The following is a 114019-nucleotide window of genomic DNA, read 5'->3' as shown; positions in this document are numbered from 1 at the left end:
CCACGGTTTTACCGACCTCGGTGTCGGTGCCAGTGATAAACAGGCGTTTCATGATGCACTTACTCCATAGATTAAATGGTAACTCAGGCGATAGCCGTGCCGATCGCGCGGCCAGTGCGCCTCTAACTGGTTGAGCCGTTGTCGGGTTAATACCTGCCCGTCACGCCCCTGGTGCAGATGGGTCGCGCCAATCCCCTTCAGGGAGCGCATGGCGCTGAGCGCATCGGGAAAATGCAGGGTCACCACCTCTGAGGTACAGCGCAGGTGCTCTGCGTGGCAAGCCGCCGCAATCTGTGGCTCGCTGAGAAAGCGGTTGGCGTGAGGCAGCGCATCCAGATGGGACCAGGCTTCATGAACCTCCTGCAGCGAACCGTCGCCCAGAGTGGAAAACAGCAGCGTGCCATCGGGCCGCAGCACCCGCCGGAACTGGCTCAGCGCGCCGGGCAGATCCTCGCTCCACTGCACCGCCAGGTTGCTCCACACCAGGTCAATCGTGTTATCCGCCAGCGGCAGCGCGTCGATATCACCGGCCAGATAGTGCTGCGCCGCGTCATTGTCCCGCGCCTGTTGCAGCATCTGCGGAGAGAGATCCAGCGCCGTCACCTGTTTGCCACGTTCGCGCCACAGCCTGCTGTACCAGCCGGTGCCGCAACCGGCATCCAGCAGCTGCAGACCGCTCTGTGCGGGCGCCAGTGCAAGCAGGGCATCGCCGCTGAGGCGTTGCAGCGCAGCATGGGCATCGTAATGGCTGGCCGCCCGGCCAAAGGCGCGTGCCACCGCCTGTTTGTCAACCCGCAGCGTCATGCAGCGCCTCCAGTAACCGGTCAATATCCTCGGGGCGATGAGCCGCGGTCAGGGTGATGCGCAGCCGGGCCGTCCCCGGCGGCACGGTCGGTGGCCGGATCGCGCTGACCCAGCAGCCCGCCTCAGCCAGCCGCTGGGAGAGCGCCATCGCATCACCATTTTCGCCCACCAGCAGCGGCTGAATCGCGCTGCCGGAGTCCATCAGTTGCCACGGCAGCGAGGCCGCACCGCGCCGGAAATGGCCAATGTTCTGCTGCAGTTGCTGCCGCAGGGCATCGCCCTGCTGAACTTCACGCAGCGCCGCCTGCAGCGCGCTCGCCTGCGCCGCGGGCATCGCGGTGGAGTAGATCAGATGTCGGCTGAACTGCAGGAAATAGTCGGCGGTGGCTGCGTCGCACAGCAGCGCGGCACCGCTGACGCCAAAGGCTTTACCAAAGGTGACCACCAGCAGTTCCGGTTTAACGCCCTGCTGCCAGCAGCTGCCGCGCCCCTGCTCACCCACCACGCCAATGCCGTGCGCATCATCCACCAGCAGCCAGCCCTCTGCCTGGCGCGTCTGTTGCGCCAGGGCGGCCAGCGGCGCACTGTCGCCATCCATGCTGAAAATACCTTCCGTCACCACCAGCGTTTCGCCCTCGCAGGGAGAGGCGAGCCGGGCTGCCAGGCTCTCCGGTGCGTTGTGATGGAAACGTCGTAGCTGTGCCGGACTATGGCTGGCGGCGTCGAGCAGCGAGGCGTGGCTGAGTTTATCGGCCAGGATGCGATCGTTTTTCTCGCCCAGCAGATGAATGACCGCCTGATTGGCCGCAAAGCCAGAGATAAACAGCAGCGCACGGTCGTAGCCGAGCCAGTCGGCCAGCTGCGCCTCAAGATCGGCGTGCTGACGGTGATAACCGGTGACATGCCCTGAAGCACCGGCACCTGCGCCCGCCTGCGCCGCGCCCTGTTGCCAGCCCGCAATCACCGCCGGATGCTGGGTTAAGCCGAGATAATCATTGCTGGAAAAGTGGAGATAGCTGCGGCCGCCGCTGTGCAGCGTGCGGGTCGATTGCTGATCGATCACCCGTCGCTGCCGCCAGCCATCGGCCGCCCGGCGCTGCGTCAGCGCCTGACGGATACGTTGCTGCCAGCCCATTACAGCGCCGCGTTGTAGAACTGTTCAGTGTCGGCATGGAATAGCTGCTCGCTGAGTTGCTGCTCCTGCTGCTGATCGCCGTGCTGAGTGTGAGTATGCTCCGGGTTAAGACCCAGTTTGCGGAACAGCACGCGGTCTTTATCCTCTTCCGGATTCGGCGTGGTCAGCAGTTTGCAGCCGTAGAAAATCGAGTTCGCCCCGGCCATAAAGCACATCGCCTGGGTCTGCTCACTCATCTGCTCACGGCCCGCTGAGAGGCGCACATGCGAGGTCGGCATCATGATGCGCGCCACCGCGATGGTGCGGATAAAATCGAACGGTTCCACATCATCGTTATCTGCCAGCGGCGTACCTTTAACCTTCACCAGCATATTGATCGGTACGCTCTCCGGCGGCGTTGGCAGGTTGGCTAACTGCACCAGCAGACCGGCGCGGTCGTTAACGGTTTCGCCCAGGCCGACAATGCCACCCGAACAGACTTTGATGCCGGCGTCGCGCACTTTGCCCAGCGTATCCAGACGTTCCTGATAGCTGCGGGTGGTGATGATGGAGCCGTAGAATTCCGGTGAGGTGTCGAGGTTATGGTTGTAGAAATCGAGACCCGCGCCCGCCAGTCGCTGCGCCTGGTGGTCGCTGAGCGTGCCCAGCGTCATGCAGGTTTCCATTCCCATCGCCTTCACGCCTTCCACCATCTTCTCCAGATAGGGCATATCGCGCTCGTGCGGATTTTTCCACGCGGCACCCATGCAGAAACGGGTTGAACCGGCGGCTTTGGCCTGACGCGCTGAGGTCAGCACCTCTTCCACTTCCATCAGCCGCTCCGACTCCAGGCCGGTCTTGTAGCGCGCGCTCTGTGGGCAGTATTTACAATCTTCCGGACAGGCGCCGGTTTTAATCGACAGCAGGGTACTGACCTGCACCTGGCGCGGATCGAAGTGCTGCCGATGCACCTGCTGCGCTTTAAACATCAGTTCAAGAAAAGGTTGATCAAACAGCGCTTGCGCCTGTGCAATTGTCCAGCGTTGAGCCATTACTTACTCCAAAAAGGGTGTCATCCCGACGAAAAGCAGGGTTATACTTGTAAACTATATTTTTTTATTTTGGTTTACAACTCCGATGACTATCCCCGTTTTCTCCTCAGACGATGCCCGCTTTGACCGCCAGCATATCTGGCATCCCTACACCTCGATGCAGGATCCGCTGCCCTGCTACCCGGTGGTCGCCGCACAGGGTTTTCAGCTGCAGCTGGCCGATGGCCGTGAGCTGGTGGATGGGATGTCCTCGTGGTGGGCGGCGATCCACGGTTACAACCATCCGCGCCTGAACCGGGCACTGACAGAGCAGGTCACCCAGATGTCGCACGTGATGTTTGGCGGCATTACCCATCCGGCGGCGGTGGCGCTCTGCCGTCAGCTGGTGGCGATGACGCCTGAGGCGCTGAAGTGCGTCTTCCTGGCCGATTCAGGCTCGGTGGCGGTGGAAGTGTCGATGAAGATGGCGCTGCAGTACTGGCTGGGGCGTGGCGAGACGCGTCAGCAGTTCCTGACGCTGAAACGCGGCTATCACGGCGATACCTTTGCAGCGATGTCGGTGTGCGACCCCGAGAACTCGATGCACAGCCTGTGGCGCGGCTATCTGCCCGAGCATCACTTTGCGGCGGCCCCGGCCTGCGGCTTTGATGATGAATGGCACCAGCCTGATTTCGATGATTTCGCCAGGCTGATAGAACAGCATCACCGGCAACTGGCAGCGGTGATTCTGGAGCCGATTGTGCAGGGTGCGGGCGGCATGCGTTTCTACCATCCGCGCTATCTGCAGCAGGTACGGGAAGCCTGTGATCGCTATGGCGTGCTATTGATTGCAGATGAGATCGCCACCGGGTTTGGCCGTACCGGCAAACTCTTCGCCTGCGAGCATGCGGGCATTACCCCGGATATTCTCTGCGTCGGCAAAGCGCTGACCGGTGGCATGATGACGCTGGCGGCGACTCTGACTACCCGCGAGGTCGCGGACACCATCAGTCGCAGCGCGGCGGGCTGCTTTATGCATGGCCCGACCTTTATGGGCAATCCGCTGGCCTGTGCGGTAGCGGCGGAGAGCCTGACCATGCTGGCGGAAGGTCACTGGCAGCGCCAGGTGGCGGCGATCGAACAGCAGTTACGGGCTGAGCTGCTGCCGCTGCGCAGTTCACCGCAGGTGGCCGATGTGCGCGTGCTGGGCGCGATTGGCGTAGTGGAAACCCATCAGGCGGTTAATATGGCGGCGCTGCAGCAGTTCTTTGTTGAACAGGGCGTCTGGATCCGGCCTTTTGGCCGGCTGATCTACCTGATGCCACCCTACATCATCACGCCGCAGGCGCTGAGCAGGCTGGTGCAGGCGATTGGCGGCGCGCTGGAGCATCCTCAACATTTTGCCGCCTGAAGCGGGCTGACCGCTGGCACTGGCGACACTTTTAGTTATGATGACAGGCTATTCATCGACAATTAAGGAGATGTGATGCGCGTTTTTAGTCAGGATTTTAATGACGGCGAGAAGATGCCTGAAAAACATGTTTTCAACGGCATGGGTTATCAGGGCGAGAATATCTCTCCCCACCTTGCCTGGGAAGCGGCGCCGGAAGGCACCAAAAGTTTTGTGGTGACCTGCTACGATCCTGATGCCCCGACCGGTTCCGGCTGGTGGCACTGGGTGGTAGCGAATATTCCGGCCAGCACGACGTCACTGCCGCAGGGTGCCGGTTCCGGCAAAGCGTCACTGCCAGCAGGCGCAATCCAGACCCGTACCGATTTCGGTCAGGCGGGCTACGGTGGCGCGGCGCCGCCACAGGGCGAAACCCATCGCTACATTTTCACCGTGCATGCGCTGGATGTGGAGACGATTGAAGTAGATGAAGGCGCCAGTGGCGCAATGGTCGGCTTTAATGTGCATTTCCACGCACTGGCGAGCGCCTCGCTGACCGTGAATTATCAGTAATTCAGCACGCCTCTCCCTGACAGGAGAGGCGTTTTTCGTAGCGGGTTACGCCTGTAACTGATGAATCACAACCCACATCGGGCCCTGCCCCACCGCATAACGTCCCAGCGGCTTTAACAGCCCTTTCGGTTCGGTAATCGCATAAACTTCGATGTGATGAGATTTCTGTCCCGCCGCCACCAGATAGCGTCCGCTGTGATCGATATTAAATCCGCGCGGCTGCGTTTCCGTCGGCTGGAACCCTTCCAGGGTCAGCTCATCGCCCAGGTCGCTGACGCTGAAGACCGCCAGCGTGCTGCTGGTGCGATCGCAGGCATAGAGGAAACGGCCATCCGGCGTCAGATGAATATCGGCTGCCCAGCGCGTACCGCTGAAATCAGGCGGCATCATATCCAGCGTCTGCACGCTTTCTGCTTCGCCTTCGCCCGTATTTAATGCCCACACCTCAACCGTGCTGTCGAGCTCGTTCACGCAGTAAGCGTACTGACCGCCCGGATGGAACTGCATATGACGCGGGCCAGCGCCTTCTACCGTCGTGACCTGCGTCTGTTTACGCGGCGTCAGCTGACCATCTTCGCCCAGCTTAAATAAACAGATACGGTCCTGCTTCAGAGCCGGCACGTAGAGCGTCTTGTTGTCATTATCGATGTTGGCCGAGTGACAGCCATCCAGTCCGCTGATCACCTGCAACGGGGCCTGTGGAATGCCGTCATCGCCAATCGGACTGACGCTGACGCAGGCATCATTGTAGGAGCCGCAGAACAGGAACCTGCCCTGGCGATCGGTGGAAATGTGAGTCGGACTGCCGGGCAACGGTGCCTGACCCGCTTCGGTCAGCGTGCCATCGGCGGCAATGCGAAACGCCAGCACGCGGAAATTGGGACGCACACCGACATAGAGAAAATCGCGGTTTGGACTCACCACCATCGGCTGAACCTGGCCGGCGACATCGGTCACCTGAAGCAACGTCAGCCCGCCCTCATCATTCATCTGCCAGACGTGGATCTGCTGGCTCTCGGGACTGGCGGTGTAGACAACTTGTTTCATGCATTCTCCTTTTTTGCTGCCTGATCATGATCTGTGAATCACTGTAGCCTGTTTTATTGCCCTGCGCTGGGATCATTTGTGCCCTGTTTTTTGTCTCCGGGCCGTGGTGAGGTGTAGACTTCAGCCCCTGCAAACCAGGAAAAACGAGAGGATTAATGAACTACCGTGTAATTGCCCTCGACCTCGACGGCACGCTGCTGACCCCAGCCAAAACGATTCTGCCGCAGTCAATCGAAGCGCTAAATCAGGCACGCCAGGCGGGCGTTCATGTCGCTATCGTGACCGGACGCCATCACTGCGCTATCCACCCTTTTTATCAGGCGTTACAGCTGGATACACCCGCAATCTGCTGTAATGGCACCTATTTGTATGATTACCAGGCGAAAAAGGTGCTGGCGTCCGATCCCCTCGACCCGCAGCTGGCGTTGCAGGTGATTGAGATGCTGAATCAGCAGCAGATTCACGGGTTGCTCTACGTGGATGATGCGATGCTCTATCAGACCCCGACCGGCCACGTGATGCGCACCCTGAAGTGGGCCGAATCGCTGCCCGCCCACCAGCGTCCACTGTTCCGCCAGGTGCCCGACTTAGCCCAGGCGGCACGCGACGCCGGTTCGATCTGGAAGTTTGCCCTGTCGCACAACAACATCCCGGAACTGCAGCAGTTCGCCACCAGGGTGGAAGCGGAACTGGGACTGGCCTGCGAATGGTCGTGGCACGATCAGGTGGATATCGCCAAAGGCGGCAACAGCAAAGGCAAACGACTGGCGCAGTGGGTTGAATCACTGGGGCTGAGTATGTCCGATGTGATCGCGTTCGGTGATAACTATAACGATCTCAGCATGCTGGAAACGGCCGGACTGGGCGTGGCGATGGGTAATGCCGATGAGGCGATCAAAGCGCGGGCGAAAATGGTGATCGGCACCAACCTTGAAACCGGTATTGCCGATACCCTCTATCAGTACGTGTTGTAATCAGGGCGTCACCGAGACGCTTTTGATCTGGGCATAAAGCCACTGATCCGGCCGGATGCCCAGCTCATCCCGCGCCCACGGCGTGATGCGCGCCCAGAGTTCGCTAATGCCGATGCGTAGCTTCACCTCAACCTGGTCCCCGACCTCCAGCAATTCCACCACCTGTGCCGGTAAAATGTTGCGGATAGAGCTGTGTTGCGGCGGTTGCAACGCCAGCGAGACATCAGCCGAGGCAATGCGAATACGCAGCGGGGTTTTAACCGGCTGATTCACCCGGCTGACCCAGATGTGCTGATCGCCCAGCGACAGCGCGGTCATCGGATAGTCGGGATGCTGTTCCAGCACCTGCACCCGCAGCACGCTGGTCAGTTCACTCACCGGCAGCCAGGGCCGCATCGCGCTGCTGCTCCAGACCCGCTCCAGCGGACCAAAGGCTTTGACCTTGCCCGCATCCAGCACCAGCACGTTATCAGCCAGCTGCAGGATCTCCTCCAGACTGTGCGAAACGTAGAGCATCGGAATCTCAACCTGCTTCGCCAGCTTTTGCAGATAGGGCATCAGTTCACGTTTGCGTGGCAGATCCAGAGACGCCAGCGGCTCATCCAGCAGCAGCATATCCGGTGCGGTCAGCAGCGCACGGCCAATCGCGACCCGCTGCTTTTCCCCGCCCGACAGCGACAGCGGAAAGCGCGGCAGCAGCACCTCCAGACCCAGCAGAGAGACCAGACTGTCGAACTGCGCTTTCATCTTAGGTGCCATACCATATTGCAGGTTGCCACGGACCCGATAGTGCGGGAACAGCCGCGCATCCTGGAACACATAACCGATACGCCGTTTTTCCGGCGGCAGCGCAATCTTCTGCTCTGCATCAAACAGCAGACGATCGTGCAGCTGGATCCGTCCCCTTTGCGGCTGAGTCAGCCCGCTGATCGCGTTGATCAGGGAGGTTTTTCCGGCACCTGACACGCCGAAAATAGCGGTGATCCCTTTGGCCGGGATCTGCAGGTCGACCTCCAGCACGTGATCGCCCTGCTGCTGCATAACGTTGAGTGATAGCATCAGTTTCCCATCCGCTTACGGCCTGCACGTGCCAGCCATTCCGACGCCAGCAGTGACGCCAGCGCCAGCACGATCGCGATGACGCAGAGCCGTGCCGCCGCCCCTTCCGCACCCGGTGTCTCTATCAGGGTAAACATCGCCAGCGGCAGCGTGCGCGTCTCGCCGGGAATATTGGAAACAAAGGTGATGGTGGCGCCGAACTCGCCCAGCGATCGGGCAAACGCCAGCACCGTTCCAACGATCACGCCTGGCAACGTCAGCGGGAGCGTAATGGTGAAAAAGACCCGCCAGCGTCCGGCGCCCAGCGTGCGCGCCGCCTGCTCCAGCCGGCAATCCACCGCCTCCAGCGCCAGCCGGATGGCGCGCACCATCAATGGAAAAGCGATCACGGCAGAGGCCAGTGCGGCACCGCGCCAGCTGAAAGCAAAGCTGAAGCCAAACCAGTCATAAAGCTTTTCGCCTATGATGCCGCGCCGCCCAAGGCTAATCAGCAGCAGATAACCCACCACCACCGGCGGCAGCACCAGCGGCAGATGGATCAGGCTGTCGAGCAGCGCTTTACCAGGAAAACGGCAGCGCACCAGAATCCAGGCCATCAGGATGCCAAACGGCAGACTGCCAATCACGGCTATGCCAGAGACTTTAAGGCTAAGCAGTACCGCCTGCCATTCGGGATCGCTGAGTATCATTTCGTCGGTGTGAATCCGTAATGTTTAAAGATAGCCGCGGCCTGGGGCCCTTTCAGATAATCATAAAACGCTTTAACGGCGGCGTTGTCGTGATCGTTCACGATCGCCATCGGATATTCTACGGGTTTATGGCTGGTTGCCGGAAAATGCCCGACGACCTGCACTTTATCGCTGGCGACCGCGTCAGACCCGTAGACAATGCCATAGGGCGTTTCATTACGCTCGACCAGCGCCAGCGCTGCCCGCACATTATTGGCTGGCGCTAACGAAGGCGCAACGCCTTCCCAGGCACCCAGCTTTTGCAGCGCCTCTTTGGCGTAGATGCCCGCAGGAACGTGGTCCGGATCGCCGACTGCCAGACGCTCACCGTGCAGCAAGGTTTTCCAGTCAGTCTGCGGGTCCAGCGTCACCGCTTTCGCGGCGGCACTGCGTGGCGCAATCAATACCAGATCGTTGCCCAGCAGGGTATAGCGGCTACTGGTAATCACACTTTTTTTCGCCACCGCATCATCCATCCACTGCTGATCGGCAGAGATAAAGAGATCGGCAGGAGCACCCTGCTCAATCTGGCGCGCCAGCGTTGAAGAGGAGGCAAAGGAAGAGACCACCGTCACCCCCTTTTCCTGCTTGTAACGGCTGGCAATATCCTGCATCGCGTTGGTCAGAGAAGCCGCGGCAAACACAGTGATGTTGTCGGCGGCCACAGCCTGCCCGGCCAGCGAAACGGTGATCAGGGCCGCTACGCCCCAGCGATAGTGTTTAAATGACATGATTTTCTCCGGCTATTCGTTGTGTAGCGGATAATATAGCGCAATGTCAGTGAGGTTCAGTAAATTATCGGCAGGGGGAACAAAAGGTTAAATCAGGAGAGATAAAAACGACCACGCCCGCGCAGATGGCGGGCGTAGCAGCAATTAATTGTGCGAACGGGCTGAGGATTTTTCGCGATGACCAATTTTAGAGATGACGTTAAACACTTCACCCAGGCCATAAATCATGCCCAGCATCAGCGCCATCACGACAGGCACCATCAGTATGGCAACGGCGAGGCTTTTAAGTAATTCCAGCATGGAGAGTCTCACTCTGCTAACAAAAAAGAGATTGTAACGGGTCAGCAAAATTTTGCGCAGCCCTTTTCGTGCTTTTACTTTGGTCACAAAACGCCGCTATCATCGGCCTTCGCCTTAACCCTTTGCCGGAGCTGTCATGGAAGCCGAACTGTCCCTTCATATCCGTTTACAACAGAAACTGTTTGCCGATCCGCGACGTATTGAGCTGCTGAAACGCGTACAGCAGACCGGGTCGATCAGTCAGGGGGCGAAGCTGGCCGGCATCAGCTACAAAAGTGCCTGGGATGCGATTAATGAGATGAACCAGATGGCGGATGAAACGCTGGTGGAGCGGGCCACTGGTGGCAAAGGCGGCGGCGGTGCAACGCTCACCCGCTACGGTGAACGCCTGATTCAGCTGTTCCAGCTGATGGAGCAGATCCAGCAGAAAGCCTTTGATGCGCTGCAGCAGGATACGTTACCGCTCGACAGTCTGCTGGCGGCCATCGCCCGTTTCTCTCTGCAGACCAGCGCCCGTAACCAGCTGTTTGGCACCGTCGTCAGTAACGATGCGCAGCAGGTGGTCCAGCATCTGCTGATTCAACTGGCCGATGGCGTCACGCTGCTTAATGTGGCGCTGACCCAGCGCAGCGCCGATCGCCTGCAACTGGCCGCCGGTAAAGAGGTGCTGGTGCTGATCAAGGCGCCGTGGATCCGCATCAGTCGTGACGCCGCACAGGATGACAATCAGCTGGCAGCGACGGTCAGTGCCATCGAACCCGGCGAGCAGATGAGTGAAGTGCTGATGAAGCTCGCCAGCGGCGAAACCCTGTGCGCGACCCTGAGCAACGATCAGCTGCAGCAACTCAGGCTGCAGCCCGGCGACGCCGTGATCGCCAGTTTCAATGCGGAACACGCCATCGTCGCCACCCTGCTCTAGCCGTTGATTTGACTTCATTACGGGCAATGGTTACAACTCAGTGACACGATGCAAAAAATGGAACAGATCATGGCTTCATTGCACATTTCGCAAGGCACGTTTCGTCTTAGCGATACCCGGATACTGAGCCTGAATCAGGTGGAACTGCAGCGCGGCGAAAGCTGGGCGTTTGTCGGAGCCAACGGCAGCGGCAAATCATCACTGGCGCGCGCACTCTCTGGAGAACTGCCGCCGCTGGCCGGTTCAGTCAGCAGCGACTTCAGACGGCCGGTCCGGCTGTCGCTGGAGCAGCTACAAACCCTGGTGGCGCAGGAGTGGCAGCGCAACAACACCGATATGCTCAGCGAAGGTGAAGAGGATACCGGGCTGACCGTGGCAGAGGTGATTCAGGCGGAGGTGCAGCAGCCCGAGCGCTGCGAGCAGCTGGCCCAGCAGTTCGGCATCGAAGCGCTGCTTTCACGCCGCTTCAAATATCTCTCTACCGGCGAAACCCGCAAAACCCTGCTCTGTCAGGCATTGATGAACCAGCCAGATTTGCTGATTCTGGATGAGCCGTTTGACGGACTGGATGTGGCGTCGCGCGCCAGCCTGACCGACACGCTGCGCGGCCTGCAGCAACCGACATTTACCCTGGTGCTGGTGCTCAATCGCTTTGACGATATTCCCGATTTCATTCAGCAGGTTGGCGTGCTGGCGGAGTGCACCCTCACCCACAGCGGGCCACGCCAGGCCATTTTAGCAGAAGCGCTGGTGGCGCAGCTGGCACACAGTGAACAGCTGATGGGAATGGCGTTACCTGAGGCGGATGCGCCGGATCAGCTGCCATCGCTGGCGGATGATGCGCCGCGCGTTATCCTGCGCAACGGCACCGTCTCATACAACGATCAGCCGGTAATTCAGGGGCTGAACTGGCAGGTCAACGCCGGCGAGCACTGGCAGATTACTGGCCCGAACGGCGCAGGGAAATCGACCCTGCTCAGCCTGGTGACCGGCGATCATCCTCAGGGCTACAGCAATGATTTAACCCTGTTTGGCCGCCGTCGCGGCAGTGGTGAAACCATCTGGGATATCAAGCAGCATATTGGCTATGTCAGCAGCAGCCTGCATCTCGATTACCGCGTCAGCACCAATGTGCGCACGGTGATCCTGTCGGGCTTCTTCGACTCTATTGGTCTCTATCAGGCGGCTTCTGACCGGCAAAAAGCGCTGGCGCAGCAGTGGCTGGCACGGCTGGGGATGGATAACGGACAGGCCGATGCGCCGTTCCACTCGCTCTCATGGGGACAGCAGCGGCTGGTGCTGATTGCCCGCGCGCTGGTTAAGCATCCGACGCTCCTGATACTGGATGAGCCACTACAGGGGCTCGACCCGATTAACCGCCAGCTCGTGCGGCGCTTTGTCGATGTGCTGATTGGCGAGGGACGGACTCAGCTGCTGTTTGTTTCGCATCACGCGGAAGATGCGCCCGCCTGCATCACACATCGCCTGAGCTTTATCGCCCATGACGGCGGCTATCACTTTCAGCAGGAAACCCTGCACTAAGGCTCTTGTAACGCGTCACCCCACGCCGCTGCTGCGGCGTTTTAAAGCACCCTTGTGTAAGCGCTACCATTCCACATCACCTTTCACGCCATATATCCGCACACAATGCCACGAAATAAGAATATTCAGCTTGTGTAAACGATACCATTTATCCAGACTTGATCACGCTTTCGGGCGCGCTGATGTGCTACTTTTTACCAATGCCTCTTTGGCTTTTGACGCTTACCAGGATCTAACATGGAAAAATTCAACCCGGTCGATCACCCGCATCGCCGTTACAATCCACTGATTGATCAATGGATTTTAGTTTCACCTCATCGGGCCAAACGTCCGTGGCAAGGCGCGCAGGAAACCCCGGCGGTCAATACGTTACCGGCGCACGATCCGGACTGCTTCCTGTGTGCCGGAAACACCCGCATCACCGGCGACAAAAACCCGGACTATTCGGGCACCTACGTCTTTACCAATGACTTTGCTGCGCTGATGACCGACACGCCAGACGCGCCCGAGAGCGACGATATCCTGATGCGTTGTGAAAGCGCACGCGGCACCAGTCGGGTCATCTGCTTCTCGCCCGATCACAGCAAAACCCTGCCAGAGATGTCGCTGAACGCACTGGAAGAGGTGGTGCGTACCTGGCAGGCAGAGACCGCCGATCTGGGTCAGCACTATCCGTGGGTGCAGGTGTTTGAGAACAAAGGCGCGGCGATGGGCTGCTCCAACCCGCATCCCCATGGTCAGATCTGGGCCAACAGCTTCCTGCCGAATGAAGCGCAGCGTGAAGATGATCATCAGCGCGACTATTTCGCTAAACATGGCTCGCCGATGCTGGTCGACTATCTGGCACGTGAACAGCAGGATGGCAGCCGCACCGTGGTGGAAACCGATCACTGGCTGGCGGTGGTGCCGTGGTGGGCCGCCTGGCCGTTTGAAACCCTGCTGCTGCCGAAAGCGCACGTCAAACGAATTACCGACCTCAATGAGGCGCAGCGTACCGACCTGGCGCTGGCGCTGAAGCTGCTGACCAGCCGCTACGACAACCTGTTCCAGTGCTCATTCCCCTACTCCATGGGCTGGCATGGCGCGCCGTTTAACGGCGAAGCCAACGATCACTGGCAGTTGCATGCTCACTTCTATCCGCCGCTGCTGCGCTCAGCAACGGTGCGTAAATTTATGGTTGGCTATGAAATGCTGGCCGAAACCCAACGCGATTTAACGGCGGAACAGGCGGCGGAACGTCTGCGTTCTGTCAGCGATGTTCACTTCCGTGAGGCACAACAATGAGCTTAAAAACCATCACGCAGCAGCTTTTCTCTGACACCTTCGGTTACGCCGCTACGCATACCATTCAGGCACCGGGCCGCGTTAACCTGATTGGCGAGCATACCGACTATAACGACGGCTTCGTGCTGCCGTGCGCCATCGATTACCAGACGGTGATTGCCTGTGCCCGCCGTGACGATCGCCAGATTCGGGTGGTTGCGGCGGATTATGAGAATGCGCAGGACACATTCTCGCTGGATGAAGAGATCGTCAGCCTGCAGGAACCGATGTGGGCCAACTATGTGCGCGGCGTGGTGAAACATCTGCAGCAGCGTCATGCCGATTTCGGCGGCATCGATATGGTGATCAGCGGCAACGTGCCTCAGGGCGCGGGCCTCAGCTCATCTGCGTCGCTGGAAGTGGCGGTCGGCACCGTGGTGCAGCAGCTCTATAATCTGCCGCTGGATGGCGCCGCCATTGCCGTGAATGGTCAGGAAGCGGAAAACCAGTTCGTCGGCTGTAACTGCGGCATCATGGACCAGCTGATCTCAGCGCTGGGCCGGAAAGATCACGCCATGCTGCTCGACTGCCGCACGCTGGGCACGCGTCCGGTGTCGATGCCGGAAGATATCGCGGTGGTGATCATCAACTCCAACTTCCGTCGTACCCTGGTTGGCAGCGAATACAACACGCGTCGTGAGCAGTGTGAAGCGGGCGCGCGTTTCTTCAATAAGAAGGCACTGCGTGACGTTGAACTGGCCGAGTTTGAAGCGGCACAGGCGCAGCTCGACCCGCAGGTGGCAAAACGCGTGCGTCACGTTCTGACCGAGAACGCCCGCACCCTGGAAGCAGCCGATGCGCTGACGCAGGGCGACCTGACCCGTATGGGCCAGCTGATGGCCGAATCTCACGCCTCGATGCGTGACGACTTCGAGATCACCGTGCCACCGATCGATACCCTGGTAGAGATCGTGAAAGCGCAGATCGGTGAGCGCGGCGGCGTGCGTATGACCGGCGGCGGCTTTGGTGGCTGTATCGTCGCGCTGATGCCACTGGATCTGGTCGATCAGGTCAAAGCCGCCGTAGCGGAGCAGTATGAAGCTGCGACCGGCATCAAAGAGACCTTCTACGTCTGCAAAGCCTCTGAAGGAGCCGGCCAATGCTGAACGACGTCAACTCCCACGCGCCCGACGGTCAGCCGTGGCGCATAACGGTGCTGCGCAATGCCAACGGCATGCTGGCAACCTTTATGGACTGGGGCGCGACCTGGCTCTCCGCCCGCGTGCCGATGCAGGATGGCACGGTGCGTGAAGCCCTGCTCGGCTGCGCCACGCCCTCTGACTATCTCCATCAGGATGCCTATCTGGGCGCGACGGTCGGCCGCTACGCTAACCGCATCGCCGGGGCGAAACTGAATAAACTGAATCGCCAGCTGGTGCCGAACCAGGGCGCACATCAGCTGCATGGCGGACCAGAAGGCTTTGATAAGCGCCGCTGGCAGATTGTCAGCCAGTCTGACAGCGAGGTGCACTACCGCATTGATTCGCCCGATGGCGATCAGGGCTATCCCGGCAATCTGATTGCCGATCTGCGCTATCAGCTGGATGACCAGAACTGCCTGAGCATAAGCTATGAAGCGCGCTGCGATCAGCCCTGCCCGGTCAATCTGACTAACCACGCCTACTTTAACCTTGATGCGCATCATGGCGACGCCCGCCAGCATCGCTTACAACTGCACGCCGACCATTATCTGCCGGTCGACAGCGAAGGCATCCCGAATGCGCCGCTGAAAGAGGTTGCCGGAACCAGTTTTGATTTCCGCGAGACCAAAGTCGTGGCACAGGAGTTTCTGGCAGACGACGACCAGCGAGCGGTGAAGGGCTATGACCATGCGTTTCTGCTCAACAGCGCAGGCGACGACACTCAGCCTGCGGCAGAACTCTGGTCGGAAGATGGCAGACTGCAGCTCAGCGTGACCACTTCGGCACCGGCGTTGCAGTTCTATTCCGGCAACTACCTGGCGGGCACCCGTGCCCGTGAGCAGGCGAGCTATACTGCATTTCAGGGTATTGCGCTGGAGAGCGAATTTTTACCGGATTCGCCTAATCATGCTGAATGGCCTCAGCCTGATTGCTGGCTGCAGCCGGGAGATCGCTGGGAATCCGTGACGCGTTATCGCTTCACGCCACGCTGAGCCTCCGGCTGAAAAACGCGCAGTGCGTCACACACAGGCTTACGCGCTGCCCGCTTTTCCGTTATGGTATGGCGCAATCAGCTCGCGTGTCAGGCGGGCAGCAGCAGGTTTCCAATCTCACAGAAACATCACAGTATTAAGGAGTTAAGCTATGGCTGTAACTAAGCTGGTTCTGGTGCGACACGGCGAAAGCCAGTGGAACAACGAAAACCGCTTTACCGGTTGGTATGATGTTGACCTTTCTGAGAAAGGTCGTGGCGAAGCCAAATCAGCAGGTCAGCTGCTGAAAAAAGAGGGCTTTGTTTTCGATTTCGCTTACACCTCAGTACTGAAGCGTGCCATTCACACGCTGTGGAATGTGCTGGATGAGCTGGATCAGGCCTGGCTGCCGGTTGAGAAAACCTGGCGTCTGAACGAGCGTCACTACGGTGCGCTGCAGGGTCTGGATAAAGCGGAAACCGCTGCCAAATATGGTGATGAGCAGGTTAAGCAGTGGCGTCGCGGCTTTGCCGTTACTCCGCCAGAGCTGGATCGTTCAGATGAGCGCTTCCCGGGCCATGATCCGCGTTACGCGAAACTGACCCCAGAGCAGCTGCCAACCACCGAAAGCCTGGCGCTGACCATCGACCGCGTTATCCCTTACTGGAACGACACCATTCTGCCGCGCATCAAAAGCGGTGAGAAAGTGATCATTGCCGCACACGGCAACTCACTGCGTGCGCTGGTGAAATATCTGGATAACCTGAGCGAAGATGAAATCCTCGAACTGAACATCCCTACCGGCGTACCGCTGGTCTATGAGTTCGATGAAAACTTCAAACCGCTGAAACGCTACTACCTGGGCGACCAGGACGAGATTGCCGCGAAAGCTGCAGCCGTTGCGAATCAGGGTAAAGCGAAGTAATTTCTCGCTGAAATGCAAAAAGGCCAGACGAAAGTCTGGCCTTTTTTATTGATGACAAAGTCTCGCCAGCAATCAGCCGCGGCGCTGTTTAACCGCTGCCGCCAGCTGACGCAGCACCTTGTCGGTATCTTCCCAGCCGATACAGGCGTCGGTGACGCTTTTGCCATAAACCAGCGGCTCGCCGCTCTCCAGACTCTGGTTGCCTTCCACCAGATGACTTTCAATCATCACACCGACAATCGCCTGCTCACCGTTAATCAGCTGCTGTGAGACATCGTCTGCCACAACCATCTGACGCTGGAACTGCTTGCTGCTGTTGGCGTGGCTGAAATCGATCATCACCTGCTGTGGCAGACCCGCTTTTGCCAGGCCCTCTTTGACCTCTGCAACATGCTGCGCACTGTAGTTCGGCTCTTTGCCGCCGCGCAGAATGATATGGCAGTCACCGTTGCCGCTGGTTTCCACAATGGCGGAGTGACCATACTTCGTCACAGACAGGAAACAGTGCGGCGATCCCGCCGCGTTAATGGCATCGATCGCCACCTTAATGGTGCCATCGGTACCGTTTTTGAAGCCGACCGGACAGGAGAGACCGGACGCCAGCTCACGGTGAACCTGAGATTCCGTGGTGCGCGCGCCAATCGCGCCCCAGCTCATCAGGTCAGCCACATATTGCGGGGTAATCATATCCAGAAACTCGCCCGCCGCCGGTAAGCCGCTGTCGTTAATATCCAGCAGCAGTTTACGCGCCAGACGCAGACCGTCATTGAGCTGGTAGCTGTTGTCCATGTAGGGATCGTTGATCAGCCCTTTCCAGCCCACCGTGGTGCGCGGCTTTTCAAAATAGACCCGCATCACCACTTCCAGCTCGCCTTTCAGCTCATCACGCAGCGCCAGCAGGCGGTCGGCATACTCTTTTGCCGCTTCAGTGTCATGAATTGAGCAGGGGCCGATCACCACCAGCAGGCGATCGTCCTTGCCCTGCAGGATCTGATGAATCGCCTGACGGGCCTGTGAAACGGTCTGTGCAGCACGATCGGTCGCCGGGAATTTTTCGAGCAGCGCAACCGGAGGTAACAGCTCTTTAATCTCTTTGATGCGTAAGTCATCGTTCTGGTAATTCATACTGATTCCATATTATTTCTGGCCCGGCGCCCGCCGGACACAACCTGCCCAATGTAGCCCGAAGCGCCTGGGGTGTAAATTCCCGCTGCGGGTTAAATGTGCGGGTGATATTTGCATTAATCAGGTTAGCGACTAGACTTTTTAATGGTAAGCACTGAGGAACGTCCCGCTTACAAAATTAAATCACCCTGTTTAAGCCAACCGGCGAATTATATTTCGTCAGGGATTTTCTTACCCGAAATTGCACCTCTGGGCTTAAAGCATCTTCATTTATTAACGGGAGCATAATGATGAAAAAGTTTGCCTTACTCTTTTTGACAGCAGCAATGACACTGAGCAGCGGTGCGGTACTGGCTGCAGACAGCAGCAGCAATAACGGTACATCGAATCAGGCAGCCAGTGCAGGTGCAGCAGCGGGCGGAGCGAAAGAGAATCTGCCGCCAAATAATGTCGATAACAGCAAAATTAATAACACTGGCAACGATACCAATCCTGCAACGTCCGGCAGCACCACCAGCCATGGTAATATGTCTGCTAACGAAATGGACCAGAACGCCCAGTGTAAAGATGGTAAATGTCCGAACATCAATAAAAAAGTTCAGACTAAAGTGGGCGGCGGTGACGTAGATACCAAAACCGACGGCACCACCCAGTAATTCTGTTTAGCCAGGAGAGCTGACGCTCTCCTGGTTTTTCTCCCCTCTGTCCCACTCTTCCGCTATGCTAATCCTGTGAATTTTACAGGAAATCCTTCATGGCCGTTTTGCTTCTGATTGACGATCATCCGCTGGTTGAAGTGGCACTTGAAGCCGCTCTGAGCCAGTCACCCATTCCGGTTCAGCTCCTCTCTGCCAGCAGTGAAAAAGCCGCCCGTCCCCTGCTTCAGCAGCCACTGGACATCATCGTGCTGGATATTGGCCTGCCGGACAGCGATGGGCTGGAGTTCCTGCGTCGCCTGAAGATCCATCGGCCCGACTGTCCGGTATTGATCTACTCTGCTCAGCAGACCCGCCACTATGTGCGTCGCGCCCAGGCGCTGGGTGCCGCCGGTTATGTGGTGAAGAGCCAGCGCATGGCGCAGCTGCTTAGCGCTATCCTGGCGGTGCTGGGCGGTCAGACGGCGTTTCCGGTGATGGATGATGAGCCGGAACTCCCGCTGACCCAGAAAGAGCGTCAGATTCTGGCGCTGCTGGCCAGCGGCCTGTCCAATCTGCAAATCGCCGCCCAGTTGCACATCAGTAACAAAACGGTCAGCACCCATAAAAAGAACATTCTGGAAAAAACCGGCGCTCGTTCGGTGGTGGAACTGGCTGACCTGTGGAAGGCGCAGCAGTGAGAACTCTCCTGCTGATGCTGCTGTTGCTGTGCGGCTCCGTTCTGGCTGAGGTGCGTCCGGTGAGCAGCATCAATCTGCCGATGATGCTGCCGGTGACGCACGCGGAAACCATGCAAGGCAAAATCCTGCGTGTTGGCCTGTTGGAAGAGAACCACGCCCCCTGGGCGATGCGCATCGGCAACGACCTGTATGGCATCAATGCCGACTATCTTTCCGCCCTGCGACAGCTGACTGGCGCGCAGTTCAGCCTCAACCTCTACAGCGATCAGCCGCATCTGATGCAGGCGCTGAACAGCGGCCAGATCGATTTTGCGCTTGGCATGTGGATTTCTCCCCTGCCAGCCGGCGCGCTGAGCAGCGATAACTGGTACAGCAGCCCGCTTCGGGTCTACCGCAATCAGCAAAACCAGCGTGCCGTGATGTTTAACAGCCAGAATGCCCAACTGGCGATCAGCGAAAGCACGCTGGCACAACTGCCGCCTGCGCTGGCCGCCCGCCACAGCTGGCGACGCTACAGCAGTGATCTGCAGGCGCTCTATACCCTGCTGAATCAGCAGAATGATTATGTGGTGGCGGATGAAACCAGCGCCGGATTTCTGCTGAGCCAGCTGCAACAGGGCCAGATTTATCAGATTGCCTCACACATTGAGGCCGGACAGCTCAACCTGCGCGCGGTCTCCCGCGATCCGGAGCTTATCAGCTGGATTAATCAGAGCCTGCGTCAGTTGCCAGCAGAACTGATGAACACGCTGCAGGCGCGCTGGAGCAGTACCCTGCCGCGCTATCAGGATACGCAGACCCTGATGCTCAGCCCCACTGAACGCGCCTGGATTGCCGATCATCCGCGTATTACTTACACCGCCGAACCGGACAACTATCCCTGGAGTTATCGCGATGCCAGCGGGACCGCCAGAGGCTATGGCGTGGATTTGCTGAAAGCGATAGCTCAGAGCACCGGCCTGCAGTTTGAACCGGTGTGGGTCAGCAATCCGCGTCAGGCGAACACGCTGATCGGCCAGCAGCAGGCGATGCTGCAGCTGATGCAGCCGCTGAACGGCGATGCGATGCAGAGCACCTCGCTGCCGGTGTGGCGCGCGCTGTGGGGCATCTACAGCCTGCAGCCCGATACGCTGGCGCACTGGCGCGACCTGCGCGGCAAGCGGGTCGGCGTGTTGCAGGATGACCTGGCGCTGCGTCTGCTGCCTGCGGATCTGCAGCCGCAGCAGTTTGCCGATCGTAATAGCCTCTATGACGCGCTGGCAAAGGGGCAGATCGATGCGCTGGTGGATAACGTGCTCTCCGCCCGCTGGCGTATCGCCAGCCGCGATGATGCGCGTATCCACCTCGCCTTTGCCGCCAGCGACATCGCCTGGCCGATCGCGCTGGGCGTGACGCCTGAACAACCTGTGCTCCGCACCCTGCTGGATCGCGCGCTGCAGCAGATCCCGGCTGACACACAGAGTCAGATGCGCGACAGCTGGTCAACCCCGCCACAGCCCGGCAGCGTGATGGTGATGCGTTCGCTGCCGATGATGGTGCTGGCGGTGGCAGGTGCGGCCATTGCGCTGCTGCTGCTGCTGCTGGCGCGCCGCTACTGGCAACAGCGCCGGGAGCGTCAGCAGCGTGAACAGGCTGAGCACGCCAATGCGATGAAGAGCCAGTTCCTGGCGACCGTCAGCCATGAGCTGCGCACGCCGATGCAGGCGATCCTCGGACTGCTGGAGCTGGAGAAGCAGCAGCACAGCAGCCAGAACCTGACGCTGCTGCACAGCAGTGCGCAATCGCTGCTGACGTTGCTGAATGATCTGCAGGATCATGCGCGCATCGAGAGCAACAGTTTTACCCTGGCGCCCCGTCCGCTGGCGCTGGCGCAGTGGCTCAATCAGCAGCAGCACTTTTATCATCCGTTAATGCGCGAAGACGGCCCGCATCTGATCGTCGAGGCGCTGACGCCGCTGCCTGATGCCGTGATGATCGATGCCGATCGCCTGCAGCAGGTGGTCAACAACCTGATGACCAATGCGCTGAAATTTACCCGCCACGGCGCGATTCGCCTGACGCTGGCCGCACAGCAACAACAGCTGATTCTGACGGTGAGCGACAGCGGCAGCGGCATTCCGCCAGAGGAGCAGCAGAAGCTGTTTGATCCCTGGTATCAGGCACCGTCCGGTAAATCGGTTTCGGTGCAGGGCAGCGGCCTGGGGCTGTTTATCTGCCGGGAAATGGTGCTGCGGATGGGCGGCGACATCCGGCTCGCCTCTGAACCCGGTCACGGCACCCAGGTCACCGTGACGCTGCCACTGGCGGTCTGCGCACCAGCAAATCACGTGGATGAAACTGCCCTGCCCGACCTTCCACAACTGCGGGTGGCGATTGTCGATGACCATCCGACCAATCTGCTGGTGATGCAGCAGCAGCTGTCCCGTTTTGCGATTCAGGCTGACATCTTTGAGCAGGGACGCGCGCTGCTGCAGGCCGATGCGCAGCAGCCTTATGACCTGCTGTTTATCGACCAGATGATGCCGCGGCCTGACGGCACACAGCTGCTGCGGATACTGCGGCGGCGTGACCGTCAGCGGAAGCGTCAGGCGATGCGGGTGCTCTGCTCCGCGGATGCCCAGCTGCTGTCGCGACCGCTGGAGGCGCGGGAGCGGGTAGTGATAAAACCGGTGCAGTTAGCCGATCTCAGCGCGCTGCTGGCAGAGTGGCAGGAAGATCCGCTGGCGGCGCTGGATGATAATCTGTGGCAACTGGCGCAGCAGAATGAGAAATTCCTCCGCCGTCTGAGCCAGACGCTGCACAGCACGGTGACGCAGGATCTGGCCGTCATGCGCGAAGCACGCGAGCGCGAGGCGTGGATGCCGTTCGCCGAAGCGGCGCACCGGATGAAAGGAAGCTGGTTACTGGTGGGACTGGAGCACGGCGCACAGCTCAGCCAGCAACTGGCGGAGCAGGCAAAACAGCATCAGGACACGTCTGAGACGTGGCAATTACTGATATTATTAGCAAACAGGTTACTGAAAAAACTGGAATCTTATGGCACATACCCACACTCATAGCGGGCAGGATAGTAATCGCACGCGTCTGGCGGCCGCCTTCGGGGTGACCGTTGTCTTTATGGTGGCTGAAGTGATTGGCGGCTGGCTCTCGGGTTCACTGGCGTTGCTGGCGGACGCCGGGCATATGCTGACCGATGCCGCCGCGCTGCTGATGGCGCTGCTGGCGGTGCAGTTCTCGCGCCGTAAACCCAATGCACGCCACACCTTTGGCCTGCTGCGTCTGACCACGCTGGCCGCATTTGTTAACGCCATTGCGCTGCTGGGCATTACCGCACTGATCGTCTGGGAGGCGGTGCGCCGCTTTGCCGACCCGCAACCGGTGACCGGCGGCCTGATGCTGGGGATTGCTATTGGCGGCCTGCTGGCCAATATTCTGTCGTTCTGGCTGCTGCATCACGGCAGCGAAGAGAAGAATCTCAACGTGCGGGCCGCGGCGCTGCATGTGATGGGCGACCTGCTTGGCTCGGTGGGTGCGATTGTCGCGGCGGTGATTATTATGCTGACCGGCTGGACCCCAATCGATCCGATTCTGTCGTTGCTGGTGTCACTGCTGGTGCTGCGCAGCGCCTGGGCGCTGCTGCGTGAGAGTCTGCAGGAGTTACTGGAAGGGGCGCCGCGTTCGCTGGATGTGAACCGGCTGATACGGGATCTCACCCTGAACATCGCAGAGGTGCGCAATGTTCACCATGTGCATCTGTGGCAGGTGGGCGAAAAGCCGCTGCTGACGCTGCATGCGCAGGTGATCCCGCCTTACGATCACGATGCGCTGCTGCATCGTATCCACGACTATCTGCGCCAGCACTATCAGATTGCGCATGCGACCGTGCAGATGGAGTATCAGCCCTGTGCCGGTGCCGAGTGTGAACTCGGCTTAAGCGGCGCTGCCGCCACCGGCCATGATCACAGCCATTCACACGACCATGAGCATGCTCATGCTAAAGGCGAAGCGCACACTCACTGAGCCGACAGCGCGCGGGAACCCTGTTGCCGCGCGCTGCGGATCCACATGCGCGAGCCGTTCAGCGCAATCAGCGTCAGAATCACATACTCCAGCGACATCGCATAGACGCCCTGTCGGGCAAAAATCATCACGCTAATCACGTTGATGATGACCCACAGCAGCCAGTTCTCAACATATTTGCGCGTCATCAGCACCATCGCCGCAATCGACAACACCATCATGCAGGAGTCCCAGAACGGGAACGCATCCGGCTGCAGCGCGGGCATCGCCACCGACAGGCCAAGGCCGTTCATCAGCGTGACGGCCGCACGGGTTAACAGCGCAAACACCGGATCGATATAGAGGGTCATCAGCGCAATCGCAATCACACAGCCCGCCGTCCAGGCCAGCGCCTTAGGCAGCGGCAGCCAGCGGATTTTCAGCGCCGCCTGATGATCGGAGGTTTGCCGACTCCAGGCGTACCAGCCGTAGATATTGGCGGCAAAAAAGAAGAGCTGCAGCAGCAGGCTGGCGTAGAGCTGGATCTGAAAGAAAATCACCGCAAACAGCGTGACGTTAATCAGGCCAAAGGGATAGTTGATGATTTTTTCCAGGCTGGCAAACCAGATGCAGAGTAAGCCTGCCAGCGTGCCGATAGCCTCAATCCATGAGAGATCGTAGCCTCCGGCACCCAGAGGAATGTGAACCAGAATATTATGTGTGCTGAAGAAGTCCATGCTGAGCACCTGTCCGGAAAACGCTTACGCGTTTCCCTTCACGTTGAGTTTAAGTTCCGCTGCAAAGGATAGCATGCGATTAAGCGGCAGTAACGCCGCCTCACGCAGCGTCTCATCCACCTGAATCTCATGTTCAACCCCACCCGACTCCAGCGCCTCTGCGATGGCTTTAAGGCCGTTCATCGCCATCCAGGGACAGTGAGCACAGCTGCGGCAGGTGGCACCTTCACCGGCTGTGGGCGCTTCAAGCAGCTCTTTATCCGGCACCGCCTGCTGCATTTTGTAGAAAATGCCGCGATCGGTCGCCACAATCATCTGCGGATGCGGCAGGGATTTGGCGGCCTGAATCAGCTGGCTGGTCGAGCCGACCGCATCGGCCAGATCGACAATCGCCTGCGGTGACTCAGGATGCACCAGCACTGCCGCGTCGGGATAGAGCGCTTTCATACGCTGCAGCGCCTGGGTTTTGAACTCGTCGTGCACAATGCACGCGCCCTGCCAACAGAGCACGTCCGCGCCCGATTTTTGGGTGACGTAGCGGCCAAGATGGCGATCCGGCGCCCAGATAATTTTTTCGCCCAGACTGTCGAGGTGCTCAATCAGCTCGACTGCAATGCTTGAAGTCACCACCCAGTCGGCCCGCGCTTTTACCGCCGCCGAAGTATTGGCGTAGACCACCACGGTGCGATCGGGATGGGCGTCGCAAAAGGCGTTAAACTCTTCAATCGGGCAGCCGAGATCCAGTGAGCACTCCGCCTGCAGCGTCGGCATCAGTACGGTTTTCTCCGGGCTGAGGATTTTGGCGGTTTCCCCCATAAAGCGCACGCCGGCCACCAGCAGTGTCGTCGCCGAATGGTTGCTGCCAAAGCGTGCCATCTCCAGCGAGTCCGAAACGCAGCCGCCTGTCTCTTCTGCCAGCGCCTGAATTTCCGGATCGGTGTAGTAGTGCGCCACCATCACTGCGTTTCGCGCCTTCAGCAGCGCTTTAATTTTCTCACGGTAGAACGCCTTCTCGTCGTCACTCAGACGAGCGGGTTTGGGCGGAAAGGGATAAAAGGCGCTTTCTGGATCGAACATCACACTCATGACACAGCTCTCGTTTTGTCTAATTAACGAAAATCGCCTGTTCCGGCGACTTATGGCGTCCAATCCGCCATCGTGTTTTATATGCTAAACACGATAGCGGAAAAGCCTGGCTGTGTCGTGCGATATTTATTCTGTCTGCATCACAGCGCCGACCCTGCCGGGCTGCGTTTCATCTGCCAGTACCAGCGGTTTTTGCGGCGCTTCCAGTGCCAGCAGAAAGGCTTTGATATCCAGTCCGCCCGCAAAGCCGGTCAGCTTGCCGTTGGCTCCAATCACGCGGTGGCACGGTGCGACAATCGAGAGCGGATTACGCCCATTGGCCGCCCCGACGGCACGCACCGCCAGCGGATGGCCGATCTCCCGCGCAATCTGGCTGTAGCTGCGCGTCTCACCAAACGGGATAGCCACCAGCGCCTGCCAGACTTTTTTCTGAAACTCAGTGCCGACAAAATCGAGCGGCAGCTCAAAGCAGCGACGAGCACCGGTGAAGTACTCGCTGAGCTGACGCTCAGTTTCGATCAGAATGGGATGATCGTCATCGCGCGTTTGCGGCAAAAACCGGGTGCGTTTGGGATCGTCGTTTTCCCACAAAATACCCGCCAGGCCGCTATCGCTGGCGACCAGTTTCAGTTCACCCACCGGGGTGACTATCGGTTTGAAGTAGTACATGGTGATTCTCCCGTCACGGTTCTGTCGCCTATTATCGCACTTTTCATCAGCCTGACTGGCTGTTTTCGGTCATGGCGATAAACTGTTGTGCTGTCCGAAAACAGCCAGTCTGCCGGGATTCACCGGTGTAGGCTGCGCTTATTTACCGGAGAACTGCCATGCTCGATCCCGACATTGCCTATCAGGCGCTGACCTCTCGTGATACCCGCTTTGACGGCGTTTTCTTTGTTGGCGTGACCTCAACCGGTATCTATTGTCGTCCGGTCTGCCCGGTCAAAGCGCCGATGCAGAAGAACTGCCTTTTCTTCAGCAGCGCGGAAGCGGCGGAGAAAGCCCGCTTTCGCCCCTGCCTGCGCTGTCGGCCCGAACTGGCACCCGGTAATGCGCCGGTTGATCAGCCGCACCGTGTGGCAGAGCGGCTGATTCAGCGTATCGAGGAAGGCATGCTGGAGGAACGTGAAGGACTGGAGGCAATTGCCGCTGAATTCGGTATCAGCCTGCGTCAGCTGCGCCGTATCGTGCAGCAGGAGCTGGGTGTCTCGCCGCTGGAACTGAAGCAGACGCGGCGCATGCTGCTGGCTAAACAGCTGCTGACCGAAACCCGGCTGCCGATTATTGACGTTGCCTATGCCAGCGGCTTTGGCAGCCTGCGGCGCTTTAATGATGTCTTCCAGGCGCGTTACCGCATGACGCCAGGCGCGCTGCGCAGGGACGATACGGGCACTCAGTGCGCGCAGCCCGGCGACCGCGTGACGCTGCGGCTGGCCTATCGCCCTCCCTACGACTGGGCGGCGATGCTCTGGTTTTTGCAGACGCATCTGATGAAAGAGGTCGAGGCGGTGGAAGATGGCTGCTGGCGACGCACCGTGGTGCTCGGCCGCTGCCGGGGCTGGGTTTCTGTTTCGCATCTGCCGCAAAAGAATGCGCTGCAGGTGACGCTCTCAACCTCGCTGACGCCGGTTCTGCCTCTGCTGCTGCGCCGTCTGCGTGATCTGTTCGATCTCGACGCACAGCCGCAGCGTATCGCCGCCTGTCTGGCGCAGGACCCACTGCTGGCACCCAGCCTGATCTCGCATCCGGGTCTGCGTGTGCCTGGCGCATTCGACGCCTTTGAGCTGGGCGTGCGCGCCATTATCGGCCAGCAGGTGACGGTCAAAGCGGCCACCACGGTCAGCAGCCGTTTTGCCGCCGCCTTTGGCGAACCCTGTGAGACGCCGTTCGCCGATCTGACCCGCTACACCGCCCATCCTGAACGCATCGCCGGACTGACGGTAGACGATGTCGCGCCGATGGGGATTGTCAGTGCCGCCCGCTCCCGCGCCATCATCGCCTTTGCAAATGCCTGCGCCAGCGGAGATCTGCGTCTTAGTGCCGCTCAGGCGCCAGACGAGGTCATCAAAAAGCTGGTCAGCCTGCCGGGTATTGGTCCCTGGACCGCGCACTACATCGCGATGCGCGCTTTGCGCTGGCCGGATGCCTTTCCCAAAGAGGATATTGCCATCCGGAATAACCTGGGCGGCATGTCATCGAAAGAAGCGGAGGCGCGATCGCAGTCGTGGCGTCCCTGGCGCAGCTATGCAGTGATGCATATCTGGGAGAGCCTGGCAGTAGCAAAGGCAAAGAAAAAGCCGTGACGGTTGATGTAAGGATGCAGATAGTCTGCCCTGATCTGCATAGTCGGTATCGCAGAAACTAAAAATGCAGAGCCTCTTCCAGACTGCTTACAAACTCGCACCCGACTGGATTTGGCCGCAACGAAAAAGCTCAACGCGCAGGGAACAGGGTCAGAAGAGGAAAGCGTCCCGCGCCTGGGACAAAAACGCCGGGAGCGTTTTTGAACAACGCAACGCGTTGGCCCGGCTACGGGCGCACCTCAGGGATGAGGTGCGTAATCGCGCGGGTCGAGCAGGTCAGGGATTGGCTTTAGCGTCTTTCCGATCTGACCCTGTTCTCTGCGCAGGCTCAATCTCAAAGCGGCTTGCGGCAAACTTCATCGACAACTTCAAAAACCAGTGACGTTTTGCTTTGAAAAAGTAATCAGATACCGCAGAAACAAAAAAAGCGCCCTGAGGGCGCTTTTTTCTTAATTGGTGGGTCGTGCAGGATTGCCTCGGCCCATCCGGGGCCTCGCCCTTCGGGTGATGCTGTCGCATCAGCCTGAATCGCCAGGCGATTCAGTCGAACCTGCTGCAGGTTCTCACCCTGCACGGGGAACGCCGTGCCGCAGAAACAAAAAAAGCGCCCTGAGGGCGCTTTTTTCTTAATTGGTGGGTCGTGCAGGATTCGAACCTGCGACCAATTGATTAAAAGTCAACTGCTCTACCAACTGAGCTAACGACCCGCTGGGGGCTTACAACCGTTCAACACGCCAGGCGGCTGAGATAAGATGGTGGGTCGTGCAGGATTCGAACCTGCGACCAATTGATTAAAAGTCAACTGCTCTACCAACTGAGCTAACGACCCATCTTAGGTTGTGAAGCAATGCTGAAGTGTTCTTCTTAAAACTGCGCGGTAAAAGCGCGTCTGAGGAAGATGGTGGGTCGTGCAGGATTCGAACCTGCGACCAATTGATTAAAAGTCAACTGCTCTACCAACTGAGCTAACGACCCATCTTCAGGCTTACCAGACACTTTGCAATGTGTCCCGGCAACGGCGGCATATATTACTGATTTAGCGGGGTAGCGCAACTCTTATTTCTGCTAAATGCTTCAGTTGCTTACCTTTCATACGGCAAGACCAGAAATCACACGATATCTGGCCTGAACCGTACAGATTACAGACTTGTCAGACGTTTTTGCGCCTGCTTAGCAGATTCGGTGTCTGGATAAAGTTTGATCACCTGCTGGAAGACCGCTTTAGCTTTCGCTGTGTCTTTTTTCTCCTGCATGATGACGCCCACTTTCAACAACGCTTCTGCAGCTTTCGGCGACTTCGGATAGTTTTTTACTACCGTGGCGTAATAGTAAGCCGCGTCGTCCTTTTTGCCTTTGTTATAGTTCAGCTGTCCCAGCCAGTAATTGGCGTTCGGCTGATAGGTCGAATCCGGGTAACGTTTTACCCACGCCTGGAGCGCGCTGATCGCCTGATCATACTGTTTCTTCTCCAGAATCAGCGCCACAGCCGCATTGTAATCGCTGTTAGCGTCACCGGTCTGCGCAGGTGCGCTATCCGTTGATGTTGCCGCGCCTGCGGTTGCTGCTGCGCCGGTATCCGCTGCGGCATTACTGCCCGCTGCCTGCTGACCGCCGCTGGTGCTGGCGCTGCTCAGGCTGTCAATCTGCTGGTAAAGCTGCTTCTGCCGCTCAACCACCTGATTCAACTGATACGTGTTTTGCTGGATTTGCCCACGCAGCGCGTCGATATCACGCTGGTTATCGCTCATCTGCTGCTGCAATTGCTGCATCAGCTGTGCCTGGGCATTAGAAATTCGTTCAAGAGTGGTGACACGGTCTTCGACCGAGCCGGAGCCAACGCTACTGATTGACGCTTGGGCATTAGCGGCCCAGGGGGCCGCTACGCCAATCAGTAACGACAGACTCAACAGGTGATGTCTGAAGTTACTAACCATGTGATTCTCTTAGTAGACCAGAACGGCACGACGGTTTTTAGAATACGCTGCTTCGTCATGACCCAGAACGGCTGGCTTCTCTTTACCGTAAGATACGATAGACATCTGATCAGCCGACACGCCTTTGCCCTGCAGGTACATTTTAACCGCGTTAGCACGACGTTCGCCCAGTGCGATGTTGTATTCCGGCGTACCGCGCTCATCCGCATGACCTTCGATGGTCACTTTGTATGACGGGTTGCTGCGCAGGAAGGTTGCATGCTGATCCAGCATCTGTGCGTAATCAGACTGAACGTCATACTTGTCCAGGCCGAAGTACACGATGTTGTTCTGCTGCAGCTGCTGCATCTGCAGACGAGCCTGCTCGTCAGAAGACATGTTGCCGCCGTTGCCGTTCATGCCAGAATTTGCACCGTAAGCGCCGCCATCAGCGCCCATGCCAGTCTGGTCATTGTTGTTGTTCTTGTGTGAGCTACAAGCCGCTACTGCCAGAACCGGCAGAGCCAGCATCAAACCCTTCAGCACTTTGTTCAGTTGCATTTCAAAATCCCATTATTGTTTATTGTTTGTGATGTCTGAACTGTCAGACATTACAGATACGGCGACCAGGCAGGAAATTTTACCTGTCCATCAGTTGCCGGAAGACGCGCTTTGAAACGGCCGTCGGTAGAAACCAACTGCAACACGGAACCCATACCCTGAGTAGAGCTGTAGATTACCATTGTGCCATTGGGTGCCAGGCTCGGCGTTTCATCCAGGAACGTGTCCGTTAACGTTTGAACGGCTCCCGTTTCCAGATCCTGTTTGGCGACGTGTTGAGCACCACCGTTGGTGCTAATCATCACCATTGACTTACCATCTGTTGCGACATCCGCATCCTGGTTCTGACCGCCTTCCCAGGTAATACGTTGTGGCGCGCCACCGTTAAGTCCGACTTTGTAGATTTGTGGAGCACCAGCCTGATCGGAGGTGTAAGCCAGCGTCTGGCTGTCCGGGAACCAGGTCGGTTCGGTGCTGTTATAGCGACCATCGGTAATCTGACGCGTCTGACCTGAGGCCAGATCCATCACATAGAGGTTCAGGCTGCCGGTTTTAGAGAGCGCGAACGCCAGTTTAGAGCCATCCGGCGAGAACGCTGGGGCACCGTTGTGACGTGGATAGGAGGCGATCTGACGGATAGCACCGTTCGACAGCGTCTGTACCACCAGCGCAGATTTGCCGCTTTCAAAGGTCACGTAAGCGACTTTGCTGCCATCCGGAGACCAGGCTGGCGACATCAGAGGCTGTGGTGAACGATGCACGACAAACTGGTTGTAACCATCATAGTCAGCAACGCGCAGTTCATACGGGAACTGGCCGCCGTTGGTCTGCACCACATAGGCGATACGGGTACGGAAAGCGCCCTTGATACCGGTCAGCTTCAGGAACGTTTCGTCACTGGCCGTGTGAGCGGCATAACGCAGCCACTGCTTCGTCACTTTATAACTGTTTTGTGCCAGCACGGTACCGGGTGCACCGCCGGTGTCGACCAGCTGGTACGAAACCTGATAGCTGCCATCCGGGTTAGACGCGACCTGACCGACGACCACGGCATCAATGCCGAGTGCACTCCAAGCGGCAGGCTGAACTTCCTGCGCGCTGGCAGGCTGCTGTGGCAGACGCGAGCGATCCAGTGGATTAAATTTGCCACTGTTGCGCAGGTCAGCTGCAACGATGCCGCCGATATCTTCCGGCGCTGCGCCAGCACCGGCCCATTTAAACGGCACCACGCCAATCGGGCGCGCAGTGTTGACACCCTGGGTGATCTCAATTCGAACTTCTGCATGCAGCATGGCTGCCCACAGCAGGATAAAAAAGCCTAACGTAACGCGAAGAGCTTGCTTCATTTTATCTCCCTTATCTGAACCTCAGTCCACGATAATTGGCACTGTTCCTGGAAACCACGAGTACAACTTAAGTACGGCACGCTAAACATAGATCAACTTGCCGCCCGTTACTGCATTATTGCGGTTTAAAACGCATTGGGGCGTTTTTAAACACTTCGTAGACCGCCTGCGAAGGCGGCTTCGGAATACGTGCCTGTTTTGCGGCAGCAATCGCGGCCTGACAGAGCGCGGGATCGCCACCCTCTGACTTAACATCAATCAACAAGCCATCAGGCGCAAGTTTAATCCGCAAATCACAGGTTTTTCCGCGATACAGATCCGCATCATAGAATCGGCTCTGAATCGCACTCACAACCTGACCCATGTAGGAGTTGATTTCCGCGCCTGATGCACCCGCTTTCTTCTGGTTTCCCTGCCCTGCTGCGCCGCCAGAGGTGCCGCTTTTCGGTGCATTTTTACCGGAAGCGAGTCCACCCAGCAAATCATCGACATCGCTGTCGTTGGCCGCATCGGCGGCGGCTTTCGCTTTAGCATCCGCTTTGGCCTTAGCGGCAGCATCGGCTTTGGCTTTCGCCGCGGCATCGGCTTTCGCTTTCGCGGCAGCTTCCGCCTTCTCTTTGGCGGCCTCTTTAGCCGCTTCCGCTTTCTCTTTTGCGGCTTCTGCGGCTTTCTCTTTCGCCGCCTCTGCGGCTTTTTCTTTGGCTTCAGCAGCTTTTTGTTTAGCCTCTTCAGCCGCTTTGGCTTTGGCATCCGCCGCCGCTTTCACTTTGGCCTCAGCCGCGGCTTTCGCATCTGCTTCAGATTTCGCCTTCGCTTCCGCAACGGCTTTCTCTTTTGCAGCAGCGGCAGCGGCGGCTTTCGCCTGCTGATCAGCCTGCTTCTTTGCTTCGGCTGCGGCCTGTTTCGCCTGCTCAGCCGCGGCTTTTGCCTGCGCATCTGCCTGAGCTTTTGCATCCGCTTTGGCTTTGGCAGCCGCCGCTTCCGCCGTTTTTTGCTGCTCCTGCGCCTGCTTAGCAGCGTCTTCGGCAGCCTTCTGCTGCTCAGCCTGCTGTTTTGCCTCTTCTTTCGCGGTTTCCTGCGCGGCTAAACGCTCTTTTTCCAACGCTTTCAGACGCTGCTGTTCAGCAGCCTGTTTCTGTTGCAGCTCTTCAGCCTGCTGCTGCGCCTGCTTTTTACGCTGCTGCTCAGCCCGCTGGCTGTCACTTTGCTGGTTCTGCTGACGATTGTATTGACTCACGACGGCACCGGGATCGACCATCACTGCATCAATATCACTGCCTCCGCCACCCGCACTGCTGGCGTCAATGTGCTCATTAAACGAGCTCCAAATCAGCAGCGCGATCAGCACGATATGCAGAATCACCGAAATGATTATCGCGCGCTTTAACTTCTCGTTTTGCTCGGTTGCCTTCGACACACTCGGTTCCCAAAAAACGGTTCGATTTTAAATCGGCTGCGTCATCAAACCGACAGATTTAACACCCGCCTGGTGCAGCAGGTTGAGCGCTTTAATAATTTCATCGTAAGGCACCTCTTTCGCGCCCCCGATCAAAAAGACCGTCTTAGGATTCGCTTCCAGTCGACGCTGCGCTTCGCTGATTACCTGCTCTGGCGGAAGTTGATCCATACGATCGTGATCCACGACCAGGCTGTACTGACCCACGCCCGCCACTTCGACAATCACCGGCGGATTATCATCGCTGGCAACGGTTTTCGAATCGGTCGCATCAGGCAGATCCACTTCCACGCTCTGGGTAATAATGGGCGCCGTTGCCATGAAGATCAGCAACAGCACCAACAGGACGTCCAGTAGCGGAACGATGTTGATTTCCGACTTCAGGTCGCGGCGTTTGCGACCACGTACTCTGGCCATCATTAACCTCTATTTACTTAGCGCTATCGCTGGAGAAAGCCTGGCGATGCAGAATGGCAGTGAACTCTTCCATGAAGTTGTCGTAGCCCTGCTCCAGTTTGTTCACGCGCTGGTTCAGACGGTTGTACGCCATCACCGCCGGAATCGCGGCAAACAGACCGATAGCGGTCGCAATCAACGCTTCAGCGATACCCGGTGCAACCATCTGCAGGGTTGCCTGCTTCACGGCACCCAGTGCGATAAAGGCGTGCATGATCCCCCAGACGGTGCCGAACAGTCCGATATAAGGGCTGATAGAACCGACGGTGCCGAGGAATGGAATGTGGTTTTCCAGCGCTTCAAGCTCACGGTTCATTGAGATACGCATCGCACGGCTCGCACCATCAATGACCGCTTCCGGCGCATGGCTGTTGGCGCGATGCAGGCGGGCGAACTCTTTAAAGCCGGAATAGAAAATCTGCTCCGAACCACCCAGTTCTTCCCGGCGCTCCTGGCTCTCCTGATAGAGGCGCGAGAGTTCGATGCCGGACCAGAATTTGTCTTCAAACGCCTCCGCTTCTCTTCCCGCCGCATTCAGAATACGTGTGCGCTGAATAATGATGGCCCAGGAGGCAATAGAAAAGCCGATCAAAATCAACATGATAAGTTTGACCAGAAGGCTCGCCTTCAGGAACAAATCAAGAATGTTCATGTCAGTCACTGCTTGAACTCCGCGACAATAGACTTGGGAAGCGCAATCGGCTTCATTAGATGTGGGTTAATGCAGGCAATCAGGACTTCTGCCTCATTGAGCACTTTGCCTTCAGTATTCACGATACGCTGAGTGAACGTCATGGTAGCCCGTGTCATTGATGTGACCTCGCTCTGGATCTCGAGAAGGTCATCAAGACGCGCCGCCGCCAGATAGTCCACCGATATACGCCGTACCACAAAAGCGATCTGCTGTTCTAACAGCGTCTGCTGATTAAAATGGTGCTGTCGCAACATTTCAGTACGAGCTCGTTCATAAAAAGCGATATAGCTGGCGTGATAAACCACACCACCGGCATCAGTATCTTCGTAGTAGACCCGAACCGGCCAGCGAAACAGCGTTTTACTCACTCTACATCCCGGCCTCGTTTTAAACGTTGTTACTATACGCAAGAGAATTGGGGTTGGGAATGGCTCGTCAGAGCCAGGCGAAAATAATTATCGCTCCGTAACAAACGGAACGATTTCAGGGAGATTAATTGACCAGACGCTGACAAAAATTCACTGACAGCGCCGATGAGAAGGGGTCTTAAAGATAAAAACGGTAAAGCGCAATAAATAGCACCAGCATGGCGGGTAACGGGGCAAACAGCGTCTGCCATCGGGTTTGCTGTGGCCGGAAGCCCACACCGTGGATCACCCCACTGCAGACCGCCCAGATCAGCACCAGCCCCTGCAGAGCCGGTAACTGGCCTGCCTGATTGGCAAAGCGTGTCGGATCCCAGATCACGCCGCCTGCGGTCAGCAGCGCCAGCAGCAGTGAAAGGGCCCGTAACGGGCCCTTATCCATCAGATCATACAGCATCCGAATTAGCGTTCGCATCAGTGAGGCTCATCCTGCGCTTCAATGTGCTCAATCGCCAGCGCGGTCACGATACCAAAGGCACAGGCCAGCAACGTGCCGAGAATCCAGGCAAAATACCACATGCGACGTCTCCTTAATTAATAGAGTGAGTGACTGTTGCTTTCAATATGCTCTTTAGTGATACGACCAAACATCTTCCAGTAGCACCAGGTGGTGTAGGCCAGAATGATTGGCACAAAGATAGCGGCGGCAACGGTCATGGTTTGCAGCGTCAGCAGGCTGGACGTTGCGTCCCACATGGTCAGGCTCACACCCGGCACCGTGCTGGATGGCATGATGAACGGGAACATTGCAATACCGGCTGTCATGATGACGCAGGCCAGCGTCAGTGAGGAGAACAGGAACGCCCAGGCGCCCTTCTCAACCCGCGAGCAGAGTATGGTCAGCAGCGGCAGCACAGCGCCCAGCAGCGGGAACAGCCACAGCACAGGGTGGTTCTGGAAGTTGACCATCCAGGCCCCCGCTTCGCGCACCACGGTTTTGCCCAGTGGGTTAGAGGCGGCGAAGTGATCCATAGTGCTGGTCACCACATAACCATCGATACCATATTTCACCCAGACGCCCGCCAGGATAAAGCAGACCATCATCACCAGGGCGGCAAGTTGTGCTGCGGTGCGTGAACGCAGATGCAGTTCGCCGGTAGTGCGCATCTGCAGATAGGTTGCACCCTGCACCAGAATCATCGCCACACTGACCACACCCGCCAGCAGCCCAAACGGATTCAGCAGCTGGAAGAAGTTACCGGTATAGAACAGGCGCAGATACTCATCGGCATGGAACGGCACGCCCTGTAACAGGTTGCCAAACGCTACGCCAATCACCAGCGGCGGCACGAAGCTGCCAATGAAAATCCCCCAGTCCCAGGCACCGCGCCAGCGATTGTCTTCAATCTTCGAACGGTAATCGAAGCCGACCGGACGGAAGAACAGCGACGCGAGCACCAGAATCATCGCCACGTAGAAGCCAGAGAAGGCTGCCGCGTAGACCATCGGCCAGGCGGCAAACAGCGCGCCACCTGCGGTGATCAGCCAGACCTGGTTACCGTCCCAGTGTGGAGCGATACTGTTAATCATGATGCGACGTTCAGTATCATTCCGGCCCAGAATGCGCGTCAGCATCCCGACACCCATATCAAAACCATCTGCGACGGCAAAGCCAATCAGCAGTACGCCAATCAACAGCCACCAGACAAAGCGCAGAACTTCATAATCAAACATGGTCGCTCTCCTTATCCCTGTACCGGCTGGGTGATTGCCGTGATCTGCTCATGATGATAACGCCCGGTTTTCAGGCTGCTCGGCCCAAGGCGGGCGAATTTGAACATCAGGTACATCTCAGCCACCAGGAACATTGTGTAGAGTCCGCAGATCAGGATCATGGAGAACAGCAGATCGCCAACGGTCAGGGAGGAGTTGGCTACCGCAGTCGGCAGAACTTCACCGATAGCCCAGGGCTGACGACCATACTCCGCCACAAACCAGCCTGATTCGATAGCGATCCACGGCAGCGGAATACCAAACAGCGCCGCTTTCAGTAACCAGCGATTTTTACCGATGCGGTTACGCAGTACGCTCCAGAATGCCAGCGCGATAATGCCCAGCAGCAGTACGCCACACAGCACCATGATGCGGAAGGCGAAATAGAGCGGGGCGACACGCGGGATAGAGTCCTGCGTCGCCTGTTTAATCTGCGCTTCGGTTGCATCAGCCACGTTGTCGGTATAACGCTTCAGCAGCAGACCGTAGCCGAGATCCTGTTTGTGGCTGTTGAACGCGTCACGCACCGCCGGATCCTGGCTGCCACCGCGCAGCTCATTCAGCAGGGCATAGGCTTTCATGCCGTTGCGGATGCGCACTTCATGCTGTGCCATCAGATCTTTCAGGCCGGTTACCGGCGTATCGGTAGATCGGGTGGCGATCAGGCCCAGCAGCCAGGGGATCTGTACTGCGTATCGGTTCTCCTGAGTTGCCTGATCGGGCAGGCCAAACAGGGTAAACGAGGCCGGTGCCGGCTGGGTTTCCCACTCCGCTTCGATAGCGGCCAGTTTGGTTTTCTGCACGTCCCCCATCTCGTAACCTGACTCATCGCCCAGAACGATGACTGACAGCACCGCCGCCATGCCAAAGCTGGCCGCGATAGCGAACGAGCGTTTAGCAAAGGCGAAGTCACGGCCTTTCAGCATGTACCAGGCGCTGATGCCCATAATAAACATTGCACCGGTGGTGTAACCGGCTGCCACGGTGTGAACGAATTTCACCTGCGCGACCGGGTTCAGCACCAGCTCTGAGAAGCTGACCATCTCCATGCGCATGGTTTCGAAGTTGAACTCAGAGGCGATCGGATTCTGCATCCAGCCGTTAGCCACCAGAATCCACAGCGCCGACATGTTTGAGCCCAGCGCCACCAGCCAGGTGACGGCGAGGTGCTGCACTTTGCCCAGGCGATCCCAGCCAAAAAAGAACAGGCCAACAAAGGTGGATTCCAGGAAGAACGCCATCAGACCTTCGATGGCGAGCGGCGCGCCGAAGATATCGCCGACGTAGTGAGAGTAATATGACCAGTTAGTCCCGAACTGAAATTCCATGGTCAGGCCGGTGGCGACACCCAGCGCAAAGTTAATACCAAATAACTTGCCCCAGAACTTCGTCATATCTTTATAGATTTGTTTGCCGCTCAGGACATATACCGTTTCCATGATCGCCAGCAAAAACGCCATACCCAGCGTTAAAGGGACGAACAGAAAATGGTACATCGCCGTTAAGGCAAACTGTAACCGCGACAGCTCGACGATATCTAACATAAGGACTCCTTGCTCCTCGCTTTGTCTCCGTCACGCGCGCGAACAGATCGAACGCAATCAGAGTCAGCAACGACTGTTTATTGATTCCAGTTTTTTATTACCCGCAGAACAGGTCTGTGAGCTGCCCGAACAGGCGAGTAGCAAATGAAGCAGCTCAGAAAATTGTCAATCAGCGCTTTCATTAACGCGTGCTTTAACAGGAGGAAAGCGGGTGTAATCCCGGGTTGAGCAGACGTTTGAAAATTTGTGTAAAAGGCTGGATTGATGCAGCGCAATTTACGCCCTTAGCGTTGCGCTTTGCCAGAGATATAGTTGGATATAAGTCGCGATTAATTGATCTGGATTAACGCAATAAGTTTCCAGATAGGGTCAGGTAGGTTTCTTGTTAATGAGATGTCAGTAATGAAATAAAGCGCGAAGAAATAATTTACCTTTGACACTTTTCCTTAACGTGATGAGCCGCGGGCCGGTTATTTAATCGCTCACTCTTCTCTTTAGCTTCCTGCGTTATGCCTCTCATTTACAGGCATAAAAAAAGCCACCCGAAGGTGGCTTAGTCTCAGATGACGCTGACTTATTTAGCCGGTAATACGGCTTTAACTGCGTCACCGATATCCGCCAGGCTGCGGACGGTTTTCACGCCTGCCGCTTCCAGGGCAGCAAATTTCTCATCTGCTGTACCTTTACCACCGGCAATGATGGCGCCAGCATGGCCCATACGCTTGCCTTTCGGCGCGGTGACGCCAGCAATGTAGCCCACAACCGGCTTGGTCACGTGCTCTTTAATGAAGGCTGCAGCTTCTTCTTCTGCGCTACCGCCGATCTCACCGATCATCACGATAACTTCAGTCTGTGGATCATCCTGGAACATTTTCAGGATGTCGATGAAGTTAGAGCCTGGGATCGGGTCACCACCGATGCCAACGCAGGTTGACTGGCCGTAGCCGATATCCGTGGTCTGCTTAACCGCTTCATAGGTCAGGGTGCCTGAACGTGACACGATACCGACGCGGCCCGGCTGGTGAATGTGGCCCGGCATGATGCCGATTTTACATTCGCCTGGGGTGATAACGCCTGGGCAGTTTGGACCGATCATCCGCACGCCTGCTTCATCCAGCTTCACTTTCACGGTCAGCATATCCAGGGTCGGGATGCCTTCGGTGATGGTGATGATCAGTTTGATGCCCGCGTCGATCGCTTCCAGGATGCCATCTTTACAGAAAGGAGCCGGAACGTAGATCACAGTGGCGGTCGCGCCTGTTGCTTCTACCGCTTCGCGAACGGTGTTGAACACAGGCAGGCCGAGATGGGTCGTGCCACCTTTGCCTGGCGTCACGCCGCCAACCAGTTGGGTGCCGTATGCCAGCGCCTGCTCAGAATGGAAAGTCCCCTGGCCACCGGTGAAACCCTGGCAAATGACTTTGGTGTTTTTGTCGATCAGAATGGACATTATTTACCCTCCGCGGCAGCAACAACACGCTGTGCGGCGTCTGTCAGGCTGGTTGCTGCAATGATGTTCAGACCGCTGTCCGCCAGTTTCTGGGCGCCCAGCTCGGCGTTGTTACCTTCCAGACGTACCACAACTGGCACGTTCACACCCACTTCAGCGACTGCGCCGATGATGCCGTCGGCAATCAGGTCGCAGCGTACGATGCCGCCGAAGATGTTAACGAATACGGCTTTAACCGCATCGTCAGACAGGATGATTTTGAAGGCTTCGGTCACGCGCTCTTTGGTTGCGCCGCCGCCGACATCAAGGAAGTTGGCCGGTTGACCGCCGTGGTGTTTAACGATGTCCATGGTGCCCATCGCCAGACCTGCGCCGTTAACCATACAACCGATGTTGCCTTCCAGCGCAACATAGTTCAGTTCCCACTGTGTAGCATGGGCTTCACGCGGATCTTCCTGGCTTGGATCGCGCATTTCGCGCAGCTCTGGCTGACGGAACAGGGCATTGCCATCGGCACCCAGTTTGCCATCCAGGCAGATCAGGTCGCCCTGTTTGGTGATCACCAGCGGGTTGATCTCAACCATCGCCAGATCGCGCTCCAGGAACAGTGTCGCCAGACCCATGAAGATCTTGGTGAACTGGCCAACCAGCTTGCCAGTCAGGCCAAGTTTGAACGCCAGCTCACGACCCTGATAAGGCTGCGGGCCGGTCAGTGGATCCAGCGCCATTTTGTGGATCAGGTGCGGGGTCTCTTCCGCCACTTTTTCAATTTCCACGCCGCCTTCAGTTGAGGCCATGAAAATTACGCGACGTGTTGCGCGATCGACCACAGCGCCCAGATAGAGCTCCTGATCGATATCGGTCGCCGCTTCAACCAGAATCTGGTTTACCGGCTGGCCGTTTGCGTCTGTCTGATAGGTAACCAGGCGTTTGCCCAGCCAGTTTTCAGCAAAAGCACGAATCTCTTCTTTGCTGTTAACCACTTTCACACCGCCCGCTTTACCGCGGCCACCGGCATGAACCTGACATTTAACTACCCACGGGCCTGCGCCAATTTTAGAGGCTGCTTCTTCCGCTTCACGTGGTGTAGTACAGGCGTAACCCGTTGGTGCCGGCATGCCATACCGTGCAAACAGTTGTTTCGCCTGGTATTCGTGTAAGTTCATGATGTTCTATCCATTCAGGTCTGAAAAGAGTAATGAGGTTGGGCGCGCGGCAAGGCGCGCCCGGTGAAAATCAGACATCCAGCAGCAGGCGCGCCGGATCTTCCAGCATCTCTTTCACTGCAACCAGATAACCAACTGATTCACGGCCATCGATCAGACGGTGGTCGTAGGAGAGCGCCAGATACATCATCGGCAGCACCACAACCTGACCATTGACCGCCATCGGGCGATCTTTGATGGCGTGCATGCCCAGGATGGCGCTCTGCGGTGGGTTGATGATCGGGGTGGACATCAGTGAACCAAAGACGCCGCCGTTGGTAATGGTAAAGTTACCGCCGGTCAGATCCTCAACTGTCAGCTTGCCGTCACGGCCTTTCACTGCCAGCTCTTTGATTTTCTTCTCGATGTCCGCCATGCTCAGCGCATCCACGTCACGCAGGACGGGTGTAACCAGACCACGTGGCGTAGAGACCGCAATGCTGACGTCGAAGTAGTTGTGGTAAACCACATCTTCACCATCGATGGAAGCATTCACTTCCGGATAGCGTTTCAGCGCTTCAACAACCGCTTTGATGTAGAAGGACATAAAGCCCAGACGTACACCGTGACGCTTCTCGAAGGCCTCACCATACTGCTTACGCAGATCCATGATGGGCTTCATGTTGATTTCGTTGAAGGTGGTCAGCATCGCGGTGCTGTTCTTCGCTTCCAGCAGACGCTCTGCAACACGCTTACGCAGACGGGTCATCGGCACGCGTTTTTCGCTGCGGTTAGCCACTGGCTGCTGCGCGGCGGCCGCATCAGCAGCTGGCGCAGCGGCTTTGGCAGCCTGCGGTTTGTTGGCCAGATGTTTTTCAACATCTTCACGGGTCAGACGACCACCAACACCGCTGCCTTTGATCTGCGAGGCATCAAGATTGTGCTCTGCAATCAGACGGCGGATAGCCGGGCTGAGCGCATCGTTGCTCTCTTCTTCCAGTGACGCAGTCTGACGCTGAGCCGGGGTAGACTCTTTGCTTTCAGACTTCGCGCTGCTCTCTTTACCGGCGCTGTTGCCCTCTTTCAGACGACCCAGGATCTGGCGGGAAGTGACGGTGGCGCCCTCTTCTTCCAGAACGGCTTCCAGGATACCGTCCGCAGAGGCTGGCACTTCCAGTACAACTTTGTCAGTTTCGATTTCGACCAGCACTTCATCGCGAGTGACTGCATCGCCTGGTTTTTTATGCCAGGTTGCCACAGAGGCATCGGCAACCGATTCAGGCAGGTCGGGAACGAGAATATCTACGCTACTCATTATCTTTCCTTTTAATTAATTAACGTTCAGCGCGTCATTAACCAGGTCTTGCTGCTGTTGTTGGTGTACGGACATGTAACCCACGGCCGGTGAGGCGGATGCCGGGCGGCCTGCATAACGTAAAGTGGCACCAAACGGCACAACTTCACGGAAATGATGCTGGCTGCAATACCAGGCGCCCTGATTCAGTGGCTCTTCCTGACACCAGACAAAATCCTGCACGTGAGCATACGCTTTTAATGCTTCCTGTACCGCGTGATGCGGGAACGGATAGAGCTGCTCGATGCGCACGATAGCCACATCGGTCTGCTCATTTTTACGACGCTGCTCCAGCAGGTCGTAATAGACTTTACCGGAGCACAGCACGACGCGTTTCACGCCCTGCGGATCCAGATCATCGACTTCGCCAATCGCAGGCTGGAAGCTGCCGTTAGCCAGTTCATCCAGCGTGGAGATCGCCAGCGGATGACGCAGCAGTGATTTCGGCGACATCACAATCAGCGGACGGCGCATACCGCGCAGCGCCTGACGACGCAGCATATGGTAAACCTGCGCAGGGGTAGACGGCACGCAGACCTGCATGTTCTGCTCAGCGCAGAGTTGCAGATAACGTTCCAGGCGCGCAGAGGAGTGCTCTGGCCCCTGACCTTCATAACCGTGCGGCAGCAGCATCACCAGGCCACACATCCGGCCCCATTTCTGCTCACCGGAGCTGATGAACTGGTCGATAACAACCTGTGCGCCGTTGGCGAAGTCACCAAACTGCGCTTCCCAGATGGTCAGGATGCGCGGCTCTGCGGTGGCATAACCATATTCAAAGGCCAGTACCGCCTCTTCTGACAGCACGGAGTCCCACACTTTGAACTGACCCTGACCGCTGTGCACGTGGTGCAGAGGGGTATAGGTTGAGCCGTTCGCCTGGTTATGGACTACCGCGTGACGATGGAAGAAGGTTCCGCGACCGGTATCTTCACCCGACAGACGCACCGGAATGCCTTCATCAACCAGCGTGGCGTATGCCAGGTTTTCCGCGCCGCCCCAGTCAAAGGCTTTCTCGCCTTCAGCCATCAGGCGACGGTCGTTGTAAATCTTGGCAACACGTGACTGCACTTCCACTTCTTCCGGCACCTGGCTGATACGCAGCGCCAGCTCCTTCAGACGTTTCATGTCGACCTGAGCCGGGTAAGGTTCATCCCACTCATGATTCAGGTAAGGTGACCAGGTAAAGGAGTGCAGGCTCATTGGACGCCATTCCGGCACCACACACTCACCCGCATCCAGCGCGTCACGGTAGAGATTGACCATTTCGGTCGCATCTTCCTGCGTGGCAATGGCCTCACCTTCCAGACGGTCGGCATAGATTTTACGCGGCGTCGGGTGTTTTTTGATTTTCTGGTACATCAGCGGCTGGGTCGCACTTGGCTCATCCGCCTCGTTGTGACCATGACGGCGATAGCAGACCAGATCGATAAACACATCACGCTTAAAGGTGTTGCGATAGTCGAGCGCCAGGCGGGTCACAAACGCGACCGCTTCCGGATCGTCAGCATTGACGTGGAAAATCGGTGCCAGCACCATTTTGCCGATATCGGTGCAGTAAGGGGTCGAACGCGCATCTTTCGGGTTGGAGGTGGTGAAGCCAACCTGGTTGTTGATGACGATGCGAACGGTACCGCCCACTTCATAACCGCGCGCCTGTGACATGTTCAGAGTTTCCTGAACCACGCCCTGGCCAATCACGGCCGCATCACCATGAATGGTGATCGGTAAGACTTTATTGCTGGCTGGCTCATCCAGACGATCCAGACGGGCACGCACTGAACCCATGACCACCGGGCTGACGATCTCCAGGTGCGACGGGTTAAACGCCAGCGCCAGGTGAACCAGGCCGCCTTCGGTTTCCACGTCAGACGAGAAGCCCATGTGGTACTTCACGTCACCGGTGCCCAGATGCTCTTTGTGCTTACCGGCGAACTCGTCGAACAGATCCTGTGGCTTTTTACCCAGCACGTTGATCAGCACGTTGAGACGGCCACGGTGCGCCATACCCAGTACGACTTCACGGGTTCCGCTCTTACCGGCATGACGGATCATTTCGCGCAGCATCGGAACCAGTGCATCGCCGCCTTCCAGCGAGAAGCGTTTGGCACCCGGGAATTTCGCTCCGAGATATTTTTCCAGCCCTTCGGCCGCGGTCAGCTCTTTCAGGAAACCTTTTTTCTCTTCATTGCTGAAGGCTGCACGGCCCGCGACTGACTCAAGACGCTGCTGAATCCAGCGTTTCTCATCAGTGTTGTTGATGTGCATATATTCTGCACCGATCGAGCCGCAGTAAGTCTGAGTCAGCGCCTCGAACAGTTCGGCCAGCTTCATGGTCTCTTTGCCAATGGCAAAAGAGCCGACGTTAAAGCTTTCCTGAAAATCGGCCTCGGTCAGATCGTGAAAAGCGGGATCGAGATCGGCTACCCGGTCCTGTTTCCACAGACCAAGCGGGTCAAGATTGGCGTGCTGATGACCGCGGAAACGAAACGCGTTAATCAGCTGCAGCACTTTTACTTGCTTGGAGTTGGTTTCAGGATCGGAGACAGATGAGGTGTAACGAGATGCGTCTTTCGCCAGGCGACGGAAGTACTCACGTGTGGTGGAGTGAAACTGCTCAGGTTTCATTCCGGTGCCCGGTAACTGCTGGAACATCGAGCGCCACACTGCATCGACAGAGTCAGGATCGGTCAGGAAATCCTCATAGAGCTGCTCTATGTAAGACTGATTCGCGCCGGCCAGCCAGGAAGAGTCCAGCCAGGGCTTCATCGCGCTGTTCTGCATTGTGATCCCTTAAGCATTGCTATGCTTTTTTGAGGTTTCATTTGTTGCCGCTTTCGCGGTTTGCCGTAGTGAGTTCAGCGATACGAGCACTTTGCGCAGCGCGCGTGGCCCGTAAGGGAACCTTTGTAAACGTGGTAATCACCGCGCTTACAGAGGCTTCCGTAAAACACCGGGAACCTGAGGTTCCCGGCAGAAACTGCTTATGCGCCGCGCTGCAGCAGCATCGACTTGATATGGCCAATGGCGCGCGTCGGGTTCAGCCCTTTCGGACATACGCTCACACAGTTCATGATGCTATGGCAGCGGAATACGCTGAAAGCATCATTCAGATTGTCGAGACGCGCCTCGGTTTCGGTGTCGCGGCTGTCAATCAGGAAGCGGTAAGCGGCCAGCAGGCCAGCAGGACCGATGAACTTCTCAGGATTCCACCAGAATGATGGGCATGAGGTTGAGCAGCAGGCACAGAGTATACATTCGTACAGGCCATCCAGGTGTTCACGCTCATCCGGCGACTGCAGATGTTCACGAGCTGGCGGATTTTCCCCATTATTCAACAGGAAAGGCTTAATTTTCTCATACTGTGCATAAAACTGGCTCATGTCTACAACCAGGTCACGCACCACCGGTAAACCTGGCAGCGGACGGATAACAATTTTCTGTTTGCCGTTGCCCAGCGCCGAGACGGGCGTAATGCAGGCCAGTCCGTTTTTACCGTTCATGTTCAGGCCATCGGAACCGCAGACGCCTTCACGACAGGAGCGACGAAACGCCAGGGTCGGATCTTTCTCTTTCAGGCGAATCAGCGCGTCCAGCAGCATCATGTCGCGACCATCTTCCGCTTCCAGGGTGTAATCCTGCATGCGCGGTTTGTCATCGACGTCCGGATTGTAGCGATAAATTGAAAACTCGAGTCTCATGATCGTCTCCGAAATTAGTAGGTACGCACTTTCGGCGGGAAGGCCGCGCGCAGTTTCGGCTGCATGTTCACCTCACGGCGCGTCATACTTTCGGTTTCCGGGACATAAAGACTGTGGCACAGCCAGTTTTCATCATCACGATCCGGGAAGTCGAAGCGACTGTGCGCACCGCGGCTTTCGGTGCGATAGTTAGCCGCTACCGCCGTGGCAAAGGCCGTCTCCATCAGGTTATCCAGCTCCAGGCACTCAATACGCTGGGTGTTGAAATCCGGTGAGCGGTCATCCAGACGCGCTGACTTCAGGCGCTGGCGAATCTCTTTCAGCTCTTCCAGACCCTGTGCCATCGCTTCGCCTTCACGGAATACCGAGAAGTTATTCTGCATGCAGCGTTGCAGCGCTTTACGAATCTCAACCGGATCTTCACCCGTGGTGTTGTTTTCCCAGCGGTTGAAACGCGCCATCGCCCCGGCGATCTCATCTTCTGTGGCATCACGCAGGTCGCCCTGCTCCTGAATACTCGCCAGCAGATGCAGACCCGCTGCACGGCCAAAGACCACCAGGTCGAGCAGTGAGTTACCGCCCAGACGGTTGGCACCATGCACCGATACGCAGGCGATTTCACCGACGGCGAACAGGCCAGGAATCACTACATCTTCGCCCTGCTCATTGACGCGCAGTGCCTGGCCGGTCACTTTGGTCGGAATACCGCCCATCATGTAGTGGCAGGTCGGAATGACCGGAATCGGCTCTTTAATCGGATCGGCGTGCGCAAAGGTGCGTGACAGCTCAAGGATGCCAGGCAGACGTGACTCAAGCACCTCTTTACCCAGATGATCCAGTTTCAGTTTGAGATGTGGACCCCACGGGCCATCACAGCCGCGACCTTCACGGATTTCAATCATCATTGAGCGCGCAACCACGTCGCGGCCCGCCAGATCTTTGGCGTTCGGCGCATAACGCTCCATGAAGCGTTCGCCATGTTTGTTCAGCAGATAGCCGCCTTCACCACGGCAGCCCTCGGTGACCAGCACGCCCGCACCGGCGATACCGGTTGGGTGGAACTGCCACATCTCCATATCCTGCACCGGTACGCCCGCACGCAGTGCCATACCTACGCCGTCGCCGGTGTTGATGTGTGCATTGGTGGTGGACTGGTAGATACGGCCCGCGCCGCCAGTGGCCAGAATGGTCGCTTTCGCTTTGAAATAAACCGTTTCGCCGGTTTCGATGCAGATAGCGGTACAACCCACAACTGCGCCATCGGCGTTTTTCACCAGATCCAGTGCATACCACTCAGAGAAGATAGTGGTTTTGTTTTTCAGGTTCTGCTGATAAAGGGTGTGCAGCAATGCGTGACCGGTACGGTCAGCCGCAGCCGCCGTACGTGCCGCCTGCTCGCCACCGAAATTCTTTGACTGGCCACCAAACGGACGCTGATAGACTCGACCATCTTCCAGACGCGAGAAAGGCAGACCCATGTGTTCCAGTTCCAGAATCGCTTCCGGGCCGGTTTTACACATATATTCAATCGCGTCCTGGTCGCCGATATAGTCGGAACCTTTGACGGTGTCGTACATGTGCCATTCCCAGTTATCTTCATGGGTATTACCCAGCGCAACGGTAATACCGCCCTGCGCAGATACGGTGTGGGAACGGGTCGGGAAAACTTTAGATAACAGGGCACAGCTCTGGCCGCCCTGGGAGATTTGCAGTGCGGCTCGCATTCCTGCGCCACCTGCGCCGATTACCACGGCATCGAACTCTCTGATTGGCAAACTCATTTACACACCCCACACCACAACAAATCCATAAATCGCATACCACAACAGCGCCACGACAATCACAAACTGCAACAACAAGCGGGTTGGCAGTGATTTAACGTAGTCTGTTAACACCTGCCACATGCCAATCCAGCCGTGGATCAGAATGGAGAACAGCGTCAGCAGCGTGAACACTTTGGTGAATGCGGAAGCGAAGAAGCCACGCCACAGGTCATAAGTCAGCGTGTCTGTCATCACCACGAAACCGAGGATATAGACGATGTAGAGCGTTATGAGAATTGCAGTTGCCCGCAGCAGCAGCCAGTCCTGAATGCCGTTGCGACCCAATGCGGATGCATTGCTTACCATACGAGGACTCCCGCCAGAATTGCCAGCACGACAGTGATCACAAAAGTCATATGAGCGGAACGCTTACCAACCTGCAGCGTTTCGGCCAGATAACCAAAATCCATCAACATATGACGAATCCCGCTCACCGCGTGATAGGCCAGCGCCGTTAAGATGCCCCACATAATGAACTTCGCGAAGAAGCCATCCATGATGGACGCAGCGTGCTGGAAACCTTCAGGAGAGGAGAGAGAGAGACCGAGCAGCCACAGCAGGATGCCAATGGCAACCAATGTGATTACGCCGGAGACGCGGTGAAGAATGGACGATATTGCAGTAACGGGAAACCGGATCGTCGAGAGATCCAAGTTGACAGGTCTTTGTTTTTTCACGGTTTTGCCCACACAGCTCTTTTTTATTTTGCTTCCTCCGGACCTGAGGCGGAGTCTAATCACAACGCGTGGCAGACTTTAACCGTCACCAAAAAAGCAACATCCAGTGTTAATTGACGCGGTAGTAAACGCTGGGTGGCTCCTGGTGTCAGGGTGTTCCGGAGACCTGCCTGGAGTATAGGAGGATCACATTCTGATTACAATTCCCCTACAAACTCTTTGGTATATTTTAGGTGGAACAGTGATCCTACTCACGATTTTCACAATTGATACAATTTTAATTATCTGATTTGACAATAGTTCAACAATTCAGTTACAAACTAAGCCTGTAAATTCCTATGATGCGCAAAAGTTATGGGGATACACTTTCCCCTAAGCGCAAGTTATGTAACATTGCGATAATGAGCATTAAAAAGCATCAGGTTATTGGTTACCAAGAAGTTATGTCCTGACCGGATCTTTAACAACCGCGATATGCAGCATGTCCATGGCTCACCGGTTCCCGCTGGGAACGCGCCGCTCACTCTGTACCCTGCACCCGTTTTATCCCCGCAGAGTGATACTGTGTAGTTTTGCCAACCGCAACATGAACGCGTTTCAGGTGTCTAAAGATCCTTACCCACATAAGGCGCTATGGAGACGAAAATGACAGATAAAAAAGTAACGCTAACCCTGCAAGATGGAACATCTATTGAACTGGACGTGCTGAAAGGTACGCTGGGCCAGGATGTCGTTGATGTCCGCACTCTGGGTTCAAGTGGCCTGTTCACCTTCGATCCCGGTTTTACGTCTACCGCGTCCTGCGAATCTGCAATCACCTTTATCGATGGGGATGAAGGTATCCTGCTGCACCGTGGTTTCCCTATTTCTGAGCTGGCGACCCACTCTAACTATCTGGAAGTCTGCTACATCCTGCTGAACGGCGAAGCACCAAACCAGAAACAGTTTGATGAGTTCCGTACCACGGTTACCCGCCACACCATGATTCATGAGCAGATTACCCGCCTGTTCCACGGCTTCCGTCGCGATTCGCATCCGATGGCGGTAATGTGCGGTGTCACTGGTGCACTGGCTGCGTTTTACCACGATTCGCTGGATGTAAACATTGAGCGCCACCGCGAAATCGCAGCATTCCGTCTGCTTTCTAAAATGCCGACGATGGCAGCGATGTGTTACAAATATTCTATCGGCCAGCCGTTTGTCTATCCGCGCAACGATCTCTCCTATGCGGGTAACTTCCTGCACATGATGTTTGCCACGCCGTGCGAAGAGTACAAAGTGAATCCGGTGCTGGAACGCGCCATGGACCGCATCCTGATCCTGCATGCTGACCATGAGCAGAACGCCTCAACCTCTACCGTTCGTACCGCTGGTTCAAGCGGCGCGAATCCGTTTGCCTGTATCGCCGCCGGGATCGCCTCCCTGTGGGGACCGGCGCACGGCGGTGCCAACGAAGCGACCCTGCGTATGCTGGAAGAGATCAGCACCGTTGAGCACATTCCGGAATTTGTTAAACGCGCCAAAGACAAAAATGATTCATTCCGTCTGATGGGCTTTGGTCACCGCGTTTACAAAAACTACGATCCACGCGCGACCGTGATGCGCGATACCTGCCATGAAGTCCTGAATGAGCTGGGTATGAAGGATGACCTGCTGGAAGTGGCGATGGAGCTGGAACACATTGCGCTGAACGACCCGTACTTCATCGAGCGTAAACTCTATCCAAACGTGGACTTCTACTCCGGTATCATTCTGAAAGCGATGGGTATTCCATCCTCCATGTTTACGGTGATCTTCGCGATGGCCCGTACCGTTGGCTGGATTGCACACTGGAAAGAGATGCATGACGAAGGCATGAAGATTGCCCGTCCACGTCAGCTCTACACCGGTTATACCGAGCGCGAATTCAGCTCACAGTTGAAAAAGTAAAGTTCAGTTAATAGCGGAGAGGGATCTCCGCCTGATGTTGCTTTAAAGCCGGGGGCGGTTGGCTGTGATACCGCGCCTGCGCAGAGAACAAGGTCAGATCGGAAAGACGCAAAAGCCGTCATCCATGACACGCTCGGCCCGCGCGATTACGCACCTCATCCCTGAGGTGCGCCCGTTGCCGGGCCAACGCGTTGCGTTGTTCAAAAACGCTCCCGGCGTTTTTGTCCATGGCGCGGGACGCTTTCCTCCTCTGACCGTATTCCCTGCGCGTCAGACTTCTTCGTAGCGGCTGGAGTCACCCGGATTCGAGTTTGTCAGCTGTTTGCAGTAAGAACCTTTTCCTGTTTTGTTCGCCAATGCGGTCGCCCCTATCTCTGACAACCCGGACACCAGTAAAAAGGCCGTGATGAGAGCGTGCCCTTCTCAATCACCGTGCCACAGCGCCGGCATTTTTTGCCCTGCCGATGAAACACCTCAAACTGAAACGCCGCTTCCTCATGATATTTCTTCATGGTTCCACGCATCCGATAGGCATGGCGCGGCACTGAAAGCAGCGCTTCGCTGAAAGCAGTCAGCTGATCGTTACTGAGATCCTGCGCCCGATGATTTGGCAGCAGCTGCGCCAGCCACAGAATTTCGGCGCGCAGATAGTTTCCCAGCCCGGCCAGAAAAGCCTGATCCAGCAACAGACCACTGAACTGCCGCCGCCGGAAACGGGGTGACAGCAGCCGCTCTTTCACCTCTTCCACTGTCAGCGCACTGTTCAGCACATCCGGCCCGATACGATTAAGAAACGGATGCGCCGCCAGCGTATCTGCGTTGAGCAGCTCAATATCTGAGGCGCTGTAGAGCAGAATCGCTTTGCCCGCCGTCGCCAGTCGCACTCGCAACTGACGGGTGGAATTGAGTTCGGTGTCAGGTTTTACAATGCGCCAGACACCATACAGCTGGTTATGACTGTAGAGCGTCAGGCCATTGCTGAAATGAGTCAGCAGCGCTTTGCCCCGCGTCTCAATCGCATTAACCTGCTCACCAATCAACGCCGGTTCATAGGTCTTGAGCTGAGGAAACGCGAACCACGCTTCCGTTAAGGGCTGACCCACAATGGCGGCTTCAAGTTTATCCGCCACGCGGCGAATTTCCGGTCCTTCAGGCATCGTTCATCCTCTTAATGGGTGGCGCCGCCAGCCTGTCTGATATCCTCGCCGGTCTCCAGCGTGACCTTTACCGCAATTTCCAGCGCCTGAATAATGGACGCCAGCGCCATGCTCGGTGCGCCCGGATGCTGCGCCGCCTGTTCAGGCAGATAAGGAATATGGATAAAGCCTCCCCGCACCGGACTGTCATGCTGCTCAAGCCAGTGCAGCAGGCCGTACATTACGCGGTTACAGGTAAAGGTGCCCGCCGTTTGCGACACTGACGCGGGGATCCCCGCTTCCCGCACCGCCGCCACAATCGCTTTGATGGGCAGACGGGAAAAATAGGCTGCCGGGCCACCAGCTACGACGGGCTCATCCACCGGCTGATGACCGGCGTTGTCCGGGATACGGGCGTCATCGACATTAATACCAATACGTTCAACGGTAATGTCGCTTCGCCCGCCCGCCTGCCCCACCGACAGAATCGCATCCGGTTTCACCTCTTCCAGCGCCTGATTCAGCACCCTGAGTACGTCGCTGAATACCACCGGCAACTGGCGGATCACTATCGTCGCCCCGCTAATCTGTTTACCTTCCAGCGCGCGCACCGCTTCCCATGAAGGGTTAATCGTTTCACCGCCAAAAGGTTCAAAGGCGGTCATCAGGACAGTTTTCATGCAACCTCACAGGAACATCAGGAAATAGAGCAGGAAAATATTAACGATTAACAGTAGCACACCGGTCGGAATCTGAGCCTTGATCACCGCGTTACGATCGGGCAGTTCCAGCAGCGCTGCCGGGACGATATTGAAGTTGGCCGCCATCGGCGTCATCAGCGTGCCGCAGTAGCCGGAGAACATGCCAATTGCCGCCATCACTGCCGGATTTCCGCCGTGCTGCAACACCAGAATCGGGATGCCGACGCCTGCGGTGATAATCGGAAACGCCGCAAAAGCATTACCCATGATCATGGTTAACAGCGCCATCCCGACGGCATAGACGGTGACCGCGACAAAGCGATTATCTACCGCCAGCCAGGTTTCTGTCAGATGCGATATAGCACTGCCCACGCCCGCGCTGGTAAACAGCAGCCCCAGGGTGGCAAGGATCTGCGGCAGGATAAAGGCCCAGCCAATCGAATCCAGCAGGCGACGGGTCTCCTGCATCGACTGCACCGGTTTCTCGTGGGTCAGTTTTAACGCCACCAGCCAGCCAATCACACAGCCGACCATCATTGAAAACAGCGTCACCAGCGTAGCGTGGTTACCGGGGCCGAACACCGCATCCTGCAAACCGGGAATATGGTTAAACGCCAGCACACCGACCACGGTCACGACCGGAATCGACAGTGCAGGCAGAAACAGTTTATTGCGCAGACGCAGCGCACTGGCCTGTTTCTCTTCATCGCTGCGCTGATGATAGCGACCCAGCCTGACACCGCCAAACCCGGCAATCAGCGCCATCACCACCACAATGACACCGATGCCGATGTGCAGCATACGGGTGCCCGCCGCATCTGAACCCATCCAGGCGCTCATCAGTTGCGTCGTCCAGTCACCGACCAGAAAAACCAGGCCATACAAGGCCCAGAACAGGCCGGTGGTAAAGCGACGTGGATTCGCGCTGTCACGCCAGGAAAGCACCGCCACTACCAGCAGGATAATGCCCGCCAGCCACATCAGATATTGTTGCTGGAACATTACTCACCTCCTTTGGCTTTCAGCGCCTGACGGTTCAGCTGCTGCAGCTCTCGCGCCAGTTGCCGATCCAGCCGCACCAGACGTGCCGAGTGGATCAGGAACGCGGCGACGGCAGTCGGAATGCCCCATAAGGCGATGTGCAGCGGTTCGGTCTGAATCCCGGCGGACTCCTGCATAAAGTTATGCATAAAGATAATCGCGCCAAACGCCACGAAGATATCCTCACCAAAGAAGAGACCGACATTATCGGTCGCCGCTGACATCGCGCGCAGCCGGTGGCGCAGCTCAGGTGAGATCTCGCCATAGCGGCTTTCAGTTGCTCCTTCCGCCATCGGTGCCAGCAACGGACGCACCATCTGCGGATGTCCTCCGAGACTGGTTAACCCCAGCGCGGCGGTGATTTCGCGCACAAACAGGTAGACGATCAGCAGCCGTCCGGCGGTTGCCGTTTTGATCTGTGCAATCCACGCCTGCGCCCGCTCTTTCAGTCCGTGACGCTCCAGCAGGCCAATGACCGCCAGCGGCAGCAGCAGGATCAGTGGCAGGTTGCGGGTGTTGAGAAAACCTGCCCCGAGCTTTTCCAGAATGTCCGCCAGCGGCATCATCGCGGCCAGACCGGTCACAAACCCGGCGACAATCACCACCAGCACCGGATTGAACCGTAACAGGAAGCCGACGACGATGGCGGCGATGCCCAGTAATGGCCAGAGATTTACTGCACTATCCATGGATTTCCCTCAGAGTTGAAAAACCCGGCATACGCCGGGCTAAGTGTGGTTATTCAGTTGCTGGTGACACGAATCTGCTGATCGGCAAACGCATCACGCAACCGCTGTGCAAATTGCAGAGCGTGCGCGCCGTCGCCATGTAAGCAGACGGTCTGTGCATTCACCGCTACCCATTCTCCGGTGATACTTTTTACTTTGCCCTGCTGCACCATCGTCAGCGTCTGACTGATAGCCTGCTGTTCATCTTCAATCAGCGCGCCCGGCTCGCTGCGCGGCACCAGCGCACCGCTACTGAGATAGCCACGGTCGGCGAACACCTCTTCCCGCGTGCGTAAGCCGTAGTGCGCCGCCGCGCGAATCGATTCGCTATTAGCCAGTCCCACCACAATCAGCTGGCTGTCGACCGCCCTGATGGCACGGGCAATGGCATCCGCCAGCACCGGATCGGCCGCTGCCTGGTTGTAGAGCATGCCGTGCGGTTTAACATGAAGCAGCCGCGCACCTTCGCTTTCCGCCAGACTTTTCAGCGCACCAATCTGGTAGATCATCTGGGCGTAGACCGTTTCCGGCGGCAGCTGCATGGCGCTGCGGCCAAAGTTCTCCCGATCGGGAAAAGCGGGATGTGCACCAATCGCGACGCCGGATGCCTGTGCCCAGCGCACCGACTGCAGCATGGTCTGCGCATCACCTGCGTGAAAGCCACAGGCGATGTTGGCGGAACTCACCAGTTGCAGCAGCGCCTGATCGCTGGCGCAGCCCTCGCCCAGGTCGGCGTTTAAATCAATTTTCATTGAGTCCCCACTTCATCTGGTCCAGGGCGCGTTGCTGATGCTGACGTGCCAGCATCGCTTCCGGCAGGGTGCAGTGAATAAAATGAATCGGCTCACCCAGCCGGATTTGTGCCAGGTGATAGAGATCGGCTTCGATAACCGAGGCGATGCGCGGATAGCCGCCGGTGGTCTGGGCATCCGCCATCAGCACGATAGGCTGTCCGTTCGGCGGCACCTGAATCACACCCGGCATTACGCCGTGTGACAGCAGCTCGCGCGGGCTCTCGCGCTCAAGCTTGCGTCCCTCAAGCCGGTATCCCATCCGGTTACTTTGCGGGCTGAGTTTCCATGCGGTACGCCAGAATGCCTGCTGCGCTTCGCGGCTGAACTCGTGATACTCCGGGCCAGGTAGTGCGCGGATGCGGTTGCCCCACAGCAGTTGCCGCACCCCGACTTTACGGTCAAACGTGCGGGTCGGTTTACCCAGCGGGAGCTGATCGCCATCCTGCAAGGCTCGCCCCTGAAATCCGCCAAATTTTGCTTTTAGATCGGTGCTGGCGGAGCCGAGCATCGCGGGGATATCAAAACCGCCCTGCACTGCCAGATAGCTGCGCATGCCGCGCTGCGGCATCGCCAGTGACAGGAGCTGCCCCCGTTTCACCGGCGTGCGCCAGCCCGTCCAGACCGGCTGGCCGTCAAGCTCCGCATGGCAGCCTGCGCCGGTCAGCGCAAACCAGCCATCGCGGGTAAACTCCGCTTTGAACTGGCCGAGCACCATCTCCAGCACCGCGCTGTCGGGATCATTGCCCACCAGCACATTGGCGGTGAACATCGCGGGATGATCCAGCACACCACCAGGGCTGATGCCATACTGACGCCAGCCGTAACGGCCCGCATCCTGAATAGTCGCGGCCAGGCCGGCTCGCAGAATGTTTAACATACGCCCTCCTGTTGCGGCACAAAGCGAACCCTGTCACCGGGACGGAGCAGCGTGGGCGGTTGCTGCAGGGGATCAAACAGCGCGGTGCGCGTCTGGCCAATCAACTGCCAGCCGCCGGGCGAAGCCAGCGGATAGACGCCGGTCTGGCTGCCGCCGATGCCTACCGAGCCGGCGGGCACTGCAACCCTGGGCTCAGCACGCCGCGGGATGTGCAGGCGCGGATCCAGTCCGCCCAGATAGGGAAAACCGGGCTGAAAGCCGATAAAAAAGACCACATAGTCACTGCTGCTGTGCAGCTCAACCACCTGACGGGGCGTCAGCGCGGCGTGTTCCGCCACCACCGTCAGATCGGGGCCAGACTCGCCGCCATAGATCACCGGGATCTCCACCTGACGCGACTCCGGCAACTGCGCTTCACTCTCTTCCCACCAGCGCTGAAGCCGCTCTATTGCGTCCAGCGCGCTCTGCTGGGGATCACGCAGGATCAGGGTGATGTTGTTCATGCCGGGGATCACCTCCAGCACGCTGGCATAGTCGTGCAGTCGCTGATTCAGTCCCCAGATTCGTTGCTGGCTCTCCAGTGAGACCGGCGGTTCCAGCTCCAGCACGACAGCGCGTTCACCCAATAAATAACACCGTGCTCGTTGCAACAGCTACCTCCCGCTCAGTTGAGATCGCGCCTGGCCGACCTGACCGGATGCCCGGTGCAGCCCATTGCTTATCTACGTAAAGCAAACAGTTATGCGAAAGTGACAGGGATGTGTCAACAGATTTAGGTCCTGCGCAGGCGCGCAGGACAAGGGAGAGTGTCAGGCAGGATTGGGGATATCGATGAAGGTCACATCAAGATCGTGGTGTTGCGCCAGCCAGTCGCCCAGCGCTTTTACGCCGCCGCGCTCGGTGGCGTGATGGCCTGCGGCAAAGAAATGCAGCCCCTGCTCACGCGCGCTGTGAATAGTCTGTTCAGAGACTTCACCGGTGATAAAGGCATCGACGCCCGCCGCAGCCGCCTGGTCGATAAAGCCCTGCCCGCCCCCGCTGCACCAGGCAATACGACGGATCAGCGCTGGCGCGTTGTCACCACAATGCAGCGGTTCACGTCCCAGCCGTTCACCGATTCGGCGGGCCAGCTGTTCGCCGGACAGGGGCTCAGCCAGCTCACCCCAGAACACCAGCGGCATCACTTCGCCGCGCACTTCGATATCCAGCAGTTTCGCCAGCTGGGCGTTGTTGCCTAATTCAGGATGCGCGTCGAGCGGCAGGTGCCAGCCATAGAGATTGATATCGTTGGCCAGCAGGGTCCGCAGACGACGGCGCTTCATGCCCTTAATCGTGGCCGGTTCACTTTTCCAGAAATAGCCATGATGGACAATAATCGCATCGGCCTGACGCGCCACCGCCTCATCCAGCAGCGCCTGACAGGCAGTGACGCCGGTGATAATCGTTTTGATCTCGCTGCGTCCCTCAACCTGCAAACCGTTGGGGGCGTAATCGCTGAAACTGTGGCTATCGAGTTGCTGATTGATCAGCGTCTCTAATTCGTAATGGTTCATTCAGGCTCCTTCGAGGCCTCAGGCTGCGCTCTTGGCGCGCTCAAAGGCGTCTAATGTCTTTTTACGTGCCACCTTATGATCCACGATTGGTGCCGGATAATCGAGTTTCTTATGATGCTTCTCCGCCCAGACATGGGGCTGGTGAATATCACTGTCAGGGACCCCGGCCAGTTCAGGCAGATAGTGACGGATAAAATCCCCCTTCTCATCGAAGCGCTCGCCCTGCGTGGTCGGGTTAAAGATGCGGAAATAGGGCGCCGCGTCCGTGCCGGTCGAGGCCGCCCACTGCCAGCCGCCGTTGTTCGCAGCCAGGTCACCATCAATCAGCTGCTGCATGAAATAGCGTTCACCTTCACGCCAGTCGATCAGCAGATCTTTGACCAGGAAACTGGCGGTGATCATCCGTAAGCGGTTGTGCATCCAGCCCAGCGCCTTCATCTGACGCATTGCGGCATCGACAATCGGATAGCCGGTTTTACCCGCTTTCCAGGCGTCGAAATGTGCGTCGTTACGCTGCCATTCAACATTACGCGTCCAGTCGATAAACGGCTTGTGTCGGCACAACGCCGGCCAGGCAACCAGCAGATGACGGTAGAATTCACGCCAGATCAGCTCGTTCAGCCAGGTGAACGCGCGGCTGTTGTCCAGCGCATCGGGATGTTCATGCAGCACGCGATGCAGGCACTGACGTGGCGACAGTACGCCGGTCGCCAGATAAACCGACAGACGGCTGGTGGCGTCCAGCGCCGGAAGGTCGCGCTTAGCGGGATAGTCGATAACCGGTTGCGTGGCGAAATGGCGCAACCGCTTCAGCGCCGCCGCTTCGCCTGGCGGAAACAGATCCTGATCAAAGTCTTCGGTTGGATAGTCAAAGGCGGGAATCGGGGAGGCTTTCAGCGGTGCGCCTTCGCGCGCTTTCGGCGCAGGCACGCACTCAGGCAGCCCCTGCTGCAAGCGGCGGACAAAGGCTTTGCTGAACGGGGTAAATACCTTATACATCGAGCGATCGCCGCTCTGCACACTGCCGGGCGGCAGCAACAGGCTGTCATCAAAGCCCTGGCAAATCACGCCCGCGTCGTCGAGACGCTTTTCAGCCTCCGCATCGCGCTGGCGTTCATTAACTTCATACTGGTAATTGTAGAAGAGCTGATCGACCTGCTGCTTAGCGCAGAACTGCAGCAGCGCATCAATACTGTCGCTGAAGGCGTGACACGCCTGATAGTGCAGTTCAATGCCCCGCTCTGCCAGCGCACGCTGCACCTGCAACAGACTGGCGTGGATAAACGCCGCCTGCTTCGGTGACATATCATGCTGCTGCCACTGTGCTGGCGTGGCAAGGTAGAGCGCAATCACTTTTGCATCGCTGTCGCGGCAGGCGGCGTGCAGCGCCAGATTGTCGTTGACGCGTAAATCGTTACGCAGCCAGACCAGATGGGTGGTCATACTCCTCCTGTATTACTGTCCGTAGCGTAAGCACAAGGCTTCGGGATAGGGATCGAAATAGCGTTGCTGGGCCAGCCACGGGTGCGGGTACTCCGCCATGTAGTGTTTGAGAATGGTAATCGGCACCAGCAGCGGTTGTGTGCCCTGACGATAGCGGTCAATCAGCGTTGCCAGTTCCTGGCGCTGCGGTGAACTCAGGTGCGTGCGGAAGTAGCCCTGCACATGCATCAGCACATTGGTGTGATTGCGACGTGAGGCGGGACGTGACATCAGTTCCATCATGCGATTGCGGTACTCAAAGGCAAAGGCGTCCAGCGACTCCCACTGGCTCATGGAGGCGACAAAGGGTCCCAGCTCGCGGTATTTCTCCTGCGAATGCGCCAGCATCATCAGCTTGTAACGGCTGTGGAAGGCGATCAGTCCCTGCCGGGTCAGACCGCTTTCCCACATCTGATTAAATTCATGCAGCGCGCAGACACGACCGATAAAGTTCTCACGCAGGGCGGGATCGTGCAGACGACCATCTTCTTCCAGCGGCAGCCAGGGCATCTCGCGCTGCAGGAATTCAGTAAAAATACCGGTGCCTGCTTTGCGGTTATTGTTGTTATCGGGCTCATAGACCCGCACCCGCTCCATGCCACAACTGGGTGATTTGGCGCAGAGGATATAGCCACAGAGGTGATGCAGGGATTTTACCCGCTCAGCAGACCAGTCACGCATCTGCGTCGTAACCTCTTCTCCGCCATCTTTGCTGAAGCAGAGATGCAGCTCATCATCGCCCTGCTTCACCAGACGCAATGCCGGGCGCGGCGTTGGCAGACCAATCGCCATCTCAGGGCAGATGGGCTCAAAACGGACAAATGGGGTGAGATCGTCGGTCGCAAAAGTAAGACGCTTATGCCCACCATCAAATCTGACGCGGTCGCCGAGCAGGCATGCACTGATTCCAACGGGGATTTTTTTGCTCATACTTGTACAACCTCCGAAATCTTGTAGAGGTTTAAGTGTAGCGTAAAATGGTCAGGAATAAAGGGTTAAAACGGGATTCCGGATCGCTTATTCTCAGAAAAAACGCAAAAAAAAGCCCGGTCAGTTGACCAGGCCTGTTTTGCGGCAGGGGAAATCACCAGAACGCGCCACCACCCGCTTCAGCCTGCGCCAGCCAGACCGGCTTGGCGCTGGTCTTACACCAGACGCGGTGCAGATAGCTGTAGAAACGTGCCCGATCCTGTCGAAACAGCATAACAGGAAGCGCCAGTACGCCGAGAAGAACCACCAGCGTACGTCGCGCAATAATTTTATAACGTGGATAAGCCCGATACATGGTTTCTCCTCCCGGTAAGTGAAATAGTGTGAATGTGATCTGTGTTCAACTTTACGCCAGGTTGTGTAATTTTACTACTCATCTGACCACTTATTTGCCGCTATTTTTGCTGTTTAAGAATTAACCTGTAATTAAGTTACAAAAAGGTTACCGCCTGGTTGCGTTAGCGTTGAAAGGGCCGACAGATTATGGTCGCGGACGCCAGCATAAAATGTTGATAAAGTAGCGCTTCGGTCCCCACTCAAGGCAGGTATTGCGTGACCACGGTTTTGATCGTTGAAGATGAAAAAGAGATCCGGCGCTTTGTCCGGCTGGCGCTGGAAAATGAAGCCCTTAAGGTGTTTGATGCCGATACACTGCAACGCGGACTGATTGAAGCGGCGACCCGCAAGCCGGACTTAGTGATCCTGGATCTGGGTCTGCCGGATGGAGATGGCACCGATTTCATTCGTGACCTGCGACAGTGGAGCGCCATACCGGTGATTGTGCTGTCAGCGCGCAGCGATGAGCAGGATAAGATCGCCGCACTGGATGCGGGGGCAGATGACTATCTGACTAAACCCTTTGGCATTGGCGAACTGCTGGCGCGCGTCCGGGTTGCGCTGCGTCGTCATAGTGGCCAGCAGCCGGATGCCAGGGTGACGTTCGCCGACGTCAGCGTCGATTTCGCCGCACGACGGGTACAGCGCGGCAGCAGCGAGATTCACCTTACCCCGATTGAATTTCGTCTGTTGAGTATTCTGCTTAACAATGCCGGCAAGGTGCTGACGCAGCGGCAGTTGCTGAGCCAGGTCTGGGGACCCAATGCGGTGGAGCACAGCCACTATCTGCGCATCTATATGGGACATCTGCGCCAGAAGCTGGAAGCCAATCCGACACAACCGGCTCATCTGCTGACGGAAACCGGGATCGGCTATCGCTTTATGCCATAAAAAAAGGCGCCAGAGGCGCCTTTCATGACTGCAAACAAACTCAAATCTGAGCAAATACTGACCGCAACGGATAAACCCCGAGGCGCAGGGAACAGGGTCAGAGGAGGAAAGCGTCCCGCGCCATGGATGGCGCGGGCCGAGCTGTCATGGATGACATCTTTTGCGTCTTTCCGATCTGATCCTGTTTCCTGTGCTGGCACGATCCAACAGCTAGCCGGGTTGGACTTTACCAGCAACCTTAATGGTACCGAGCGTATCTTTCATCTGCCCGACTAATCAGGCGTTTTTCAGCACTTCGCTGACAATCTCAACGGCTTCTTTCTCAATCTGCGCGCGGTGTTCAGCGCCCAGGAAGCTTTCACAGTAGATTTTGTAAGCGTCTTCGGTGCCTGAAGGACGGGCAGCAAACCAGCCATTCTCCGTCATCACTTTCAGACCGCCGATAGATGCACCATTGCCTGGCGCGGCAGTCAGACGAGCGGTGATAGGATCACCCGCCAGCGTATCAGCGCTGACCATCTCCGGTGACAGCTTCGACAGCGCGGCTTTCTGCGCTGAGGTGGCTGATGCCTGCAGACGGTTGTAGCTTGGTGCGCCAAAGCGTGCTGCCAGTTCGTCATAGTGCTGCTGCGGATTTTTACCGGTTACGGCAGTAATTTCAGCGGCCAGCAGACACATGATGATGCCATCTTTGTCCGTAGACCACGGCGTACCGTCGAAACGCAGGAATGAAGCGCCTGCGCTCTCTTCGCCACCGAAACCGAGGCTGCCGTCATACAGACCATCAACAAACCATTTGAAACCCACCGGCACTTCCACCAGCTTGCGACCAATGTCGTTGACCACACGGTCAATCATGGCGCTGGAGACCAGGGTTTTACCCACGGCAACATCCTTACCCCACTGTGGACGGTGCTGGAACAGATAGTTGATCGCCACCGCCAGATAGTGGTTTGGATTCATCAGACCCGCCGGAGTCACAATGCCGTGACGGTCATAATCGGGATCGTTGCCGAACGCCAGATCGAACTTGTCACGGTAAGCCAGCAGGCCTGCCATTGCGCTTTCAGACGAGCAGTCCATGCGGACCACGCCATCTTTATCCAGATGCATAAAGCGGAAGGTCTGATCGACCGCGTCATTCACCAGCGTCAGATCCAGCTTGTAGTGCTCAGCAATACGCTGCCAGTAAGCAATACCGGAACCACCCAGTGGATCCACACCCAGCTTCAGGCCCGCTTTCTGAATCGCCGGGAAGTCGATAATCTCTGCCAGACCTTCAACATAAGGCTGGATCAGATCTTTCTCGACCACATGACCGCTGGCCATCGCCTGCTCCAGCGGCAGACGTTTCACCTCTTTCAGGCCATCTTTGATCAGCTGATTGGCACGATCTTCAACCACTTTGGTGACGTTGGTATCAGCAGGTCCGCCGTTAGGTGGGTTGTACTTGATGCCGCCATCTTCCGGTGGGTTATGCGACGGCGTAATCACGATGCCGTCAGCCAGCGCGCCACCCGCTTTGTTGTGCTCAAGAATCGCATTCGAGATCGCAGGGGTCGGCGTATAGCCATTATCCTGCTGCACGATCACATCAACGCCGTTTGCCGCCAGCACTTCCAGAACAGACAGGATGGCGGGTTCAGACAGCGCATGGGTGTCTTTACCGACGTAGCAAGGCCCGGTGATACCATTCTTTTTACGCTCTTCGGCAATCGCCTGAGCGATCGCCAGAATGTGCATCTCGTTGAAGCTTTGACGCCCTGCACTGCCGCGATGGCCGGAAGTGCCAAATTTCACCGCATGTTCCGGGTTCGCCACATCGGGCTGCAGGACATAATATTGTGACGTTAATTGTGCAACGTTAATCAAATCGCTCTGCTGGGCGGGTTGCCCGGCACGTGGGTGATTGGCCATTGGCGCTGCTCCCTGACGCTTAAGTTTTAAATGGTGCCGCAAACTTTCTCGGTCAGTTCCGCAGGGAACTGCATCGAGAGCATGATGTGTTCGATCATGCTGCATTTACGACCAGTATTGGTGTTGGTGATCACCCAGTACGGCGTGCCGGGCACATGCTTCGGCTTAGTATGGGTGCCATTCTGCAACAGCGTATGCTCATCACCTGCAAAATAGACGCGGGTACGGCCCTGCAGAGATGCAGTAGCTTCAGCAAAGGCTGCGGTATCAAGACGATAGAGCGTTGACAAGATAAGCATAAAGCGATTCACCGCCCGCTTCTGCTCCGCATATTCATCGGAAAGCAGCAGCTCGCGCACCGCGCGGACACGATCCTGCGGGCGCGAACCCACAGACGCAGGCTGGGACTCTTTCGCTGCATCTTTTGAGGCTGGCTGTGCAGGCGAAGCGGGTGCAGTCTGACCGGCCGTGAACTTCAGCATACGACGCAGAATGTCGGATGCGCTTTCACCAATGTGTTGCGTGTGGCTGGCAATATAACGGTAGAGCTCTTCGTCAACTTCGATCGTTTTCATCTTATTCCGTACGGTTCTTTCTCATGACAGAACCACCTGTTTCCTGAAAAGCTCTGAGTATAGTCAGGCAATTCAAAGGGTGTGTGGGTTCTAACATCAGGATTATAAAGTTAAAGTCAGGCGGGTTGTTAGCAATCAAACGGTTTACGGGCAAAAGTCAGAATATGTCCTAATGCCGCCGGAACCGGCGCGCCTGAAAAGGTGAAACCATGATAACCTAAGCTCAGGTCTCAAACTTAAGAACTTTGCTATGATTTTGAACGCCCGTCTGCAAACTGAACAATCCCCTGCTGATTCTCTGCCCATCCTGCTTATTCACGGTCTGTTTGGCAGTCTCGATAACCTTGGCGTGCTGGCGCGCGGGCTGAAAGATGCCGGTCCGTTGCTGCAGGTAGATGTCCGCAACCACGGCCTTTCACCACGATCTGACGAGATGAACTACGCTGTAATGGCGCAGGATATGGTCGATACGCTGGATGCACATGGCATTGATCGCGTCGCGGTGATCGGACACTCGATGGGCGGTAAAATCGCCATGACCATGAGCGCGCTGGTGCCGGAACGCATTGAGCGCCTGGTGATGATCGATATCGCCCCGGTGGATTACCAGACGCGCCGTCATGACCAGATATTTGCCGGCATTCGTGCCGTCACCGATGCGGGCGCTTCATCCCGCAGCGAGGCGGCGAAGGTCATGCGAACGCTGATCGAGGAAGAAGGGGTGGTCCAGTTCCTGCTGAAATCCTTCCAGGAGGGGGAGTGGCGCTTCAACGTTCCGGTGCTGTGGGATAACTACACCACGATATCTGGCTGGCAGCCGGTTCCCGCCTGGAATCACCCGGCGCTGTTTATTCGCGGCGGCGACTCCAGCTACCTGGATAACAGCTATCGCGATGCGTTGCTGCAGCAGTTCCCGGCTGCTCAGGCGCATGTGATCGGTGGCGCAGGACACTGGGTTCATGCAGAGAAACCCGATGCCGTTTTGCGCAGTGTCCGTCGCTTTTTTGCGCTTTAAAAGCAAATAGATGGCGGCAAAGGTTTAGGATTGGCGTCCGGCGTAAGCGTGAAGTATGATGGCGCGCTAAAATTTTGCCGCGGGTCAGTTTTGCTGCGGCAATGGCCAATAATTTATAATCTGCGCGGTGAGTGTCTGGCGCCCGCCCCCATTCAGTTTTACTAAGCCATGGCAAAAGAACAGACTGACCGCACGACGCTCGATCTCTTTGCTGATGAGCGCCGCCCTGGTCGACCCAAAACCAGTCCGCTTTCGCGTGATGAACAGCTGCGCATTAACAAGCGCAATCAACTGAAACGTGACAAAGGACGCGGACTTCGTCGTGTCGAACTGAAAATGAACAGTGACGCCGTCGATGCACTCAATACGCTGGCAGAACAGCGCAATCTCAGCCGTAGCGAACTGATTGAACAGATGCTACTGGCACAGCTCAAACTGGATTAATGCGGGCAAATCGCACGCAGGAGCAAATGTCGGGGCTTTAACCGTTCACCGGTTTTCTCTCGTCTGCTATTATTCGCTGAAATGTGCTGCGGCACACATCTCATCATCAGGATTTAAGAGGTTATTTTACTCATGGCACTCGTAGGCATCTTCTTCGGCAGCGATACCGGCAATACCGAAAACATTGCAAAAATGATCCAGAAACAGCTGGGTACAGATGTTGCAGAAGTCCATGACATCGCAAAAAGCACAAAAGAAGATCTGGAAGCGTTTGATATCCTGCTGCTGGGTATTCCGACCTGGTACTACGGCGAAGCGCAGTGCGACTGGGATGACTTTTTCCCGACGCTGGAAGAGATCGATTTTAACGGCAAGCTGGTTGCGCTGTTTGGCTGTGGCGACCAGGAAGATTACGCAGAGTATTTCTGTGATGCCATGGGCACGATTCGCGACATTATCGAACCGCACGGTGCCGTGATTGTCGGACACTGGCCAACTGAAGGCTATCACTTCGAAGCTTCGAAAGGCCTGGCCGATGACACCCACTTCCTGGGCCTGGCCATTGACGAAGATCGGCAGCCTGAGCTGACCAGCCAGCGTGTTGACCAATGGGTTAAGCAGATTTTTGATGAACTGCAGCTGAAAGAGATCATCGAAGCCTGATCCTGCCCGACTCAATGTGAGCGCCAGCTCACATTGAGGCAATGAAAATGCCTATAGAAATAATAGCCACATTTTTTTAACTTTCTCCGTTTAATCTGTAGAATACCCGCATCGATCTTCCGCTTATTTTCTCAGGCGGCAAGACTAAGTGATGTGCTAACAGACCTCTGTCAGAATCTTCCCCGGCCCGGTGACGAATCCCCAATAGCCCATGATGATTCAGACACGCCCTCTGGTTTTCATTTCATCGCTTCAGTTCTATAATGAGACGCAAATGAGAATGAGCACAGATCGACATTCAAGGCGATAAGCCACAAAAGTGAATATTAGTAACAGGACAAAATCCGCATGACTGACAACAACACCGCATTAAAGAAGGCTGGCCTGAAAGTAACGCTGCCCAGACTGAAAATTCTGGAAGTGCTTCAGGAACCTGAGTGCCATCACGTCAGTGCGGAAGATTTGTATAAACGCCTGATCGACATTGGCGAAGAGATTGGCCTGGCGACCGTTTACCGTGTTCTGAACCAGTTTGATGATGCCGGTATTGTGACTCGTCACAACTTTGAAGGCGGCAAGTCTGTCTTCGAACTGACGCAGCAGCATCACCACGATCACCTGATCTGCCTGGATTGCGGCAAGGTTATCGAGTTCAGCGACGAATCGATTGAAACGCGTCAGCGTGAAATCGCGACCCGCCATGGCATCAAGCTGACCAACCACAGCCTCTATCTCTATGGACACTGTACGCTGGGCGATTGCCGTGAAGACGAAACGCTGCACGACCAGTAACGCTGGCGCGGCCTGAAATAAAAAAACCGGTGAATTCACCGGTTTTTTTTCGTCTGTTTTCTGCCCTCACCTCACGCGACCAGCGTCTCCTGCAGATAGCGCCAGCGTGGAATGGAGCTGCTGCAATCCAGAATGGCCAGCGAAATGCGGCTCTGGTTATTGCCGTTCATCATCTGCATTTCGCGATACTGTACGACGATCTCTTTTTCATGATGAGAGAGAATGACATGTTCACAGGTGGCAATGCGCATCCCTTCCCGCTGCCCTTGTAATTGCTGAAAAAGATCCTCGACCTCGTTCAGATTGTACTCTTTGCCCTTTGGGGTCACCATGCGAAATTCAGGATGAAAATAGGACATCAGCAGCTGGAAACTGTCATCAGATCCGGCTGGCTGATTAAAAATACGTTCAATGAGCTGATGTAAAACGACGACACTGTGTTTGGCTTCCTGGGCGAGAACTGTCATTTTTTTTCCTTATGTAACCCGCTTTGCAACCTCTGAGAGCGGATAGCCTACCTGAAAGCTGACAATTCACATCCTGAAATTGATTAATTTTTTTAAACTCAGATTACTCCCACAAGGCGGTATTGAACCGGTTGTGGTTAGTGCAGAATAAACGTCGGCGATGGTAAAAATCGGGGCAATAAAAAAGGGCGATAAATCACCCTTTTGTCATTTTATGAGGTCAGCCCCAAAAAATTTATTCGCCCGTTTTGGTCCAGGTATCACGAAGACCGACGGTGCGGTTAAACACCAGTTGCGTCGGTTTCGAGTAAACGCTGTCGGCGCAGAAATAACCTTCACGTTCAAACTGAAACGGTGTTGTTGGTTCCACATCGCGCAGGCTGGGTTCAACAAAGCCGTTTTTGATGGTCAGTGACTCAGGATTAATGACCGCCAGGAAATCCTCTGCAGCAGCCGGGTTTGGCACACTGAACAGACGGTCATACAGGCGGAACTCAGCTGGCTGCGCGTGATCCGCAGAAACCCAGTGAATCACGCCTTTGACTTTGCGGCCATCGGCTGGATCTTTGCTCAGCGTATCAACATCGCTGGTGCAGTAGATGCAGGTAATGTTGCCCGCTTCATCTTTGGCGACCCGCTCAGCACGAATCACATAGGCGTTACGCAGGCGGACTTCTTTGCCCAGCACCAGACGCTTATATTGTTTGTTCGCCTCTTCACGGAAATCCGCGCGATCGATCCAGATCTCGCGGCTGAACGGCACTTCACGCGTGCCCATCTCCGGTTTACCCGGATGATTTGGCATGGTGACGATTTCGCTATGGCCTGCTGGCAGGTTTTCGATCACCACTTTAAGCGGATCTAAAACCGCCATGGCGCGGGGCGCATTCTCGTTGAGATCATCGCGGATACAGGACTCCAGCGAGGCCATCTCCACGATGTTATCCTGCTTGGTCACGCCAATACGACGACAGAACTCACGGATAGAAGCGGCGGTGTAACCACGGCGACGCAGACCTGAAACGGTCAGCATGCGCGGATCGTCCCACCCTTCTACGTGCTTCTCGGTCACCAGCTGAGTGAGTTTACGTTTCGACATCACCGCATACTCCAGATTCAGGCGCGAGAATTCATACTGACGCGGATGAACCGGAATAGTGATGTTGTCCAGCACCCAGTCATAGAGACGGCGGTTGTCCTGAAACTCCAGCGTACAGAGCGAGTGCGTAATGCCTTCCAGCGCATCGGAGATGCAGTGGGTAAAGTCATACATCGGGTAGATGCACCACTTATTGCCGGTCTGGTGGTGTTCCGCGAACTTGATGCGGTAAAGCACCGGATCGCGCATCACGATGAAATTAGAGGCCATGTCGATTTTGGCGCGCAGACAGGCGGTGCCTTCGGCAAACTCACCGTTTCGCATCTTCTCAAACAGCGCCAGATTCTCTTCCACGCTGCGATCGCGATAAGGGCTGTTTTTACCCGGCTCTTTCAGGGTGCCGCGATATTCACGAATCTCATCCGGACTCAGTTCATCAACGTAGGCCAGTCCTTTGGAAATCAGCTCGATGGCATAGTTGTAGAGCTGATCGAAATAGTTTGATGAGTAACAGACCTCACCGCTCCACTCAAAACCCAGCCACTGAACGTCACGCTTGATGGATTCAACGAATTCCATATCCTCTTTAACCGGATTGGTATCGTCGAAACGCAGGTTGCATTGCCCCTGATAATCCTGGGCGATGCCAAAATTCAGACAGATCGATTTCGCATGACCAATATGCAGATAGCCATTGGGCTCCGGCGGAAAACGGGTATGCACGCTGCTGTGCTTACCGCTCGCCAAATCTTCGTCAATGATCTGACGAATAAAGTTAGTTGGGCGGGCTTCAGCCTCACTCATCTCAAAAATCCTCAATACGAATAACGGGTGATTTGTACCACGAAGTAACGGAGTATGATCCACAAAGCGTCTGAGGGAAACAACCGTTTGTTAAGCCTTTAAAACAAAAAAGGCAGGAATCGCTTCCTGCCTGTGGGGTTCTGTTGCGGGGATTAGCCTTTCACTTCATACAGCGGGGTTTCCCCTGCTATTACCTGACCCTGTGCCAGTAAAGTCAGACCGGCGAAATCGTCGCTGTTGCTGACCACGACCGGACTCACCATTGAGCGGGCATTGGCGTTAAGGAATTCAAGGTCCATCTCCAGTACTCGCTGACCGGCGACCACGCTGGCCCCCTCTTCAACCAGACGGGTAAAGCCTTTACCTTCCAGCGCCACGGTATCCAGCCCCATGTGCACCACAATCTCCACGCCATTGTCGGTTTCCAGACAGAAGGCATGATTGGTGTTAAAGATTTTCACCAGCGTACCGGCAATCGGTGCCACTACCCATTTGTCGCTGGGCTTGATCGCCAGACCGTCACCCACCGCTTTGCTCGCAAAGGCTTCATCCGGCACATCATCCAGCGCCACGACTTCACCGCTGACCGGCGCCAGCAGCGTGGCGATGACCTGCTTCTCACTGTTCAGCACCGCCTGCGGTTTAACATCCGGCTCGGCCGGCGCACTGCTGGTAGCCGCTGCAGCGACCGGACCTTTGGTCAGCACTTTTTTCATGGCCGAGGCGATGCTTTCTGCCTGGGTACCCACGATGATCTGCACGCTCTGTTTGTTAAGACGGATTACGCCGGACGCGCCAAGACGCTTAGCAACCGCCTCATTCACCTGCGCCGAGTCATTCACGTTAAGACGCAAACGGGTGATACAGGCATCGATACTGGTTAAGTTAGCTGAACCACCAATCGCCCCAATGTAGCGGCGCGCCAGTGACTCTGTGGCACTTTCACCGCTATCCGTTTTATCAACGTTAACGTCATAACCATCAGTTTCATCACCATCAACCGCCAGCTCGCGGCCCGGCGTCATCAGGTTGAATTTTTTGATGGTAAAGCGGAACACCACATAATAGATAACGAAGAAGACCAGACCCTGCGGGATCAGCATGTACCAGTGTGTCGCCAGCGGATTACGGGTCGACAGCACCATATCCACCAGCCCGGCGCTGAAACCAAATCCGGCAATCCAGTGCATGCTGGCAGCGATGAAGACAGAAATACCGGTCAGGACGGCGTGGATCAGATAAAGCACGGGTGCTACGAACATGAAGGAGAACTCCAGCGGTTCGGTAATACCCGTAAAGAAGGCAGCAAACGCCGCGGCCAGCATGATACTACCCACTTTGACGCGGTTCTCAGGACGCGCACAGTGGTAGATAGCCAGCGCAGCACCCGGCAGACCAAACATCATGATCGGGAAGAAGCCCGCCTGATAACGACCGGTGATGCCGACAGTTGCCGATCCGTCAGCCAGTGACTGTGCACCGCCAAGGAATTTAGGAATGTCATTAATGCCCGCAACATCGAACCAGAACACCGAGTTCAGGGCGTGATGCAGACCGACCGGAATCAGCAGGCGGTTAAAGAAGGCGTAGATACCGGCACCGGCAGAGCCGAGCTTCTGGATATGTTCACCAAAGTTAACCAGACCATTAAACACCACGGGCCAGATATACATCAGGATAAAAGCGACAAAGATCATCAGGAACGAAACGAGAATCGGCACCAGCCGGCGTCCGCTGAAGAAAGAGAGTGCCTTAGGCAGTTCAACGTGGCTGAAGCGGTTATAGACCTCTGCCGACAGAATACCGACAAGGATGCCGACAAACTGGTTTTCAATTTTGCCAAAGGCTGCTGGCACCTGATCCAAAGGAATTTTCTGAATCATCGACACTGCAGCTGGTGAGCAGAGCGTGGTGACCACCAGAAAGCCGACATAGCCAGTCAGGGCAGCGGCACCATCTTTATCTTTTGACATGCCGTAGGCTATACCGATCGCAAACAGCACCGACATGTGCTCAATGATTGCCGCACCCGACTTGATCAGCAATGCCGCCAGCGCATTACCTGCGCCCCAGCTGTCTGGATCGATCCAGTAGCCCACGCCCATTAATATCGCTGCTGCTGGCAGGGTTGCTACCGGCACCATCAGTGCGCGCCCCACCTTTTGTAAGTAACCTAACATATCCCCTTCCCCCTATGAGCCTGACTTGTCGCTTTGCGCTGCTTAATGTTGTTATGTCAGCTGCAAAGATCGTTAATACACTTCATATCACGCAGCGAAGTGTAATGATAAATTAATTCGCCTCGCAAATTAAAAGCCTGGTAAATGTGATTTTTATCACTAAAAAACATCGTTTCATACGGCAACATCTGGCTATGACCGTAAACTTATTTTATGATCCGAAATATTGAATTATGCGCTGGCCATGGCGACAATGAATCATCTGTTCAGATTGGTGACTCACGCAACGGCTTAGCCATCCCCTTTCTATTTTCAATTGAGGTGAAACATGAGACTGATTCCTTTAGCGACACCAACCCAGGTGGGAAAATGGGCCGCCCGACATATTGTTAATCGTATCAATGCGTTTAACCCGACGGCGGATAAACCTTTTGTCCTGGGTCTGCCAACCGGCGGTACGCCACTGGAAGCGTACAAACACCTGATTGATATGCACAAAGCGGGCCAGGTCAGTTTTAAAAACGTCGTGACGTTCAATATGGATGAATATGTTGGCCTGCCAAAGGAGCATCCTGAGAGCTATCACAGCTTCATGTATCGAAATTTCTTCGATCACGTTGATATTCAACCGGAAAATATCAACCTGCTGAATGGTAATGCCCCCGATATTGACGCAGAATGTCGTCAGTACGAAGAGAAAATTCGCGCGTTGGGTAAAATTCACCTGTTCATGGGCGGCGTCGGCAACGACGGTCATATCGCCTTTAACGAACCGGCTTCCTCTCTCGCTTCCCGTACCCGCATTAAAACCCTGACCCATGACACCCGCGTGGCGAACTCCCGCTTCTTTAACGGTGACGTTGATCAGGTGCCTAAATATGCGCTGACGGTCGGCGTCGGTACGCTGCTGGATGCAGAGGAAGTGATGATTCTGGTTACCGGCCATGTTAAAGCGCAGGCATTACAGGCGGCGGTTGAAGGCAACGTTAATCATATGTGGACTATCAGCTGCCTGCAGCTGCACGCGAAATCGGTGGTAGTGTGCGATGAGCCGGCCACCATGGAACTGAAAGTGAAAACCGTGAAATATTTCCGCGAAATGGAAGCGGAAAATATGAAAGGCGTGTAACAGAACATTGTCATGCCCTGCTGTTACGCTGAGTGACAGCAGGCCAGGACGGGAGAAGAGAGATGTACGCATTAGTTAACGGTCGAATCTACAGTGGCCATGAGGTTCTGGATAATCACGCGGTGGTAGTTGCCGATGGGCGTATAGCGCGCGTCTGTCCGCGTGAAGCACTCCCGGCGGATATTGAGCAGCGGGATATGGCAGGGGCAAATATTGCGCCAGGCTTTATCGATCTCCAGCTCAATGGCTGCGGTGGCGTGCAGTTCAATGACAGCCTTGAGGCGCTCAGCATTGAAACGCTGGAAACGATGCAGCGCGCCAATGAAAAGTCTGGCTGCACCAGCTTTTTACCGACGCTTATCACCAGCAGCGACGCCCTGATGAAACGGGCGATTGAAACCATGCGCGCCTACCTGCAGAAACATCAGAATCAGGCGCTGGGTCTGCATCTGGAAGGGCCCTGGCTGAGCAAAGCGAAAAAAGGCACCCACGATCCGGCGCTGATTCGCCTGCCGGATGCGGCAATGGTGCAGTACCTGTGCGACAACGCGGACGTCATCACCAAAGTCACGCTTGCCCCTGAAAATGCGGGTAGCCATGTGATTCGTCAATTGACTGATGCCGGGATTATTGTCTCAGCCGGTCACTCGAATGCGACCTATGAAGAAGCTAAAGCGGGCTTTTCTGCTGGTGTGAGTTTCGCGACGCACCTCTACAACGCCATGCCCACTTTTGCGGGACGTGAACCCGGGCTTATCGGTGCGCTGTTTGATTCGCCTGATGTATACTGCGGCATTATTGCGGACGGTTTACATGTACATTACGCTAACGTGCGCAATGCAAAACGCATTAAAGGCGACAAACTGGTGCTGGTCACGGATGCCACTGCACCGGCTGGCGCAGACATAAGCGAGTTTATTTTTGCAGGCAAAACAATCTATTATCGCGATGGGCTCTGTGTCGACGAAAACGGCACATTAAGTGGTTCTGCCCTGACGATGATTGAAGCGGTACAAAACAGCGTTGAGCATGCAGGGATCGCACTGGACGAAGCGTTGCGCATGGCAACACTCTACCCGGCACGGGCGATGGGCGTGGAAAGGCAGTCAGGCTCGATCGAAGCAGGAAAAATCGCGAACCTGACTGTGTTTACGCGCGACTTTAAAATCATAAAGACGTTTGTCAACGGAGACGACGTCCTGAGCGAGTAAGCACTGAATGACCACTGGCGGCCAGTCACAAATAGGAAATGTCGATCTTGTTAAGCAACTCAATAGCGCAGCGGTTTACCGGCTGATTGATCAACAGGGGCCGATATCGCGCATTCAGATTGCCGAACTTAGCCAGCTCGCGCCCGCCAGCGTCACCAAAATTACCCGTCAGTTGATTGAGCGCGGCCTGATCAAAGAGGTAGACCAGCAGGCGTCTACCGGTGGTCGCCGCGCCATCTCCATCATCACTGAAACCCGCCATTTCCATACCATCGGCGTCCGCCTCGGACGCAACGACGCCACCCTGACTCTGTTTGACCTCAGCGGTAAATCGCTGGCGCAGGAAGATTATGCGCTGCCGGAACGCACTCAGGAGACGCTGGAACATGCGCTGTTTAACGCCATCAGCAGCTTCATTGAGCAGCACCAGCGTAAAATTCGCGAGCTGATCGCGATTTCAGTGATCCTGCCAGGGCTGGTCGATCCGATTAACGGCGTGATCCGCTATATGCCACACATCTCTGTCAGCCGCTGGCCGCTGGTCGCCAGCCTGAAAAAACGTTTTAACGTTACCAGTTTTGTGGGTCATGATATTCGCAGCCTGGCGCTGGCTGAGCACTATTTCGGTGCAAGCCGCGACTGTGCTGACTCGATTCTGGTGCGTTTACACCGTGGCACGGGCGCCGGCATTATTGCCAACGGCCATATTTTTCTCGGCAGCAACGGCAACGTTGGCGAGATCGGCCATATTCAGGTCGACCCGCTTGGCGAGCGCTGTCACTGCGGCAACTTTGGCTGCCTTGAAACCATTGCCGCCAACGGCGCCATTGAAAATCGGGTACGCCATCTGCTGAATCAGGGCTATCCCAGCGTACTGACGCTGGAGGCGTGCCAGATATCCCACATCTGCAAAGCGGCCAATCAGGGTGATGCACTGGCCTGCGAAGTGGTTGAGCACGTTGGCCGTTATCTTGGCAAAGCTATTGCGATTGCGATCAACCTGTTTAATCCGCAAAAAGTGGTGCTGGCGGGTGAGATCACTGAAGCAGAAAAAGTGCTGCTGCCCGCGATTGAGGGCTGCATTAATACTCAGGCATTAGAGGCCTTCCGTAAAAATCTGCCGGTCGTGCGTTCCACCCTGGATCATCGTTCCGCTATTGGCGCCTTTGCGCTCGCTAAACGTGCCATGCTTAACGGCATTCTGCTGCAACATCTTCTGGAAGACTAAGCTAACCCGCTGCTGTGGCGGGCCATATCGGATCTGACTATGACCATTAAAAGCGTAATTTGTGATATCGATGGCGTGCTGATGCACGACAACACGGCCGTTCCCGGCGCACAGGAGTTTTTACAGCGCATTCTGGCCAAAGAGATGCCGCTGGTGGTGCTGACGAACTATCCCTCGCAAACCGAGCAGGATCTGGCAAACCGCTTTGCCTCGGCCGGTGTCGAGGTGCCCGACTCCGTTTTCTATACCTCCGCAATGGCAACCGCCGACTTCCTGCGCCGTCAGGAGGGCAAAAAGGCGTATGTGATTGGTGAGGGCGCACTGATTCATGAACTCTACAAAGCGGGCTTTACCATTACCGATGTGAATCCCGATTTTGTCATTGTCGGAGAGACGCGCTCGTTTAACTGGGACATGATGCATAAAGCGGCCTTCTTCGTGGCTAATGGCGCCCGCTTTATTGCCACCAACCCGGATACTCATGCGCGCGGTTTTATTCCTGCCTGTGGCGCACTCTGTGCGGGTATTGAGAAGATATCAGGCCGTCGCCCGTTTGTGGTCGGCAAGCCCAGCCCCTACATCATGCGCGCCGCGCTGAACAAAATGCAGGCCCACTCGGAAGAGACCGTGATTGTCGGTGACAATCTGCGAACCGATATTCTGGCCGGTTTTCAGGCGGGTCTGGAGACGGTGCTGGTGCTCTCCGGCGTCTCGACGCTGAGTGATATCGATGCCATGCCGTTCCGTCCGGACTGGATCTACCCTTCTGTGGCCGATATCGACCTGTTCTGATTCATTTCTCTTATGACGCATCCGGCTAATCTGTGATGCGTCACCTCTTTTTGCGCTATATATCCCACTTTTACTGCCTGATTTCTGCTCACAAAAGCTATTTTATTGCTGATCCATCAACGAAACGGCATTAAAATTATTGTTTATTCAATTTTATTGCCATGCAAGCAATCTTTTTATCAGTAAATCACGATTCCTCTTGCATTGAATGCACCAAATAGCGCATTTTCTTATGTATCACGCAGCATCAGGCTGCCGGACAAACGCAAAAGATAACATCGCCGTAAGGTGAGCTCAGGAGTCAGTTATGTGTTCAATTTTTGGTGTGCTGGATCTGAAAACCGATCCTGTTGAGCTGCGCAAAAAAGCGCTGGAATGTTCACGCTTAATGCGTCATCGCGGCCCGGACTGGTCAGGCGTCTATGCCGATGACCATGCTATTCTGGCGCATGAACGTCTCTCAATTGTTGACGTTAACAATGGCGCACAGCCGCTGTACAACGCCGATCACACCCACGTACTGGCAGTTAACGGCGAAATTTATAACCATCAGGCACTGCGCGCTGAACTCAGCGATCGCTACGCGTTTCAGACCGGTTCTGACTGTGAAGTGATTCTGGCGCTCTATCAGGAGAAAGGTGTCGATTTCCTCGATGAGCTGGAAGGCATGTTCGCCTTTATCCTCTATGACACCGTTAAAAAAACGTACCTGATTGGTCGCGACCACATCGGCATCATCCCGCTCTATATGGGTAACGATGAGCATGGCAACCTGTTTGTTGCTTCAGAAATGAAAGCGCTGGTGCCAGCCTGCCGTTCAATCAAAGAGTTCCCGCCGGGAAGCTACCTCTCCAGCACCGATGGCGATATCCGCCGTTACTGGCAGCGCGACTGGATGGAATATAAAAACGTTGAGCACAACACCACCGACGCCGCTGGCCTGAAACATGCGCTGGAAGAGTCCGTGAAAAGCCACCTGATGTCAGATGTGCCTTACGGCGTGCTGCTGTCAGGCGGTCTGGACTCTTCCATCATTTCAGCCGTGACAAAGCGTTACGCGGCGAAGCGGGTTGAAGATCAGGATAAAAGTGATGCGTGGTGGCCACAGCTGCACTCCTTCGCGGTAGGGCTGGAAGGTTCACCCGACTTAAAAGCGGCGAAATCGGTGGCGGAGCATCTGGGCACCGTACACCATGAAATTCATTTCACCGTGCAGGAAGGTCTGGATGCCATTCGCGATGTGATTTATCACATTGAAACCTATGACGTCACCACCATTCGTGCCTCTACGCCAATGTACTTAATGTCACGTAAAATTAAAGCGATGGGCATTAAGATGGTGCTGTCGGGCGAAGGCGCAGATGAAGTCTTCGGCGGCTATCTCTATTTCCATAAAGCGCCAAACGCCAAAGAGTTCCACGAAGAAAACGTACGTAAACTGCAGGCGCTGCATATGTTCGACTGCGCCCGTGCCAACAAAGCGATGTCCGCCTGGGGCGTTGAAGCCCGCGTACCGTTCCTGGATAAAAAATTCCTGGATGTGGCGATGCGAATCAACCCGGCCGATAAAATGTGTGGCAGCAACGGTAAAATGGAGAAGCACATTCTGCGTGAATGTTTCTCCTCTTACCTGCCGGAGAGCGTGGCGTGGCGTCAGAAAGAGCAGTTCTCGGATGGCGTAGGTTACAGCTGGATCGACTCACTGAAAGAAGTGGCTGCGAAGCAAATCAGCGATCAGCAGCTGGCTACCGCTCACTTCCGCTTCCCGTTCAACACGCCGGGTTCGAAAGAAGCCTATCTCTATCGTGAGATCTTTGAAGAGCTGTTCCCGTTGGCGAGCGCGGCAGAGTGTGTGCCTGGCGGTCCATCGGTCGCCTGTTCTTCTGCCAAAGCGATTGAATGGGATGAAGCGTTTAAAAACATGGACGATCCCTCTGGTCGTGCCGTGGGTGTGCATCAGTCAGCCTATAAATAAGCCGGCAGAAAGCAACCAGAATGGGCCCGTTGTGGCCCATTTTTTTTACGATTAGCGTTGTATTCACTGAAAAATTGCCGAATAAACATCCAGGCTGGTTATAAGCCAGTCAAACAGCGATTATCTGGCAAAAAACGGTAAAAAAATTGTTGACGCTGTCTGGTCAACTCCGCATAATGCGCCCCGCAACGCCGATGAAGGTAACGCGAAAAAAAGATGGCTACGTAGCTCAGCTGGTTAGAGCACAGCACTCATAATGCTGGGGTCACAGGTTCGATTCCCGTCGTAGCCACCATCTTTTTTTGCGGGAGTGGCGAAATTGGTAGACGCACCAGATTTAGGTTCTGGCGCCGCAAGGTGTGCGAGTTCAAGTCTCGCCTCCCGCACCATTTCATTATTCGGCAGCGTGGATGGGATATCGCCAAGCGGTAAGGCACCGGTTTTTGATACCGGCATTCCCTGGTTCGAATCCAGGTATCCCAGCCAATTTCGATGATTCTCGAGGCTGAGAACGGACGAATGGGATATCGCCAAGCGGTAAGGCACCGGTTTTTGATACCGGCATTCCCTGGTTCGAATCCAGGTATCCCAGCCATCATTGAAATGCAGTACAATTTGGCTACGTAGCTCAGCTGGTTAGAGCACAGCACTCATAATGCTGGGGTCACAGGTTCGATTCCCGTCGTAGCCACCATATAATTGGGGTGTCGCCAAGCGGTAAGGCACTGGTTTCTGATACCAGCATTCCGGGGTTCGAATCCCTGCACCCCAGCCATACAAAAGACAATTTGAAAAACACCATTATTGGGGTGTCGCCAAGCGGTAAGGCACTGGTTTCTGATACCAGCATTCCGGGGTTCGAATCCCTGCACCCCAGCCAAATTGCACAACCTGGCCCGCTTTTGCGGGCTTTGTTGTTTTTGTCGTTCCCCTTCCTGATTTCCTGATTGCAGGCCCGCCGTATGGCGAGCCAACATGCGCAATCTGCTATAACCCCAGCGCGTAGCGCAATACCTGCCGCTTCAGTACCCCGGAATGTTCGGCGGCAATCAATCCGAGATTACGTGCAAACCGCAGCGGTGCCAGCTGATTGCTGAAGGCAAAATAGAACAGATCCATACCGCCCTGCATCAGCATATTGTCTTTACGACGTTGCCGGTGATAGCGCTGCAATACGCGCTCGGATGCCCAATCTTCCGCCGCACCGCGTGCGCTGACCAGCACATTAATCAACGCATCAATATCGCGATAGCCCAGATTCACGCCCTGCCCGGCCAGCGGATTAATGGTATGCGCGGCATCACCGACCAGCGCCAGTCCTGGCAGGACATACCGTGAAGCGTGACGCCGTACCAGCGGGAAGCCGCCAGCCGCATGGGCTTTAAAACGTCCCAGCCGCGCCGGGAAGTGGCTGGCTATCTCTTTTTCCAGCTGGGCCATCGGCATCGCCTGTAGCTGGCGGACTCTTGCAGGCGCGTCATACCAGACCAGCGAGGCCCGGTTGCCATACAGCGGTAAAAAGGCGCGCGGTCCCTGAGGCGTAAAGTGCTGCCAGGTCGCATCGCCTGCCGGATGTTCGCAGGTCACGCTGATCAGTAAACAGGATTGCGCATAGCTCCAGCCATGAATACCGATCCCGGCCATCTGTCGCACCTGAGAGTTCGCGCCATCAGCCCCAACCACCAGGCGGGTGTGTAAGGCAACGTCGTCGTTGAGGTCGATGCGCCAGCCGCCATTTTCTGGCTGCAGGTTCTCCAGTGTGGCCGGGCAATAGCAGGTCACGCCCAGCGACTGCATCTCCTCCCATAGCGCCCGCTGAAGCACGCTGTTCTCGACCATAAAGCCCAGCTCGGGCAGCCCCAGCGAGGCCGCATCAAAACTCACCTGCGCCGTCTGCCACTCCCAGGTTTCCAGCCTGCGATAGGGCGCGCTGCGCATCGCCTCTACCCGTGGCCAGACGTTGAGCTGCTTCAGCAACCCCACCGAGGATGACCCAATCGCCGAAATTCGCAGATCGGGATCGCTGTCGGCATCAAAAGGCGCGGGTTCGGCACGCTCAATGACCGCAACGCGAAAATGTTGCTGCGTCAGTCCACAGGCCAGCGCCGCACCGACCATGCCACCGCCAACAATCACTACATCAAACTGATTATCCTGCATTGCTTATGTCCCTCTCTTATTCCCGCCAGCCTGCGCAACACGGGTCTGAATAAAGCAAAGTGTACCGGAAAACCGGATTGCTGGCAGAAAAGCCCTGAGGCTGGTCACAACAGCATCAAAGCATTACAATACGCGCCCCGCACTTCACTGCACTGAATCAATGGTTAGCGCGATGACAAAAAAACTGCATATCAAAACCTGGGGATGTCAGATGAATGAGTATGATTCATCCAAGATGTCTGATCTGCTGAACAGTACGCACGGCTATACGCTGACCGAGGTTCCTGAAGAGGCGGATATTCTGCTGCTTAACACCTGTTCTATTCGTGAGAAAGCGCAGGAGAAGGTATTCCACCTGCTGGGACGCTGGAGAAAACTCAAAGAGCGCAACCCGGATGTGATTATCGGCGTGGGCGGCTGCGTGGCGTCGCAGGAAGGGGATCATATCCGCCAGCGTGCGCCCTGCGTGGATATCGTTTTTGGTCCGCAGACACTGCACCGCCTGCCAGAGATGATCAACACCGTGCGCGGCACCAAAAGCCCGGTGGTCGACATCAGCTTCCCGGAAATCGAGAAATTTGATCGCCTGCCGGAACCGCGCGCAGACGGCCCGACTGCCTTTGTCTCCATCATGGAAGGCTGCAACAAATATTGTACTTTCTGCGTGGTGCCTTACACCCGTGGCGAGGAAGTGAGCCGTCCCAGCGATGACATTCTGCTGGAGATCGCTCAGCTGGCGGCGCAGGGCGTGCGTGAAGTTAACCTGCTTGGCCAGAACGTTAACGCCTATCGTGGTGCCACCTTTGATGGTGAAATCTGTACCTTCGCTGAGCTGCTGCGCCTGGTCGCCGCCATCGACGGTATCGACCGCATTCGCTTCACCACCAGCCACCCGATTGAGTTCACCGATGACATCATTGAGGTCTACCGCGATACGCCGGAACTGGTGAGCTTCCTGCACCTGCCGGTTCAGAGTGGATCAGACCGTATTCTGACGCTGATGAAGCGTGCTCATACCGCGCTGGAGTATAAGGCGATTATCCGCAAGCTGCGCGCGGCGCGCCCGGATATTGAGATCAGCTCTGACTTCATCATTGGTTTCCCCGGCGAAACTCAGCAGGATTTCGAGCAGACCATGAAGCTTATCGCCGAGATCAATTTCGACGTCAGCTTCAGCTTTATCTACTCTGCCCGTCCCGGCACGCCCGCCGCTGACCTGCCGGATGATGTCAGCGAAGAGGAGAAAAAGCAGCGTCTGTGGATCCTGCAGGACCGCATTAACCAGCAGGCGCAGGCGATCAGTCGCCGCATGGTAGGCACAGTGCAGCGTATTCTGGTGGAAGGCATCTCCCGCAAGAACGTGATGGAAGTCTCTGGCCGCACCGAAAATAACCGCGTGGTAAATTTCGAAGGCTCGCCTGAAATGATCGGCCGCTTTGTGGATGTTGAGATTGTTGATGTCTACACCAACTCGCTGCGCGGCAAACTGGTGCGTACTGAAGAAGAGATGGGGCTGCGCATGGCGGAAAGCCCGGCGTCTGTGATCGCCCGTACCCGTAAAGAAAATGAAATCGGCGTGAGTCTGTTCCAGCCGTGATGCCCGCTTTACTGTGCGGCAGCGCGCATCGCGTTGTCGCCAATTTCACTTTGCACCACTTGCTTTCTGAAAGTGTCGCCCAAATATCTCTCCATAAGCTTGCGCCCAGGCGTTACGGCATAAATAATTTCGTTATGGTGCATCCGGTTAAGCTTAACGGTGCGTCAGACACATCCCATAACTGGCCCTGAGTGACCCAAAGGATTCGTTTGAATATCGAAACTCGTGAAATCGCCCTTGAACCGGCTGATAACCGTCGTCTGATGAGCCTGTGTGGGCCTTTCGACGATAATGTAAAACAGCTTGAACGTCGTCTGGGCATTGAGATCAATCGTCGCGACAACGTTTTTAAGCTGTCAGGACGTCCACTTTGCGTGAATGCCGCAGCAGATATTCTGAAAACCCTCTATGTCGATACTGCGCCTGTGCGTGGCGACATCCCGGATATCGAGCCTGATCAGATTCACCTGGCGATCAAAGAGAGCCGGGTACTGGAGCAAACCGCTGAGAGCGTGCCGGAGTACGGTAAAGCGGTCAATATCAAGACCAAACGCGGTGTGATCAAGCCGCGCACCCCAAACCAGGCCCAGTACATCGCTAATGTGCTCGACCACGATATCACCTTTGGTGTCGGTCCGGCTGGTACCGGTAAAACCTATCTGGCGGTAGCCGCGGCAGTGGATGCGCTGGAGCGTCAGGAGATTCGCCGCATCATGCTGACCCGCCCTGCCGTCGAAGCGGGTGAAAAGCTGGGCTTTCTGCCAGGCGATCTGAGCCAGAAAGTCGACCCTTATCTGCGTCCGCTCTACGATGCGCTGTTCGAAATGCTCGGCTTCGAGCGGGTGGAAAAGCTGATGGAGCGCAACGTCATTGAAGTCGCCCCGCTGGCCTACATGCGTGGTCGTACCCTGAACGATGCGTTTATCATTCTTGATGAGAGCCAGAACACCACCATCGAGCAGATGAAAATGTTCCTGACGCGTATCGGCTTTAACTCTAAAGCGGTGATTACCGGCGACGTTACCCAGATTGACCTGCCGCGTCACGTTAAGTCAGGCCTGCGTCATGCCATTGAGGTGCTGGCGGACGTTGAAGAGATCAGCTTCAACTTCTTCCACAGCGAAGATGTGGTGCGCCATCCGGTGGTTGCCCGCATTGTCACCGCCTATGAAGCCTGGGAAGCGGCCGATCAGACCCGTCGTGACCAGCAGGCCGAAGAGCGTAAACGTGAAGCACTGGCTGCACAGAGCGCCACGCAGGAGAGCAAATGAGCGAGGTGATTCTCGACCTGCAGGTCGCCTGTGACAGCACCGCTGACCTGCCTGATGAAAGCCAGTTTCATCGCTGGCTGTCAGCGGCTGTCACCCCTTTTCAGCCGGAAAGCGAAGTTACGGTGCGTCTGGTTGATGAAGCTGAGAGTCATGAGCTTAATCTGACTTATCGCGGCAAAGACAAGCCGACCAACGTCCTCTCTTTCCCGTTTGAAGCACCGCCAGGCATTGAGCTGCCGCTGCTGGGCGATCTGATCATCTGCCGCCAGGTCGTTGAGCAGGAAGCCGCTGAACAGGGTAAAAGCGCTGAAGCCCACTGGGCACATATGGTGGTACACGGCACGCTGCATCTGCTGGGTTACGACCATATTGAAGACGACGAAGCGGACGAGATGGAAGGGCTGGAGACCGAGATAATGCTTGCTCTTGGGTATCCTGATCCGTACATTTCGGAGAAAGAAGACGCCTGAATCCTGAATTCAGTCAATCCTGCTGTCAGTACAGGCTACTGACAGCACCCATTCCTCACCAGAGAGATCTTTAAAAACCGCCATGAGCGACGACCATTCTCAAAACAGCGATGCACCCAGTAGTAAAAAGGGATTTTTCTCCCTGTTGATCAACCAACTCTTTCACGGTGAACCAAAAAGCCGTGATGAGCTACTGGAGCTGATCCGCGACTCGAATAACAAAGAGCTGATTGACCAGGACACCCGCGACATGCTCGAAGGGGTACTGGATATTGCGGAGCAGCGCGTGCGTGACATCATGATCCCGCGCTCGCAAATGATCACCCTGAAACGTAATCAGAGCCTCGAAGAGTGTCTGGATGTCATCATCGAATCCGCCCATTCTCGTTTCCCGGTGATCAGCGAAGATAAAGATCATGTGGAAGGGATTCTGATGGCGAAAGATCTGCTGCCGTTTATGAGCAGCGAATCTGAGCCTTTCAGCATTGAGAAAGTGCTGCGTCCTGCGGTGGTTGTGCCTGAAAGTAAGCGTGTCGACCGGATGCTGAAAGAGTTCCGCTCCCAGCGTTACCATATGGCGATCGTCATTGATGAGTTTGGCGGTGTCTCCGGTCTGGTGACCATTGAAGACATCCTGGAGCTGATCGTCGGTGAAATTGAAGATGAGTATGACGACGAAGAAGATCGTGATATCCGTCAGCTCAACCGTCACACCTTTACGGTGCGGGCACTGACCGCCATTGAAGATTTCAACGAGGTGTTTGGCACCCAGTTCAGCGACGATGAAGTCGACACCATCGGTGGTCTGGTGATGCAGGGCTTCGGTCATCTGCCCGCTCGCGGTGAAAGCATCGAGATTGAGGGTTACCAGTTCAAGGTGGCGATGGCTGACAGCCGCCGCATCATCCAGGTTCACGTGACTATTCCGGAAAATTCGCCACAACCTCAACTGGAAGACGAATAAGTCTATGGCTTTAGCCTCACTCTACCCGCGTCAGCGGGTTCGCCTGCTGCTGGCTTTAATAACGGGTGCACTTGGCACCCTCGCCTTTTCTCCCTACGATTTCTGGCCCGCCGCACTGCTCTCGCTGTGCGGCTTACAGCTGCTGACTCTTAACCGCTCCAGCCCGCAGGCCAGCGCCATTGGGTTTGTCTGGGGTTTAGGTCTGTTCGGCAGTGGCATCAACTGGGTTTATGTCAGTGTCGCCACCTTTGGCGGCATGCCTGGCCCGGTCAATGTCTTTATCGTGGCGCTGCTGGCGGCTTATCTGGCGATCTACCCGGCGCTGTTTGCCGGCGTACTGAATCGCATCTGGCCGCGAACGACGCTGTGGCGACTGGCGCTGGCGGCACCGGCATTGTGGCAGATCACCGAGTTCCTGCGCGGCTGGGTGCTGACCGGCTTTCCGTGGCTGCAGTTTGGTTACAGCCAGATCGATGGCCCGTTAAAAGGCCTGGCCCCGCTGGCGGGCGTAGAGACGCTGACCTTCCTGCTGATGGTGGTGGCTGGCCTGCTGGCTTATGCCCTGCAACAGCGCAACGTCAGAAGTCTGGTAGCAGCGCTGCTGCTGCTGGCATTGCCATGGCCATTGCGCTACATCCAGTGGGTTCAGCCGATGCCCGAGCGGGCCGTCGAGGTGGCGCTGGTACAGGGAAACATCCCGCAATCGATGAAATGGGATCCGCAGCAGTTGCTCACTACCCTGCGCATTTACAACGGTCTGAGTCAGCCGCTGATGGGCAAAGCGCCGATTATTATCTGGCCTGAATCGGCAATTACCGATCTGGAGAGTAATCAGCAGCCGTTCCTGCGTTCGCTGGATGACGAACTGCGTGAGCGCGGCAGCTCGCTGATCACCGGCATTGTGGACTCCCGGCTGGAGCAGAACCGATATCACGATTACAACACCGTGATCGTGCTGGGCGGTAAAGCGCCGTACAACTACTTCAGCGGCAATCGTTACCAGAAGAATCACCTGGTGCCGTTTGGCGAATTTGTGCCGCTGGCCGATCTGCTGCGTCCGCTGGCCCCGTTCTTCGATCTGCCGATGTCGGCCTTCAGTCGTGGCAACTACCTCCAGCCGCAACTTAGCGTGGCGGGCTATAACCTGACCAGCGCCATCTGTTATGAGATCGTGCTGGGTGAACAGGTGCGGGCCAACTTCCATCCCGACACCAACTTCCTGTTGACCGTTTCGAACGATGCCTGGTTTGGTCACTCTATCGGCCCATGGCAGCACTTCCAGATGGCGAGGATGCGTGCGCTGGAACTGGGACGTCCGCTGTTGCGCAGCACCAATAACGGTGTGACGGCGGTGGTCAATGCCAGTGGTGATGTGGAAGCCATGCTGCCGCAGTTTACCCGCGATGTGCTGACCAGCAAGGTTACGCCAACGCAGGGAGAAACCCCGTATGCGCGGGCTGGCCTCTGGCCAGTGTGGTCACTGACGCTGCTGGCGGCGGTGATAGCACTCCTGCGCCGTCGTCGATAACCTCCCCTCCTGTGCTCACTGAAGGCGAAGCACGTGCTTCGCCTTTTTCATGGTGACTCTCCGGTTTTTTTCACTCCCCACGCCGCACACTCTGCTGTCTTTCTAACCTATAACCTCTTTCTGGCACGATGATTGCAAAATGTTTCACTGCTTTTCGCAAACAGGCTGATTGCAGGCGCAGATGCCGGGCGGGTTGCACCAAAACAATTGACGCTGCTGCACCATTAACGCGCAGGGTGAAAAAATTGCCTTTTTTTGGTGCGTATCACCTCGCAAAAAAGAAACTTTTTTGTTTCATTGCGTTAACAATCCGCTATGTTAATGACTCTTCTGCGCCCGTTTAAACCGCAGAATGAGCAGAAACGCAGCAGAAAACAGACACAACATCATAATCAGCGCAGGTTATATCCTGTGCCTTTTTCATACGAAGGAGTTGGAACATGCAACTACGCAAAGTGGCATTATCTCTTCTGCTGATCAGCGCAGCGGCGGGAGCGGCCCAGGCGGAAGATCTCAGCGGCACCCTGAAGAAGATCAATGACAATGGCGTCATTGTGGTCGGGCATCGCGAATCATCAGTTCCCTTTTCTTATTATGACAACCAGCAAAAAGTCGTCGGCTACTCACAGGCTTACTCAAACGCCATCGTTGAAGCGATTAAAGCAAAGCTGAACAAGCCTGATCTGCAGGTCAAAATGATCCCGATCACCTCACAAAACCGTATTCCGCTGCTGCAAAACGGCACCTACGATTATGAGTGTGGCTCGACCACCAATAACCTTGAGCGCCAGAAACAGGCCGCCTTCTCAGACACTATTTTTGTTATCGGCACCCGTCTGCTGGTGAAGAAAGATGGCCCGATCAAAGATTTCGCTGACCTGAAAGGCAAAACCGTAGTGGTGACCTCAGGTACCACCTCTGAAGTGCTGCTGCACAAACTCAACGACGAACAGAAACTGGATCTGCGCATCATCAGCGCAAAAGATCACGGTGACTCCTTCCGTACGCTGGAAACCGGTCGTGCCGTGGCCTTTATGATGGATGATGCCCTGCTGGCAGGCGAACGCGCCAAAGCCAAAAAGCCGGACAACTGGGAAATTCTGGGCACGCCACAGTCAAAAGAAGCCTATGGCTGCATGCTGCGTAAAGATGATCCGCAGTTCAAAGCGCTGGTGGATGAAACCATTGCTAAAGCCCAGACCTCTGGCCAGGCAGAAAAATGGTTCGACACCTGGTTCAAACAGCCGATTCCACCAAAGAACCTGAACATGAACTTTGAGCTCTCTGATGACATGAAAGCGCTGTTCAAAACACCAAATGATAAAGCACTGAATTAACAACAAAATACCCAATGGATTTCAGATTGCATTGAGGCAGCAGAAAAATGACTCCCGATGAGCCTGCTCCGGTAAGTGATTCGGGTGAGTGAATGTAGCCAACAGAAATGCAGCCTGAAAGACGACGGGTATAACAAGGGCGGCCTGGCTGCCCTCTCGATTGCTGAAACCGCGGCATGGACAGACAGACTGACACGGGTCGTTCCCCTGAGTCAGGAAATAAAACGCCGTTCATCAATCTTCAGGGTAGCTTAGCTACCCTTTTTTTCCGGAGCTCGTTATGGGTATCGATTGGAACTGGGGCATATTCCTCGAACAGGCCCCGTTCGGTAACACGACCTACCTCGGCTGGCTGTGGTCCGGTTTTCAGGTGACAATTGCCGTCTCCTGCTGCGCCTGGATTATCGCCTTCTGCGTGGGTTCATTTTTCGGCATTCTACGCACCGTGCCTAATCGCCTGCTGTCGACCATTGGCACCTGCTATGTCGAACTGTTTCGTAACATCCCACTGATCGTCCAGTTCTTCTTCTGGTATCTGGTGGCGCCCGAGCTGGTGGGCGAAAAGCTTGGCATGTGGTTTAAGTCTGAGCTGGATCCCAACATTCAGTTCTTCCTCTCCTCGATGATCTGTCTTGGCCTGTTTACCGCCGCCCGCGTCTGCGAGCAGGTGCGCGCAGCGATTCAGTCACTGCCGAGTGGACAGAAGAATGCCGGTCTGGCGATGGGCTTAACCCTGCCGCAGACCTATCGCTATGTGCTGCTGCCGAATGCGTATCGCGTGATTGTGCCGCCGATGACCTCGGAAATGCTGAACCTGGTGAAGAACTCCGCTATCGCCTCCACCATTGGTCTGGTCGATATGGCGGCGCAGGCGGGCAAACTGCTCGACTATTCTGCCCACGCCTATGAATCCTTTACCGCTATTACGCTGGCCTACGTTGCGATTAACCTGGTGATTATGTTGTTGATGAGTCTGGTCGAGCGCAAAGTCCGGCTGCCAGGCAATGCGGGAGGCAAGTAATGTACGAGTTTGACTGGAGTTCGATTACACCCAGCCTGCCCTATCTGCTTAATGGCTTAGTGATCACCTTTAAGATCACGATTACCGCCGTGGTCTTCGGCATCCTGTGGGGCACTCTGCTTGCGGTGATGCGCCTGTCGACGTTTAAGCCCATCAGCTGGTTCGCTAAAATTTACGTCAACCTGTTCCGCTCGGTGCCGCTGGTTATGGTGCTGCTGTGGTTCTATCTGGTCGTGCCGAGTTTTCTGCAGCAGGTGCTGGGGCTGTCGCCCAAAACGGATATCCGACTGATTTCAGCCATGGTCGCCTTTTCGCTGTTCGAAGCGGCGTACTACTCTGAAATTATTCGCGCCGGCATCATCAGTATCTCGCGTGGACAGGGCAGTGCGGCTCTGGCGCTGGGCATGACGCAGTGGCAGGCAATGCGACTGATCATCCTGCCACAGGCGTTTCGCGCCATGGTTCCGCTGTTACTGACGCAGGGTATCGTGCTGTTCCAGGATACCTCGCTGGTTTATGTCTTAAGCCTGGCGGACTTCTTCCGTACCGCGTCCACCATTGGTGAGCGTGATGGCACCCAGGTTGAAATGGTTCTGTTTGCAGGTCTGGTCTACTTCGTTATCAGCCTGAGCGCATCGCTGTTGGTCAGCTATCTAAAAAGAAAAAGGACGGTTTAAATGATTAGCCTGAAAAATGTTTCTAAGTGGTATGGTCACTTTCAGGTGCTGGCCGACTGCTCAACCGACGTCAAAACCGGTGAAGTGGTGGTGGTGTGCGGCCCGTCCGGCTCCGGTAAATCAACGCTGATCAAAACGGTGAACGGCCTTGAGCCGATTCAGCAGGGCGTGATTGCGGTGAACGGCACCGAGGTGAATAACAAAAAGACTAATCTTGCGCAGCTTCGCAGCCAGGTCGGGATGGTGTTCCAGCACTTCGAGCTGTTTCCGCATCTGAGCATTATCAACAACCTGGTTCTGGCGCAGGTGAAAGTGCTGAAGCGCGACAAAGCGGCAGCCCGCGATAAAGGGCTGAAGCTGCTGAAGCGTGTGGGTCTTTCCGCCCATGCTGAGAAGTTTCCCGGCCAGCTCTCAGGTGGTCAGCAGCAGCGTGTGGCGATTGCGCGAGCGCTCTGCATGGACCCTATCGCGATGCTGTTTGATGAACCCACCTCCGCGCTGGATCCGGAAATGATCAACGAAGTGCTGGATGTGATGGTTGAACTGGCACAGGAAGGGATGACGATGATGGTGGTGACCCATGAGATGGGCTTCGCCCGTAAGGTTGCCAATCGCGTGATCTTTATGGATGAAGGGAAAATTATCGAAGACACCAACAAAGATGACTTCTTTAATAATCCACAGTCTGAGCGCGCTAAAGATTTCCTCGCAAAAATCCTGCACTAAACCTGACGAACAGGCGGGTCACTCTGAGTGGCCCGCTTCATTTAGCTACGCCGCACTATCAGGGTTCAAACGGCTGACGCTGGAACTGGTCGTTGCCGCATTCCGGGCAACGTGACAGCGTTTCAGGCGTGTAGATTGCCCGGGTGAACTGGCATTTCTCACAGACCAGATTGCCCAGCCCCACCACTTCCCCGCTCTGATAAACCCCGTGATGATGCAGATCCTGGAAGACCTCTCGCCACTCCAGCTGACTTTTATCGGTGATATCCGCCAGCTCTTTCCAGACGCTCTCGCGGATGATGCGCATAAACAGTGAGTCCGCCAGCGGTTCTTCCACATCGGTGTAGCTGCGTGCAAACTCGCCCAGATCACGGCGCACTGAGCTGAGCGCCTGGTCAATCTCCTGTTCCGTCATATCATCACGCACCAGCAACTGGCTTCGTCGCCCGGCAATCAGCTCATCAAGGTTACGATCGCCCTGACGAAGACGTTCGGTCAATACGGCTAACGACTCGCGATATTCCTGAGCCACTTTATTCATTTTGTTCTCCTTTATGCAGACCCTCGCTGAACTAAGTTTAGTCGTAATGTTGCTTTTGCCGTGTCGTCTGTACAGTGAATTACAAAAGGGTGAAGGCTCTGACGCTTTCGGCAGAAATCGTGCCGGCAAAAGTGGGAAGTGTTGTTGATACGCGGCCTTATGGGTATGCTATGCGGATCTTAGAGCCAGAAAAATGTTTTTCATAAAGGACCACAGGCAGCCATGCAAGAGCAATACCGCCCGGAAGAAATTGAATCCCGTGTGCAGCAGCACTGGGATGAAAACGAAACGTTTAAAGTGACTGAGCAGGAAGGTAAAGAGAAATACTATTGCCTCTCCATGTTGCCCTATCCTTCTGGCCGCCTGCACATGGGCCACGTTCGTAACTACACCATCGGCGACGTAATCGCGCGTTATCAGCGTATGCTCGGCAAAAACGTACTACAGCCGATTGGCTGGGATGCTTTCGGCCTGCCTGCGGAAGGCGCTGCGGTGAAAAACAACACCGCTCCGGCGCCGTGGACTTACGACAACATCGCCTACATGAAAAACCAGCTCAAACTGCTGGGCTTTGGCTATGACTGGAGTCGTGAACTGGCAACCTGCCAGCCAGAGTACTATCGCTGGGAACAGTGGTTCTTTACCAAACTGTATGAAAAAGGCCTGGTCTATAAAAAGACCTCTGCCGTGAACTGGTGCCCGAACGATCAGACGGTGCTGGCGAACGAGCAGGTGATCGACGGCTGCTGCTGGCGCTGCGACACCAAAGTTGAGCGTAAAGAGATCCCGCAGTGGTTTATCAAAATCACCGATTATGCGGAGGAGCTGCTGAACGATCTGGATACGCTGGAAGAGTGGCCTGAGCAGGTCAAAACCATGCAGCGTAACTGGATTGGCCGCTCTGAAGGTGTCGAAATCACCTTCGATGTGGCTGACAGCGAAGAGAAGGTCACTGTCTACACCACCCGCCCGGATACCTTTATCGGCGCAACCTATGTTGCCGTTGCCGCAGGCCATCCGCTGGCGACCCAGGCGTCGGTCAATAATCCGGCGCTGGCTGACTTTATCGCTGAATGTCGCAATACCAAAGTGGCTGAAGCCGATATGGCGACCATGGAGAAGAAAGGCATGGCGACCGGCCTGTCTGTTGTTCATCCGCTGACCGGCGAGCTTATCCCGGTCTGGGTTGCCAACTTCGTACTGATGGAATATGGCACCGGCGCTGTGATGGCGGTTCCGGCGCACGATCAGCGCGACTGGGAGTTTGCCACTAAATATGATCTGCCGATTAAGCCGGTCATCCTGAATCTGGATGGTTCCATTCCTGATGTCAGCATTGCGGCGATGACTGACAAAGGTGCGCTGTTCAACTCAGGTGAGTTTAACGGCATGGATCACGCCACCGGTTTTAACGCCATCGCGGATTCGCTGGCGGCAAAAGGCGTGGGCGTGCGTAAAGTGAACTACCGCCTGCGCGACTGGGGTGTCTCCCGTCAGCGCTACTGGGGTGCCCCTATCCCGATGGTGACGCTGGAAGATGGCACCGTTATGCCTGCACCAGAAGACCAGCTGCCGGTGATCCTGCCGGAAGATGTGGTGATGGATGGCATTACCAGCCCAATCAAAGCGGATCCGGAGTGGGCTAAAACCACGGTAAACGGCCAGCCTGCCCTGCGTGAAACCGACACCTTTGACACCTTCATGGAGTCTTCCTGGTACTACGCGCGTTATACCTGCGCCAGCTACAAGGAAGGCATGCTGGATCCGGCAGCGGCAAACTACTGGCTGCCGGTCGATCAGTATGTGGGCGGTATTGAACACGCCATCATGCACCTGATGTATTTCCGCTTCTTCCACAAGCTGCTGCGTGACGCGGGCCTGGTGAACTCCAATGAGCCAGCCAAACGTCTGCTGTGCCAGGGCATGGTGCTGGCTGACGCCTTCTACTACCTTGGTGCCAACGGCGAGCGTAACTGGGTTTCACCGGTTGACGTTGAGGTTGAGCGGGATGAGAAAGGCCGCATTGTTAAAGCCACAGACACGCAGGGCCGCGAAGTGATCTACGCGGGCATGAGCAAAATGTCGAAGTCGAAAAACAACGGCATCGACCCACAGCTGATGGTTGAGCGTTACGGCGCGGATACCGTGCGTCTGTTTATGATGTTTGCTTCACCGGCGGATATGACGCTGGAGTGGCAGGAGTCGGGCGTTGAAGGGGCGAACCGCTTCCTGAAACGTGTCTGGAAGCTGGTCTTCGAGCACACACAGAAAGGTGCGACCGTGGCACTGGATGTGGAGAGCCTGAATGACGAGCAGAAATCGCTGCGTCGCGATCTGCACAAAACCATCGCCAAAGTGGCAGATGATATTGGCCGTCGTCAGACTTTCAACACCGCCATTGCGGCGATCATGGAGCTGATGAACAAACTGGCACGCGCCCCGCAGGAAAGCGAGCAGGATCGCGCCCTGATGCAGGAAGCGCTGCTGGCCATCGTCCGTCTGCTCTATCCGTTTACCCCGCACGCCTGCTATGTTCTGTGGCAGACGCTGGGTGGCGAAGGCACTATCGATGAAGCGAGCTGGCCGGTTGCGGATGAAGCCGCTATGGTTGAAGATTCGCTGCTGGTAGTGGTTCAGGTTAACGGTAAAGTGCGCGGTAAAATCACCGTGCCAGCCGATGCAACACAGGAACAGGTTCAGGCACGCGCTGCGCAGGAGCATCTGGTAGCGAAGTATCTGGACGGCGTGACTATCCGTAAAGTCATTTATGTACCGGGCAAACTGCTTAACCTGGTCGTAGGTTAAGTTCAGGAGGAACTGTGCGACATCCGATTATCAGGCTGTTTGTCATGCTGGCGGTGGTGATCACCGCTGGCTGTGGTTTTCATCCGCGCGGCACCACTCAGGTGCCCAGCGAACTGAAAACCCTGATTGTTTCAACCGGCGATCCTTATGGGCCGCTGGCGCGTACTGTGCGTCAGCAGCTGCGTATCAACGATGTCAAAATTGTTGAAGACAGCAAACAGAATCGCACCGATATTCCAACGCTGCGCCTGGGGCCTGAATCCTCGGGCCGTAACACGGCTTCGGTCTTTATCAGCGGCACCACTGCCGAGTATCAGCTGGTGATGACCCTCACCGCACAGGTGCTGCTGCCGGGCAAAGGTATCTATCCTATCAGCACCACGGTTTATCGCTCGTTCTTCGATAACCCTAACGCTGCGCTGGCAAAAGATGCCGAGCAGGATCTGATTACGCAGGAGATGCGTCAGCGTGCTGCTGAGCAGCTGGTACGTAAACTGCTGACGGTACACGCCGCGCAGATCAACAGCAAAGAGACCTTACCGGCGTCAGTGATTCCGGTGCCGGGTCAGGGTTCACAGGAAGCGCCCACTTCCTCTGCTACCAGCCTGCAATGATCAGGATTTATCCTGAGCAACTCAGCGCGCAGCTCCGTGAGGGGCTGCGCGCCTGTTATTTGTTAGCCGGTAACGAACCGCTGCTGCTGCAGGAAAGTTCAGATGCGATTCGCGTCGCCGCAACCGCGCAGGGATTCGAAGAACATTTTAGTTTTACGCTGGATGCACAGACTGACTGGGAGAGCCTGTTTGTCAGTTGCCAGTCACTGAGTCTGTTTGCTCAGCGTCAGACCATGACGCTGCAATTCCCCGATAATGGCCCCAACGCCGCGATGGCAGAACAGCTGGTTAAGCTGTCACAGTTGCTGCACGCCGATATTCTGCTGATCTGCCGGATGGCGAAGCTGACCAAAGCGCAGGAAAACAGCGCCTGGTTTAAAGCGTTGTCCACCTCTGCGGTATTAGTGCCCTGTCAGACGCCTGAACAGGCGCAACTGCCACGCTGGGTCGTTAATCGCGCTAAGGCGCTGAAATTATCGGTGGATGACGCGGCCGTGCAGCTGTTGTGTTACTGCTATGAAGGTAATCTGCTGGCGCTGGCGCAGGCGCTGGAGCGGCTTTCGCTGCAGTGGCCCGATGGCAAGCTGACCCTGCCCCGGGTTGAAGAGGCGGTCAGTGATGCCGCGCATTTTACTCCTTTCCACTGGGTGGATGCCCTGCTGGCGGGAAAAAGCCGCCGCGCCCTGCATATTCTGCATCAGCTGGAGAAAGAAGAGAGCGAAGTGGTGATACTGCTGCGTACGCTGCAGCGCGATCTGCTGACGCTGCTGCATCTGCAACGCCACCAGACAGCGCAGCCGCTGCGTACGCTGATGGATCAGCAGCGTATCTGGCAGAACCGCCGCGCGCTGTTTACCGACGCGCTGCAACGGCTGGATGCCACGCGTCTGCAACGCGCCATTCATCTGCTGAGTCAGATTGAGATCACCCTGAAGCAGGATTATGGACAGCCGGTGTGGCCGCAGTTACAGACCCTGACGCTGCTGCTCAGCAGTCGTGCTTTTCCGACGAGCTTTGCCCATGTCTGAGTTACACGCACTGTTTGGCGGCACCTTTGATCCGATTCATTTTGGCCATCTGCGCCCGGTCGAAGCGCTGGCGCAACAGACCGGCCTGCAGCGTGTGACGCTGCTGCCCAACAATGTGCCGCCGCATCGTCCGCAACCGGAAGCCAGCGCTGCCCAGCGGGTTGCTATGCTGCGCTGCGCTATCCGCGACCTGCCGCTGTTTGAGATCGATACCCGGGAGCTGGAACGCGACACGCCGTCCTGGACCGTGACCACCCTGGAAGCCTGGCGCACCGAGCGCGGTGCAGAGCAGCCGCTGGGATTTATTATTGGTCAGGATTCATTGCTGAGCTTATCAAAATGGCATCGCTGGCAGGATCTGCTGTCACTCTGCCATCTGCTGGTGTGCCAGCGCCCCGGCTATCCGACCCGGTTCGACTCGCCTGACATGCAGCGCTGGCTTGAGCAACACCTCGCTCAGGATATCCGGCAGTTGCATCAGCAGCCCGCAGGCCATATCTGGCTGGCGGACACTCCTCTCTATGACATTTCGGCCACTGAAATTCGCCGTCGTCGCCACCAGAATCAGCCCTGCGACGATCTGTTGCCCGCTGCGGTTATCGATTATATCGACCGCGAAGGCTTATATCGCGACTGATCCGGGCATGCTATACTACGCCGCTTAATTTTTTGGCTGCACTCTCCGGGCTTACAGCCGGCTCGTTACCACCAGATTCCAAGGGGAACCTTTTGCAAGGTAAAGCACTCCAAGAGTTCGTTATTGATAAGATTGATGATCTCAAAGGCCAGGACATTGTCACCATCGACGTTCAGGGCAAATCCAGCATCACCGATTTCATGATCATCTGCACCGGCACCTCCACGCGTCATGTGACTTCGATCGCAGAACACGTAGAGCAGGAGTCGCGTTTAGCAGGCCTGATGCCATTAGGCATTGAAGGTAAAAGCGCGGCAGACTGGGTCGTGGTCGATCTGGGTGATGTCATCGTGCATGTGATGCAGGAAGAGAGTCGCCAGCTGTATGAGCTGGAAAAACTCTGGGGCTAATCGGTGAAACTGCAACTTGTTGCCGTCGGCACGAAAATGCCTGACTGGGTGCAGACCGGTTTTATGGAATATCTGCGCCGCTTCCCGAAAGATATGCCGCTTGAGCTGACCGAAGTGACCGCAGGTAAACGCGGTAAAAATGCTGATATCAAACGCATTCTTGAAAAAGAGGGTGAAGCGATGTTAGCGGCGGTCGGCAAAGGCAATCGCATCGTCACGCTGGATATTCCTGGTCATCCGTGGGAAACCCCGCAGCTGGCACAGCAGATTGAACGCTGGAAGCTGGATGGTCGCGACGTCAGCCTGCTGATTGGCGGGCCTGAAGGCCTGGCCCCCGCCTGTAAAGCGGCGGCAGAGCAGAGCTGGTCACTGTCAGCATTGACGTTGCCCCATCCGCTGGTGCGCGTGCTGGTAGCCGAAAGTCTGTATCGGGCCTGGAGCATAACGACAAACCATCCTTATCATCGTGAATGACCGATCAGCCCACATCAGACATGACAAGTAGCGGATGAAATTACAAAGCAACGCCTTTCGCGATTACAGCGCCGAACAGAAACTCTTTGTCCGTCGGGCCTTTATCGCCTTCGTCGGTATCTTACTGCTCTCTTCAGTACTGGTGGTTAACCTTTACCACCTGCAGATCCTTCGCTTTGATGATTACAGCACCCGCTCCAACCAGAACCGTATCAAACTGGTGCCTGTGGCCCCCAGCCGCGGCATAATTTACGATCGTACCGGCACGCCGCTGGCGCTGAACCGCACCATCTATCAGGCAGAACTGGTCCCGGAAAAAGTTGATAATCTGCAACAGACCCTGGAAAACTTACGCCCGATTCTTGAGCTGACTGACGACGACCTCGAAAACTTCCAGAAAGAGCGTAAACGCTCGCGTCGGTTCACCTCTATCCCGGTTAAAACCGGTCTGAATGACGTGCAGGTCGCGCGCTTTGCGGTCAATCAGTACCGCTTCCCCGGCGTGGAAGTTAAAGGTTACCAGCGCCGCTACTACCCTTACGGTGCCACGCTGACGCATGTGGTCGGCTACGTCTCAAAAATCAACGATCGTGACGTTGCACGCCTCGACAAAGAGGGCATATGGCCTAACTACGCCGCGACGCACGACATCGGTAAGCTGGGCATTGAAGCCTATTACGAAAATTTGCTGCACGGCAAAACCGGCTTTGAAGAGGTTGAGGTCAACAACCGTGGCCGGGTCATTCGCCAGCTGCATGAGGAGTCCCCTCAGGCAGGCCGTGATATCTATCTGACTATCGATCTCAAACTGCAGCAATATGTCGAGACCCTGCTGGCGGGCAGTCGCGCGGCCGTCGTGGTCAGCGATCCGCGCACCGGCGAAATCCTCGCCATGGTCTCAACGCCCAGCTATGACGCCAACATGTTTGTCGACGGTATTTCCAGTAAGGATTACCGCGGCCTGCTGGAAGATGAAAACCGTCCGCTCTATAACCGTGCGATTCAGGCTGCCTATCCACCGGCTTCGACGGTTAAACCTTATGTGGCGGTCTCTGCCCTGAGTGCTGGCGTGATTAACCGTAATACCAGCCTGTTTGATCCCGGCTGGTGGCAGCTTCCTGGTTCAGAAAAACGCTTCCGCGACTGGAAAAAATGGGGCCACGGACGTCTGAACGTCACCAAAGCACTGGAAGAGTCTGCCGATACCTTCTTCTATCAGGTTGCCTATGACATGGGCATCGACCGTCTGTCGGAGTGGATGAATAAATTTGGTTACGGCAGCCGTACCGGCATCGATTTACCGCAGGAGAGCGCCGGTAACATGCCGACCCGCGACTGGAAACAGAGACGCTTTAAAAAGCCGTGGTATCAGGGCGATACTATTCCGGTGGGGATCGGACAGGGTTACTGGACCGCTACGCCGTTGCAGATGAACAAAGCGATGATGATTCTGATCAACGACGGCGTCGTCAAGGTGCCGCATATGCTGCGCGCCACCCGCGAAGGCCGTACCCTGGTGCCCTATCGCCAGCCGCCTGAAGCCCCGATTGGTGATATCCATTCCGGCTACTGGGAAATTGCCAAAGATGGCATGTATGGCGTGGCGAACCGGCCCAACGGCACCGCGCACAAGAGCTTCGCCGATGCGCCCTATAAAATCGCCGCCAAGTCCGGTACGGCGCAGGTCTTTGGCCTGAAAGAGAACGAAACCTATAACGCCCATAAAATTGCTGAACGATTACGCGACCATAAATTAATGACCGCGTTTGCCCCTTATGACAAACCTCGGGTCGCCGTGACCATTATCCTGGAAAACGGTGGCGCCGGTCCGGCTGTCGGCACCGTCATGCGCCAGATTCTGGATCACATTATGTTGGGTGATAACAATACAGTCCTGCCGGACGCCGCTCCTGTGCCGCCCGGTTATGAAGGTGAATAAACATGTCGATGCAAGATAGTCCGCAGAAACGTTCGATCTGGATGCGCATCCACATCGATCCGCTGTTTATGCTGATCATTCTCGGCCTGCTGACCTACAGCGCTGTGGTGATCTGGAGCGCCAGTGGTCAGGACCCCGGCATGATGGAGCGTAAACTCGGTCAGATCGCGATGGGGCTGGTCATCATGATTGTGCTGGCGCAGGTACCGCCGCGCGTCTATGAAGGCTGGGCGCCCTATCTCTATATTGTCTGCGTCATTCTGCTGGTGGCGGTGGATGCCTTTGGGCAGATCAGTAAAGGCGCTCAACGCTGGCTCGATCTCGGCTTTGTGCGTTTTCAGCCCTCTGAGATTGCCAAGATAGCAGTGCCTTTGATGGTGGCGCGCTTTATCAATCGCGATGTCTGTCCGCCGACGCTGAAAAATACCGGCATTGCGCTGATTCTGATCTTCCTGCCCACCCTGCTGGTGGCGGCACAGCCCGATCTCGGCACCTCGATTCTGATTGCCGCCTCCGGCTTGTTTGTGCTGTTCCTCTCGGGTATGAGCTGGAAACTGATTGGCGTAGCCGTGTTGCTGGTCGCCGCCTTTATCCCGATTTTGTGGTTTTTCCTGATGCATGATTATCAGCGTGACCGCGTGATGATGCTGCTCGACCCGGAAACGGACCCGCTGGGTGCGGGCTATCACATTATCCAGTCGAAAATTGCTATTGGCTCGGGAGGCCTGCGCGGTAAAGGCTGGCTGCAGGGCACCCAGTCTCAGCTGGAGTTTTTGCCGGAACGTCATACCGACTTTATCTTTGCGGTTCTGGCCGAAGAGTTAGGCCTGGTTGGCGTGCTGCTGCTGCTGGCCCTTTATCTGCTGCTGATCATGCGGGGATTGGTGGTGGCAGCCCGGGCGCAGACCACCTTTGGCCGGGTAATGGCGGGCGGTTTAATGCTGATTTTATTCGTTTATGTTTTCGTTAACATTGGCATGGTTAGTGGTATCTTACCGGTAGTTGGCGTGCCGCTGCCGCTGGTCAGTTATGGCGGCTCCGCGCTTATCGTGCTTATGGCGGGATTTGGCATTGTGATGTCGATCCACACTCACCGAAAAATGTTATCTAAAAGTGTCTAAGAGGCTGCAGATGCGTAAGGAATGGCTTGGCGTTGCACTGGCATCACTGGTTCTGGCGGCCTGTACCACGCCGGAACCCCAAAATACGGCGCCGCCGCAACCGGCTTACAATGGACCGGTGGTGGAGATTCCAGGCGTTGAGCCACGTTATGAGCCGATCAATCCTGGCACCAGCCAGGATTACAGCGTGAACGGCAAAAATTATCGCGTCATCAAAGATCCGTCGAACTACAGTGAAGTCGGCCTGGCCACCTGGTACGGTGAAGAGGCGCAGGGCAACCGCACCGCCACCGGCGAAGCCTACGATCCTGATGCGCTGACCGCGGCCCACCCTACTCTGCCGCTGCCGAGCTATGTGCGCGTGACCAATATCGCGAATGGCCGTCAGATTGTGGTGCGCGTTAACGATCGCGGCCCTTACACGCCAGGACGCATTATCGACCTGTCGCGGGCTGCCGGTGACCGCCTGAATATCTCCAACAATTCGCGCGTGCGGGTTGATTACATCAAGGTCGCCCCAGACGGCACGCTCTCTGGCCCCGGCACCATCGGGACCGTCGTGGCAAAACAGAGCTACTCTCTGCCTGCCCGTCCGGACCTGAGTGGTGGCGCGGTGATGAACGGCGGCAGCGCAGCCCCCTCAGAGCCGCCTGCGCAAAATGTTGAGGCCATCAGCAACAGTACGCTGCAAAGCGGTGACAACATGGGCGCGCCGGTGCAGAGCAGCGGCTTTCTTGGTGCACCCCAGCCATTAGCAACCGGCGTACTGGAAGGTAATGAACCGCCAGCCGCCGCACCCGCCAGTTCCGCACCGGCAGTCAGCAATGCTGCTCCCGCAGCAGCCAGCGCCGCGCCTGCAGCCAGCAGTGGTGGTGCCGACGGATATGTGGTGCAGGTCGGTGCGCTGAATGACCCGGCGCGTGCCCAGCAGATGATGAAAAGCCTGAGCCAGCGTTATGGCGTGCCCGGTAAGGTAGAAGACGCGGGCAACAATGTGTATCGCGTTCAGCTCGGCGGTTACGCCTCCCGCGCCGAAGCGGCTGCGCTGCAACAGCGTCTGAGCAGTGAAGGCCAGGCCGCCTCATTTATTACTAACACGCGTCGCTGAACCGTTTGTCAGACAGCTGCACGTTACGTCTGCTAACAACCCAATCATCACGTCCGGTGCCAGTTAATCTGGCATTGGGTATGATGAGTGACATTTTCAACCTCAAACTCACGGATGTTGTAGTCCTACACATGAACACGCTGAAATCATCTCGTTTGCTGAAACGCCTGACAGTGGGATCACTGATCGCTTTCTCTCTCAGCCATGCTGCTATTGCTGATGACGTCAATCTCAAGACCATGATTCCGGGCGTGCCGGACATTGATGCCGAAGCGTACGTCCTTATCGACTACAACTCAGGCAAAGTGCTGGCAGAGAAAAATGCCGATGCACGCCGCGATCCTGCCAGTCTGACCAAGATGATGACCAGCTATGTCATTGGTCAGGCCGTTAAAGCGGGTAAAATTCATCAGGACGATATGGTCACCGTCGGCCCGGATGCCTGGGCGACCGGCAACCCGGTGTTCAAAGGCTCCTCGCTGATGTTCCTGAAGCCAGGCGACCGCGTGCCGGTCTCTCAGCTGACCCGTGGGATTGTACTGCAGTCCGGTAACGATGCCTGTGTTGCAATGGCTGACTATGTCGCTGGCAGCCAGGATGCGTTCGTTAATCTGATGAACAACTACGTTAAAGCGATTGGTCTGCAGAATACCCACTTCCAGACTGTTCATGGCCTGGACGCTGAAGGTCAGTACAGCTCCGCGCGCGATATGGCGTTGATCGGTCAGGCGCTGATCCGTGACGTGCCGGAAGAGTATGCTGTTTATAAAGAGAAAGAGTTCACCTTCAATAATATCCGTCAGATGAACCGTAACGGTCTGCTGTGGGATACCAACCTGAATGTGGACGGCATCAAAACCGGTCACACCAACTCTGCCGGCTACAACCTGGTGGCGTCTGCGACTGAAGGCCAGATGCGCCTGATCTCCGCAGTCATGGGCGGTCATACCTACAAAGGCCGCGAAACTGAGAGTAAGAAACTGCTGACCTGGGGCTTCCGTTTCTTTGAAACCGTGGCGCCACTGAAAGCGGGCAAAGAGTTCGCCTCTGAGCCAGTCTGGTTCGGCGATAACGACCGTGTGCAGCTGGGCGTGGAAAAAGATGCTTACCTGACCATCCCACGTGGCCGCATGAAAGATCTGAAAGCCAGCTATGTGCTGACCAACACGGAACTGCATGCACCACTGAAGAAAAATCAGGTGGTCGGCAGCATCAACTTCCAGCTGGATGGCAAGACTATCGAACAGCGTCCGCTGGTGGTGCTGAACGAGATCTCTGAAGGAGGTTTCTTTGGCCGTATCGTTGATTACATCAAGCTGATGTTCCATCACTGGTTCGGTTAAGCGTGGCGGGTGATTGAAAAATCACCCCTTCGCCCCCATTACACGATATTATGTTGCTCCCGCTCAGGCGGGAGCCTGTTTTTTATGCACCGGAGTTAATATGAAAACCAAACTGAATGAGCTGCTCGAATTTCCTACCCCATTTACCTACAAAGTAATGGGTCTGGCACAACCGGAGCTGGTTGATCAAGTGGTTGAAGTGGTGCAACGCCATGCGCCAGGCGACTACAGCCCTGAAGTTAAGCCGAGCAGCAAAGGCAACTATCACTCCGTCAACATCACTATCACCGCCACCCACATCGAGCAGGTAGAACGCCTGTACGAAGAGCTGGGCAACATCGAAATTGTGCGGATGGTACTGTAATTTACGGGTCGGCAAGGCGCCTCTGCCTGACGGTTTGCCGACGTTATCCTCAGCGTTATTTCCTTTAGCGGGCTTTCGTTTTGTCAGTTGAAACTCTTCTTGTCCGCCAGTCAGGTCTGCGCGACTGGCAATCTGTCTCCGACGCCATGCATCACTATACCGACCAGCGCAACGACCAGAGTCGTGATGAAATCTGGCTGGTTGAACATCCTCCGGTCTTTACTCAGGGTCAGGCGGGCAAAGCAGAGCATCTGCTGATGCCAGGCGAGATCCCGGTGGTGCAGAGTGACCGTGGGGGTCAGGTCACCTATCACGGGCCAGGACAGCAGGTGATGTACGTCCTGATCGATGTAAAACGCCGTAAGCTCGGCGTACGCCAGCTGGTGACCATTCTGGAAGAGACGGTTATCGCCACCCTGGCAGAGTTTGGCGTCAGCGCCCGCGCCCGTGCTGATGCACCTGGCGTCTACGTCGGGGAAGAGAAGATCTGTTCACTGGGATTACGCATCCGTAAAGGCTGCTCGTTTCACGGTCTGGCGCTGAATGTTGCTATGGATTTGTCGCCCTTCCTGCGCATCAATCCCTGTGGTTACGCCGGCATGAGCATGACCCAGTTGAAAAATTTCCAGCCAGAGGTGACGACGGAGCAGGTACACTCTCCGCTGGTCAGCGCGTTTGCGCGGCTGTCAGGTTATGAAAATGTTGAATGGATTTCAGGGGATCTCCCTGTTAAACCTTAACGCAGAATGCGAATTTACAAATATGTAACTTATCCGCGCTGACTGTGGCTGCTTCGCAGGCGATGTGATGATATAATTTTTGCACTTTTTTCAAATAAAGTTGAAAGCAGCCTTCCCGGTTTGAGTGGGAACGCTTTCAAATCGCAATCCGACCGGAACCTGCTGATTTATGAGTAAACCAATTCAGATGGAACGCGGCGTCAAATATCGTGACGCAGACAAAATGGCGCTGATCCCGGTGAAAACCGTGGCTGTTGAACGGCAGGAGATGTTGCGTAAGCCGGAATGGATGAAAATCAAGCTGCCAGCTGACTCCAGTCGTATTCAGGGCATTAAAGCCGCGATGCGCAAAAACGGGCTGCACTCAGTCTGTGAAGAGGCATCCTGCCCTAACCTCGCCGAATGCTTCAACCACGGCACCGCCACCTTTATGATCCTTGGCGCAATCTGTACCCGTCGTTGTCCGTTCTGCGATGTGGCACATGGCCGCCCCAATGCCCCTGACGCTAACGAACCCGCTAAACTGGCGCAGACGATTGCCGATATGGGCCTGCGCTACGTGGTGATCACCTCGGTTGACCGCGATGATTTGCGTGATGGTGGCGCACAGCACTTTGCCGACTGCATCAGCGCGATTCGCGAAAAAAATCCGACGATCAAAATCGAAACGCTGGTGCCGGACTTCCGTGGCCGTATGGATCGCGCGCTGGAGATTCTTACCGCGACGCCACCGGATGTGTTTAACCACAATCTGGAAAACGTACCGCGAGTCTACCGCCAGGTGCGTCCGGGCGCGAACTACGAGTGGTCACTGAAGCTGCTTGAACGATTCAAAGAGGCGCATCCTCACATCCCGACAAAATCGGGTCTGATGGTGGGCCTGGGCGAAACCAATGCCGAAATCGTTGAAGTGATGCGCGATCTGCGTCGCCATGGTGTCACCATGCTGACGCTGGGCCAGTATCTGCAGCCGAGCCGCCACCACCTGCCGGTTCAGCGCTACGTCAGCCCGGCTGAGTTCGATGAGATGAAAGAAGAAGCGATGGCGATGGGCTTTACCCATGCCGCGTGCGGTCCGTTTGTCCGCTCTTCCTATCACGCGGATATGCAGGCCAAAGGCGAAGAAGTGAAATAAGCACGCTTTTGCTTCAGGAAGCCCGAAAAACAAAAAACCAGACTGGAAACAGTCTGGTTTTTTTATCTGTGCCTGAAATAAAAAGTAACAGTTATTTGCAGCAAATAACCGATTAATCTTTATGAACGACGCGTTCTGCCGGCACGTCTTCAGCCGCAGTTCGGGTTGCGCTGGTATCTTCATCTTTCATGGCTTTTTTAAAGCCCTTGATTGCGGAGCCCAGATCGCCACCCAGTGAGCGCAACTTGTTGGTACCAAAAAGCAGTACGATAAGCGCACCGATAATCAGCAGCTTGGCAATACTGATACCTTCCATATTTAACCTTTCAACTTTATTGAATCACGGTGACTGATATTTACGCGCAGTTTGCCTGCGGCGACAACTGGAATCTGTAACAGAGTAAGATCTCAGATGAAGCGACTAAGGAACGCCTGGGTGCGCGGATGCTGTGGATTCGCGATCACCTCTTCAGGCGTGCCCTGCTCCACCACCACCCCCCCATCCATAAAGACCACGCGATCGGCGGCTTCCCGCGCAAAGCTAATCTCATGAGTCACCACGATCATCGTTAATCCCTGGTCGGCCAGGGTACGCATGGTCGCCAGCACTTCGCCCACCAGTTCCGGATCGAGCGCGGAGGTCGGCTCATCAAACAGCATCAGCTGCGGCTTAATCGCCAGCGCCCGCGCAATCGCCACACGCTGTTGCTGTCCGCCCGAGAGGTGACGTGGCCAGGCGTCCGCTTTATCGCTTAACCCCACCGTCGCCAGCAGCGATCGGGCATGGGCCATCGCCTCCTGACGCGGGAATTTATGCACGCCGATGGGCGCTTCAGTGATGTTCTGCAGCACGGTCATATGGGGGTAGAGATTGAACTGCTGAAACACCATGCCAATTTTCTGGCGCTGACGGGCGATCTGGCGTGGCGACAACCGGTGCAGCACATGCCCTTTAAGTACATACCCGATCTGCTCATCGCCGACCCGAATCGATCCGGCGTTCATCTCTTCAAGATGATTGATGCAGCGCAAAAACGTGGATTTACCGGAACCAGACGGCCCGAGGATCACCACTACTTCACCGGGCCAGACATCCAGATCGATCCCTTTCAGAACCTGATTGTCGCCGTAATTCTTCTGCACGTTGCGGGCGCAGACCAGGGGTTCACGCTGACTCATTGTTCCTCCTGCTGGGGTTGCACGTTAGCCGCGACGGCGGCGCGTCTGGGGGCGCTGGCCACCCGACGAGTGCCACGCGCGTAGTAACGCTCGATGGCGGACTGGCCCAGATTGAGGATCGAGGTGATCAGCAGATACCAGATCACCGCCACCATCAGCATCGGGATGATCTCGAAGGTACGGTTGTAGATCGCCTGCACCGAATAGAGCAGATCGCCCATTGCGATTACGCTGACCAGCGACGTCGCCTTGATCATGCTGATCAACTGGTTGCCGGTGGGCGGAATAATCGATCGCATCGCCTGCGGAATGATGATGCGCCGCAGCGCCCGTGAACGACTCATGCCAAAGGCCTGGGTAGTCTCTACCTGACCGTTATCCACCGACAGCAGACCGGCGCGAATAATTTCCGCCATATAGGCCGCTTCATTCAGCGCCAGCCCGGCAATAGCAGCTGTCAGCGGCGTAATCAGATCGTTGGTATTCCAGCTGGCCAGCGTGATATCGGTCCACGGCAGCGTCAGCGACAGCGCCGGAAACAGCGTAGAAAGGTTGTACCAGAAGATCAGCTGTACCAGCAGCGGCGTGCCACGAAAGAACCAGATATAGAGTCCGGCAACGCCGCGCAGCAACCGGTTCTCAGAGAGCCGCCAGACGCCCAGCAGCAGACCGAGCAGCGTGCCGAGCACCATCGACACCACTGTCAGCCCCAGAGTGACCTGCAACCCTTTGAGCACGGATCCTTCGGTAAACCACTTAAGCACCACCTGCCATTCAAAATTAGGGTTGGTCGCCACCAGCCACAATAGATTGGTGCCGATCACCAGCACTAAAATCCAGCTGATCCAGCGTCCGTAAGTGGGGGCGCTGCGAGCGAACGCCACGTCGCGCAGCTGTGCCTCGCCTCTGTCACCGCTGTGCAGATGGCGCGGCGGGCTCATTTGCTGGCCTCTTTCGCCAGATTCAGTCCGGGTGCGGTGGTCATGTTGCCCTCAAGCTGCCACTTTTTCATGATGGCCGCATACGTCCCGTTCTGATACAGCTCTTTGTAGGCATCCAGCACCACCTGACCCAGCGGCGAGCCTTTCGGCACCACCGTGCCCTGGAAAATATCGCCAAAGCCGTTTTTCTGCCCTTTGCCCGCTAGCTCAAGCTGCCCTTTCGCCTGATTAACAAAGTAAGTCAGCGGCGCCTGTGATGAGAAGAACGCATCGGAGCGTTTAGAGCGCACCGCCAGAATTGATGAAGGCTGATCGGTAAAGGCCTGCACCGTCACGGCCGGTTTCCCGTCGGCCACACACCGGTCTGACTGCTTACGGATAACCTGTTCCGCAGAGCCAGCGGCCATAACGGCAATGCGCTTGCCGCAGGTGTCGTCCAGCTGATTGATTCTGGCCGGATTGCCCTTCTGCACGCCGAACACCACGAACTCCTGCACAAAATCGATGAAATCCACTTTCTGCTGACGGTCCGGATAATCACCAATCGGCCCAATTGCCAGCTGATAACGACCCGCATTGATGCCGGTGAGTACGCCTGATAAACCACTCACCGTTGCATGCTCGATCTTCACACCCAGCAGTTGTGCCAGTGCAGTCGTTAATTCGGCCGACGCGCCCTCCATTGAGTGCGGGCCATTCACAATTTCATAGGGCGGAAATGAACCGTTATTCACTGAAATCATTTTGCCCGATTTTTTGATCTCATCCGGCAGCCTGTCATGCAGGGCCTGGTCAACTTTTTGCACCGGAATAGCGTCGGCAGCCTGCGCCAGGGATGCAGTCAGCCCCAGCGCCACGATTAAGGCGGTTGCTCTCTTCGTCATAATGGATTCCTGGTTCAGCGGATCAGTTGAGTTCGGGACGGGCAAAGCGTCGGTTTTCCAGTACCGGCAGAACCCGGCGGGCATAGGCGACGCGCTCAGGATCGAGATCGGCAAACAGCAGCGCCGGCGATTCCGCCGCATTCGCCACCGCTACGCCCAGCGGATCGACCACCAGACTGTTGCCGATATTGCGCGGGCCACACTCCCCCACCGCCACCATATAGCAGGTGTTCTCCAGCGCGCGGGCACGGGTAAGCAGTTCCCAGTGCATCTCTTTCAGCGGACCTTTAACCCAGGCGGCAGGCAGCACCAGCACCTCTGCACCATCCAGCACCAGCCGACGCGCCAGCTCAGGGAAGCGCACGTCATAGCAGGTCATTAATCCGACTTTCATACCCGCGACCTCAATCAGCGGCGGAATGACGTGGCCGGGATTGACCCGCTGCGACTCCTGCATCGCAAAGGCATCGTACAGATGCAGCTTTTCATAGGCGGCGATGATATCACCGTTGCGGATCGCTACCAGCACGTTGAGCGCTTTTTGCTCGCCGGTGGGAACGTGAATGCTCATCATGGTGGTCAGTGCATTCTGCTTGCTGGCGGCCAGCAGCTGGCTCAGAAAAGGGCCATCCAGCGGCTGCGCCGCCTTCAGCACTAAATCGGGGTCGGCTATATCACGTGCCAGCACCCCTTCCGGCAGTACCAGCAGATCGGCGCCACCTTCTGTCGCCCGCTGCATTAAGTCCAGACAGATACTGGCGTTCTCCTGCCATTCGCGGCTCACCGCAAATTGTCCCAGTGCTACTTTCATCATTTCTCTTCTCCCGCAGCGGCCGGAAACATTGCTTCCGGCGTCAGTACCTGGTGAGTCAGCCCTTGCTCATAGAGCTCGCGACCAAAGTCCGCAATCATCTTTCTGTTAACGCTAAAACCATTCTGATTCCAGTCAGCGGGCAATTCCTGCGCAGTGCGTCGCAAATCGTCCAGCAGCCACGGCGTGGTGTCGGCATATTTCTCTCTTTTCTGCATCCACAGCCGGTAAGAGCGATCGATGACCTCACTTAACGCCGCAGGCAGCCACGGATGCGCCGCCGCCAGTGCCGGTTTCAGCGCCAGAATGTGGATGCCCGGCACATAGCCGACACGATTAAAGTAGTCCCGCTCCGCCTGATAAAAATCGGTCTGCAGCTGCCGTAATCCCGAACCCGGCAGGAAAAAGCCCTCCGGCATAAATGGCGTGAAGATGGCATCCAGCTCACCCGCCTGCAGCATCTCTATCAGCGGTCGCTCGTCAGGCGCGGGTTCAATGCGGCCCGGGCGGCCAAATCCCGCCAGCCGATCGACAATCGGATGATCGGCAGTAAGACGACCGGCATACCAGAACACATCATCGATTTCGACGCCTGCTTCACGCAGCACCGTGCGTGTCCAGGTATTGCCCGAATCCTGCCAGCCGGTGACGCCGATTCTCTTACCTTTCAGCTGCGCAGGCGTGGTGATGGGGCTGTTGCTGGTGGTGATAATGCAGCGCTGGCGGAAGCCGCGCATCAGGAAGTGTGGCAGGCCAAGCAGTGTTTCGTCTCCTCTGGCCCGGCCCTGAGCATAGCGGCTGAAGGAGACTTCGCCCGCGTCATAGTCGGGGCTGGTCGCCAGATCATTCACAAGTGTGCCGACGCGGTCGATCTGCAGTTCAAAACCTTCTGGTCTGATATCGCCCAGCGCCAGCGGGGTGAAGTAGTCCCAGTCGCGTACCGCCAGTCTGATGAGTAGCCTTGCCATGATCTCTCCGTTTACGCTGCACCGTCGGGACGGGGCATAAAATAGTGCTTGAATTTGATACTAGATCCGGAATACTTACCTGAACAATCATTAATTTGTTACTGAACAAAGTATTTTCTTATGACAGAGAGCGTCGACCTCAACTGGTTTTGCAGCCAGATAAAATCGCCTTCAGTGAAAGGCATTGCACAGGCAGCCTCCGCGCTGATTCGTGACGGACAGATCGCGACAGGTATGCAGATGCCTGCGGTGCGGGAGATAGCGGAGCAGCTGGGTGTCAGCCCGGCAACCGTTTCTGCTGCCTGGGCGCAACTCAGAAAGCAGAAAGTGCTGGCGGGCAAGGGGCGCAGTGGTGTCTGGGTCAGTAGTAATACGGTGATGCCGCGTCCGATTCGCTTTGAGAAGATCGGCAACTACGGCGATAACATCCGCGCCGATCTGACCCTCGCCGCGCCCGATCCCGCCCTGCTGCCTGACCTGCAGCGTGCGCTGCAGGAGGCCCTGCACTCACCACAGCTCAACAGCTACACCCGTGAGGCGATTTCCGCGCCGCTGCTTCAGGCGATCGCGCCGCGCTGGCCCTATGCTGCAGAGGCGTTTCTGGCGACAGATGGCGGTTTTGACGCGATGAATCTGCTGGTGCAAACCCTGGTCTCGCCGGGAGACCGCGTGATTATTGAAGATCCGACCGCGACCCGCCTGCTCGATATACTGGATAACGTCGGCGCAGAGATTCTGCCGCTGGCGTGTGATGATCAAGGCCCGCTGCCAGAGGTTCTTTCTCTTCTGCTTGAGCAGGCACCGGTAATGTTGATCTATCAGCCCCGCACCCACTCGGCCACCGGGAACAGCATCAGCCCGGCGCGACGTCAGGCAATGGCGCAGGTTCTGCAACAGAGCAACACACTGATCGTTGAGGATGATGGTATTGGCGATCTCTCCGCGGAGGCGAGCTGGAGCCTGGGTTCAATCTTTCCTGAGCGCACGCTGCACGTCCGTTCGTTTTCCAAAGCCTATGGACCAGACCTGCGGCTGGCAGTGCTCTCTGCCACCTCGGAGATGGTCAGGCGCATTCAGTCATGGCGAAATTTTGGCGTCAGCTGGACCAGCCGCATTCTGCAGGATGCGGTGGCGTGGCTGCTGGAGGATGAGGAAACGCAACGGCAGATCGCCACCGCACGCGCGACCTACCGGCAACGGCGTGAAGCGTTGCTCGCGGCGCTGGCACAGCGTGGGCTTGATCTGCCGCTTCGCGACGGATTAAGCCTCTATATTCCGGTGACTTCAGAGCAGTTTGCCATGATCACGCTGGCTGCCCGCGGTATTGCGGTCGTGCCAGGCGAGCGCTGTCGGCTCGGCCCAACCCAATTTATTCGCGTCAGTATCGCCAGCCTCAGGGATGAACAGCGGGAGATGATTGCCGGGGCGCTGGTCATCGCCAGCGGACGGGAATTTAACTCGCTTGCAGATCTTTGATGAGATAACAGGGGGATTCAACATAGCCTTCACGGGCGTAGAACTGGTTCGCCTTGAGACGTGACTGATGGCAATGGACTTCCATGCGATCGCAGCCACGACGAGCCGCCAGCATTTCGGCATGCTGAATCAGCTGCTGGCCGACGCCTTTACTGCGCTCACCTTCTGCAATGCAGAAATAGCTGATGCGGGCGAAATCACCGGCCAGCGCCAGCTGAGGAATAAAATGTAAGGAGAGAAACCCCAGCACCTGACTGCCATGTTCAGCCACCAACAGCGCTTCACTGGGATCGCTGCATAACTGCGCCAGGCGCTGTTCAATGAAGCTTTCAGTGCCGCCGTAGCCTAACTCGCTCAGTAATGCACTCAACGCAAAACTGTCTTTCAACTCTGCCTGACGTATGTTCATCCTGCCTCCTCACTCACCGGGTTCTGTCGCACAGTTATATAGCGTCGCAAGCCAAAAAGCTGCATATCGGGTTGTTATAAATATGTTACGGTTATTTAGTGTGAACCGCCGCGCAGTTTGTGCGGCAACACGCCGAGAGTGAGAGTACGACAGGGGGGATGAAGCGCAGATTACAGCCATAAAAAAACCCGCCATAAGGCGGGTTTTTAGAATTCTGACTGTTAACTTACAGACTGATAACGTTAGCAGCAGATGGGCCTTTAGCGCCGTCGGTGATTTCAAACTCTACGCGCTGACCTTCAGCCAGAGTTTTGAAGCCGTTGCTCTGGATTGCAGAGAAATGTACGAATACATCTTTGCTGCCATCTTCAGGAGTAATGAAACCGAATCCTTTAGATTCATTAAACCACTTAACGTTACCTTTGATCTTAGACATCTATATTACCTTTACATGAAAAATGGACACTAAACTGTGTCGGGGTCTAGTACAGCAATTGCTGAGGGATTTGTCCAGCATGATTTGATGAAAAAGTGATAAATATCGACATTCTGTACATCCATCACACTTTCCTGCTTTTCGACTTGCGAAACATCGCTCAACGCGTATCAGGCGCAGAGCAGGTATCGGTCGCTAACCTGCTGGAAACGAAACCCTTTTTAATTTTAAGCGGTTACGTTACTGACGTTAAAAAGAAAAATCTGATTAAGATATATTCCTGTTCTTAATGACGTTTACGCCGGTAAAAGGTCAATTTTTTTCTATCATCCGGACGGTAAGTCCCATGACCTTAAACCCGTTTTTCTGCTTTTTCAGGCCTGCGTCCTGCCAGTGGCTATTTATTGTACGATAAATCTTAAATTCACTGGCGCAGATCCCGCTCCCTCGCCAAAAAAAATGAGTCGGCTGTGCCATTATCATCAGTCATGGCAGGCTATTCGCGGATATTTTAGCCAACAACTAATAAACACTGATCTGAATCAATGAAATGCTTTTTAGTGGCCGAATGCGCATTTGGCAACAAACAATCAAAAGCATAAGAAACTACTTTTCTTATCGCAGTGCGAAATAATATTGCCGCGCAATAGATAAAGTCCGCTTAACCGGTCAGGCACAGGCATACGTTAATGCTGAGTAAAAGGAGGGGGAGACACAGGATGGTGATGAAGATACGTTGCGGTCAATGTGGAAGCGCCCGATTCGTTTTTACTGATTACCGCGAGGGCCAGCGAAACTTTCATGGTGCCTGCTGCGCATACTGTAAGAAACCTCTGGGCTCACAGGATCTGCTGCCCAATACGCCGATGGATCCCATTACAGACGCTCTGTTGGCCAGCCAGAAAACATTGCGGGCACCTGATTAGGTGCCCGCTGTTGCTGAAGCGTTAACAGATATCAGAAAATCAGTTTGAACACCCCTGTCAGGGTCAGTAAGCCAACGATAAAAATGATCGCAATAATCCACAGAATAATTTTCATTTCCTTTCCCCTCACCAATTAAACACTTTTCCTGTAAGCATTATAGACAGGAAAATGCGCCCTGCCGCTTCACTTAAGGCTCAACTGGTCATAAGTTCATCAACCCTGAGCTTTATTTAAATTCTGAGATAACGATCGCAACACCACTTTTTAACGGCTCTCTTTCTTCGTTTTACAGAACACTCCTGGCTAAAATTTAGGCGGCAAGGCAGGCCTCAAGAGTGATGAGATTGAAAATGAGTCGCGAGGAGATCTTATGAGCACGATTAATACCAGCATGGGCCGCTACAGCCTCAAGGCAAAAAACAGCGGTAACCACATCAAAGGGACTTTCGCCATCAACGATGAAGGCGGCACGCAGCTCTCTCTGCAGGAGTTTGACGAGCACTACCTTGATGATGTGGTGAATAACGTTATCTACCCCGTTACCGGTGGCAACCGTGACATTGCACACGCGCTGCGGGAACAGATGGTGAAAGCCGGTTTTGAACCGCCTCATTAACGTGGCAGATTCAGACTGAATCTTCTCTGTCAGGCCGCACCTTGCGGCCTTTTTTATGCTGTCTGTCCCGCACATCCCGCCTTTCCGGTTTAACCGGCAACAGGGGCAGCAAGCGCGACGGGATGTTCAAAGCTCAAAGAGGCAGCGGGAGAGACGCGAAAGCAGAGAGCCGCTGGCAGGCTTGCCAGCGGCCAGAAGTTAAATCGCCCAGGAGAGCAGCAGGCAACCCACCAGACCACAGACCGAAATAATGGTTTCCAGCGCCGACCAGGAGCGGATGGTTTCGCCAATCGTCAGGTTGAAATACTCTTTGAACAGCCAGAAGCCCGGGTCATTAACGTGCGAGAAGATCACGCTGCCAGACCCTACGGCGATGACCATCAGTTCCGGGCTGGCGCCACTGGTAACAATCAGCGGTGCCACAATGCCCCCGGCGGTAATGGCCGCTACCGTGGCAGAACCCAGAGCAATACGCAGCACCGCGGCAATCGACCAGGCCATAAAGATTGGCGACAGCTGAGTAGAATGCATCATGCTGGCAATATATTTATCCACGCCGCTGTCCACCAGCACCTGTTTGAAGGCACCACCACCGCCGATGATCAACAACATCATGGCGATGATTTTGATCGAGTCGGTCAGGGTATCCATGACCTGTTCCATCGTGCGGCCGCGATTCAGTCCAAAGGTAAAGATTGCAATCAGCACCGCAATCAGTGTCGCCATCACCGGGTCGCCAAAAAACTCCGCATAGGGCAGCAGCACATGGCCTTTAGGCAGCAGCATCTCTGCCACCGCACGCAGCGCCATCAGCACCACAGGTACCAGTGCCGTCCAGACGCTGACGCCAAACCCAGGCATTTCCGCCTCGGTAAAGGTTTTCGGGTTATAGAGACCCTCAGGAATCGGTTTGTCGATGCCTTTCAGGAAGCGGGCGTAGACCGGACCCGCCAGAATCACCGTAGGAATACCCAGCAGCGTACCAAACAGCAGCGTTTTACCCATGTCAGCGTTAAACAGCGTCGCGATTGCGGTCGGGCCAGGATGCGGCGGAAGAAAGCCGTGCGTCACTGACAGGGCAGCCGCCATCGGCACCCCGACATAGAGCAGCGGCACACGTGCCGATGCCGCAACGCTGAACACCAGCGGCAGCATCAGTACAAAGCCGACTTCATAGAACAGCGCAAATCCGACGATAAAACCGGTCAGCACCAGCGCCCACTGAATATGCTTAGTGCCGAATTTTTCAATCAGGGTGGTGGCAATACGCTGCGCACCGCCGCAGTCGGCCAGCAATTTACCGAGCATGGCACCAAAGCCCATGATCAGCGCCAGGCTGCCCAGCGTGCCGCCCACGCCCGCTTTGATTGAGGTAATCACTTTATTAACCGGCATGCCCTGCATCACACCGACCGCCAGCGCCACCAGGATCAGCGCGATAAATCCATTAAGCTTAAAGCGAATCATCAGCAGCAGCAGTAACGCGACGCCAATCGCCACATAGAGTAATGGCATAGCTTTTCTCCACCTTGTGCACTGAACATCATTCAGTGTCGGTTTATTATCATGATCCCCTGAGGGCTACAAAACAGTGCGCTGTAAGATGTTTACACATCCCGACAAACGCTGTTACCGATAACATGTTAAGGGTAACATCAGCAGGAAAGCACCACCCCGCCGGGGGTGAATTTCTGTTTTGCGAAGGTGATCAACTTTTTGCCAATGCGTTATCAGAAAGTTTGCCAGTCCCGGCGCCTTGCTTTTCGTTACACTCAGATTTTAGCGAAATGTAAAAAGGATGCGCTGGTGAGTGAGAACCTGAGTGAGCTGTACAGTAATCAACGAACCCTCTTTGGCCGGGGCAGCCTGGATAAACTGGTGCCGCTGCTGGCTGCCCGGTCACAGCCTACTCTGCTGTTTTGTGGACAATCTTTTCTGCAAGGCCCCGCATATGCCCGGCTTAAAGCCGGACTCAACGATCATATTATTGGCTATGAAATTGTCAGTCATGAAGCCTCACCCGCCGAGATTGATGGCTGGGTTGCGCGCTGGCGCGGTCATGTGGATCGGGTCGTCGCGATTGGCGGCGGGAGCGTGCTGGATGCGGCGAAAGCGTTTAGTGCGATGGTACAACATCCGTTGCCAACCGCCCGCTATCTGGAAAAAGTGGGTGACACCGCGGTTCAGCCCATCACGTTGCCGCTGATTGCTATCCCGACCACCGCCGGTACCGGCAGTGAAGTGACGCAAAATGCGGTGGTGACTGACCAGCGTGACATTCAGATAAAAGCGTCACTGCGCCACCCGGTCTTTGTGCCGGAGGTGGCGATTCTCGATGCCGATCTGCTGAAAGGTGCGCCGGACCGGGTGCTGGCAACCTGCGGTATTGATGCGTTTACCCACCTGTTCGAAGCGTATCTCTCCGGCAAAGGCAGCCTCTTTACCCGACAGCTGGCGCTGACCGGCCTGCGTCAGTTTGTTCAGGCCTGGCCTGCCCTTAATCGTGAGGATGCTGCTGGCGACGCGGCACGGGAAGCGATGATGATGGCGTCGTGGCTGGGCGGTGTCAGTCTCAGCAGTGCGGGTCTGGGGGTGATCCACGGTATTGCGGGGGAACTGGGCGCGATAAAGCCGTTCCATCACGGTGAAGTGTGCGGACGTCTGCTGTTTCCGTTCCTGGATCTGTTGTCCGACAGCGAACAGCCACTACAGCGTAAGCTGATGGCGGAACTGCACCCGCAGCTGTTCAGCGAAACTACGGACTCACCGGCGCAGTTTCTGAAACAGTGGCTGCAGCAGCAGGCGATCACCCCATTCTGGCAGGATGGCCCTTCACTGAGCCGCGCCGAGGTGGAGTGGATTCTGGCGCGAGCCAACAGCAAAAATTCGCTGGTGAATTACAGCCGCGAACAGATGCAGATGATGATCGCGCAGGCCTGGGAAATCACGGCGTGATCAGGAGCCGCGTTGCCCGCATTCGCTGACCAGGCACAACCGGGCCTGCCAGCCTCGCCCGGCTTTGCTGCTCCTCAGCGCTATCCTGTTGCACCCGCTCTCTGAGCCAGGCGGCTGGCTGAATCACGGCGCTAACCGCCCTGGCTTAATCGCAGCGCCAGACGGCTAAGCCTGCGTGGCGCTAAAAGGCCCCTCACCTGCCAGCATCTGCTCAATCACCTGCAGCACGCCCTGCTCGTTG

General features: G+C 56.1%; 110 protein-coding genes, 10 tRNA genes and 1 other RNA gene (2 of these 121 cut by a window edge). 57 read left to right on the top strand and 64 right to left on the bottom strand.

Translation table 11 applies throughout. From position 1 onward, the window contains the following. The 4 genes in view from bioD to bioB are tightly spaced (each overlapping or abutting the next) and all read right to left on the bottom strand, a layout consistent with a single transcriptional unit that may run on beyond the window. A protein-coding gene (bioD, locus tag GVJ63_RS18165; RefSeq protein ID WP_033785485.1) for a dethiobiotin synthase crosses the window boundary here: on the bottom strand, positions 1-52 show its beginning. Its footprint begins 620 nt before the window's first position; the window shows 52 of its 672 coding nt (coding positions 1-52); it begins with the start codon at positions 50-52; its stop codon lies beyond the left edge, outside the window. Beyond that, the gene (bioC, locus tag GVJ63_RS18160) at positions 49-804 is read right to left on the bottom strand and encodes a malonyl-ACP O-methyltransferase BioC (RefSeq protein ID WP_031593835.1); all 756 of its coding nucleotides are present in this window, start codon (positions 802-804) and stop codon (positions 49-51) included. Before bioC ends, bioD begins: the two co-directional genes overlap by 4 nt. Then, positions 788-1939, bottom strand: coding sequence for an 8-amino-7-oxononanoate synthase (gene bioF, locus GVJ63_RS18155; protein WP_033771178.1), 1152 nt, complete (start codon positions 1937-1939; stop codon positions 788-790). Before bioF ends, bioC begins: the two co-directional genes overlap by 17 nt. Continuing rightward, complete coding sequence (gene bioB / locus GVJ63_RS18150; RefSeq protein WP_022626019.1) at positions 1939-2970, bottom strand: biotin synthase BioB; 1032 nt, start codon at positions 2968-2970, stop codon at positions 1939-1941. The genes bioF and bioB overlap by 1 nt, the downstream gene beginning before the upstream one ends. Positions 2971-3055: 85 nt before the next feature. Here bioB and bioA point away from each other — a divergent pair, with 85 nt between their 5' ends. Continuing rightward, positions 3056-4360: an adenosylmethionine--8-amino-7-oxononanoate transaminase gene (gene bioA / locus GVJ63_RS18145; protein ID WP_159227191.1), complete on the top strand. Its 1305-nt coding sequence runs from the start codon at positions 3056-3058 to the stop codon at positions 4358-4360. Positions 4361-4435: 75 nt separating this feature from the next. Beyond that, positions 4436-4912 carry a kinase inhibitor gene (locus GVJ63_RS18140; protein ID WP_013357177.1) on the top strand — a complete coding sequence of 159 codons (477 nt, stop codon included), beginning with the start codon at positions 4436-4438 and terminating at the stop codon, positions 4910-4912. A 45-nt stretch (positions 4913-4957) separates the two neighbouring features. Here the strand turns inward: GVJ63_RS18140 and pgl are convergent, their stop codons facing one another. Beyond that, positions 4958-5959 carry a 6-phosphogluconolactonase gene (gene pgl, locus GVJ63_RS18135; protein ID WP_010260201.1) on the bottom strand — a complete coding sequence of 334 codons (1002 nt, stop codon included), beginning with the start codon at positions 5957-5959 and terminating at the stop codon, positions 4958-4960. A gap of 155 nt (positions 5960-6114) precedes the next feature. On the opposite strand from pgl, the gene GVJ63_RS18130 reads away from it, so the two are divergent. After that, a complete protein-coding gene (locus GVJ63_RS18130; protein ID WP_010260198.1) occupies positions 6115-6933 on the top strand; it encodes a pyridoxal phosphatase in 819 nt (272 codons plus the stop codon). Here the strand turns inward: GVJ63_RS18130 and modC are convergent, their stop codons facing one another. From modC to GVJ63_RS18110, 4 genes are all read right to left on the bottom strand, one after another. Further along, on the bottom strand, positions 6934-7992 hold the full coding sequence (gene modC / locus GVJ63_RS18125) for a molybdenum ABC transporter ATP-binding protein ModC (RefSeq protein ID WP_159227190.1): 1059 nt from the start codon (positions 7990-7992) through the stop codon (positions 6934-6936). Then, entirely contained in the window at positions 7992-8681 is a 690-nt protein-coding gene (modB, locus tag GVJ63_RS18120) for a molybdate ABC transporter permease subunit (protein WP_010669664.1), read from the bottom strand. Before modB ends, modC begins: the two co-directional genes overlap by 1 nt. Next, a complete protein-coding gene (modA, locus tag GVJ63_RS18115; RefSeq protein WP_031293050.1) occupies positions 8678-9451 on the bottom strand; it encodes a molybdate ABC transporter substrate-binding protein in 774 nt (257 codons plus the stop codon). The genes modB and modA overlap by 4 nt, the downstream gene beginning before the upstream one ends. Positions 9452-9595: 144 nt before the next feature. Beyond that, positions 9596-9751 (bottom strand): AcrZ family multidrug efflux pump-associated protein, encoded by a 156-nt coding sequence (locus GVJ63_RS18110; RefSeq protein ID WP_010260183.1) that lies wholly within the window; start codon positions 9749-9751, stop codon positions 9596-9598. Between the two features lie 136 nt (positions 9752-9887). Here GVJ63_RS18110 and modE point away from each other — a divergent pair, with 136 nt between their 5' ends. The 6 genes from modE to gpmA all read left to right on the top strand — a co-directional run bounded on the left by modE (position 9888) and on the right by gpmA (position 16573). Next, positions 9888-10670: a molybdenum-dependent transcriptional regulator gene (modE, locus tag GVJ63_RS18105; protein ID WP_010260181.1), complete on the top strand. Its 783-nt coding sequence runs from the start codon at positions 9888-9890 to the stop codon at positions 10668-10670. Positions 10671-10739: 69 nt separating this feature from the next. Next, a complete protein-coding gene (gene modF, locus GVJ63_RS18100; RefSeq protein WP_159227189.1) occupies positions 10740-12212 on the top strand; it encodes a molybdate ABC transporter ATP-binding protein ModF in 1473 nt (490 codons plus the stop codon). 237 nt (positions 12213-12449) lie between these two features. Continuing rightward, positions 12450-13496, top strand: coding sequence for a galactose-1-phosphate uridylyltransferase (galT, locus tag GVJ63_RS18095; RefSeq protein WP_022626027.1), 1047 nt, complete (start codon positions 12450-12452; stop codon positions 13494-13496). Continuing rightward, positions 13493-14641, top strand: coding sequence for a galactokinase (gene galK, locus GVJ63_RS18090; protein ID WP_010669660.1), 1149 nt, complete (start codon positions 13493-13495; stop codon positions 14639-14641). The genes galT and galK overlap by 4 nt, the downstream gene beginning before the upstream one ends. Further along, positions 14635-15669 (top strand): galactose-1-epimerase, encoded by a 1035-nt coding sequence (gene galM / locus GVJ63_RS18085; RefSeq protein ID WP_159227188.1) that lies wholly within the window; start codon positions 14635-14637, stop codon positions 15667-15669. The genes galK and galM overlap by 7 nt, the downstream gene beginning before the upstream one ends. Before the next feature lie 151 nt (positions 15670-15820). Further along, positions 15821-16573 (top strand): 2,3-diphosphoglycerate-dependent phosphoglycerate mutase, encoded by a 753-nt coding sequence (gene gpmA, locus GVJ63_RS18080; protein WP_003851893.1) that lies wholly within the window; start codon positions 15821-15823, stop codon positions 16571-16573. Positions 16574-16645: 72 nt separating this feature from the next. Here gpmA and aroG read toward each other — a convergent pair whose 3' ends face one another. Then, on the bottom strand, positions 16646-17698 hold the full coding sequence (gene aroG, locus GVJ63_RS18075) for a 3-deoxy-7-phosphoheptulonate synthase AroG (RefSeq protein ID WP_010669658.1): 1053 nt from the start codon (positions 17696-17698) through the stop codon (positions 16646-16648). A 287-nt stretch (positions 17699-17985) separates the two neighbouring features. Between aroG and GVJ63_RS18070 the strand changes: the two genes are divergently transcribed. The 4 genes from GVJ63_RS18070 to zitB all read left to right on the top strand — a co-directional run bounded on the left by GVJ63_RS18070 (position 17986) and on the right by zitB (position 23054). After that, positions 17986-18354 carry a YbgS-like family protein gene (locus tag GVJ63_RS18070; RefSeq protein ID WP_022626030.1) on the top strand — a complete coding sequence of 123 codons (369 nt, stop codon included), beginning with the start codon at positions 17986-17988 and terminating at the stop codon, positions 18352-18354. A 98-nt stretch (positions 18355-18452) separates the two neighbouring features. Further along, positions 18453-19034 carry a response regulator transcription factor gene (locus GVJ63_RS18065; protein WP_033756983.1) on the top strand — a complete coding sequence of 194 codons (582 nt, stop codon included), beginning with the start codon at positions 18453-18455 and terminating at the stop codon, positions 19032-19034. A 14-nt stretch (positions 19035-19048) separates the two neighbouring features. Beyond that, positions 19049-22093, top strand: a complete 3045-nt coding sequence (locus GVJ63_RS18060; protein ID WP_200843124.1) for a transporter substrate-binding domain-containing protein — start codon at positions 19049-19051, stop codon at positions 22091-22093. Further along, positions 22071-23054, top strand: coding sequence for a CDF family zinc transporter ZitB (gene zitB / locus GVJ63_RS18055; RefSeq protein ID WP_124889785.1), 984 nt, complete (start codon positions 22071-22073; stop codon positions 23052-23054). Before GVJ63_RS18060 ends, zitB begins: the two co-directional genes overlap by 23 nt. Here zitB and pnuC read toward each other — a convergent pair. The 3 genes from pnuC to GVJ63_RS18040 all read right to left on the bottom strand — a co-directional run bounded on the left by pnuC (position 23048) and on the right by GVJ63_RS18040 (position 25525). Further along, positions 23048-23770: a nicotinamide riboside transporter PnuC gene (gene pnuC, locus GVJ63_RS18050; RefSeq protein WP_010260155.1), complete on the bottom strand. Its 723-nt coding sequence runs from the start codon at positions 23768-23770 to the stop codon at positions 23048-23050. The two genes, zitB and pnuC, sit on opposite strands and share 7 nt — an antisense overlap. Positions 23771-23794: 24 nt before the next feature. Further along, the gene (gene nadA, locus GVJ63_RS18045; RefSeq protein ID WP_159227186.1) at positions 23795-24856 is read right to left on the bottom strand and encodes a quinolinate synthase NadA; all 1062 of its coding nucleotides are present in this window, start codon (positions 24854-24856) and stop codon (positions 23795-23797) included. A 126-nt stretch (positions 24857-24982) separates the two neighbouring features. Continuing rightward, positions 24983-25525 carry a methylated-DNA--[protein]-cysteine S-methyltransferase gene (locus GVJ63_RS18040; protein WP_010260149.1) on the bottom strand — a complete coding sequence of 181 codons (543 nt, stop codon included), beginning with the start codon at positions 25523-25525 and terminating at the stop codon, positions 24983-24985. Positions 25526-25683: 158 nt separating this feature from the next. Between GVJ63_RS18040 and GVJ63_RS18035 the strand changes: the two genes are divergently transcribed. Next, complete coding sequence (locus GVJ63_RS18035; RefSeq protein ID WP_158149483.1) at positions 25684-27159, top strand: AlkA N-terminal domain-containing protein; 1476 nt, start codon at positions 25684-25686, stop codon at positions 27157-27159. Positions 27160-27613: 454 nt separating this feature from the next. Here the strand turns inward: GVJ63_RS18035 and GVJ63_RS18030 are convergent. The 23 genes from GVJ63_RS18030 to sdhC all read right to left on the bottom strand — a co-directional run bounded on the left by GVJ63_RS18030 (position 27614) and on the right by sdhC (position 47429). Continuing rightward, positions 27614-27747: non-coding RNA, RtT sRNA (locus GVJ63_RS18030), on the bottom strand. Positions 27748-27790: 43 nt separating this feature from the next. Then, positions 27791-27866: transfer RNA gene (locus tag GVJ63_RS18025), tRNA-Lys, on the bottom strand. 46 nt (positions 27867-27912) lie between these two features. Next, positions 27913-27988 (bottom strand) — tRNA-Lys (locus GVJ63_RS18020). Positions 27989-28058: 70 nt separating this feature from the next. Beyond that, a tRNA-Lys gene (locus GVJ63_RS18015) sits at positions 28059-28134 on the bottom strand. A gap of 164 nt (positions 28135-28298) precedes the next feature. Then, positions 28299-29093, bottom strand: a complete 795-nt coding sequence (gene cpoB, locus GVJ63_RS18010; protein ID WP_033771151.1) for a cell division protein CpoB — start codon at positions 29091-29093, stop codon at positions 28299-28301. Positions 29094-29102: 9 nt separating this feature from the next. Continuing rightward, the gene (gene pal / locus GVJ63_RS18005) at positions 29103-29633 is read right to left on the bottom strand and encodes a peptidoglycan-associated lipoprotein Pal (RefSeq protein ID WP_010260771.1); all 531 of its coding nucleotides are present in this window, start codon (positions 29631-29633) and stop codon (positions 29103-29105) included. Positions 29634-29683: 50 nt separating this feature from the next. Beyond that, complete coding sequence (gene tolB / locus GVJ63_RS18000; RefSeq protein WP_010260769.1) at positions 29684-30979, bottom strand: Tol-Pal system beta propeller repeat protein TolB; 1296 nt, start codon at positions 30977-30979, stop codon at positions 29684-29686. Positions 30980-31094: 115 nt separating this feature from the next. Next, complete coding sequence (tolA, locus tag GVJ63_RS17995) at positions 31095-32396, bottom strand: cell envelope integrity protein TolA (protein WP_022626037.1); 1302 nt, start codon at positions 32394-32396, stop codon at positions 31095-31097. Positions 32397-32423: 27 nt separating this feature from the next. Then, entirely contained in the window at positions 32424-32852 is a 429-nt protein-coding gene (gene tolR / locus GVJ63_RS17990) for a colicin uptake protein TolR (RefSeq protein ID WP_010260764.1), read from the bottom strand. Positions 32853-32865: 13 nt separating this feature from the next. Further along, on the bottom strand, positions 32866-33552 hold the full coding sequence (tolQ, locus tag GVJ63_RS17985) for a Tol-Pal system protein TolQ (protein ID WP_010260762.1): 687 nt from the start codon (positions 33550-33552) through the stop codon (positions 32866-32868). Continuing rightward, the gene (gene ybgC, locus GVJ63_RS17980; protein WP_159227185.1) at positions 33549-33953 is read right to left on the bottom strand and encodes a tol-pal system-associated acyl-CoA thioesterase; all 405 of its coding nucleotides are present in this window, start codon (positions 33951-33953) and stop codon (positions 33549-33551) included. Before ybgC ends, tolQ begins: the two co-directional genes overlap by 4 nt. 178 nt (positions 33954-34131) lie before the next feature. Beyond that, complete coding sequence (gene ybgE / locus GVJ63_RS17975) at positions 34132-34425, bottom strand: cyd operon protein YbgE (RefSeq protein ID WP_159227184.1); 294 nt, start codon at positions 34423-34425, stop codon at positions 34132-34134. Next, entirely contained in the window at positions 34425-34529 is a 105-nt protein-coding gene (gene cydX, locus GVJ63_RS17970) for a cytochrome bd-I oxidase subunit CydX (protein WP_010260755.1), read from the bottom strand. The genes ybgE and cydX overlap by 1 nt, the downstream gene beginning before the upstream one ends. A gap of 15 nt (positions 34530-34544) precedes the next feature. Then, on the bottom strand, positions 34545-35684 hold the full coding sequence (cydB, locus tag GVJ63_RS17965) for a cytochrome d ubiquinol oxidase subunit II (RefSeq protein ID WP_010671299.1): 1140 nt from the start codon (positions 35682-35684) through the stop codon (positions 34545-34547). Positions 35685-35695: 11 nt separating this feature from the next. Then, positions 35696-37267: a cytochrome ubiquinol oxidase subunit I gene (cydA, locus tag GVJ63_RS17960; RefSeq protein ID WP_010260749.1), complete on the bottom strand. Its 1572-nt coding sequence runs from the start codon at positions 37265-37267 to the stop codon at positions 35696-35698. A 574-nt stretch (positions 37268-37841) separates the two neighbouring features. Then, positions 37842-38717, bottom strand: coding sequence for a succinate--CoA ligase subunit alpha (gene sucD / locus GVJ63_RS17955; RefSeq protein ID WP_010260744.1), 876 nt, complete (start codon positions 38715-38717; stop codon positions 37842-37844). Next, positions 38717-39883, bottom strand: a complete 1167-nt coding sequence (gene sucC, locus GVJ63_RS17950) for an ADP-forming succinate--CoA ligase subunit beta (RefSeq protein WP_003853151.1) — start codon at positions 39881-39883, stop codon at positions 38717-38719. Before sucC ends, sucD begins: the two co-directional genes overlap by 1 nt. A 70-nt stretch (positions 39884-39953) precedes the next feature. After that, on the bottom strand, positions 39954-41177 hold the full coding sequence (gene odhB / locus GVJ63_RS17945; protein ID WP_010260740.1) for a 2-oxoglutarate dehydrogenase complex dihydrolipoyllysine-residue succinyltransferase: 1224 nt from the start codon (positions 41175-41177) through the stop codon (positions 39954-39956). A 15-nt stretch (positions 41178-41192) separates the two neighbouring features. Beyond that, positions 41193-44000, bottom strand: coding sequence for a 2-oxoglutarate dehydrogenase E1 component (gene sucA / locus GVJ63_RS17940; RefSeq protein WP_010260738.1), 2808 nt, complete (start codon positions 43998-44000; stop codon positions 41193-41195). Between the two features lie 200 nt (positions 44001-44200). Beyond that, a complete protein-coding gene (locus GVJ63_RS17935; RefSeq protein WP_010260736.1) occupies positions 44201-44917 on the bottom strand; it encodes a succinate dehydrogenase iron-sulfur subunit in 717 nt (238 codons plus the stop codon). A 14-nt stretch (positions 44918-44931) separates the two neighbouring features. Further along, positions 44932-46698 (bottom strand): succinate dehydrogenase flavoprotein subunit, encoded by a 1767-nt coding sequence (gene sdhA, locus GVJ63_RS17930; RefSeq protein ID WP_022626042.1) that lies wholly within the window; start codon positions 46696-46698, stop codon positions 44932-44934. Then, positions 46699-47046, bottom strand: coding sequence for a succinate dehydrogenase membrane anchor subunit (gene sdhD / locus GVJ63_RS17925; RefSeq protein WP_009091417.1), 348 nt, complete (start codon positions 47044-47046; stop codon positions 46699-46701). Then, positions 47040-47429: a succinate dehydrogenase cytochrome b556 subunit gene (gene sdhC / locus GVJ63_RS17920; RefSeq protein ID WP_029519433.1), complete on the bottom strand. Its 390-nt coding sequence runs from the start codon at positions 47427-47429 to the stop codon at positions 47040-47042. Before sdhC ends, sdhD begins: the two co-directional genes overlap by 7 nt. Before the next feature lie 633 nt (positions 47430-48062). Between sdhC and GVJ63_RS17915 the strand changes: the two genes are divergently transcribed. Further along, positions 48063-49346 (top strand): citrate synthase, encoded by a 1284-nt coding sequence (locus GVJ63_RS17915; protein ID WP_010260725.1) that lies wholly within the window; start codon positions 48063-48065, stop codon positions 49344-49346. A gap of 368 nt (positions 49347-49714) precedes the next feature. Here the strand turns inward: GVJ63_RS17915 and nei are convergent, their stop codons facing one another. From nei to GVJ63_RS17860, 11 genes are all read right to left on the bottom strand, one after another. Beyond that, complete coding sequence (gene nei / locus GVJ63_RS17910) at positions 49715-50503, bottom strand: endonuclease VIII (RefSeq protein ID WP_159227183.1); 789 nt, start codon at positions 50501-50503, stop codon at positions 49715-49717. Positions 50504-50514: 11 nt separating this feature from the next. Continuing rightward, positions 50515-51162, bottom strand: coding sequence for a pyroglutamyl-peptidase I (gene pcp / locus GVJ63_RS17905; RefSeq protein WP_010671296.1), 648 nt, complete (start codon positions 51160-51162; stop codon positions 50515-50517). A gap of 6 nt (positions 51163-51168) precedes the next feature. Continuing rightward, positions 51169-52185, bottom strand: coding sequence for a DUF979 domain-containing protein (locus GVJ63_RS17900; protein ID WP_031592206.1), 1017 nt, complete (start codon positions 52183-52185; stop codon positions 51169-51171). Continuing rightward, complete coding sequence (locus GVJ63_RS17895; RefSeq protein WP_010671295.1) at positions 52185-52913, bottom strand: DUF969 domain-containing protein; 729 nt, start codon at positions 52911-52913, stop codon at positions 52185-52187. Before GVJ63_RS17895 ends, GVJ63_RS17900 begins: the two co-directional genes overlap by 1 nt. Positions 52914-52966: 53 nt before the next feature. Then, positions 52967-53704 carry a 5-oxoprolinase subunit PxpA gene (gene pxpA / locus GVJ63_RS17890; protein WP_010260713.1) on the bottom strand — a complete coding sequence of 246 codons (738 nt, stop codon included), beginning with the start codon at positions 53702-53704 and terminating at the stop codon, positions 52967-52969. Continuing rightward, the gene (pxpC, locus tag GVJ63_RS17885; protein ID WP_010671294.1) at positions 53694-54623 is read right to left on the bottom strand and encodes a 5-oxoprolinase subunit PxpC; all 930 of its coding nucleotides are present in this window, start codon (positions 54621-54623) and stop codon (positions 53694-53696) included. Before pxpC ends, pxpA begins: the two co-directional genes overlap by 11 nt. Continuing rightward, a complete protein-coding gene (gene pxpB, locus GVJ63_RS17880; protein ID WP_033771143.1) occupies positions 54617-55273 on the bottom strand; it encodes a 5-oxoprolinase subunit PxpB in 657 nt (218 codons plus the stop codon). The genes pxpC and pxpB overlap by 7 nt, the downstream gene beginning before the upstream one ends. A gap of 159 nt (positions 55274-55432) precedes the next feature. Continuing rightward, positions 55433-56176: a type 2 GTP cyclohydrolase I gene (locus GVJ63_RS17875; protein ID WP_033785470.1), complete on the bottom strand. Its 744-nt coding sequence runs from the start codon at positions 56174-56176 to the stop codon at positions 55433-55435. A gap of 18 nt (positions 56177-56194) precedes the next feature. Next, positions 56195-57619 carry a deoxyribodipyrimidine photo-lyase gene (gene phrB / locus GVJ63_RS17870; RefSeq protein WP_022626044.1) on the bottom strand — a complete coding sequence of 475 codons (1425 nt, stop codon included), beginning with the start codon at positions 57617-57619 and terminating at the stop codon, positions 56195-56197. A gap of 12 nt (positions 57620-57631) precedes the next feature. Further along, on the bottom strand, positions 57632-58588 hold the full coding sequence (locus tag GVJ63_RS17865) for a 2-thiouracil desulfurase family protein (RefSeq protein WP_010260698.1): 957 nt from the start codon (positions 58586-58588) through the stop codon (positions 57632-57634). Positions 58589-58742: 154 nt separating this feature from the next. Further along, entirely contained in the window at positions 58743-58943 is a 201-nt protein-coding gene (locus GVJ63_RS17860) for a DUF2517 family protein (protein ID WP_010671290.1), read from the bottom strand. Between the two features lie 257 nt (positions 58944-59200). Here GVJ63_RS17860 and kdpE point away from each other — a divergent pair, with 257 nt between their 5' ends. After that, positions 59201-59875 (top strand): two-component system response regulator KdpE, encoded by a 675-nt coding sequence (gene kdpE / locus GVJ63_RS17855; RefSeq protein WP_010260694.1) that lies wholly within the window; start codon positions 59201-59203, stop codon positions 59873-59875. A 276-nt stretch (positions 59876-60151) separates the two neighbouring features. On the opposite strand, the gene pgm is transcribed toward kdpE, so the two are convergent. Both pgm and seqA read right to left on the bottom strand, forming a co-directional pair. Next, the gene (gene pgm / locus GVJ63_RS17850) at positions 60152-61792 is read right to left on the bottom strand and encodes a phosphoglucomutase (alpha-D-glucose-1,6-bisphosphate-dependent) (RefSeq protein ID WP_159227182.1); all 1641 of its coding nucleotides are present in this window, start codon (positions 61790-61792) and stop codon (positions 60152-60154) included. A 26-nt stretch (positions 61793-61818) separates the two neighbouring features. Continuing rightward, positions 61819-62367, bottom strand: coding sequence for a replication initiation negative regulator SeqA (gene seqA, locus GVJ63_RS17845; RefSeq protein ID WP_010260690.1), 549 nt, complete (start codon positions 62365-62367; stop codon positions 61819-61821). Positions 62368-62617: 250 nt separating this feature from the next. Here seqA and ybfF point away from each other — a divergent pair, with 250 nt between their 5' ends. The 4 genes from ybfF (at position 62618) to fur (ending at position 65281) form a co-directional block, all read left to right on the top strand. Then, the gene (ybfF, locus tag GVJ63_RS17840; protein WP_159227181.1) at positions 62618-63382 is read left to right on the top strand and encodes an esterase; all 765 of its coding nucleotides are present in this window, start codon (positions 62618-62620) and stop codon (positions 63380-63382) included. A gap of 168 nt (positions 63383-63550) precedes the next feature. Further along, a complete protein-coding gene (ybfE, locus tag GVJ63_RS17835) occupies positions 63551-63826 on the top strand; it encodes a LexA regulated protein (protein WP_010260688.1) in 276 nt (91 codons plus the stop codon). A 132-nt stretch (positions 63827-63958) separates the two neighbouring features. Next, on the top strand, positions 63959-64489 hold the full coding sequence (gene fldA / locus GVJ63_RS17830) for a flavodoxin FldA (RefSeq protein ID WP_010260687.1): 531 nt from the start codon (positions 63959-63961) through the stop codon (positions 64487-64489). A 348-nt stretch (positions 64490-64837) separates the two neighbouring features. After that, entirely contained in the window at positions 64838-65281 is a 444-nt protein-coding gene (gene fur / locus GVJ63_RS17825; protein WP_009091454.1) for a ferric iron uptake transcriptional regulator, read from the top strand. Positions 65282-65352: 71 nt separating this feature from the next. On the opposite strand, the gene GVJ63_RS17820 is transcribed toward fur, so the two are convergent. The 3 genes from GVJ63_RS17820 to nagE form a co-directional block, all read right to left on the bottom strand. Next, positions 65353-65748 carry a hypothetical protein gene (locus GVJ63_RS17820; RefSeq protein WP_010260686.1) on the bottom strand — a complete coding sequence of 132 codons (396 nt, stop codon included), beginning with the start codon at positions 65746-65748 and terminating at the stop codon, positions 65353-65355. 235 nt (positions 65749-65983) lie between these two features. After that, positions 65984-67651 carry a glutamine--tRNA ligase gene (glnS, locus tag GVJ63_RS17815; RefSeq protein ID WP_010671287.1) on the bottom strand — a complete coding sequence of 556 codons (1668 nt, stop codon included), beginning with the start codon at positions 67649-67651 and terminating at the stop codon, positions 65984-65986. A gap of 152 nt (positions 67652-67803) precedes the next feature. After that, positions 67804-69831, bottom strand: a complete 2028-nt coding sequence (gene nagE / locus GVJ63_RS17810; protein WP_033771135.1) for an N-acetylglucosamine-specific PTS transporter subunit IIBC — start codon at positions 69829-69831, stop codon at positions 67804-67806. 328 nt (positions 69832-70159) lie between these two features. Between nagE and nagB the strand changes: the two genes are divergently transcribed. The 12 genes from nagB to GVJ63_RS17750 all read left to right on the top strand — a co-directional run bounded on the left by nagB (position 70160) and on the right by GVJ63_RS17750 (position 77046). Then, positions 70160-70960 (top strand): glucosamine-6-phosphate deaminase, encoded by an 801-nt coding sequence (nagB, locus tag GVJ63_RS17805; protein WP_010260676.1) that lies wholly within the window; start codon positions 70160-70162, stop codon positions 70958-70960. A gap of 62 nt (positions 70961-71022) precedes the next feature. Beyond that, positions 71023-72171, top strand: coding sequence for an N-acetylglucosamine-6-phosphate deacetylase (gene nagA, locus GVJ63_RS17800; protein ID WP_159227180.1), 1149 nt, complete (start codon positions 71023-71025; stop codon positions 72169-72171). A 7-nt stretch (positions 72172-72178) separates the two neighbouring features. Continuing rightward, complete coding sequence (locus GVJ63_RS17795; RefSeq protein ID WP_010260667.1) at positions 72179-73399, top strand: N-acetylglucosamine repressor; 1221 nt, start codon at positions 72179-72181, stop codon at positions 73397-73399. A gap of 39 nt (positions 73400-73438) precedes the next feature. Then, on the top strand, positions 73439-74191 hold the full coding sequence (locus GVJ63_RS17790) for an HAD-IIA family hydrolase (protein WP_010260664.1): 753 nt from the start codon (positions 73439-73441) through the stop codon (positions 74189-74191). Positions 74192-74498: 307 nt separating this feature from the next. Further along, complete coding sequence (asnB, locus tag GVJ63_RS17785; protein ID WP_159227179.1) at positions 74499-76166, top strand: asparagine synthase B; 1668 nt, start codon at positions 74499-74501, stop codon at positions 76164-76166. 218 nt (positions 76167-76384) lie between these two features. After that, a tRNA-Met gene (locus GVJ63_RS17780) sits at positions 76385-76461 on the top strand. 9 nt (positions 76462-76470) lie between these two features. Further along, positions 76471-76555: transfer RNA gene (locus tag GVJ63_RS17775), tRNA-Leu, on the top strand. Between the two features lie 22 nt (positions 76556-76577). Next, positions 76578-76652: transfer RNA gene (locus GVJ63_RS17770), tRNA-Gln, on the top strand. Between the two features lie 34 nt (positions 76653-76686). Next, positions 76687-76761 (top strand) — tRNA-Gln (locus GVJ63_RS17765). A gap of 22 nt (positions 76762-76783) precedes the next feature. Then, positions 76784-76860 (top strand) — tRNA-Met (locus GVJ63_RS17760). A 6-nt stretch (positions 76861-76866) separates the two neighbouring features. Next, a tRNA-Gln gene (locus GVJ63_RS17755) sits at positions 76867-76941 on the top strand. A 30-nt stretch (positions 76942-76971) separates the two neighbouring features. Further along, positions 76972-77046: transfer RNA gene (locus tag GVJ63_RS17750), tRNA-Gln, on the top strand. A 107-nt stretch (positions 77047-77153) separates the two neighbouring features. Here the strand turns inward: GVJ63_RS17750 and ubiF are convergent. Then, the gene (gene ubiF / locus GVJ63_RS17745) at positions 77154-78326 is read right to left on the bottom strand and encodes a 3-demethoxyubiquinol 3-hydroxylase (protein ID WP_050680187.1); all 1173 of its coding nucleotides are present in this window, start codon (positions 78324-78326) and stop codon (positions 77154-77156) included. Positions 78327-78498: 172 nt separating this feature from the next. On the opposite strand from ubiF, the gene miaB reads away from it, so the two are divergent. From miaB to GVJ63_RS17700, 9 genes are all read left to right on the top strand, one after another. Next, positions 78499-79923, top strand: coding sequence for a tRNA (N6-isopentenyl adenosine(37)-C2)-methylthiotransferase MiaB (gene miaB / locus GVJ63_RS17740; RefSeq protein ID WP_010671281.1), 1425 nt, complete (start codon positions 78499-78501; stop codon positions 79921-79923). A 209-nt stretch (positions 79924-80132) separates the two neighbouring features. Further along, positions 80133-81194 carry a PhoH family protein gene (locus GVJ63_RS17735; RefSeq protein ID WP_010258952.1) on the top strand — a complete coding sequence of 354 codons (1062 nt, stop codon included), beginning with the start codon at positions 80133-80135 and terminating at the stop codon, positions 81192-81194. Continuing rightward, on the top strand, positions 81191-81664 hold the full coding sequence (ybeY, locus tag GVJ63_RS17730) for an rRNA maturation RNase YbeY (protein WP_010671280.1): 474 nt from the start codon (positions 81191-81193) through the stop codon (positions 81662-81664). The genes GVJ63_RS17735 and ybeY overlap by 4 nt, the downstream gene beginning before the upstream one ends. Before the next feature lie 82 nt (positions 81665-81746). Continuing rightward, the gene (gene corC, locus GVJ63_RS17725; RefSeq protein WP_008925004.1) at positions 81747-82628 is read left to right on the top strand and encodes a CNNM family magnesium/cobalt transport protein CorC; all 882 of its coding nucleotides are present in this window, start codon (positions 81747-81749) and stop codon (positions 82626-82628) included. A gap of 4 nt (positions 82629-82632) precedes the next feature. Next, entirely contained in the window at positions 82633-84156 is a 1524-nt protein-coding gene (lnt, locus tag GVJ63_RS17720; RefSeq protein ID WP_159227178.1) for an apolipoprotein N-acyltransferase, read from the top strand. 440 nt (positions 84157-84596) lie between these two features. Then, the gene (locus tag GVJ63_RS17715; RefSeq protein ID WP_010258958.1) at positions 84597-85493 is read left to right on the top strand and encodes an amino acid ABC transporter substrate-binding protein; all 897 of its coding nucleotides are present in this window, start codon (positions 84597-84599) and stop codon (positions 85491-85493) included. Between the two features lie 280 nt (positions 85494-85773). Then, complete coding sequence (locus tag GVJ63_RS17710; protein WP_010258960.1) at positions 85774-86514, top strand: amino acid ABC transporter permease; 741 nt, start codon at positions 85774-85776, stop codon at positions 86512-86514. Continuing rightward, positions 86514-87191 (top strand): glutamate/aspartate ABC transporter permease GltK, encoded by a 678-nt coding sequence (gltK, locus tag GVJ63_RS17705; protein ID WP_010258961.1) that lies wholly within the window; start codon positions 86514-86516, stop codon positions 87189-87191. The genes GVJ63_RS17710 and gltK overlap by 1 nt, the downstream gene beginning before the upstream one ends. Beyond that, positions 87192-87917, top strand: coding sequence for an amino acid ABC transporter ATP-binding protein (locus GVJ63_RS17700; RefSeq protein WP_159227177.1), 726 nt, complete (start codon positions 87192-87194; stop codon positions 87915-87917). 58 nt (positions 87918-87975) lie between these two features. Here GVJ63_RS17700 and GVJ63_RS17695 read toward each other — a convergent pair whose 3' ends face one another. Continuing rightward, a complete protein-coding gene (locus GVJ63_RS17695; RefSeq protein WP_010258963.1) occupies positions 87976-88458 on the bottom strand; it encodes a zinc ribbon-containing protein in 483 nt (160 codons plus the stop codon). Positions 88459-88680: 222 nt separating this feature from the next. Here GVJ63_RS17695 and leuS point away from each other — a divergent pair, with 222 nt between their 5' ends. From leuS to lipA, 13 genes are all read left to right on the top strand, one after another. After that, positions 88681-91263 (top strand): leucine--tRNA ligase, encoded by a 2583-nt coding sequence (leuS, locus tag GVJ63_RS17690; RefSeq protein ID WP_010258964.1) that lies wholly within the window; start codon positions 88681-88683, stop codon positions 91261-91263. 14 nt (positions 91264-91277) lie between these two features. Continuing rightward, positions 91278-91877 carry an LPS assembly lipoprotein LptE gene (gene lptE, locus GVJ63_RS17685; RefSeq protein WP_010258965.1) on the top strand — a complete coding sequence of 200 codons (600 nt, stop codon included), beginning with the start codon at positions 91278-91280 and terminating at the stop codon, positions 91875-91877. Continuing rightward, entirely contained in the window at positions 91874-92905 is a 1032-nt protein-coding gene (holA, locus tag GVJ63_RS17680) for a DNA polymerase III subunit delta (RefSeq protein ID WP_033785459.1), read from the top strand. Before lptE ends, holA begins: the two co-directional genes overlap by 4 nt. Beyond that, the gene (gene nadD / locus GVJ63_RS17675) at positions 92898-93542 is read left to right on the top strand and encodes a nicotinate-nucleotide adenylyltransferase (protein WP_022626055.1); all 645 of its coding nucleotides are present in this window, start codon (positions 92898-92900) and stop codon (positions 93540-93542) included. The genes holA and nadD overlap by 8 nt, the downstream gene beginning before the upstream one ends. Positions 93543-93634: 92 nt before the next feature. Then, entirely contained in the window at positions 93635-93952 is a 318-nt protein-coding gene (gene rsfS / locus GVJ63_RS17670; protein WP_010258968.1) for a ribosome silencing factor, read from the top strand. Positions 93953-93955: 3 nt separating this feature from the next. Beyond that, on the top strand, positions 93956-94426 hold the full coding sequence (rlmH, locus tag GVJ63_RS17665; protein ID WP_010258969.1) for a 23S rRNA (pseudouridine(1915)-N(3))-methyltransferase RlmH: 471 nt from the start codon (positions 93956-93958) through the stop codon (positions 94424-94426). A gap of 34 nt (positions 94427-94460) precedes the next feature. Continuing rightward, the gene (mrdA, locus tag GVJ63_RS17660) at positions 94461-96365 is read left to right on the top strand and encodes a peptidoglycan DD-transpeptidase MrdA (protein WP_010258971.1); all 1905 of its coding nucleotides are present in this window, start codon (positions 94461-94463) and stop codon (positions 96363-96365) included. Positions 96366-96373: 8 nt separating this feature from the next. Further along, a complete protein-coding gene (gene mrdB, locus GVJ63_RS17655) occupies positions 96374-97486 on the top strand; it encodes a peptidoglycan glycosyltransferase MrdB (RefSeq protein WP_010258973.1) in 1113 nt (370 codons plus the stop codon). Positions 97487-97496: 10 nt separating this feature from the next. Further along, positions 97497-98594, top strand: a complete 1098-nt coding sequence (gene rlpA / locus GVJ63_RS17650; RefSeq protein WP_089414484.1) for an endolytic peptidoglycan transglycosylase RlpA — start codon at positions 97497-97499, stop codon at positions 98592-98594. A 131-nt stretch (positions 98595-98725) separates the two neighbouring features. Then, complete coding sequence (dacA, locus tag GVJ63_RS17645; RefSeq protein ID WP_010258977.1) at positions 98726-99937, top strand: D-alanyl-D-alanine carboxypeptidase DacA; 1212 nt, start codon at positions 98726-98728, stop codon at positions 99935-99937. Between the two features lie 100 nt (positions 99938-100037). Next, complete coding sequence (gene ybeD / locus GVJ63_RS17640) at positions 100038-100301, top strand: DUF493 family protein YbeD (RefSeq protein WP_003854030.1); 264 nt, start codon at positions 100038-100040, stop codon at positions 100299-100301. Between the two features lie 80 nt (positions 100302-100381). Beyond that, positions 100382-101041: a lipoyl(octanoyl) transferase LipB gene (lipB, locus tag GVJ63_RS17635; protein ID WP_029519432.1), complete on the top strand. Its 660-nt coding sequence runs from the start codon at positions 100382-100384 to the stop codon at positions 101039-101041. Between the two features lie 169 nt (positions 101042-101210). Then, a complete protein-coding gene (gene lipA / locus GVJ63_RS17630) occupies positions 101211-102176 on the top strand; it encodes a lipoyl synthase (protein WP_010258979.1) in 966 nt (321 codons plus the stop codon). Between the two features lie 112 nt (positions 102177-102288). Here the strand turns inward: lipA and tatE are convergent, their stop codons facing one another. From tatE to GVJ63_RS17600, 6 genes are all read right to left on the bottom strand, one after another. After that, positions 102289-102492 (bottom strand): twin-arginine translocase subunit TatE, encoded by a 204-nt coding sequence (gene tatE, locus GVJ63_RS17625; protein WP_010671272.1) that lies wholly within the window; start codon positions 102490-102492, stop codon positions 102289-102291. A gap of 92 nt (positions 102493-102584) precedes the next feature. Next, positions 102585-103355 carry an amino acid ABC transporter ATP-binding protein gene (locus GVJ63_RS17620; protein WP_010258981.1) on the bottom strand — a complete coding sequence of 257 codons (771 nt, stop codon included), beginning with the start codon at positions 103353-103355 and terminating at the stop codon, positions 102585-102587. After that, a complete protein-coding gene (locus tag GVJ63_RS17615; protein ID WP_159227176.1) occupies positions 103352-104296 on the bottom strand; it encodes an amino acid ABC transporter permease in 945 nt (314 codons plus the stop codon). Before GVJ63_RS17615 ends, GVJ63_RS17620 begins: the two co-directional genes overlap by 4 nt. After that, positions 104293-105180, bottom strand: coding sequence for an ABC transporter substrate-binding protein (locus GVJ63_RS17610; protein ID WP_061704241.1), 888 nt, complete (start codon positions 105178-105180; stop codon positions 104293-104295). The genes GVJ63_RS17615 and GVJ63_RS17610 overlap by 4 nt, the downstream gene beginning before the upstream one ends. A 22-nt stretch (positions 105181-105202) precedes the next feature. Beyond that, on the bottom strand, positions 105203-105991 hold the full coding sequence (locus GVJ63_RS17605) for a deaminated glutathione amidase (protein ID WP_159227200.1): 789 nt from the start codon (positions 105989-105991) through the stop codon (positions 105203-105205). After that, the gene (locus tag GVJ63_RS17600; protein ID WP_159227175.1) at positions 105991-106959 is read right to left on the bottom strand and encodes an ABC transporter substrate-binding protein; all 969 of its coding nucleotides are present in this window, start codon (positions 106957-106959) and stop codon (positions 105991-105993) included. The genes GVJ63_RS17605 and GVJ63_RS17600 overlap by 1 nt, the downstream gene beginning before the upstream one ends. 120 nt (positions 106960-107079) lie before the next feature. Between GVJ63_RS17600 and GVJ63_RS17595 the strand changes: the two genes are divergently transcribed. Next, the gene (locus GVJ63_RS17595; protein WP_159227174.1) at positions 107080-108435 is read left to right on the top strand and encodes a PLP-dependent aminotransferase family protein; all 1356 of its coding nucleotides are present in this window, start codon (positions 107080-107082) and stop codon (positions 108433-108435) included. On the opposite strand, the gene GVJ63_RS17590 is transcribed toward GVJ63_RS17595, so the two are convergent. Then, entirely contained in the window at positions 108413-108844 is a 432-nt protein-coding gene (locus GVJ63_RS17590; RefSeq protein WP_010258992.1) for a GNAT family N-acetyltransferase, read from the bottom strand. The two genes, GVJ63_RS17595 and GVJ63_RS17590, sit on opposite strands and share 23 nt — an antisense overlap. A 226-nt stretch (positions 108845-109070) precedes the next feature. Then, positions 109071-109280 carry a transcription antiterminator/RNA stability regulator CspE gene (gene cspE / locus GVJ63_RS17585; protein WP_006118399.1) on the bottom strand — a complete coding sequence of 70 codons (210 nt, stop codon included), beginning with the start codon at positions 109278-109280 and terminating at the stop codon, positions 109071-109073. Between the two features lie 1297 nt (positions 109281-110577). Between cspE and GVJ63_RS17580 the strand changes: the two genes are divergently transcribed. After that, a complete protein-coding gene (locus GVJ63_RS17580; RefSeq protein WP_010258994.1) occupies positions 110578-110823 on the top strand; it encodes a hypothetical protein in 246 nt (81 codons plus the stop codon). Between the two features lie 198 nt (positions 110824-111021). On the opposite strand, the gene gntT is transcribed toward GVJ63_RS17580, so the two are convergent. Continuing rightward, entirely contained in the window at positions 111022-112338 is a 1317-nt protein-coding gene (gene gntT / locus GVJ63_RS17575; protein WP_010258995.1) for a gluconate transporter, read from the bottom strand. A 291-nt stretch (positions 112339-112629) separates the two neighbouring features. Here gntT and GVJ63_RS17570 point away from each other — a divergent pair, with 291 nt between their 5' ends. Next, positions 112630-113778 carry an iron-containing alcohol dehydrogenase gene (locus GVJ63_RS17570; protein ID WP_033766691.1) on the top strand — a complete coding sequence of 383 codons (1149 nt, stop codon included), beginning with the start codon at positions 112630-112632 and terminating at the stop codon, positions 113776-113778. Positions 113779-113943: 165 nt separating this feature from the next. Here the strand turns inward: GVJ63_RS17570 and GVJ63_RS17565 are convergent, their stop codons facing one another. Then, positions 113944-114019, bottom strand: the 3' portion of a protein-coding gene (locus GVJ63_RS17565; RefSeq protein ID WP_159227173.1) for a Cof-type HAD-IIB family hydrolase. 761 nt of this gene lie beyond the right edge of the window; 76 of the gene's 837 nt are visible here — the last part of the coding sequence; its start codon lies beyond the right edge, outside the window — the gene reads right to left on this strand; it ends in the stop codon at positions 113944-113946.

This window comes from Pantoea sp. 18059 (assembly GCF_902706165.1).
Classification (GTDB): Bacteria; Pseudomonadota; Gammaproteobacteria; order Enterobacterales; family Enterobacteriaceae; genus Pantoea; species Pantoea agglomerans.
Note: the sequence above shows the minus strand (reverse complement) of the source record. Positions and strands in the feature narration are given on the sequence as shown.

Bases quoted from the DNA above. Each gene is read 5' to 3' on its own strand.
- bioC (WP_031593835.1), bottom strand. From the start codon at position 804: ATGACGCTGCGGGTTGACAAACAGGCGGTGGCACGCGCCTTTGGCCGG.
- bioF (WP_033771178.1), bottom strand. From the start codon at position 1,939: ATGGGCTGGCAGCAACGTATCCGTCAGGCGCTGACGCAGCGCCGGGCG.
- bioB (WP_022626019.1), bottom strand. From the start codon at position 2,970: ATGGCTCAACGCTGGACAATTGCACAGGCGCAAGCGCTGTTTGATCAA.
- bioA (WP_159227191.1), top strand. From the start codon at position 3,056: ATGACTATCCCCGTTTTCTCCTCAGACGATGCCCGCTTTGACCGCCAG.
- GVJ63_RS18140 (WP_013357177.1), top strand. From the start codon at position 4,436: ATGCGCGTTTTTAGTCAGGATTTTAATGACGGCGAGAAGATGCCTGAA.
- pgl (WP_010260201.1), bottom strand. From the start codon at position 5,959: ATGAAACAAGTTGTCTACACCGCCAGTCCCGAGAGCCAGCAGATCCAC.
- GVJ63_RS18130 (WP_010260198.1), top strand. From the start codon at position 6,115: ATGAACTACCGTGTAATTGCCCTCGACCTCGACGGCACGCTGCTGACC.
- modC (WP_159227190.1), bottom strand. From the start codon at position 7,992: ATGCTATCACTCAACGTTATGCAGCAGCAGGGCGATCACGTGCTGGAG.
- modB (WP_010669664.1), bottom strand. From the start codon at position 8,681: ATGATACTCAGCGATCCCGAATGGCAGGCGGTACTGCTTAGCCTTAAA.
- modA (WP_031293050.1), bottom strand. From the start codon at position 9,451: ATGTCATTTAAACACTATCGCTGGGGCGTAGCGGCCCTGATCACCGTT.
- GVJ63_RS18110 (WP_010260183.1), bottom strand. From the start codon at position 9,751: ATGCTGGAATTACTTAAAAGCCTCGCCGTTGCCATACTGATGGTGCCT.
- modE (WP_010260181.1), top strand. From the start codon at position 9,888: ATGGAAGCCGAACTGTCCCTTCATATCCGTTTACAACAGAAACTGTTT.
- modF (WP_159227189.1), top strand. From the start codon at position 10,740: ATGGCTTCATTGCACATTTCGCAAGGCACGTTTCGTCTTAGCGATACC.
- galT (WP_022626027.1), top strand. From the start codon at position 12,450: ATGGAAAAATTCAACCCGGTCGATCACCCGCATCGCCGTTACAATCCA.
- galK (WP_010669660.1), top strand. From the start codon at position 13,493: ATGAGCTTAAAAACCATCACGCAGCAGCTTTTCTCTGACACCTTCGGT.
- galM (WP_159227188.1), top strand. From the start codon at position 14,635: ATGCTGAACGACGTCAACTCCCACGCGCCCGACGGTCAGCCGTGGCGC.
- gpmA (WP_003851893.1), top strand. From the start codon at position 15,821: ATGGCTGTAACTAAGCTGGTTCTGGTGCGACACGGCGAAAGCCAGTGG.
- aroG (WP_010669658.1), bottom strand. From the start codon at position 17,698: ATGAATTACCAGAACGATGACTTACGCATCAAAGAGATTAAAGAGCTG.
- GVJ63_RS18070 (WP_022626030.1), top strand. From the start codon at position 17,986: ATGATGAAAAAGTTTGCCTTACTCTTTTTGACAGCAGCAATGACACTG.
- GVJ63_RS18065 (WP_033756983.1), top strand. From the start codon at position 18,453: ATGGCCGTTTTGCTTCTGATTGACGATCATCCGCTGGTTGAAGTGGCA.
- GVJ63_RS18060 (WP_200843124.1), top strand. From the start codon at position 19,049: ATGCTGCTGTTGCTGTGCGGCTCCGTTCTGGCTGAGGTGCGTCCGGTG.
- zitB (WP_124889785.1), top strand. From the start codon at position 22,071: ATGGCACATACCCACACTCATAGCGGGCAGGATAGTAATCGCACGCGT.
- pnuC (WP_010260155.1), bottom strand. From the start codon at position 23,770: ATGGACTTCTTCAGCACACATAATATTCTGGTTCACATTCCTCTGGGT.
- nadA (WP_159227186.1), bottom strand. From the start codon at position 24,856: ATGAGTGTGATGTTCGATCCAGAAAGCGCCTTTTATCCCTTTCCGCCC.
- GVJ63_RS18040 (WP_010260149.1), bottom strand. From the start codon at position 25,525: ATGTACTACTTCAAACCGATAGTCACCCCGGTGGGTGAACTGAAACTG.
- GVJ63_RS18035 (WP_158149483.1), top strand. From the start codon at position 25,684: ATGCTCGATCCCGACATTGCCTATCAGGCGCTGACCTCTCGTGATACC.
- cpoB (WP_033771151.1), bottom strand. From the start codon at position 29,093: ATGGTTAGTAACTTCAGACATCACCTGTTGAGTCTGTCGTTACTGATT.
- pal (WP_010260771.1), bottom strand. From the start codon at position 29,633: ATGCAACTGAACAAAGTGCTGAAGGGTTTGATGCTGGCTCTGCCGGTT.
- tolB (WP_010260769.1), bottom strand. From the start codon at position 30,979: ATGAAGCAAGCTCTTCGCGTTACGTTAGGCTTTTTTATCCTGCTGTGG.
- tolR (WP_010260764.1), bottom strand. From the start codon at position 32,852: ATGGCCAGAGTACGTGGTCGCAAACGCCGCGACCTGAAGTCGGAAATC.
- ybgE (WP_159227184.1), bottom strand. From the start codon at position 34,425: ATGCGAACGCTAATTCGGATGCTGTATGATCTGATGGATAAGGGCCCG.
- cydX (WP_010260755.1), bottom strand. From the start codon at position 34,529: ATGTGGTATTTTGCCTGGATTCTCGGCACGTTGCTGGCCTGTGCCTTT.
- cydB (WP_010671299.1), bottom strand. From the start codon at position 35,684: ATGTTTGATTATGAAGTTCTGCGCTTTGTCTGGTGGCTGTTGATTGGC.
- cydA (WP_010260749.1), bottom strand. From the start codon at position 37,267: ATGTTAGATATCGTCGAGCTGTCGCGGTTACAGTTTGCCTTAACGGCG.
- sucD (WP_010260744.1), bottom strand. From the start codon at position 38,717: ATGTCCATTCTGATCGACAAAAACACCAAAGTCATTTGCCAGGGTTTC.
- sucC (WP_003853151.1), bottom strand. From the start codon at position 39,883: ATGAACTTACACGAATACCAGGCGAAACAACTGTTTGCACGGTATGGC.
- odhB (WP_010260740.1), bottom strand. From the start codon at position 41,177: ATGAGTAGCGTAGATATTCTCGTTCCCGACCTGCCTGAATCGGTTGCC.
- sucA (WP_010260738.1), bottom strand. From the start codon at position 44,000: ATGCAGAACAGCGCGATGAAGCCCTGGCTGGACTCTTCCTGGCTGGCC.
- GVJ63_RS17935 (WP_010260736.1), bottom strand. From the start codon at position 44,917: ATGAGACTCGAGTTTTCAATTTATCGCTACAATCCGGACGTCGATGAC.
- sdhA (WP_022626042.1), bottom strand. From the start codon at position 46,698: ATGAGTTTGCCAATCAGAGAGTTCGATGCCGTGGTAATCGGCGCAGGT.
- sdhD (WP_009091417.1), bottom strand. From the start codon at position 47,046: ATGGTAAGCAATGCATCCGCATTGGGTCGCAACGGCATTCAGGACTGG.
- GVJ63_RS17915 (WP_010260725.1), top strand. From the start codon at position 48,063: ATGACAGATAAAAAAGTAACGCTAACCCTGCAAGATGGAACATCTATT.
- nei (WP_159227183.1), bottom strand. From the start codon at position 50,503: ATGCCTGAAGGACCGGAAATTCGCCGCGTGGCGGATAAACTTGAAGCC.
- pcp (WP_010671296.1), bottom strand. From the start codon at position 51,162: ATGAAAACTGTCCTGATGACCGCCTTTGAACCTTTTGGCGGTGAAACG.
- GVJ63_RS17900 (WP_031592206.1), bottom strand. From the start codon at position 52,185: ATGTTCCAGCAACAATATCTGATGTGGCTGGCGGGCATTATCCTGCTG.
- GVJ63_RS17895 (WP_010671295.1), bottom strand. From the start codon at position 52,913: ATGGATAGTGCAGTAAATCTCTGGCCATTACTGGGCATCGCCGCCATC.
- pxpA (WP_010260713.1), bottom strand. From the start codon at position 53,704: ATGAAAATTGATTTAAACGCCGACCTGGGCGAGGGCTGCGCCAGCGAT.
- pxpC (WP_010671294.1), bottom strand. From the start codon at position 54,623: ATGTTAAACATTCTGCGAGCCGGCCTGGCCGCGACTATTCAGGATGCG.
- GVJ63_RS17875 (WP_033785470.1), bottom strand. From the start codon at position 56,176: ATGAACCATTACGAATTAGAGACGCTGATCAATCAGCAACTCGATAGC.
- phrB (WP_022626044.1), bottom strand. From the start codon at position 57,619: ATGACCACCCATCTGGTCTGGCTGCGTAACGATTTACGCGTCAACGAC.
- GVJ63_RS17865 (WP_010260698.1), bottom strand. From the start codon at position 58,588: ATGAGCAAAAAAATCCCCGTTGGAATCAGTGCATGCCTGCTCGGCGAC.
- GVJ63_RS17860 (WP_010671290.1), bottom strand. From the start codon at position 58,943: ATGTATCGGGCTTATCCACGTTATAAAATTATTGCGCGACGTACGCTG.
- pgm (WP_159227182.1), bottom strand. From the start codon at position 61,792: ATGGCCAATCACCCACGTGCCGGGCAACCCGCCCAGCAGAGCGATTTG.
- seqA (WP_010260690.1), bottom strand. From the start codon at position 62,367: ATGAAAACGATCGAAGTTGACGAAGAGCTCTACCGTTATATTGCCAGC.
- ybfF (WP_159227181.1), top strand. From the start codon at position 62,618: ATGATTTTGAACGCCCGTCTGCAAACTGAACAATCCCCTGCTGATTCT.
- ybfE (WP_010260688.1), top strand. From the start codon at position 63,551: ATGGCAAAAGAACAGACTGACCGCACGACGCTCGATCTCTTTGCTGAT.
- fldA (WP_010260687.1), top strand. From the start codon at position 63,959: ATGGCACTCGTAGGCATCTTCTTCGGCAGCGATACCGGCAATACCGAA.
- fur (WP_009091454.1), top strand. From the start codon at position 64,838: ATGACTGACAACAACACCGCATTAAAGAAGGCTGGCCTGAAAGTAACG.
- GVJ63_RS17820 (WP_010260686.1), bottom strand. From the start codon at position 65,748: ATGACAGTTCTCGCCCAGGAAGCCAAACACAGTGTCGTCGTTTTACAT.
- glnS (WP_010671287.1), bottom strand. From the start codon at position 67,651: ATGAGTGAGGCTGAAGCCCGCCCAACTAACTTTATTCGTCAGATCATT.
- nagE (WP_033771135.1), bottom strand. From the start codon at position 69,831: ATGTTAGGTTACTTACAAAAGGTGGGGCGCGCACTGATGGTGCCGGTA.
- nagB (WP_010260676.1), top strand. From the start codon at position 70,160: ATGAGACTGATTCCTTTAGCGACACCAACCCAGGTGGGAAAATGGGCC.
- nagA (WP_159227180.1), top strand. From the start codon at position 71,023: ATGTACGCATTAGTTAACGGTCGAATCTACAGTGGCCATGAGGTTCTG.
- GVJ63_RS17795 (WP_010260667.1), top strand. From the start codon at position 72,179: ATGACCACTGGCGGCCAGTCACAAATAGGAAATGTCGATCTTGTTAAG.
- GVJ63_RS17790 (WP_010260664.1), top strand. From the start codon at position 73,439: ATGACCATTAAAAGCGTAATTTGTGATATCGATGGCGTGCTGATGCAC.
- asnB (WP_159227179.1), top strand. From the start codon at position 74,499: ATGTGTTCAATTTTTGGTGTGCTGGATCTGAAAACCGATCCTGTTGAG.
- ubiF (WP_050680187.1), bottom strand. From the start codon at position 78,326: ATGCAGGATAATCAGTTTGATGTAGTGATTGTTGGCGGTGGCATGGTC.
- miaB (WP_010671281.1), top strand. From the start codon at position 78,499: ATGACAAAAAAACTGCATATCAAAACCTGGGGATGTCAGATGAATGAG.
- ybeY (WP_010671280.1), top strand. From the start codon at position 81,191: ATGAGCGAGGTGATTCTCGACCTGCAGGTCGCCTGTGACAGCACCGCT.
- corC (WP_008925004.1), top strand. From the start codon at position 81,747: ATGAGCGACGACCATTCTCAAAACAGCGATGCACCCAGTAGTAAAAAG.
- lnt (WP_159227178.1), top strand. From the start codon at position 82,633: ATGGCTTTAGCCTCACTCTACCCGCGTCAGCGGGTTCGCCTGCTGCTG.
- GVJ63_RS17715 (WP_010258958.1), top strand. From the start codon at position 84,597: ATGCAACTACGCAAAGTGGCATTATCTCTTCTGCTGATCAGCGCAGCG.
- GVJ63_RS17710 (WP_010258960.1), top strand. From the start codon at position 85,774: ATGGGTATCGATTGGAACTGGGGCATATTCCTCGAACAGGCCCCGTTC.
- gltK (WP_010258961.1), top strand. From the start codon at position 86,514: ATGTACGAGTTTGACTGGAGTTCGATTACACCCAGCCTGCCCTATCTG.
- GVJ63_RS17700 (WP_159227177.1), top strand. From the start codon at position 87,192: ATGATTAGCCTGAAAAATGTTTCTAAGTGGTATGGTCACTTTCAGGTG.
- GVJ63_RS17695 (WP_010258963.1), bottom strand. From the start codon at position 88,458: ATGAATAAAGTGGCTCAGGAATATCGCGAGTCGTTAGCCGTATTGACC.
- leuS (WP_010258964.1), top strand. From the start codon at position 88,681: ATGCAAGAGCAATACCGCCCGGAAGAAATTGAATCCCGTGTGCAGCAG.
- holA (WP_033785459.1), top strand. From the start codon at position 91,874: ATGATCAGGATTTATCCTGAGCAACTCAGCGCGCAGCTCCGTGAGGGG.
- nadD (WP_022626055.1), top strand. From the start codon at position 92,898: ATGTCTGAGTTACACGCACTGTTTGGCGGCACCTTTGATCCGATTCAT.
- mrdA (WP_010258971.1), top strand. From the start codon at position 94,461: ATGAAATTACAAAGCAACGCCTTTCGCGATTACAGCGCCGAACAGAAA.
- mrdB (WP_010258973.1), top strand. From the start codon at position 96,374: ATGCAAGATAGTCCGCAGAAACGTTCGATCTGGATGCGCATCCACATC.
- rlpA (WP_089414484.1), top strand. From the start codon at position 97,497: ATGCGTAAGGAATGGCTTGGCGTTGCACTGGCATCACTGGTTCTGGCG.
- dacA (WP_010258977.1), top strand. From the start codon at position 98,726: ATGAACACGCTGAAATCATCTCGTTTGCTGAAACGCCTGACAGTGGGA.
- ybeD (WP_003854030.1), top strand. From the start codon at position 100,038: ATGAAAACCAAACTGAATGAGCTGCTCGAATTTCCTACCCCATTTACC.
- lipA (WP_010258979.1), top strand. From the start codon at position 101,211: ATGAGTAAACCAATTCAGATGGAACGCGGCGTCAAATATCGTGACGCA.
- tatE (WP_010671272.1), bottom strand. From the start codon at position 102,492: ATGGAAGGTATCAGTATTGCCAAGCTGCTGATTATCGGTGCGCTTATC.
- GVJ63_RS17620 (WP_010258981.1), bottom strand. From the start codon at position 103,355: ATGAGTCAGCGTGAACCCCTGGTCTGCGCCCGCAACGTGCAGAAGAAT.
- GVJ63_RS17615 (WP_159227176.1), bottom strand. From the start codon at position 104,296: ATGAGCCCGCCGCGCCATCTGCACAGCGGTGACAGAGGCGAGGCACAG.
- GVJ63_RS17610 (WP_061704241.1), bottom strand. From the start codon at position 105,180: ATGACGAAGAGAGCAACCGCCTTAATCGTGGCGCTGGGGCTGACTGCA.
- GVJ63_RS17605 (WP_159227200.1), bottom strand. From the start codon at position 105,991: ATGAAAGTAGCACTGGGACAATTTGCGGTGAGCCGCGAATGGCAGGAG.
- GVJ63_RS17600 (WP_159227175.1), bottom strand. From the start codon at position 106,959: ATGGCAAGGCTACTCATCAGACTGGCGGTACGCGACTGGGACTACTTC.
- GVJ63_RS17595 (WP_159227174.1), top strand. From the start codon at position 107,080: ATGACAGAGAGCGTCGACCTCAACTGGTTTTGCAGCCAGATAAAATCG.
- GVJ63_RS17590 (WP_010258992.1), bottom strand. From the start codon at position 108,844: ATGAACATACGTCAGGCAGAGTTGAAAGACAGTTTTGCGTTGAGTGCA.
- cspE (WP_006118399.1), bottom strand. From the start codon at position 109,280: ATGTCTAAGATCAAAGGTAACGTTAAGTGGTTTAATGAATCTAAAGGA.
- GVJ63_RS17580 (WP_010258994.1), top strand. From the start codon at position 110,578: ATGAGCACGATTAATACCAGCATGGGCCGCTACAGCCTCAAGGCAAAA.
- gntT (WP_010258995.1), bottom strand. From the start codon at position 112,338: ATGCCATTACTCTATGTGGCGATTGGCGTCGCGTTACTGCTGCTGCTG.